Consider the following 114,746-nt stretch of genomic DNA (forward strand, 5'->3'; position numbering starts at 1 on the left):
TAAGCGTTAGTCTACCAACCAAGTGCCGTCTGTTGCATTTTAATCAATTCGGCAATGCCTTTTTCAGCTAATGACAGCATAGCATCTGCTTGAGCACGAGTGAACGGCTTTTCTTCAGCAGTACCTTGCAGCTCAATGTACTCGCCTTTTTGGGTCATCACGACGTTCAAGTCGGTATCACAGCTAGAGTCTTCTTCGTAGTTCAGATCAAGATACGCTTCGCCATCTTTCATACCAACAGAAACCGCAGCAACCAGTCCGATTAGCGGATCTGCTTTGAGTTTTTTGGCCTTTTGGATACTCTCTAGCGCATCGATAAGCGCAATCGCAGCACCAGTGATACTAGCCGTACGAGTACCACCATCCGCTTGCAACACATCGCAATCAAGATAGATGGTGTTTTCACCAAGTTTACTCAGATCAATCATGGCACGTAAGCTACGACCAATCAAACGTTGAATCTCTTGCGTACGACCTGACTGCTTACCGCGAGCCGCTTCACGCTGATTGCGCGTGTTGGTCGCACGTGGCAACATACCATACTCAGCTGTGATCCAACCTTTGCCTTTACCTTTGAGCCAGCGCGGCACACCAGATTCTACACTGGCAGTACATAATACCTTGGTATCGCCAAAACTTACCAGTACTGACCCTTCAGCATGCTTCGTATAATGGCGCTCAAAGCTGATCGAGCGAAGTTGGTCAAGCTCACGATTGTCAATACGCATAAAAATTCCTAGTACAATGTTATAAAAGCAGTGTCATAAAAATACCTATCAGTCGTTAGTAAACACATTGATAGATATGTAGTCGACTAAAATCTTAAGATATCCTAACGTGACAACGGCGCAATAGCAAGATTCGCACCTGCCATTACGCCAGCGTTATCAACAGAATGTCAGATATAAACTATTCTAACCCTTCCATCTTACGCAATTCCTTACGTAGGATTTTGCCAACGTTCGACTTTGGTAATTCGTCAACGAACTGTATATGACGTGGGCGCTTATAGCCAGTCAGTTGTTTTTTGCCATATTCTAGTAGCTCTTTTTCAGTCACATCGCCTTTTTTGACCACAAACAGCTTTGGCTCTTCGCCGCGATCATCATTTGGAACACCAATAGCACCGCATTCTACGACTGCTGGATGCTCACTCATCGCTTCTTCGATTTCGTTTGGATAGACGTTAAAACCAGAGACTAAAATCATGTCTTTTTTGCGATCAACAATTTTGATAAAGCCTTTTTCGTCCATGATGCCGATATCGCCAGTTTTTAAGTAGCCACTAGCTGTAAAGGATTCAGCAGTTTCTTTCAGACGATTCTGATAACCAATCATGACCTGTGGGCCTTTTACGCAGATTTCACCACGATCACCCATGGCTACTATATTTTCGTCATCATCAATGAGTACGATATCGGTGCTAGGCGCAGGAATACCGATTTTTCCGGTAAATTCCGCAATAGTCATCGGATTAAATGCTACGACGGGTGAGGTCTCAGATAGGCCGTAACCTTCAACGATAGGCAGTCCAGTGATTTTATGCCATTCTTTGGCTACGCTAGGCAATACTGACATACCGCCGCCGATAGACGCTTTTAGGTTAGAAAAGTCTAAATCAGCAAAGTTATCTTTGTGTACTAAGCCGTTAAACAAAGTATTCACGGCAGGGATAAACGCTGGCTTGTACTTGGCCATCTCTTTGATAAGTCCATCAAGATCACGCGGATTCGGAATGAGTAGCGAGGCATAACCTTGATACATACTACACATACCGCAGACCATAAATGAAAATACGTGATATAGCGGCAGTGCGGTCAAAATCACATCTCTACCATCTATATCGTCATCAAATGCACTGTTCATCAGCGCACTGACCTGTAGCATGTTGGCGACTAGATTACCATGAGACAGCATTGCCCCTTTCGCTACTCCTGTCGTACCACCGGTATATTGCAGTAGGGCCACATCGCTTAAGTTCAACTCAGGGCGCTGGTACTTACTGGCTGACTCAGCATTTAAGGCATGCTTAAAACTCACGCTATTCGGTATGCTATAAGCAGGAATCATCTTTTTGACATGGCGAGCCACAAGATTAACCACAGCTCCTTTAATCGTACCTAGCATATCACCAATGGTACACACGACTACATGCTCTACCTGACCTTTGTCCTCGGCATCTTGATACGTCTTGGCAAAGTTTTCAACGATAAATAGCGCTTTCGCACCACTGTCATGCAACTGATGTGATAGCTCACGGCTAGTGTATAGAGGATTTACATTGACCAACACCATCCCTGCACGAATGATACCCAAAGCAACCACTGGATACTGCAAGACGTTGGGCATCATTACCCCAACTTTATCGCCTGCGACCAGTCCTATTGACTGCAAATAGCTAGCAATCTGTCGGCTATATAGATCTAATTGCTTAAAAGTAATCGATGAGCCCATGCAGATATAGGCAGGTTTTTGACCATAACGGCTAAAATTACGCTCGAACACATCAAGTAGAGAGGTATTGTCTTCTGGCATCTCGATAGTAGCATCGATGCTATAGCGCTCATAAGCGCTCAGCCACGGACTATCACTGTCGATGGTCGGCATAGTAGGAAACGCATTGCTTTGATAAACGTCGTTAGTAGTATTGGCTTTATCGTCAGTTGCAGCGCTATTATCTGTCGTTTTTTTATTAATATTATCCGTCATAATTTTCCCTAAATGTTACTGTTAAAAACATTGAATATGTTAATGGAAACACCATTTTTTATGATTATTGCTGACAGCAGAAGCTTATGAATAAGAAATAGATAAGTATGATCGGGTTTGTCATTCATAAGCTTTGCAAATTAAAGTGTGTTACTGGGTCTATGATAAATAATACTACCACTCAGCACGACCAAGTCGAAAACGATATTTACTACCATGATTTCACTAGTTGTCTTAAGCAAAACCAGTACGGTTTTTTGGACAAAAACAAAAATACGTCGATGGGCACTATAGCAGTTTTAATAGATATTCTCTATTAATAGTAGCTGTGATCCGCAAATGTCAAAAGCGATAAAGACAAAAAAATGATAAGACAGCATGGTTGCAGCCTTATCATTTTTGGTTACTATTTTAGTTACTACAGCATCTAATCAAGCGACACTTTCACATGTATCTTTGGTTGATACACGCACCTATCAAACAACTATCTAGATGCGTGTATCAGCAAATTAACCGTGGTTCTTTTCTTCAAGGACGCGTAGATCTTTACGCAAAATCTTACCAACATTCGATTTTGGTAGCTCATCAATAAATTCAACACGACGAGGACGTTTATAACCTGTTAGGTTCTCTTTACCGTACTCAAGAACTTCGTCAGTGGTCAGACTTGGGTCGTTACGGACAACATAGATCTTAGGAATCTCACCGCTCTTCTCATCTTCGATACCGATGACGCCACATTCTAAAATCTTAGGATGGCCAGCCATAACTTCTTCGACTTCATTCGGATAAACGTTAAAACCAGACACCAAAATCATGTCTTTTTTGCGGTCAACGATGGTCACATATCCGTTGTCAGCCATGATACCGATATCACCAGTACGGAAGAATCCATCTGCTGTCATGACTTCGGCAGTAGCATCTTCGCGGTTCCAGTAACCTTTCATGACCTGTGGACCACGAACACTAATCTCACCGCGCTCACCAAGTGCCACTTCATTACCAGCATCATCTAAGATCGCCACATCGGTTGCTGGCATAGGGACACCAATAGTGCCAGTGAATGTCTTGCTGTTACTAGGGTTAGCGGTCGCGACTGGTGATGTTTCAGACAAGCCATAACCTTGAATGATAATATTACCAGTGACTTGACGCCATTTTTCTGCCGTTGGACTCAATACTGCCATGCCGCCGCCCATCGATTGACGCAGCTTGCTATGATCCATCGCGATAAATTCTTCGTTATTGGCAAGTGCGTTAAACAACGTGTTGACCGCTGGGAAGAACGCTGGTGGATTGGCTTTATATGCTTTTAACAAGCTATCAAGATCACGTGGGTTTGGTACTAATAGCACCACACAACCGCGATACAGACCGAACATGCCACATACGGTAAATGAGAAAATATGATACATCGGCAATGCCGTCATAATCACAGGTTGCTCACCTCTTTGATCTAAATCATCAAAAGCGGTGCCCAAAAAGGTATTAGACTGAATTAAGTTTGCCACCAAGTTTTTGTGCGTTAGCATCGCACCTTTTGCCACACCCGTTGTACCACCGGTATACTGTAGGACGGCGATGTCATCAAGTGTGATATTGGTTGGGCGCTTATATTTGCTAGCAGTGACTTGCTTTAGTGCTGTTTTGAAGCTGATGCTATTAGAAATACTATAGTCTGGCACCATTTTTTTGACATGGCGGACGACCGTATTAACCATAAAGCCTTTGAGCGTACCCATCAAATCGCCCATACCCGTAATCACGACTTTATCGACCACATTGCGACCGATGTCTTGATAGGTTTTGGCAAAGTTTTCGACCATGATCAGCACTTTGGCTTCTGAATCAGTCAACTGATGCTCAAGCTCTCTGGTAGTGTACAGAGGGTTGACGTTAACTAAGGTAAAGCCTGCACGTAGTACAGCGATGACAGAGATTGGTAACTGCAAAATGTTGGGCATCATGACCGCAACTTTATCGCCTTTGACCAATCCTAATGACTGTAGATAAGCGGCCATTTGACGGCTGTATAAATCTACTTCCTGGAAGCTTAACGATGAACCCATGCAGATATAGGCAGTTTTATCAGCATTTTCAGCGAAGCTTTTTTCGAAAATATCGATAAGTGACGTATTGTCGGCTGGCAACTCAATGTCATATTCCAGACCAAGTTCTTCATACGTTTTTAGCCAAACTTTATCGTCACGACGGGTTAAGTTTCCTTGATTTTCCATAATCTTTTCTCTCCTAGTAATAATACATTACCGTCAACCCACGCCAATCACAGTGTGATAAATATACAAAACGTCAGAGTCTTGCCTATCGTTATGATAAAAAGCAAGGCTGCAACATATTTGTATAGTGCTGAGCGAACAATATAGCGGTAAATAGCCCTTTGTTCATTAACATACACACTTTATACATAGTACTCAATACAAAAGATTGCTATACCAGTTCTCAAATAGGCTTGACGCTAAATATCTCTATAAATATCAATATATTAGACTAAAAATATCAGTCATACCATTAGAAAATATGACCCTTGGCTTCTGCTCCCTAATGACCATCCCGACACGATATCTGTTCACTATCGGCTATTTTTTAGTGCACTCGCCAGCTCAGTCAAGGTTACAAAGTTTCGACGAGTACCATCATTATCGCTACTCGGTCTATCTGCGATACTACTTTTTGCAAGTTTAGTGCTATCACTGTACTGCCAATTATTAATATAATCGCTTTGAGTCAAGTGTTGGCCAAATCCTGCTACTGCCATCGCAAACTGAGTATCGATACTGGCTTTGTTTAAAGCGTGGCTAGCTTTATTAATCGGTTGGCTAACGAGTTTAGAGCTACCACCTGTCGGTACTTTATAACGAATCTTTAGATAGCCAAGCTCATTAGAGTTTTGTTTGTTATTCGAACTAATACTGGCATTGCTGTCAGCATAACGGCGATCGCTATATAACCCTTTTTGTCCTTTTGGTGTCACTTCAAACAAAGCGATAACCGCCTTACCTGCCCCAAGCTCACCTGCATCAACTTTGTCATTATTAAAGTCTTCTTCAGCCAGTACGCGATTTTCATAACCAATCAAGCGCCACTCGCTCACCACATCAGGATTAAACTCAACTTGGACTTTTACGTCTTTAGCGACGGTGTTAAATGTCGCGGCTAACTCATCTCCAAAGACTTTTTTGGCTTCAGTTAGACTGTCAATATAGCTGTAATTACCATTGCCGTTGTCCGCCATCTGTTCCATCATGTGATCATTAAGGTTGCCGCGACCAAAGCCAACGGTAGATAAAGAGATACCGCGATCGCGATTGGCTTTGACCAAATCCAGCATCTCATCGACATCACTAATACCAACGTTAAAATCGCCATCCGTTAACATCATGATTCGATTGATACCGTTCTTTTTCAGTCCTTGCTCAGCTTGTCTGTAGGCCAATTTCAGAGCGTCTTCCCCATTGGTTGAGCCTGAGGCATTCAACCCCTCGATCGCAGCCAATATTTTTGCTTTTTGGTCACCATTGGTCGCAGGCAATGCCACACTAGTACTACCTGAATAGGTCACGATGCTGATACTGTCTTGGGCACGCATTTGCTCTGTCAACAGCTTAAGCGAAGACTGAGCCAATGGCAGCTTATCGCGTGACGACATAGAGCCTGAGACATCTACTAAAAATACGAGATTGGCAGGTGGCATAGATTGCTTGTCTGTTTTTTGCGACCAGCTACTATCAACGGCTTTGATACCGACTTTGACGATTTTATTATCCTGATCTGCTCTATCCCAAGGTGAGTCTACTACCTCAGTTGACACAATAAACGGGGCACTACCTAAGCGTTTGCCATTATCAAATTGATAGTTAAAATAATTAATCAACTCCTCGACCCGTACGGCATTAACGGGTGGCAACTGACCCTCGTTTAAATAGCGGCGCACATTGGCGTAGCTGCCTGTATCGGTATCGATAGACAAAGTGGATACCGCCATGTCCGTAGTTCGATGTACAGGATTGGCTGCGTTTTTTTGATAGTTGTCTTTTGCCTCTGGCGTGACTATGATGCTCGGTGATGGGCGTACGATACCTGTTTGCTCCGCAGAACGTATCATCATCTGTTGGCTGATGACTGATGGCTTAACACTGGGTGACGCCATGATAGACTCTGACACCGTTGCTGCATCTTGATTGACTGTGCTGCTTGTCTCAGCTGGTAGCGTTTTGCTCATTTGTGAAGGGCTACAGGCTGTCAATCCTAGACTGGCTATAGCAGTAATCAACAGCACATTTCTAGTAGCGTTTTTCCCTAGGTGCTTACTTTCGTTTTTTAGCATTGTAGAGGCAGAAATTTTAGATAAAGGGTCAAATGACATAACAGAAATTCCTTATTGTAAAATAATTCAGTAGCGACTTGTCCGTGTCAATACATGGTTAATGCTATCTAAATAGGCAAATCAGCTGCCTTATTTAGTCTATTAGCTGTCATACTTTCAGTTATTAATTTTGCATTAAAACTATCCTGTACCTACTTTTTATAGACTAATGACAGACAAAATATTCTAAATAAAAGCGATTAAATATTAAGACACTTATTAATCATATAAAAAACAAATATTAGATTTACTATACTTAATTTAATCTATAAAAGCTATGAATCACCACAGTAGAAAAAACTCCTATAAGCGCTTGTTTTAAGCACGTCACGAGATGTCGTATATTCTGACATACGTCTTTTTAATTAGTGCAATATCCTTTACGATAGCACTATCCTATTTGTATGCTTGAACCAATTATCTATACCTATTAAAACTGATAAGTGAATCCTATTTTATGTCTGATGTTATTGATCATACGATCGCCCCAACTATTCCCAATGAGCCGATGGATACTCGTTCAGTCGCAGAGTTCACTGAGCAGGCCTATCTCAACTATGCCATGTACGTCATCATGGATCGGGCGCTACCAAATATCGCCGATGGTCTGAAACCTGTCCAGCGTCGCATCGTCTATGCCATGAGCGAGCTTGGGCTAAAGTCCTCTGCCAAGGCGAAGAAATCCGCGCGTACGGTCGGTGATGTATTGGGTAAATACCATCCGCATGGTGACAGCGCTTGTTATGAGGCAATGGTACTGATGGCTCAACCGTTCAGCTATCGCTATCCACTCATCACTGGTCAAGGTAACTGGGGTAGCCCAGATGATCCGAAATCCTTTGCCGCGATGCGTTATACCGAAGCTAAAATGTCGGCTTATGCCAATACGTTGCTCGCAGAATTGGGACAAGGCACGGTCGATTGGCAAGATAACTTTGATGGCACTATGCAAGAACCAACGACCCTACCTGCCCGCCTGCCTAATATTTTATTGAACGGTACGACAGGTATCGCGGTTGGTATGGCAACCGATATTCCACCGCATAATCTTAATGAAGTGGTACGTGCGGCTATTCGATTGCTTAAAAACCCAGAGCTATCGGTTAAGCAGCTTACCCAATCGATACCTGCACCTGACCTACCGACACCAGCGGAAATCATCACTAGCAAAAAAGATTTGCAAGCGATGTATGAGACTGGACGCGGCAGTTATAAGATGCGTGCCACCTTTCATGTTGACCCTAAAGAAAAAAACCTCGTCATCATTGATGCGCTTCCTTACCAAGTGTCAGGCAACAAAATCCAAGAGCAAATAGCTAAGCTTATGACCGATAAAAAGCTGCCTTGGGTGACGGATATTCATGATGAATCAGATCACGAAAATGCCTGCCGTATCGTCCTTGAGTTGCGCTCAACGCGAGTCGATGTCGATCGTGTCATGAGTCACCTGTTTGCCAGTACTGACCTAGAAAGCAATTACCGCGTCAATATGAATATGATTGGCTTAAATGGTAAGCCGCAGGTGAAAAACTTAAAGGAAGTCTTGGAAGAATGGTTAATCTGTCGCCGCTCGGTGGTCACGCGACGCTTGCAATATCGCCTAGATAAAATCGATAAACGCTTACATATCTTGGCGGGCTTACTGATTGCTTATCTGAATATTGATGAAGTGATTCGCACCATTCGTGAAGAGGATGATCCAAAAGCGACCTTGATGCAGGATTATGACCTGACTGACATTCAAGCCAATGCTATCTTGGATATTCGTTTGCGTCAGTTGGCAAAATTAGAAGAGATTGAGCTGCGCCGCGAGCAAGATGAACTTGCTGCCGAACGTGCCATCATTCAAGAATACTTAGACAATCCAGACAGTCTAACCAATCTGATGATCGATGAGCTTACTGCCGATATGAAAGAACATGGCAATGAGCGTGTATCACCATTAGCAGAGCGTGAAGAAGCGCAAGCATTAAAAGAGTCAGACCTCGTACCAAGTGAGCCGGTCACTGCCATCTTATCGAAAGCGGGTTGGATTCGCGCAGCTAAAGGCCATGATGTCGATGCCGCTGGTATGAGTTACCGCTCAGGTGACAGCTATCAAGCGCACGTGCGCGGTAAATCAAACGAAAGGATTTACGTACTCGATAGTACGGGACGCAGCTATAGTATCGATGCGCACAACTTAGCGTCTGCGCGTGGTCAAGGTGATCCATTGACCAGTGTATTAAAGCCGCCAGCAGGCGCTAGCTTTGAGCAGCTACTAACGGGTGATAACGAGCAACGCATTATCCTTGCCAGCTCAGCAGGTTATGGTTTTATCAATACCATTGGTAATCTCGATAGCAACCAAAAAGCTGGTAAAAACGTTATTAACTTAGCAACTGATAGTCGCTTGCTCCCTGTTGCACGTATCGACGTACCAGTAGAGACGGCCGCCAATGCCGAAGGTGAAAATAGCAATATACGCGTGACACCTGATCATGTTGCCGTTGCAACCAATGCAGGGTATCTACTGATATTTGCCCTCGATGATTTGCCTGAACAAGCTCGCGGTAAAGGGAACAAACTTATTAAACTGAAAGATGGCGAAGAGGTACTTGCTATCACACCACTTAGTCAGCAAGACAGTCTTGTCATCACTGCTGGCAAACGCCATGTGACACTCAAGCCAAATGATTTGGCTAACTATACGGGTGTTCGTGGTAATCGTGGTGGGCAGCTGCCAAGAGGCTTTCAGAATGTGACGAGTGTTGAGATTGGGTAGTTTTGGTTTAATTATTTGAATTTTGAGGGCTAGGTCGAAAGCCTAGCATCGCGCTATCCATCACTGTACTGGAGTTTTATAATATGCAGCTACTCTCAATTATATCTATAATCATTTCAGTAATCAGTGTATTCATCACCGGGCTCATTTATATGAATGCGAAAGAGTCTGTTAAAAATACTAAGGCTGCACTTAACTATACTAAAGAGACTCTCAAACAGTCACAAGACAAGTATCTTTACGAATTAAGACTCAACGCTCTGAAAGCTACTAAAGAAGTAGAAATGATTTGGCAGTCTGCCATTAGTGATGTTTATCATGAGAAAGAACGCATCAGGAAATTTGAAGGAGAACTCAATTTAACTATTAAAAAAATGTTTGATGGTTATGAGTTAGGACTGTTAAAACCAAGTCTAGAAAATATCAGTAAAATGAGGAATAAGCTATCAGAAGAATTTGATTCTACAACAGAAGGTGAAGCAAAATTGGCAATAAGAGAGATGGAAATAGTAAAAATCAGCTTAAGACAAACCCAAGAAGAATCTGTAAGAAAATTTGAATTGCTTTACAATAAATTGAAAGAAAATCAGCGGTAGGTTGGTCTTTTAGCCCATCGAATTATTGAAATACAAAAATCTATTTTGTGATATAGGGCAAGCAACATGCGTTCCATGCATCTATAAGAATGGTAATACTCGAAAAAGTACATAGTCCAATCACTCAGCAAATGATACATATCAAAAAGCCGCCCATAAACAGTATAGGCGGCTTTTTTACGCTAATCAGAATCAAGAACTTATTTAAGACATATTGGATTCGGTATCTTCAAAGATCGTTTTTAGGAAGCTTGTAATCTGAGTACTTTTCATTAGATAAGGATTAAAGTCAGCACCTGCTGAGAAACTTTTTAGGGTATATGCTTCGTCTTCTGCACTTGATGTTAAATATTTTATTAAAAACCCATCCCACCTACGTTCTTCTATTTCCTCAATCTCACTGTGGTGGGGTACTAGGTAAGAGTACTCACTGATTAATTTTACTAGTATTTCATTGATAAGAGGTCTTGGACCTTCAATATTTTGAATAAAGTAATTGTCATTCACGACAAGCGCTGAGGTTACACCAATTTTTTCATTATTCCTTCGCCATTGCTCAAGCAGACGAGCCAACCCTATCCCATTATTACTGTCACTATTTTTGCCAATATACGTTAGGCTGAGAATGATATGCTCGCCATGTCTTTTTCTATTTTCTAAAGGTTGGCTGGTAGTGATACGCATAAGAAACCTTATTTATAAAAAATTATCTAAATCAAAAGACACTTTATAGACGGCTTTTTTACGCCAATTAAAATAGATGACTCTTATGATATGTAAATGCTACTCATCTAAAACCTATCGGATTCAGTACCTTCAAATATCGCTGTCAGAAAATTTTCAATCTGAGTACTTTTCATTAGGTAAGGATTGAAGTCAAAACCTGCTGAGAAACTTTTTAAGGCATACTCCTCATCTTCGACACTTTCCGTCAGGTGTTTGGTTACGAATCCATCCCACCGAAGCGCTTCTATCTCTTCCACCTTGACAACATTAGGAACAATCTTGAAATGCTCATCAATTATCTTCGCTAGAGCAGCGTTGACCGCCGGTCTTGAGCCTTGAATGTTTTGAACAAAGTAACCGTCATTGATCACAAGTGCTGCAACTAGCCCACTTTCCTCAAAGTATCTTCGCCACTGTTCAAGAGCACGAGTCAACTCTATACCTGTTTTCATTTCGATGTTTTTACCGATATACGTTAGGCCAATCAGCAGATGCTCGCCATGTCTTTTCCTATTTTCTGACGTTTGATTGGTCGTTATATACATAAGAAAATCCATTTATATAATAGGTATATAAATTAATATACACTTTATCATAAAGTATAATCAATAAAACTCTTGGGAATTGATCAGCTTCTTATCATCCATACCTTAAAATAACATGACAAAAACAGGTATCACTAAGGCATTTCTAGTAGTTAAATCCTGCAAGAGTCAGGTATGAATAGTCACCTATGAACATCCGCCAATATTCTGTCCAATTGCTAAGAAAACATCCTGTACCGATACTGCTAACTTGCCTTCAACAAAAAGCCGCCTATACAAACGTATGAACGGCTTTTCTATTCTAGCTAGGGCAAGTCCTACTAACAACTCTAAGAGGCAAATATTTAAGAAATAAATGCTATTCATTTAAAATTAATTAGATTCAGCATTTTCAAAAACCGCCTTCAAGAAGCTTTCAATCTGAGAGCTTTTCATTAAATAAGGATTGTAGTCAGAGCCTGCTGAAAAGTTCTTTAGGGCATGCTCTTCATCTTCAACGCTTGAGGTTAGATGTTTAACTAAAAACCCTTTCCATTGACGCGTTTCGATTTCCTCTATATTCACAATATTAGGGACAATAGTTGAATGCTCGTCAAGTATCTTTTCCAAGGCAGTATTGATAGCAGGTCTTGTCCCTTGGAAACTTTGAACGAAATAACCTTCGCTAATGACTAAAGCTGAAACGATATCGTTTTCTTCAAAATATCTGCGCCAGTACTCAAGTGCGCGAGTCAGCTCAATCCCCGAATCTAGATCGACATTTTTGGCGATATATGTCATGTGGATAAGAATATGTTCGCCATGCCTTTTTCTATCTTCTGAAGGTTGGCTTGCCGTTATGTTCATAAGAAACCTTATTTATAAAAAATTCATTCAAATCAAGGTATACTTTAAGATAAAGTATAATTAATAACGTTTTTTACCATTTGCTATGATTTTTTTAGATTTATAACATAGAAGTTTCAATGATATAGCATACCGATATCCATAGTAGTAAAATTATACTACAAAGTTGTCACGTTCAGTATCTTGGCATTATTCCAATAGTTAACAAGCCTAATCTATATTTTCCTATAGCCCTACCTTAATGCCCTTATATGACTGAGCCACGTTTACTGATTAACTAAATATTATAAACATCAATCAGATTCTTTAATGTCTATTAAGCTAGCCCGTTTATAGGTATATGAAACATAACCTACCCTCAATAAAAAGCCGTCTATGCTATGTATAAACAGTTTGGTATAGACAGCTTTGTTGTTGCATACTAATTGTTGTATATTGATTGAATAGCTAACGTATCAATACCGACCCATCTCAACGGTTGTTTCAGCAAGTACCGAATCGCCCTGCCATGCTTGTACATCTACCGTATACAGATGGTTTTTGCCGCCAGAGCAAGGTGGCTTATATGCACCGCCGGCCTCGCCTTTGCGATTGCGGTATTCTGCGACCATCTCAATACCTACTGGTACTTCGTAAGTATGACCAAATACTCGTGGCACTTCTGCGCTCGTAGCACCCTCTGGTAGTGCGAACTCCACGATACCATGGCCACCATGCTGCATACGCTTGTTGCTTACATCGTTATAGACGAATACCAAGCTTTCCGCGCCTGTAGGAATGTTTGAGACAGTCATGCTAGGCGTGGCTGGACTTTTGCCATCATAATTTAGACATTGCTGACCTTCAGGTACTTTTTTGCCATCCCAAGCAGCATCATTAAATTCAACATCCATTGCAAAAGCATTGGCAGATAAAGCCAAGGTCGCCAAAACTGTAACCGTTTTTAAGATGAAAAAGTTCATACTTGTTCCTTTAGGTAACTGATGCATTAATAACGATAGTCCATCTTATTTCGTAGATTAGTTTTGATAATTGAATATAACTTTATAATAAATAAACACGGTTAAGTTAATCATATCGTTTAGCATTTTTGTTAATCCTTTGGGCAAGTGATGAGCGGTTCTACAGGCTACATGTAAATACTGTCTCAATAAGCATGCTTGCAGTATCATAGGTTACTCGATAGGTATTTATCTGATTGGGTATGTTGTAGTAGTATCTGAATCATTGTATCTACACGACTTAGAATAATAGGATCATCATGTTTATCGAAGATAAGATTGCCAAAGAAAGTATGACTACTAAAATCTCGACCCCCAAAATCATCTTTTTTGACATCGATGATACCTTAAGCCGTAACGGCATTATCGCTGAACACAATAAAGCGACGCTTGAGCAGCTTGCAGATACCGATATTAAACTAGTGATTTCGACTGGCCGTTCTAAAGCCATATTGCCTGAAGACATTTTAGCGTTGCTTGATGCAGATATATTGGACGCCATTATTTGTATGAATGGACAATATAGTTTTGATAAAAGCGGCCGAATCAGCCACTACCCGCTAACGGCTGAACAGACAGATAAAATCGTACGCCTATGCCAGCAGAGTGATTTGATTCATAAGTTTGACTCTGCTACTCATATCGCTTGGTCAGGTGAAAATGAACGTTTACGCGAGTTCAATGCGGTCACGCCCAATTCGATCCTTGACCCTGAGTACTACAAAACAAATACCGTCTATCAATGCTCGGTATTCTTTAATAATCAGCAAGAAAAGATGCAAGACATCGACTTTGCCCAGTATGATTTAAAGCTGGTGCATTGGCATCAGATTGGTGCTGATATATTGCCAGCAGATGCGTCAAAAGCCCGCGGTATCAAAGATGTATGCAAATACTATGATGTAGATGCAAGCGAATGTATGGCATTTGGTGATGGTATGAATGATTTAGAAATGTTCGACTTGGTTGGATTTGCTGTAGCCATGGGCGATGCACAGCCAGCTTTAATAGAACGCGCTGATTTCGTCACTGGGACGATCGAAGAGTATGGTATTCAAACCGTGCTTAATCAGTTAACAATGAAGTCGTAAGACTGTTCAGGCACATAGAGCCATTAATGTTTATCTAATTAACGTTCAATTAAAAAAGCCCTTACTAACCGACTAGTAAGGGCTTTTTGTTATGGACTAACTTTATATAAACGTTTCAACTGGAAACTGTAGCGGTGATAATTCCAATACCTTGTCGAGTATTCATTTCATTCTTTCTACAAATCTAATAGAACGTTAAGGCGTCAGTTAAGGCCTCAATTAAGGCATGGTTAAGCCACCATCGACAGCGATAGATTGTCCAGTAATAGCCATGCTCAAATCAGATGCCATGAGCAATACTGAATTGGCAAAGTCAGCTACCGAAGTCGCTTGGCGCAGCGGCGTCGTAGTCGCGATATAGTCAAATACCTCTTCAGTGGTTAAGCTGCTTGCGTCGGTGGTTTTTAATAAGCCACCTGCTAGCAAATTCACCCGAATACCATATTTACCAAGTTCGCTCGCGAGATTGCGCGTTAGCCCAATCAATGCTGATTTAGCCGTGGTGTAATCATAATAGGTAACCACTGGGTTGTAAACAAGATTGGTTGAGATGTTAATAATTTTACCTACTTGCTGCGCTTTCATTTGCGGCAACACTGCTTGCACTGTATTGACTGCGCCCTTGACGATACCGTCCATTTGTTGCGAAAAGTGCGACCACCTTACTGTTTCAATACTAGTGTACGCAGCGCTTGGATTGAACTGATAACTTGGCAAGGCATTATTGACCAATATATCGATACGACCATGACGAGTGATGACTTCAGCTGCCATGGCTTGTACTTGCTCAAGATCGGTCACATCCGCCTGATAAGCAAATGCTTGTCCACCTGTCGCGATGATATCAGCCACTACTGCCTCAGCAGCCTCTTTACTATTGAGGTAGTTGACGCAAACGATAGCGCCTGCTGCTGCCATTTGCTGTGCAATCTGTGCACCAAGCCCACGACTGGCACCAGTGACTATGGCAACTTTATCCGTAAGCAATGCCGGTATAACTGAGTGGCTTTTATTCAAGGCATTTTGAGTTGAGGTACTTTCGGTCATTGTGCTGTATCCTTTATTATTATGGTATGGTTGGTGTCTTAGAGCCGAAGGCTTATACTTACTTAGATGATGTTCGTCATACTTCGGCCTGCGCCAATCATAGCATGGTTATATGCTATCTTTTTTCGATTCGACGTTAGCAGCTCGCTAGCAATTCTACCCAAAATTAGCTGTCATTAAGTTAGTTTTGCTACTCATCTCATTAGCCCAACTGGCTATTTTTATTAGTATTATTGAGCATTGCCTTAATGATAACCCTTTAAATTGTATAAACTAATGACCATAATAGTTTTATTGGCCATGTCAGGCTTGTATCTTTTTGGCTTTTTTATTGAATTTTTCTGATTTGCATTATCTTTATTTAGGAGAGATATTTTGACCCATTTATCGTCGTCCCATCCCACTACTCACACCTCGGCTAGTGTCGGTCGTATAGTGCCAAAAGCATTATTAGCAATGGCTGTCGGCTTGGTGCTTGCCAGCTGTAGCAACTCTGATAATGCAGCGGATGGCAGTGCTGCGGCGAGCAATGAGACGCTGAACCTTTACAACTGGTCAGAATATATGCCGCAAGAGATTTTAGATGGTTTTGAAGAAGAAACTGGCATCTCAGTTAATTACACCACATTTGACTCTAACGAAGCCATGTATGCCAAGCTCAAACTATTGGATGATTCTAGTCAGTATGACTTAGCGATTCCATCGACTTATTATGTTGAAAAAATGGCGAAAGAAGGACTACTACAAGAGCTAGACAAATCCAAATTGAGCAACTTCAAAAACCTTGATACCTCATTTACCAATACCAAAGTTGATCCTGATAACAAATACTCTATCCCTTATATGTGGGGCAGCACTGGCCTAGCCATTAATGGTGACAGTGTCGATCCGAAAACTGTTAATAGCTGGAATGACCTATGGGATCCTAAGTATAAGAGTCAGGTGATGCTGACCAATGATGTGCGTGAAGTCTTTGGTATGGCACTGCTGACTCTTGGCTACTCAGGTAATAGTAGCAATCCTGACGAAATCGAAGCCGCTTACGATAAGCTCACCACGTTGATGCCAAACGTCAAAACTTTTAACTCTGATGCGACACGTATGCCATATATCGAAGGTGAGACTGCGCTTGGTATGACATGGAATGGTGAAGCAGTCATGGCCAATGACGAAGGTTTGACTAGCTTGGTTTATAAGTATCCAACCGAAGGCGCTATCTTATGGATGGACAACTTTGTCATTCCAAAAAATGCCAAGCAAGTTGATGCAGCACATAAATTTATTGATTATTTATTACGTCCTGAAAATGCAAAAATCGTCAGCGAAGAGATCGGCTACGCATCACCAAACATAGCAGCGCGTGAGCTGATGGATGAGAGCGTCCAAAACAATCCAACGATTTATCCCTCTAAAGAAGTATTAGCAAAAGCTGAGTTCCAAGAAGATGTAGGCGATGAGGCGTTGCAAGTGTATCAACAGTACTGGGATAAGCTAAAGACTGGTCGTTAATAGTTTTAATTTAGTACTTTAAAATAAAGTAGTCTTTGAAAAATAAAAACGCTGATCCTAAATGGTCAGCGTTTTTTTGCGCTATAAATGTAAATCCGTCTCGCCGCCCTGCTCTTTCATTCGGCGCTGCTCTCGGCGCTGATAGCCTAGACCAGATGCAGCAAACCAATGCGGTTTCGATGTTTGCAGTAAATCACTCAGTTGCTGCAACTGAGTCTGCAAGGTTTGGGTCAACCAAAAATAGCCCTGCCACTCAAATGCTAGGTGCTGTACGCTTGGATACTCTGAGACAGCAATACGAGTAATGGGCCGGAATACTTCGTCACTTGGACTACGTAATACCGCTGCCATATGTTGCATCGCTTGGGTTAGCTCATGCTGATAATGTACCAATAGAACATGGTTTTCTTCATCAATTTCGATATTTGCCAAGCGCGGTGCCGCACTTAACAGCAAATCAATCGTTCCGATAATATTACGGTGGGTACGTTGAATTGTCTCTAGCGTTTCCTTTTCGATTCCTGACTCACTGGCAGTCGCCGCGATATGTGGTCGCACAGCCAGCAGACGTTTATTAATCTGCTGTAACGCTGTGACCAATGCCCTATCAACAGGTACTTCCTTAACAGGAAAGGCCGCTGGGTTTAACTTTTGAACAGAGTCGTCCACCACTCCATCCGTCGCGTCAATATGATGACCTACGCCAGCGTAGAGGCTACTACAAGCGTCAAGGTTACTACTCAATAAGAACCGCCACATCAACGTTGATTTAAGCGGCAAAATCAGCGTCACTGCTACCGAAACGCCTGTCCCCAGTAAGATATTTAGCGCGCGGTAGATACCATCTTGACCAATGCTACTATTGCCTAAATCAGAGACAATCATCAACATAGTGATACCCGTTAGCAGCCCTGTATACCCAAGCTGTCTGACGGCTAAATAGCCAATGATGCCGCTGAGCAGACCAATGAGCGCATAGTCCACCCATAGCCATGCGCCTGCGTTCTGATTAAACCATAACACCCCAAGCGCAGTACCAATACCTAACAAAGTACCAATCACGCGCTCTTTTGCCTTAGTATAAATAGCGCCTTGGTATTGCAATAACCCTAGAATAATAAATACTGTAATGGTCGTCCATTCACCGTGCGGAAGATTGGTGATTTTATTTACCAATAAAGCCAGTATCACAGCCGTACCTAGTCGGGTGGCATGTAGGATATCTGCATGTTGGTAGCGAACATAGGGTTCGACAAATGGAGCAGTAATACGCTGATAAAGGGTGGGTTTCACGCAAGGCTACTCTTTTTGGGTGGAATGTTTAGGTGAGACATTCTAATAAAGTATTATTAAAATATCTCAATAACTAAGGGTAAGTATAAATGGATATTCTATCAGCAAAATGACGGGCAAAAAATAACGCCTTTTACCCATTATTCACAGGTAAAAGGCGTTATAAAAAATATCCTAGCACACTATATTGAAATCTACGCTATTAAAGATTATTCATCAAATGACTTATCAAATTATTCATTGAGAACTGCGTCACTGTTAATGAATGATAGTCTATTGCGCTAGCGTATTACACTTCTAGGTAGTCTAAAATGCCTTCCGCAGCTTCGCGGCCTTCCCAAATCGCTGTCACAACCAAATCAGAACCACGTACCATATCGCCACCAGCGAAGATTTTAGGATTTTGAGTCTGGAATTTAAAGGTTTGCTTTTCGGCTGCTAATACACGACCAGAGCTGTCCATCCCCACTTGCTGAGACTCGAACCAATCAGCAGGACTTGGTCTAAAACCAAAGGCCATGATGACTGCATCACATGGGATGATCTCTTCAGAATTAGGAATTGGCTCAGGGCGTTGACGACCACGGTTGTCTGGTGCGCCTAACTGAGTAGTAACAACTTTTACGCCGTTAACTTTACCGTTTAAGCCAATGATTTCGGTTGGCTGACGATTAAATAAGAACTCGACGCCTTCCTCGCGAGCATTGACCACTTCGCGGCGTGAACCCGGCATGTTTTCTTCGTCACGGCGATAGGCACAAACTACTTTTTCGGCGCCTTGACGGATACTGGTACGGTTACAGTCCATTGCTGTATCGCCGCCACCAAGTACCACCACCTTTTTACCTTTAAAGTCGATGTACTCTTCAGCGTCTTTTTCCCAGTCATTGCAACGGTTCACGTTGGCAATCAGGTAATCTAACGCATCGTAGACGCCTGTCAGCTCTTCACCAGCGAAGCCGCCACGCATATAGGTGTATGTACCCATACCCATAAATACCGCGTCATACTCAGCCAATAGCTCATCAATGGTGACGTCTGTACCAATCTCTGTCTCTAAGCGAAATTCCATACCCATGTCTTCAAAGATGACACGGCGGTTACGCATGACGTCTTTTTCCATTTTGAACTCAGGAATACCAAAAGTTAATAAGCCACCAATTTCAGGACGTTTGTCAAAGACGACAGGCTTGACACCATTTCTGACCAAGATATCTGCGCAACCCAGACCTGCTGGTCCTGCGCCAATGATAGCAACTTTTTTGTCTGTCCAAACGACTTCAGACATATCCGGACGCCAGCCAAGTGCAAACGCGGTATCGTTGATATATTTCTCAACATTACCAATCGTCACTGCCCCAAAGCCATCGTTCAATGTACAAGCGCCTTCACACAAGCGATCTTGCGGGCAAACTCGTCCGCATACTTCAGGCAAGGTATTGGTACGGTGGCACAATTCAGCTGCCTGAAATATTTGTCCTTCTGTAGCCAGTTTTAGCCAGTTAGGGATATAGTTGTGTACTGGACATTTCCACTCGCAGTACGGGTTACCACACTCAAGACAACGATGCGCTTGCTGGGCAACGGCTTCATTTTCGAAAGGTTTATAAATTTCAACAAACTCTGTTGAACGCGTTGCAATGTCTTTTTTGGTTGGATCAAATCTCGGTACATCTAAAAACTGGAAGTTATTTTCTAAGCGTTTTGCCATGGTGCTATCTCTTTTATATAAGGCTCTTTTGCAGTGGGTGGCAACAGTCAGCGATGTTTGGTTTGTCTAAAATTTAAGACATATATCGCTGCTGTCACGTACCTGCTGAAAACCTGTGAGTTAAAACGTCTCTAAAAACGGAACGCTGGCTAACCTGATTAAAGCGACTGCCGATCCATCAATGCACTCCATTGATATGATAGACAGTCATGTATCGGCTATTGTGGGTCGGCCATGGTAGTTTTAAGAAGGCTTGCAATGTTCGCCGCTTTTGGCTTAACCAAATAGAACTTACGAACATAGTGCTCAAAGTCGTTCAGAATTGTCTGACCCCATGCACTGCCTGTTTTATCTACATGAGCTTCAATCACTTGTTGCAAATGAATGCGATGCTCTTCTGTTTGCTCGCTTGAAATACGGTTTAGATCAATTAGCTCATGGTTGCAACGATCAAAGAAGTCGCCTTCCATATCGAGTACATACGCAAAACCACCCGTCATACCAGCACCGAAGTTGAGTCCAGTACGGCCAAGAATCGTGACGATACCGCCGGTCATATACTCACAGCAATGGTCGCCTGTGCCTTCGATGACTGCATGTGCGCCAGAGTTACGGACGCCAAAACGCTCACCTGCTGTACCAGCAGCATATAGCTTACCGCCAGTTGCACCATAGAGACAGGTATTACCAATGATGGCCGTCTCTTGTGCTACAAAGTTTGAGTCTTTTGGCGGATAAATCACAATCTCACCGCCTGCCATACCTTTACCCACATAGTCATTGGCGTCGCCTTCAAGCTCGATATTTAAACCGCCAGCATTCCACACGCCCAAACTTTGCCCTGCAGTACCCGTTAGACGAAGCTTAATTGGCATATCGCTCATGCCAAGGTTGCCCCAGACTTGCGCAATCTCACCAGAAATACGAGCACCGATAGAGCGGTCACAGTTACCAACGAAATAGCTATAGTCGCCGCCTGCCCCTTTGCGAATGTTCACGAGCATATCGCTAATCATCTGCTCAGCAAGCAAGCCTTTATCAAACGGCTCATTACGCTCAACCTGACAAGTTTGTGCTTTGCCTACGCTGGCTGGGTGACTAAATAGCAATGGCGTTAGATCAAGATGACGCTGCTTATCCGTATTGCCTTCTAGAATATCAAGCAAGTCAGTACGACCGACCAGCTCTTCCATACTACGAACACCTAACGCCGCCAACCACTCACGCGTCTCAGTTGCGACAAACTTAAAGAAGTTAATCAACATTTCTGCTTCGCCAATGAAATGCTCATCACGCAGCTTGGCTTTTTGAGTAGCAACACCTGTCGGACAGTTATTTAAATGACAGATACGAAGGTACTTACAACCAACTGCAATCATTGGCGTGGTACCAAAGCCAAAGCTCTCTGCACCCAAGATAGCAGCTTTTACTACATCCAGTCCTGTTTTTAGACCACCGTCGGTCTGGACACGTACCTTATCACGTAACCCATTCACTCGTAGAGACTGATGAGTCTCAGCCAAACCTAGCTCCCATGGTGAGCCTGCATGATGGATAGACGATAGCGGAGACGCTGCCGTACCACCATCATAGCCTGAGATAGTAATCAAATCGGCATAGGCTTTTGCAACGCCTGTCGCGATCGTACCAACACCTGGACGTGAGACCAATTTAACCGATACCAATGCATCTGGATTGACTTGTTTTAAATCAAAAATCAGCTGTGCCAAATCTTCGATAGAATAAATATCATGATGCGGCGGCGGTGAAATCAAGGTCACACCTGGTACTGAATAACGTAAACGTGCAATCAACGCGTTGACTTTACCACCAGGTAGCTGTCCACCTTCACCAGGCTTGGCACCTTGAGCTACTTTAATCTGCATGACTTCAGCGGAGCGAAGATAGGCAGGCGTTACCCCAAAACGACCAGAAGCAACTTGCTTGATTTTTGAGTTGCGCAATGTGCCATAACGCGCAGGATCTTCACCGCCCTCACCAGAGTTTGAACGACCACCGATAGTATTCATAGCCATCGCAATCGACTCATGCGCTTCAGGAGATAGCGCGCCTAATGACATGCCAGCTGAGTCAAAACGCGTCAAGATTTCAGAGATATCTTCCACTTCATTGACATCGATACTGTTGTCAGTTTTCAGTTGCAACAAATCACGTAAAGTAGCAACTGGACGGCTATTAACTAGATCAGCATAATTGCGATAGTTATCGTAATCACCAGTACGTACTGCAGTATGCAGGCTGTTAATCACATCAGGGTTAAAGGCATGGTACTCTTTGTTGAAGACGAACTTAAGCAGACCGCCCTGATCTAGAGGAGCGCGTCGCTTAAACGCATTGGCAGCCAATTGCGCTTGATCAGCAGCAAGGTCTGCAAAGGTAGCGCCTTTGATACGGCTTTGTACGCCTTTAAAGCATAAATTGACGACTTCTTCTGAAAGGCCAACCGCTTCAAACAACTGCGCGCCGCGATAAGAAACAATGGTAGAGATACCCATTTTTGATAAGATTTTTAGCAAACCTTTATCCAAGCCTTTACGGAAATTAACACGGGCTTGAATCGGATCACCAAGTAGCTCACCAGTAGCAACCAAATCATCAATGACATCATATGCTAGATATGGATATACACAAGTTGCACCAAAGCCGATCAATACCGCTATTTGATGCGAGTCACGAGCAAGACCTGTCTCAATGATTAAATTAGCATCGGTACGGATACCTTGCGCGATTAGATAATGATGCACAGCACCAGTAACCATAATGGCGTTAGCAGGTACTTTGTCTGCATCGATATCTTTATCAGACAAGACAATCAACGTATTTCCTGAGCGAATGTTATCTGCCACTTGCTCACAGATAGCGACGATAGCATCAGATAGCTCTAGAGTACGGTCATAGTTCAGATCAATGCGAGCCATCTTGAACGCTGGATCATCCAAGGTTTCAAGCTGCTGCATCTTACTGGCTGACAATACTGGCGATGACAAAATAATACGATGCGCATCTCTCGCAGATGGCGCAAATACGTTAGTCTCAGCGCCTAAACAAGTCTGCAACGACATCACGATAGATTCACGTAATGGATCGATTGGCGGATTGGTCACCTGTGCAAACTGCTGACGGAAAAAGTCACCGACATGGCGAATTTGCTGCGACAGTACAGCCATTGGCGTATCGTCGCCCATTGAGCCGACTGGTTCTTGACCATTTTCAGCATTAGGGCGAATGATTTCTGTGCGCTCTTCATTGGTGATGTGATACATCTTTTGTAGCGCTTTTAGCTTATCACCGCGGCACGCTTGCGTTGCCAATGTCTCTTCTAGACGCTCATCATCACGAACACGCGTCGCTTCTTCACGCAACCATTTGCGATATGGATGCGCCGTTTTTAGTAAAGTTGCAATAGCTGTCGTATCTAAAATTTGACCTGTCAACGTATCAATGACCAGCATTTGACCAGGTCCAACGCGACCTTTTGCCAATACATCTTGTGGCTCGTAATCCCAAACGCCCACTTCTGATGCAACAGTGATATAACCATTCTTAGTGGTTACCCAACGTGACGGGCGCAAACCGTTTCTATCGAGCATACAGACCGCATAGCGTCCATCTTGAATGACTAGCCCTGCTGGGCCGTCCCACGCTTCCATATGCTGTGAGTAAAACTCATAAAACGCACGCAGATCCATATCCATGCTATCAACATTCTGCCACGCTGGTGGAACCAAAATCGACATCGCATGGAACAAATTCATACCACCAGACATTAGCACTTCAAGCATGTTATCTAGGCTTGATGAATCAGAACCTGTACTGTTTACAAGTGGCGTCAATTCATTCAAGTTCGGCAGTTTGTCTGATTTGAGCTTTGGCGTGCGTGCTTTGGACCAGTTGCGGTTGCCTGTAATGGTATTTAACTCACCGTTGTGCGCAAGATAACGGAATGGCTGTGCCAGTGGCCAACGCGGCAAAGTATTGGTGGAGAAACGCTGATGGAAAACCACGATATGTGACGCCAAGCGCTCGTCTTGAAGATCCAAGAAAAATGCTGGCAGGTCTGATGGCATGACCAGACCTTTATAAATAATGGTCTGGCAGCTTAATGAACATACATAAAACAGCTCGTCATCTGTCAGGCGCTGCTCTGCTTTTTTGCGTGCAACAAATAGCTTACGGTTGAAATCTTCAGCAGCCAAGTCATCTGGCGCATTGACAAATACCTGCTTAAAGTCTGGCAATGTCTCACGACCAATCTCACCAACAATACTCAAGTCAAGTGGTACATCACGCCAGCCAGCCACTTCTAATCCTTGGGCGGTAATCTCATCGCTCAATACTTGTTGGCTATGCTTGGCTTTATCGCTATCTAAATTAACGAACACCATACCGACAGCAAAGTTGTCTGTAATGGCAAATTGCTGCTCGTCAGCAATTTGTTTAAAGAAATCGGTAGGCGTTGCTAATAGTAAGCCACAACCATCACCAGTTCTACCGTCAGCAGCAACACCGCCGCGATGTGTCATACAACTTAAACTATGAATGGCAGTTTTTACCAAATCATGGCTCGCTTCACCCTCAATATGGGCAATTAGGCCAAAACCGCAATTATCAGAAAAATCATCTGGCGTGGCCAGGTGTGTTTGTGAGGAAATCATTGACATAGCTTGTCCTTTTAAGTAGACGGGCAACTTACATTTCCAATGCGGAGTATAAGTTGGTACCCGTAAGCAGAACGGGCTGATAGTGGATATTCGTGTGTTCGAATTGGCAAATAGTGCAATGCTCGATAGACATCATACTCTAAGAGAAAGTAAAACCCTTGACCCTCCTGGTCATTAGCTGATGTCTTGACATGTGGTCCGTGTATCAAAAGATAGTAAGTAGCAGCCCTTGGCAACGGGAGAATCTACGCCCTTAAATGCCAGTTACTCAATCAGTGATATCTAATGCCATTCATTTAAGCATCATTTGTTATGTTGTCATGTCTAGCATTTAAAGCTAAGCACACAATAACTTAATAACGGTGCACTTGTTTATCTTGAATATCTGACGCTCTGTATTCAAGCACTTTTTTTACCCTAAAAAGAGTGACAATAAGAGAGGTTGCGTCACTTACGATAACCTTATTATAGATAGTAAGTAACCGCGCTTGAGACAATAATATTTAGTAAAGAACTCTAAAAACTAAGAAAAAACCACTAAATAGTTGTTAAATAGACATTTTTTACGATAACTATACAGAACGTCGCCCACAGTTATATTAGTTAATGATTGTCGAAAAATCTAGTCTTTTCTATCGATTCATCAGCCATAAATTGTAAGAGGACTTATTACTATTGGTTATGAGACAAATAAAACTGCTATTAAAATTTTAATGCAAACCATATAAATGACAGTTAGCAAAAGGCTTTGATAATACTTAGCAGTAGTAGCTTGCCGCTTATTGTGACGATAAAACTATTTTGTATAGTGCTAAAAAAACCCACTGACCAGATAGCTAGTGGGTTAAATTAATCAGACAAAAACTAATTACTCTTATCTTCTATTAGCGCTTTTATACTATCGCTATTATTTTTGGGAGGATTAGCGTTAGTACTTTTGCCATTAGCATTTGAATTGTTGTTTGTGCTACTAGGGGGCTTAGGAGTTGGCACGACTGGTGGCTTCTTACTGGTACTGCTCTCCACCGGTGCCGCAGGCTTTTTGTTTTCTGGCGTGGGCTTACTTGCGTTGTTTTCGTCTTTTGGCGATGTTTCAGATATTGTCTGCGTCTCACCACCAACCGTACGCTCTTCGCTAACAGACAGCGTGGCAGAGGTATCTACCGACTGACGAATACTTTCTTGAGTGGTGCTACTATTGTTGCTTTCTTGGTTACTTCGATTACTGTTAGCACTAGCAGCTTGAGCAGCGGCGTCATCAGCTTCTTCTTGCAAACGAGCAGGCACTTCGCGCTTAGTAGGTTTCAAATCAACAGCACGTGTACGTTTTGTACTTAGATCTTTTACTGGATCAGGACGCTCATAATTATCAATGATACTGACATACCGATTAATCTCTTCTGGCAGTACACGTACGTTTGTAGGTAACTTAAAGTCTATTAACTTTGCTGCTCCTACCGCTTCTTGCGGGCTACTCATAATCCCATAAGTCAGCATATAACGGACTTGCTTTTCATCATCAAGATAACGGAAATAAGCGAATTTATCACGATCTTGACGGCCTTCTAAGTAACTAACAATCACATCATTTTCAGCGACATTCATTACTTGAACAGTCCACTTGCCTTTGTTAGCCAGCAGATAACGCTTATCTTTAAACTCATCAGGATAATCGCGCAAATCTCGAATCGTTGCATCAAAGTTAATCGGTTGTACATCCGTATCTAACTCATGTAGCGATTCAACTTTTAGTGGTTGCTCAAACTCTTCATTCAAAATCTCTGGCGCTGATATCGGTGCATTTTCAATTTTGGCACCCATGGCTGGCGTTTGACTAAACATCCATACTAACGCTGTGACCACCCCTAAAAGTAGGGTCACTATTAGCCAAATCAGTGCTTGACGACTGTATGATTGGCTAGCAGTACGCGTTTTTGTTTTTGATGTTGCCATGAGGCGGTCCTTGGTAAACACATGTTTTACAGCATGATATAAATGCTTATTTAAACAGAGGTACAGCTAACCAGTCGGCTATAAGTACGAGATTTTAGTATAAATATATAAACGATAATTTTTAAAACGTTACGCGCTATGTTTTGACAAAACTTCATGCAATAACTGGCTGTCAAACTCATTAGTCATTACCGCATCGCCAATTGATTTTAACAAAATTAGGCGGATTTGTCCGTGTTTCACTTTTTTATCGTGTCCCATTAAGTCTAGAGCAGTGTCTACATCGATAGCTGGTGGCGTAATAGGTAAGTTTGCCAATTCTAAAACACGCTTAATACGTACAACTTCATCAGCAGTTAACCAGCCAATCTTTTGCGATAGCTCAGCTGCTTGTACCATGCCAGCCGCCACTGCTTCGCCATGCAACCAATTGCCATAGCCTTCATGCGTTTCAATCACATGACCAAAAGTATGACCAAAGTTCAATAGCGCGCGCACACCGGACTCTCTTTCGTCTTGTGCCACTACATCGGCTTTGTATTGACAGCAGCGCTTTACAGCTTCACCAAGTACTGCCAAGTCAAGCGCCATCATTGCAGGCAAGTTTGCCTCAAGCCACGTTAAAAACGCCTCATCCATGATAAGGGCATATTTAATAATCTCAGCCACTCCAGCCGATAACTCACGCGCAGGCAGTGTCTTAAGCGTACTCATATCAGCAAGCACCATTTGCGGCTGCCAAAAAGCACCAATCATATTTTTACCTTGCGGATGATTGATACCCGTTTTACCACCAACACTAGAATCTACTTGTGACAATAGTGTCGTTGGAATTTGAATAAAGTTTACACCGCGCATAAAGCTAGCAGCAGCAAAACCAGTCATATCTCCGACTACACCACCACCAAGAGCAATAAGTGTCACATCGCGATTGAAGTGTTCTGTCATTAGCGCATCATAAATCTGATCAATACTTGCCTGATTTTTGTATTGTTCGCCATCTGGCAGTACGCACACCTTTACCACAAACTGCTCTGCTAGCTCATCTTCTAATGCTTGCAAGTACAGAGGTGCCACAGTGTCATTAGTAACGATCAATACTTGGCAACCCTTAATATAAGGTGCGACTTGCTTCGCCATACTGCTATGTTTAGTCGTAGATTGTTCAGTAATGACAATAGGATAATCATGACTTTGCGTATGAACTATTAGGCCATCATGAAACGGCATTACCATGTGATACTCCTAAAGCATTTTCGATGAGGTAAAAGTAATTGAGTCTGCATATCAATCGTAGTTGCCAGTCTATTACTAATCTTCTTGGTGCGCTGAGGCGTCGGTAGTGCAATCGACGAATGATTCTAGCTGCTGCATCAATTGATTGACCATGTGGCGTGGGTACGTGTGACCAGTAGGCATAATAATATGGGCGACTTGGCGATAGAGTGGATCGCGAGCACTATATAAATCTTGCAGTATTTTTCTAGGATTAGGCTGCTGCAATAACGGTCGAGACTTATCTTTAGAGGTACGGGCTAGTTGCACCTCGACAGGTGCGTTAAGATAAACGACGATGCCACGCTGTTTTAGGAACTCTCGGTTTTCAGCACACATGACTGCACCGCCACCGGTCGCTAAAACGATTTGAGAGTTTTGGGTCAATTCATCAATGGCACGCGTTTCACGCTCACGGAAACCTGCTTCACCTTCTTTGGCAAATATCCAAGCAATGTCGGCACCTGTCTGCGATTCAATATACCAGTCGCTGTCTACAAAAGTGCGACCTAACTGCTTGGCAAGCAGTTTTCCGATTGTCGTCTTCCCTGCTCCCATCGGACCCACTAAAAACACCGACGGTAATTCCTGCCCCATAATACTTACTCAGCTAAATTAGGTATGATACAACGTCATTGTTATTCTGGCTAGTAATGAGCCGTGATTATTGTGAGTAAAATTTAGAGTGCATCATTCATCGGTACATACATAGGTATTACAACGCTAAAACCACTAATTTCGCGCATAAAAAAAGCAAGCACTATGGCTTACTTTTTTTAGTAACTAGCTAAACAATTTATGATTAGTTCAGACGACTCGTACCATCATTAATAAGCTTTGGAGTTACGAAAATAAGTAGCTCTTCTTTGTTGTTGCTTCGTACATCTTTACGGAAAGCACGACCAATATAAGGCAAATCACCTAAGAAAGGAACCTTCGTTACTTCGTTATTGGTACGGTTTTTAAAGACGCCACCTAGCACCACTGTCTGACCATCTTCAATAATAACATTGGTTGATATAGAATCCTCAGAGATAGCAACCTGATTATTAATGATTGTCGGCGTGCCGTTGGTAATGACCAATTGCAAACCAATTTTACCATCAGGTGTGATATTTGGTGTCGCTTCTAGACTTAATGCAGCTTCTCTAAAGCTGGTTGTTGTTGCACCACTGGCTGATGCTTCTTGATACGGAATCTGAGTACCAGAAGAAACCTTTGCTGTTTGCTTGTCTGCGGTCAAAATCTTTGGTGTAGAAATAACTTCACCACGGTTATCCGCCTGCAGTGCTGATAATTCAAGATCAAGCATTACGTCAGACATACTGAGCAAACCAAAGGCAATACTACCAGCTGGGTTAGAGACGCCTAAATCAACGTTTAGGTTATCAGGACTAGTAATGTCATAAGAAGGATAAGAAACGGTCTGACCATTTACGGTCGTCGTCTCTATATCAAAGTCCTTAAGATCAGCTAGTGTTTGGTTGCTACCACCGACCAATAAGCTACGGTTATTAGCTGCACCATTTGACAAGATACCCCAACGAACACCAATCTCTTTACTGAAGCTATCAGTTGCACTGACGATACGTGCTTCAATCATGACCTGACGAACAGGAATATCAATTTTGCTGATTAGTTTATGGATGTTTTCGATACTGTCAGCAACGTCTTTGATAATCAAAGTATTGGTACGTTCGTCAACCGTTACCGTCCCACGATTGGATAACAATGTATTATTATCCTCACGATTTGCGAGGCCACTACTATTACCAGTCGCGCCGCTACCTTGCGAAATAAGGGTTAAAACATCTTGTGCTTTTGCATAGCTTAAACGAATGTACTCAGTACGCAAAGGTGCGTAAGATTGAACAGCTTGCTGTGCTTCTAGTTCACGTGCTTCTTGCTCAGCCAGCTCAGTAGAAGGCGCAACCAAAATCACATTACCATTCTCACGCTTACCCAAGTTTTTGCTTTTCAAAATAATATCGAGGGCTTGATCCCAAGGAACGTTAATCAAACGCAAAGTGATGTTGCCAGCAACGGAATCACTTGCCACGATATTCATCTCAGTAAACTGCGCCAAAATATCTAAGACACTACGAACCTCAACATCTTGGAATTCCATAGATAGCGGTTCGCCACTATAGACTCTTTCTTCCAACGTCGGCTCACGTAACAGCTCAGGCTTTTTAATACCAATATTTAACTGATTACCTGATTGGTAGGCTTGATACTCATAATCGTCATTCATGTTGATGGTAACGACGCCATTCTGACCTTGGTTTTTGGTATCAATACTACCAACAAGACCGCTGTTAATATTCAATCGGCGTAACAAGTTTCTCGGAACCGTACTACCAGTCAAACGTACAACAAGTTTATTACCTTGGCGCTGCACATCTACTGGAATAGCTTCGTTAGCCAGTACCATACTGACATTACCGCCACCATCACTGCCTGCTGAAAAATTGACTGCGCTTAGCCCATCATAGCTATACTGCTTGCTTACTTGCGAAGCAGCCAATTGAGGATTCAAAAGCGGATTGACTCTGACCACCATCGTATCAGCTGGTACTTCGTTCTTCACGACTACCTTGCTTGTGGTACGTACAGGCGCCACTGGTACGGTAGAACTCTCAACGATAGGCGTAACGACCGCGGTTGTTGTCATACTATTATTGTTATTGAGCACATCTTGAATCGGGTCGCTGGTAATAACTGGACGATTAGGGTCAGTGATGGTCAGCAATAAATCATTGCCTTCAATCGCTGTTGTATAATTTCCTGATTCTTTTAAACCAACGATGAGGCGCGTGGTACTGTCACTACTTAGCGTAGTAACGTCATTAATCGCACCGATATTATATTCATTAAAGCGACTAGCAAGCCCATTCTGTACTTGTTCGAAATCTAGGACTAAGCGACTAGGATTATCAAGCTGATAGGCTGCAGGCAATACTGGCAATCCTGTAAAGCCCAAACGCATTTGCGTCACTGCAGGTGCGGTCTGTACTACAGAGACATTATCGATGCGCTGTGCAGCATGAGCACTATTAGTCACAGCCACCATACTGACTGCCAGTGCTGAAATGGCAAAAGCAGAAGACATGCGGTTGCTCATCATCATTACCTTGTTATTGCGTACTGTCATTATTTATTCCTCAAAAAATCTGCCGACTTAGCTTATAGGGGATACCAGCGACTGGGGTTTTTCTACAAACCCTGCACGGCTATCTGGCACAATTTCAATCAAGTTAACCTGGGTCGGCGTGATTTCAACAATACGGCCGTCATTCAATCCAAGATAATCGCCTACTTTAACACTCGCAACCGAACCATCGGGACGTTGTATCAATGCATATCGCTGACCTTCGGGCGAAATCACCACACCTCGGAAGACCAATTGCGACAGTTCATACTGCTCAAGCGGTTCTTTGATTCTGTTGATATCTGGTCGTACACCATCTATAGGAGTGGTCGGGCCTTGCACATTGACTAAACTCGGTGGTAAAAATGGACTACGTTGCGAGCTTGCGCTATATACAAAATCTTCTACCAGTTCGGCTTTAGGCGGCGGCTCAATAGGCTGTGCAGGCTGGTTGCGGATATCGGTCATTGCCTGCTCTGCCATACCTATACGGTCACTACACCCTGTCATAGATAAAACAGTGACACTTAAAACCAATAGCATGGGCATTCTTTGGATATTCATTAGTTGCCTCCTGCATTTGCATCAGTAGCGGCGGCGGCATCACCTTCAGGAGCCGCTTCTTTAGAGCGATAAGTCTTAGTTTGCAAGACTAAGTTAAGCTCTGGCAAAACATCCAATGTAGGCTGCGGGTTACTAACTTCAAAATCATGCATCGTAATAATTCGAGGCAGTGCAGCAAGACCACTGATAAAGCTACCAAACTGATGGTATTCACCCAAAGCCGCGATACGTATTGGCTGCTCAATAAAGAATTCATTTTCAATTTCAGGCTCTACTGAAATATCCTGAAAACGGATATTACTACCAACGCCTGTCATGTTTATGCCTTCTACCAATTCTGACACACGCGTATCTTTCGGCAACTGATCCAATAAAGTATTAAATTCAGTTTCCATTTGGACAACTTGTGCCTGATACGCTTTTAAATGACGTGCGCGAGATTCTTTTTCACGGTAGCTATCAAGCAAGGTCTGCTGCTGGCTTTCAGCCGCATTGATCTCATCGATTTTGCTACTGATGGGTAATGCCCATGACAATGCTGCGATAAAAGTGATGATAAGACCAATCACTGTCACCTTGACAGGCAATGGCCAACTGCCATAGTTTTCTGAATCTAGCGACTCAAAACTACGGCGAAACTCATTTAAATCGAATTGCTTTTTTGGCTTTAAAGCAGATTTTTTGGTTTTAGAGAGGCTCTTTTTGCGGATAAGCTTCATAACGCTCCTCCTAGACCAGTATCGGTGTCAGCAGCAGTCGGAGTTTCCGATTGTACTCTAGTCGTTACTACAAACTGTACGTAACTGTCTTCAGGATAAACAGGTCGCGCCTGCTCACCAGTATTAACCGTATTATTGAGGACTGGAGCAGCCTCATAAGCGCTAATATTCTGTTGAATGTTACTTACTGCTGAGTTGCCCATCCATTTACTGTTATCAAGGTTACGAATCAGGCTGGACACAATGTTTGGATTGTCCGCTAAGCCTGTCAAAGTTAGCGTATCACCTTCACGTTTAAGGTTATTTAGATAAAGTGCTGGTGGAATAGCTTTTGCCAAATCATCCCATAAACGTACAGGCACAGGACGTCGCCCCTGCAAGTCTTGAATGACTTGCATGCGTGAAATAATGTCTTCACGGCGCTGCTCTAAACTGTCAATCTCGGTCAATGCGGTGTCTAAGCGAGTATTTTCTTGTTCGATCAATGCATTGGCATCAAGCTGCTCATCAAGTTCATTGTTGAAATAACTCCATGAAGCAAAGGCTGCTAACAAGGTCAGTAACGTCACCGCCACTATTAAAGTCATAAACTCTTTGTTACGACGTTCACGCTCTTCTTGTCGCCAAGGTAAAAGGTTAATACGAGCCATTAGTCAAAGCTCCTTAACGCAAGACCGCATGCAGCCATTAAGCTTGGCGCATCAACCGCCAGTTGCTCATTATCGATATTTGGCGCAATAGTCATATTGGTAAAAGGGTTGGCAACACTGACAGTTACACCCAGCTTTTGTTGTGCCATACCAGCGAGACCTGCAATAGAACTGCTGCCTCCTGCAAGCACCACATGATCGATACTGCTATATTGACTTGATGAAAAATAAAACTGTAAAGAGCGAGTGATTTGTTGAATGGTATTTTCTATAAAAGGGGTTAGTACTTCAGGATAGTAGTCATCAGGCAAGGTACGTTCGCGTTTACTTAGTGTCGCTTCTTCTGCTGATAGGCCATAGCGATTTTGTATTGCCTCGGTCAGCTGAGCACCGCCAAATAACTGCTCACGACTATAAATAAACTCACCATTCTTAGCGATGTATAATGTGGTTTGATTGTGGCCAATATCTACCAATGCTACTAGTTCTGGTACGTTTGGAAGGCTATCCACCATCAATCCAAACGCACGCTCGATTGCATGAGACTCGATATCCATGACTTTCGTTTGCAAGCCACCAAAGGCTAAAGCATCGACACGCTGGTCGACGTTCTCTGAACGAGAAGCAGCAAGCAACACCTGAACCATATCTTCACTAACCAAAGACGGTCCTAATACTTCAAAGTCTAGATTGACGTCTTCTAATGGATAAGGCACATACTGGTCGGCATCTAAACGTATTTGCGCCTCACGCTCTACATCGCTGAGTGTCATATCCATATCAATGATTTTAGTAATCACTGCAGAGCCAGAAACAGCGGTCGCAGCATTGCTACCCGCGACTTGGCAGCGTCTTGCCAAGCTCGTTATAATATTACCGGCAGCTTCTGTATCTACTAGAATCTTATCGACCACGATACCTTCCGGTAGTCTTTCAATACCATAAGATTTTAGGTGGAACATGCCTTGCTGACGCTGTATGTCAACCAACTTTACTGAAGTGGCACAAATATCCACGCCAATCAAATGTCGACTTTTGGAAGTAAATAGCCTCACTAGCTCTATACCTTATATTAAGTGTACAATCTGGTAGTTATTTGTAATAATTCAATACAATACTTTACTTAATTGATAGATTCAAGCATTTAAAAATATATTAAGGCCAACTTACACATTTATTATGACCTGCCTATTTTGTTCAATGTATAATAATATTGTCTGCTACAAATTCTAACTAATAAGTCTTATTATGGCCAAAACAAATGCTACCGCTCGTCTCATTCGCTTTTTGGTGGGACTCTTTATCGCTTGCCTAGCATTGGCAGTTGTTCTAGCACTTGCTGTACCTATTGGTTTTTATGGGATGGCCATGTATCTATCGCCAACCCTACCTAGTACGCAAGAAATTAAAACAGCCAAATTAGAAATGCCATTACAGATTTATAGTAGTGATGATAAATTAATCGGCCAATACGGCAATCGTTTATCATTACCAGTTAGTTTTGATGAGATTCCTGAAGATTTAACTCATGCTTTTTTAGCGGCCGAAGATGCTTCTTTCTTTCAGCATAGCGGAATCAGTATTAAAGGTCTTGGTCGCGCTGTCACCGAAGCAGTCACTGATGACGATGGTCAAACCGGTGGCTCTACCATTACGATGCAGGTCGCTAAAAACTATTTCTTAAGTCCAGAGCGTACTTTAAACCGCAAACTCACAGAGTTGTTTTTGGCGCGGAAAATCGAAGACGAGCTGAGTAAAAATGATATTTTGACGCTATATGTCAATAAAATCTATCTGGGCGAAGGTGCCTACGGCATTCGTGCTGCGGCCAAAAAATACTATAGTAAGTCATTAGACAATTTAACCATTGCTGAAATGGCCATGTTAGCCGGTCTACCAAAAGCCCCTTCTAAATATAATCCTGTTGCCAATCCTAGCCGTGCACTGACTCGCCGCAACTGGATCGTTGGACGCATGCATGAGCTTGGCTATATTACTAAAGCTCAGTACGATGAAGCGGTCAACTCCCCTATAGGTATCAACCTATATAAAGAAAAGCTCGATGTAAATATGCCTTATTTGGCAGAAATGACGCGCGCTTCTTTGGTCGAACGTTATGGCGATCAAGTCATGCACGGTGGCTGGCGCGTACGTCTCACAGTAGATAGTAAAGCACAAACAGATGCAGAAGCAGCAGTAGTAACAGGCTTAATTGCCTATGAGCATCGCCATGGTTGGCGCGGGGCTGAAGCAAATGATGAGCCTCTTGAAAACTTCCAACGCTACAGCAACATGTCTCCTGCCAAAGTGACTAAAGTCAATTCTCGTAGTTTTGACGCAGTCCTACAATCTGGTGAAGAAGTGACCGTTAATTGGTCTGGTATGAAGTGGGCACGTAAATATATTTCTGCTGACCGTATTGGTTATTACCCTAGCAATGCCAGTCAAGTCGTTAAGAAAAACGATATCGTTCGTGTGATACCTACTTCGAATGGCAACTGGCAATTAGGTCAAATACCTAAAATCCAAGGCAGTTTGGTTTCGTTGAATCCAGAGACTGGCGCTGTAAATGCATTGGTTGGTGGCTTTGATTTTAACCACAGTAAATTCAACCGCGCTCTACAAGGCTGGCGTCAACCTGGCTCAACCATTAAACCGCTTGTTTATACGGCCGCTTTAGAAAAGGGTTATCGCCCAGATACCATCGTGTCTGACCGAGCTATCCAAGTAGGTGATTGGAAACCGAAAAACTCTGATGAACGTTTCTTAGGTGATATCACTTTACGTCGTGGTTTATATTTGTCTCGTAACCTTGTATCTATTCGCTTGTTACAAGCGATCGGTATCTCAAGTACGCGCAACCTATTAGATGAATTCGGTCTTGATAAAGAAAAGCTACCAACAACCTTGTCATTAGCACTTGGAGCAGGACAAGCCACCCCTTTACAAATGGCCACGGCTTACTCAACTTTCGCGAATGGTGGTCATCGTGTCCAACCTTACTTTATTGAACAAATTTACAATTATAAGAACGAGCTGTTGTTTCAGGCAAATCCACGTCAAGCATGTGCACTATGCTTTAACGAAAAACTTGAAAAGGTTAATAGCAGCTTAGTTGAAGAGTATGAGAAGTCAATTGAAGCGCTTGATGATAGCACTAATGAAATAACTGCCGATAATTCATCATTAGAAAACAATGATGTTAGCGAAACAACAGATAAAGAGCTTGATTTAACGGTATATAACGCAGGTCCACAGTCAGACCGCCTAAAAGCGCCTGCCGTACAATATGTAAGAGCCAAACAAGCACCGCGCATACTGCAACCTAGAGTGGCTTTTGAGATGGCAGATATACTACGCGATGTAGTCCAACGCGGTACAGCGGTAAGAGCAAAGGCATTAGGTCGCAATGATATCGGTGGCAAAACTGGTACCACCAATCAGGCCAAAGATGCGTGGTTTGCTGGGTTCCATCCTACCAATGCGACAGTAGTATGGATGGGATTTGACCAACCATCTACTATGGGCCGCCGTGAATACGGTGGTGTAGCAGCGCTGCCAGTCTGGGTGGACTTTATGAAAGCTCAGCTGAAAGACACGCCAAGCCAGTGGGTATCCATCAATAACCGCTCAAAATCCAGAAAACAACAGCAAAGTATCATAGAGATGACTGATGATGGCGTCCTAGTTAACGATACCTCCAATAAATCAGCGAAACCAGTTAAGACTCAAACTCAGCAGCGTAAGCCTTCGGTTCCAGAGCCTACTGAAGAGACGGGCACTCCAGCATCAACGAAACCAAGTAGCAACCGTAGTGATGATAGCGTACCGGAAAATCCATTAACAGTGACGCCCGTTGAAAGTATGCCTCCGATGCCTGAGTAATAAACAAGACCATTCTTAATTAATAAGAAAAAGGCTTATTCAGTAATGACTGAATAAGCCTTTTTTATGCGCTGTAGACTATGGCCTACCCTACTTAATCATACTTTCAAATGGTTCAATAAATAGTGATCAACAAATAAATTTTCTAGTGCACTTACTATTAGAATTCAACCATACCTGCACGCAGTTGTTCAATCAGCTCTAAAAGCTGATTACGCCATTCTCGTATTGTGGTCTCATCAGGCAGCCATTGATTAGATAAAGTGACAACATTGACAATCAAGTCTGGCGACGCTGAATGACTGCTTAGCGCTTCATCGACGATAGTATCTGGTGGTACTGCATACAGACAGCGCTGATAAGCACGTTCTATATTGGCGATAAAACCTTGCTGCTGTAATTGCTGCAGACGCTGAATCTCAGGAGATACTTGGGTACGCTCGCTCAATGCTTGTTCAATATCGAGCAAAGTTGGCGCTGTCATATTTAAGCTATAGAAATGACCGAGCTCCTGAATAAATGCTAATAAAGCACCATGTAAATGAAAAATAGCAGTCTCACAATGGGCTTGGTATAACTGCTTATCATTGGTACTTCCTGCAGATTGGCAAGATAAACGACAGAAATATAACTTTTGATTGGTTCGATCTGCTTGATATTTGGCGACGCGAGTTTTACCTGCCATTTGCTAATTATCCTTTTATGAATAGTGAATTAGAGCGTATTTCCAGTGTACTATTTTTTTAGATGATAGCACCATGCCTTTCTTAGTTTTTTATACGCGCAAAAAAGCCAGCAACTTAGGCTGGCTTTTTTATCAAATTAAGAATGAATCAAAATACTTAATACGATTAATTATCTTGATTTAATTCTTGAGCAAATGCTTCGTCGAAGCTTGCAAAGTCTTTGCTATCAGTGCTTGCAGTCATATCAAACGCTGCATTCAAATCTTTATCTTGTAGCTTCTGATCTGCTTTTTCTTTGCGTGCTTTATGATAAGCAAGACCAGTACCTGCAGGGATCAAGCGACCAACAACCACGTTTTCTTTCAAACCACGTAGCTCATCTACTTTACCAGTCACAGCAGCCGCAGTTAGTACACGGGTTGTTTCCTGGAAAGAAGCCGCTGAGATAAAGCTTTCAGTTGCTAGACTTGCTTTGGTGATACCTAATAATTGACGCTCAAACTGTACTGGGAATTTATCTTCCGCTTCTAGCTTCGCATTCAATGCTTTGATATCTGCATACTCGACCTGATCACCTTTGAAGTGACTTGAGTCGCCGCCGTCAGTGATTTCAACTTTACGCAGCATCTGACGAATGATAACTTCGATGTGCTTGTCGTTGATTTTTACACCCTGCAAGCGATAAACGTCCTGTACTTCGTTGACGATATAATCAGCAAGTGCAGTCTGACCTTTCAAACGTAAGATATCATGTGGGTTCTGTGGACCATCAGCGATCACTTCACCACGTGCTACCGTCTCGTTTTCAAAGACGTTGATTTGCCGCCATTTCGGGATTAGCTCTTCATGTACTTCACCATCTTCATTAGTAATAATGAAGCGGTTCTTACCTTTAGTCTCTTTACCAAAGCTAACCACACCAGTCATTTCTGCCATGATGGCGTGATCTTTTGGACGACGTGCTTCGAACAAGTCAGCAACACGTGGTAGACCACCGGTAATATCTTTCGTACCAGAAGACGCTTGTGGTACACGGCCTAGAATCGAACCTGCTGCTACTTTTTCACCATCGCTTACGCGGATGATAGTTTCAGCTGGTAAGAAGTAAACCACTTCTTTGCCTTCGTCAGTGTTCAAGATAATCGCAGGACGTAAGTCTTTTGCTGAGCTTGAACGGTCACGAGTGGCTAGAATCTCAAATGAGCTCATACCAGTCGCATCATCAACCTTAACTGTCGCAGTCATACCATCAGTGATGTCACTGAAGCGTGCGGTACCAGCAAATTCCGTGATGATTGGATGCGTATGCGGATCCCACTTAGCGATAGTTTGACCGCCTTCAACCTGCTCTTCGTCTTTCACAAGTACGCTTGAACCATATGGTACTTTATAGCGCTCACGCTCACGGCCAAGCTCATCGGTCAATGCGATTTCAGCTGAACGCGATACGATGACTAAGTGACCATCAGTATGCTGTACTGTTTTCATGTTTTCAAAGTGCGCTTGACCAGCATTACGTACAGAGATGCTGTTGTCTACAGAGGCTGAACTCGCTGCCCCGCCCACGTGGAACGTACGCATGGTTAACTGAGTACCCGGCTCACCAATAGACTGAGCGGCCATAACACCGACTGATTCGCCGATATTTACTTTATGACCACGTGCAAGGTCACGACCATAACACTGTGAACATACGCCATGTTCGATATCACAAGTAATTACTGAACGTACCCAGATATCATCGATTGCGTTGTTATCAAGGACGTTGACCCAGTACTCATCGATCAATGTACCAGCTGGAATCAATACTTTATCAGCATCGTCATTATAAGTAACGTCACGGGCAGTGACACGACCCAGTACTAGCTCACCTAACTTCTCAATGATTTCACCACCTTGGATATGTGGTTTCATGAGTAGGCCTTCTTCAGTACCACAATCATCGCTAGTGATAACCAAATCTTGTGCCACATCAACCAGACGACGAGTTAGGTAACCCGAGTTAGCTGTTTTCAGTGCCGTATCCGCTAGACCTTTACGTGCACCGTGAGTTGAGATGAAGTACTGTAGTACCGTCAAACCTTCACGGAAGTTAGCTTTAATCGGCGTCTCAATGATTGAGCCATCTGGCTTAGCCATCAAACCACGCATACCAGCCAACTGACGAATCTGTGCCGCACTACCACGAGCACCAGAATCTGACATGATAAAGATAGAGTTGAATGACTTCTGCTCGTCTTCTTCACCTTGTGCGTTAATAACTTTATCTGTTGCCAAGTTGTCCATCATCGCCTTAGCGACTTTGTCATTGGTACGTGACCAGATATCAACTACTTTGTTATAGCGCTCACCAGCAGTTACGAAACCTTGCTCGAACTGATCTTCGATTTCGCGAACTTCGCCTTCTGCCACTTCGATGATTTGCTTTTTAAGTGGTGGAATGACCATGTCGTCGATACCGATAGACACGCCAGATAGTGTTGCTTGAGCAAAACCAAGATACATCAATTGGTCAGCAAACATAACACTTTCTTTTACGCCAACTTTACGGTAGCAAGAGTTGATCAAACGAGAGATATTTTTCTTCGTCATCTCTTGGTTACACTCATCAAACGTCATACCTTTAGGCATGATGTTCCAGATAAGTAGACGACCAGCAACCGTATCTTTGATACTGATTTCTTTGGTCTCGTTACCTTCTTCGTCAATTTGCGTCTCAGTAACACGCACTTTGATCTTGGCGTTTACATGTAGATCGTTTGAACCAATTGCACGCAATGCTTCATTAACGGTAGCAAAAATCATGCTCTCGCCTTTGGCATTGATAGACGAGCGACTGATGTAATATAGACCTAGTACAACATCCTGAGATGGTACGATGATCGGATCACCGTTCGCAGGTGACAAGATGTTGTTGGTAGACATCATCAAGGCACGTGATTCAAGCTGCGCTTCTAGCGTCAATGGCACGTGAACGGCCATTTGGTCACCATCGAAATCGGCGTTGAATGCAGTACAAACAAGCGGATGCAACTGGATTGCTTTACCTTCGATCAATACTGGCTCAAATGCCTGTAGACCCAAACGGTGAAGTGTTGGCGCACGGTTAAGAAGTACTGGATGCTCACGGATAACCATGGCCAGCATATCCCACACTTGTGGCTCTTCACGCTCTACCATCTTTTTGGCAGCTTTAATTGTAGTCGCTAAACCATGAGACAATAGTTTGTTATAAGTAAATGGCTTGAATAATTCTAGTGCCATTTTCTTAGGTAGACCACACTGATGTAGACGTAGTGTTGGACCTACAACGATAACCGAACGACCAGAGTAATCGACACGCTTACCAAGTAAGTTCTGACGGAAACGACCTTGCTTACCTTTGATCATATCTGCCAAAGATTTCAATGGACGCTTGTTACTACCAGTGATGGCACGACCGCGACGACCGTTATCAAGCAACGCATCTACTGACTCTTGCAACATACGCTTTTCGTTACGTACGATGATGTCAGGTGCGCTTAGCTCAAGCAGACGCTTAAGACGGTTGTTACGGTTGATCACACGGCGATATAGATCGTTTAGATCTGACGTCGCAAAACGGCCGCCTTCTAGCGGTACTAGAGGACGCAAATCTGGTGGTAGTACTGGCAAGATGTTCATTACCATCCACTCAGGCTTGTTATTAGAATCACGGAATGCTTCTAATAATTTGAGACGCTTAGACATTTTCTTAAGCTTAGTCTCAGAACCTGTTTGTGGAATCGCTTCACGTAGCTCATCGATTTCAAGATCGATATCGATGTCTTTTAATAGGTCTTGAACGGCTTCAGCACCCATTTTGGCTGTGAATTCATCACCGAACTCTTCAAGCGCTTTGTAATAATCTTCATCATCAAGCAACTGGTACTTTTCTAAACTAGTTAGACCAGGCTCAGTAACGATATAGCTTTCAAAATATAGAACGCGCTCGATATCACGTAGCGTCATGTCTAGCAATAGACCGATGCGGCTTGGTAATGATTTTAGGAACCAAATATGCGCAACTGGACTGGCTAGGTCGATATGACCCATGCGATCACGACGAACTTTAGCAGTGGTAACTTCAACACCACATTTTTCACAGATAACGCCTTGGAACTTACGGCGCTTATATTTACCACATAAACATTCGAAGTCTTTTACTGGACCAAAGATTTTGGCACAAAAAAGACCATCACGCTCAGGCTTGAACGTGCGATAGTTGATGGTTTCAGGCTTTTTCACTTCGCCGTGCGACCATGACTTGATGACGTCAGGTGAGGCTAAAGTAATTTGAATGCTATCAAACTCTTGGTTACCGTTGCCGGTAGGGCTTTGCATGATATCGAGTAAATCTTTCAAGTTGCTTCTCCGTTATCTTTATAATCATCTGACAGCGTACCATTGACGCAGATAAGATGAATGAAGGCAATGAATAGGGTTGAGACAAATCACTAAAAGCAGCAGCAATAAAGCAGACTGCCTTTAGTGGACAACTAAGTTAAACAACGGGCTAGTTGCTTTGTTTTAACTCAATATTAATACCCAGTGATTTGATTTCTTTGGTCAGTACGTTAAACGACTCAGGCATGCCTGGATCCATATACTGCTCACCATCAACGATGTTTTTGTACATACGAGTACGGCCTTCAACGTCATCCGACTTCACCGTTAGCATTTCTTGCAACGTGTAAGTCGCGCCGTATGCTTCTAGTGCCCATACTTCCATCTCACCGAAGCGCTGACCACCAAACTGAGCTTTACCGCCCAATGGCTGCTGCGTCACTAGAGAATAAGAACCCGTTGAACGCGCATGCATTTTGTCATCAACCAAATGGTTAAGCTTGAGCATGTACATGTAACCAACGGTTACTTTACGGTCAAACTTCTGACCTGTACGACCATCATATAACGTCTGCTGACCATCGCGATCCATACCAGCAAGCTCGAGCAAGTCTTTAACTTGGCTTTCTCTTGCGCCGTCAAATACTGCTGTGCCCATCGGTACACCGCCACGTAAGTTGTCTGCTAGCGCCATGATGTCATCATCACTCAAGCTATCAAGATCAACTTGCTCACCGCCTACTTGGTTATAGATTTTGTCCAAGAAGTCACGTAACTCTTTGATCGCTGCTTGAGATTTGAGCATACCGTCAATCTTCTCGCCCAATCCTTTCGCTGCCATACCCAAATGCGTCTCTAGAACCTGACCGATGTTCATACGAGATGGTACACCAAGTGGGTTCAATACGATGTCAACGGTATTACCATTTTCATCATAAGGCATGTCTTCAACTGGCATGATACGCGATACAACACCTTTGTTACCATGACGACCAGCCATCTTATCACCAGGCTGAATACGACGCTTAACCGCTAGATATACTTTAACGATTTTTTGTACGCCATGCTGTAAGTCATCACCAGCAGTCAATTTGCGTTTTTTCTCAGCAAACTTCACATCGATGTCTTTTTGCTTATCAACCAAGTAATCAGCGATTTGCGTTAGACGCTCAGAGATTTCTTCTTCTACTGGCTGAATATCAAGCAATGTCTCAAGGCTCATATCTTTCATATCAGCCAATGCCATAACCGTACCAGCTTTTAGACCAGCACCGCCGCTGACTTTTTGGCCATCTAATAGATTACCAATACGACCACGTGCTGCTTCTTCAAAGATACGTAGCTCTTCTTTCAAATCTTTGCGATAGCTATCAAGCTGCGATTTTTCAATCGCTCTTGCGCGTGCGTCTTTTTCAACGCCATCACGGGTGAAGACCTGTACATCAATAACCGTACCTTTACTTGAAGTCGGTACGCGTAGTGAAGTGTCTTTCACATCAGCCGCTTTTTCGCCAAAGATAGCCCGTAGTAGTTTCTCTTCTGGCGTTAGTTGCGTTTCACCTTTTGGCGTCACTTTACCAACTAGAATATCACCAGCGTCAACTTCAGCACCGATATAGACGATACCTGCTTCATCAAGACTTGATAATGCTGCTTCACCAACGTTTGGAATATCAGCAGTGATCTCTTCTGTACCTAGCTTGGTATCACGAGCCACACAAGTCAATTCTTGGATATGAATAGTAGTGAAACGATCTTCTTTAACTACTTTTTCAGATAGCAAGATTGAATCTTCGAAGTTGTAACCATTCCACGGCATAAATGCGATGCGGATGTTCTGACCTAGTGCTAGCTCACCAAGATCCGTTGAAGGACCATCAGCCAAGATATCACCCAAAGCAATCTCGTCACCTTGGTTAACGATGATACGTTGGTTGATACAAGTGTTTTGGTTAGAGCGCGTGTATTTGATCAAGTTATAGATATCGATACCCGCTTCACCAGCAGTCATCTCGTCTTCGTTTACACGAACAACGATACGTGATGCATCAACATCTTCAATCACACCGCCACGCTTAGCGATCACACAAACACCAGAGTCACGAGCAACGTGACGTTCCATACCAGTACCTACTAACGGCTTATCAGCACGTAGCGTAGGAACAGCCTGACGCTGCATGTTCGAGCCCATCAAGGCACGGTTAGCATCATCATGCTCTAGGAACGGAATCAGACCTGCTGCAACCGATACTACCTGACTTGGTGATACATCCATATGCGTCACTTTTTCTGGCGGCATACGAACAAATTCACCATAGCTACGTACACTGACCATCTCATCAGATAACGCGCCATCTTCAGTCATTGGAGAATCAGCCTGTGCAATGACAGTACCTACTTCTTCGATTGCTGATAGATACTCAATAACGTCAGTCACTTTACCATCAACCACACGGCGATATGGCGTTTCTAAGAAGCCAAAGCTGTTGGTTTTAGCAAAAGTCGCTAGTGAGTTGATTAGACCAATGTTTGGACCTTCAGGAGTCTCAATAGGACATACACGGCCATAATGCGTATCATGTACGTCACGTACTTCAAAGCCTGCACGTTCACGAGTTAGACCACCAGGTCCTAACGCTGATACACGGCGCTTATGGGTAACTTCAGACAACGGGTTGTTCTGATCCATAAACTGTGACAACTGGCTTGAACCAAAGAATTCTTTAACCGCAGCCGCTACTGGCTTAGAGTTAATCAAATCTTGTGGTGACAAGTTGTCTGATTCTGCTGAGCTTAAACGCTCTTTTACGGCACGCTCAACACGTACTAGACCAACACGGAATTGGTTTTCTGCCATCTCGCCTACTGAACGAATGCGACGGTTACCAAGATGGTCAATATCATCAACATCGCCGCGACCGTTACGAATCTCGATAAGTTCTTTTAGGACGTTAACGATATCATCATTGGTCAATACACTGCGTTCGCGCTGGATATCAGGATCATCAGTATTATCAAATTCTAAACCAAGACGACGGTTGAACTTCATACGACCGACGTTTGATAAGTCATAACGATCTGCGTTGAAGAACATGCTCTCAAACAGTTTCTCAGCAGTTTCAACCGTTGGTGGCTCACCTGGACGCATTACTTTGTAGATTTCGATCAACGCTTCTTCACGGCTTGAGGTGCTATCAGCACGTAGCGTATCGGCAATATAACTACCTTGGTCGATATCGTTAGTGAACAGAATGCTGAACTCTTTGATGGCACCACTGGCTTCAAATGAGTTCAATTTCACCAATAACTCGTGGTCGATTGGCGTGTTCGCTTTAGCGATGATTTCATCATTAACAACGATGTCTTCAGCTAAAATACGCTCATATAGGTATTCATCAGGCACAGCAATTTTCGTCATACCTGCTTCTTCAAGCTGACGGATACGGCGTGCGTTAATACGTTTGCCCTGCTCTACAATAACGTCACCTTCAGGTGATACGATATCAAACTGCGCCATTTCGCCACGTAGACGATCAGCAACTAGATCAATTTCAAACGTCTCTTCAGCTTTATAAACAGCGACTTTATCAAAGAATAAATCTAGGATTTCAGAAGTCGTTAGACCAAGTGCACGTAGAATGATTGATGCAAGTAGTTTACGGCGACGGTCAATACGAGCAAATACTAAATCTTTTGCATCAAATTCAAAGTCTAACCATGAACCACGGTAAGGGATAATACGTGCGTTATAAAGCACTTTACCACTTGAATGCGACTTACCTTTATCATGATCAAAGAACACACCAGGTGAACGATGTAGCTGAGATACGATAACACGCTCAGTACCATTGATAATAAAAGTACCGTTAGCCGTCATCAAAGGCATCTCACCCATATAGACGCTTTGCTCACGGATATCTTTGATAGCAGCTTTGCTATCTTTGTCTTTGCTGTCTTTGTCTTTGATGATCAAACGGATTTTGACACGCATAGGCGCAGCAAACGTTGAACCACGTAAGATACACTCACGCTCATCAAATTCAGGCGTGCCTAAATAGTACTCAACAAATTGTAGCTCTGCGTTACCAGAGTGACTCTCAATTGGGAAAATAGAGGAATACGCAGCTTGCAAACCAGTATTCTCACGAGCTTTCGGCTTTTTGTGCTCTTGCAAAAATTGCTCGTAAGAATCTACTTGAATAGACAGTAAATAGGGAATGTCCATTACAGTGGGCAATTCAGCAAAACTTTTGCGAATACGCTTTTTTTCAGTATAAGAATATGCCATCGAGAGTCCTTACAGTAAACGTGGAAACAAATTAAAAGCGTGGCCAGTATGCATAAATACGATGCAAACATGGCGACGTAAACGATAATATAAAACGGGTCTTCGTGTTCAGTTCATGTCTTTTCTGTCAATTACTACTTTACTCTTCAGTGCTTACCTAGCACACTTCACTTAATCTCGTCGTTGGTTGCTATATTCATGGTAAGTGAATCAGTCTATATGACTGTTGCAACCAAAAAATTCAATATTATATAATCTATAACGCATTGCCTATCAGGCTTACTTTACAAATACATTGCTGGGAAATAATGTCTATTAAGATTGCATCCATACCACTTGCCATCTAGACTACTTATTACCGAACCATGTTCCCTACACATACAAACTGTCTATAAGACTGAATGTCGACAGTCATGCCACACCAAGTAGGCAACTTATGATCAACAGCTTTTTTAAGAATACCGCTTTTTTCAGGATTAATAATCGGGGTAACTATAACTTTTAGAATCAGTATAAACTATAGTGTTGATAGGAAAGCATGCAGACACAAAAAAATGCCAAACATCTACAGACGTTTAGCTCATATTAACTGATTTCAAAAACTGGCATGTGTGCTTGCATGTATATCGTCTGTCCTTTTGATGGGTATCCACCGTGATGTTGCATACGTATGTTGGCAGACACAAAAGGTCAAGCTACGAATTATAGTAAAAAAAAGCTGGCAATGCAAGGCATTACCAGCTTTTTTTCGTACAGTGTTAAACTTATTTTAGTTCAACAGTTGCACCAGCTTCTTCAAGTTTCTTTTTCAACTCTTCAGCTTCAGCTTTAGATGCGCCTTCTTTGATTGGAGCTGGAGCGCTTTCAACCAAATCTTTCGCTTCTTTTAGGCCAAGACCAGTAGCTTCACGTACGGCTTTAATTACGCCAACTTTCTTCTCGCCAAAGCTAGCAAGAACTACGTCAAACTCGTCTTTTTCTTCAGCAGCAGCAGCAGCAGGACCAGCAGCAGCAGGTGCAGCAGCAACAGCAGCTGTTACGCCGAATTTTTCTTCCATGTCGCTGATTAACTCAACGATATCCATTACTGACATTTCAGCGATTGCATTTAACACGTCATCTTTAGATAGTGCCATGAGAACTCTCCGTTATCTGATAAAAATTAATTGATTCTAATATCGCCTTGATTGCTTGCCTAATGTGACAATAAAGTGCAACCAAAATTAGCGATGTTAAAGTTACGTTAAAACAAGCAATTAAGCAGCTTCTTTTGCGTCTTTGATTGCCGCTACAGTGCGAACGAACTTGCCAGGAACAGCGTTCATAGTCTGGACAAGCTTGGTCACTGGTGCATTCATAGTAGCCATCAAGATAGAGATTGCTTCGTCGCGAGTTGGTAGCTTCGATACGCGCTCTAGCTCTTCTGGACCATAAACTTCACCACCGACTGATACTAATTTGGTCTCTAAAGCTTTGTTATCTTTGCTGAAGTCGAAAACGACTCGAGCAGCAGATCCCAAATCTTCCATAGAGAAAGCCAAAAGTAGTGGACCAGTCATACGGTCTGACATGCTCTCAAACTTAGTGCCTTCAAAAGCGCGTTTTGCTAGTGTATTTTTTACCACTTTTAAAACAACACCTTTATCACGAGCTTGTTCGCGCAGCTTAGTAAGCTGTGCAACACCAATACCGTGATATTCGGCAGCTACTGCTGAGTAAGCATTAGCAGCAACTTCAGACACTTCAGCCACAACTTGTTGTTTTTGTTCTAGCGTTAATGCCATAAGTTGACTCCTTTAATCTTATCAATCGACTTATAATAAAAGTGCCAAAAACAAGGTTTTTATGCGCTCAAACTGTAAGCTAAGACTGACTTGATACGACACATTACCAGTGGATTCAATTAATAAAAAAAGCATCTACTGGTAACGACTGATTACGGCACCGTTATCAGAATGACGTTGAGTAATAGTTTGAAGATTATAAATAACCTTATCGCCCTATTCGCTCGTGTCTTAAACTGTGTGGGCCACCGTCTGCGTAGGACAACTAAGATTTTCATCTGTCGTCGATTAACAAAAGTGACTTATTATCATAAGCAACTATCCGAAGATCGCTAACTATGACTCTAAACTACTCTCTACCTACGGTCTTAGACAGCGTAGCAAATACTACGCTGACCTAATTCTTTAAAAACTGTTTGTGTTTATCATTCAAAATATTTGAAGATAAAAACTTTAATTATTTAGCAGTACGATAAGGAACAGCGTCGATCGTTAGACCTGGACCCATCGTGCTAGACAAGGTGATTTTCTTAATGAAAGTACCTTTAGAAGTAGCAGGCTTAGCACGCTTTAGATCAGAAAGAATCGCTTGCGCGTTTTGCTCGATTTGATCAGCAGTGAAACCAACTTGGCCGATAGTTGCATGGATGATACCAGCTTTATCAACACGGTACTGAGCCTGACCAGCTTTCGCATTAGTCACAGCTTCAGCAACGTTTGGCGTTACCGTACCAACTTTAGGGTTAGGCATTAGACCACGTGGGCCTAGGATAGTACCTAACTGACCAACAACACGCATTGCATCTGGAGCTGCAATAACAACATCAAAGTCCATGTTACCGGCTTTGATTTGCTCTGCTAGGTCTTCAAAACCAACGATGTCTGCACCAGCTTCTTTAGCGGCTTCAGCAGCAGCGCCTTGAGCGAATACAGCAACGCGTTTGGTTTTACCAGTACCAGCAGGTAGGTTGGTTGCACCACGAACTACTTGATCAGATTTACGTGGGTCAACGCCCAAGTTTACTGCGATATCGATAGACTCTTTGAATTTTAGCGCTGGCAAATCGTTTAAGATTTGAACCGCTTCTTCAATAGTGTACTGTTTTTCGTTATCAATACGGCTTTGAATTTCTTTTTGACGTTTGGTTAGCTTAGACATTATACACCCTCCACGGTAATACCCATTGAACGTGCAGTACCAGCGATAGTACGGACAGCAGCGTCAAGATCAGCTGCAGTTAAATCTGCATTCTTAGTCTTAACGATGTCTTCTAGTTGTGCACGGTCAACTTTACCAACTTTAGCAGTGTTCGGTGTACCTGAACCTTTAGCAATACCAGCAGCCTTACGTAGTAAGTATGCAGCTGGTGGTGACTTCATGATGAAGGTAAAAGATTTGTCGCTGTATACTGTGATCTCAGTTGGGATCGGTAGACCTGGCTCTTGGCCTGAGGTCGCAGCGTTAAATTCTTTACAGAACGCCATGATGTTCACGCCTTTTTGACCCAAAGCTGGACCAATAGGTGGTGAAGGATTTGCTTTGCCTGCAGGCACTTGCAGTTTGATGTAACCATCAATCTTCTTAGCCATGATACTCTCCTAAATGGGTGATAGCGCCAAATCAATGTGGTATATACCTAATTGACTAACAGCTCCCCGGTTGATGAATTTTTTGCTAATTTAGTCCAGTTTTTCCACTTTACTAAATTCAAGCTCAACCTGCGTAGGTCGATTAAATACGTTTACCGTTAGATGTAGTTTAGACTTCTCGTAATCCACTTTTTCTACCAACCCTTTAAAGTCAGTAAATGGACCATCGATAACCAACAACTCTTCGCCCGGCTCAAATAGAGTCTTAGGACGTGGGTCAGTTTCAGTCTGGTTCAAACGGTTTAAAATGCGATCAGCTTCTACTTGCGTAATCGGTGCAGGCATCTCAGGCGTACCACCGATGAAGCCCATAATACGAGGGCAATCTTTTACGATGTGCCAAGTATTATCGTTCATCTCCATCTGGATCAATACATATCCAGGAAAGAACTTGCGCTCACTCTTACGTTTTTTGCCGTCTTTCATTTCGACGACTTCTTCAGTAGGAACCAACACATCACCGAATGACTCAGCAAAGTCACTACGATTAATACGATCAGTTAATGAACGTTGTACTTGTTTTTCATATCCTGAAAACGCTTGGACAATATACCAACGCATATCACGCTCCTGATCATTATAAATAAGTCGTTAAAAGTAAATGTCTCGCTAATAGTCACTAATACGTGCTATTAACCGATAAAGATACCAACGAACCAATTAAAAAAGTTATCCAATAACCAAATAAAGAAACCGGCAATCGCAATCACGACAATTACTTGCCATGTGTATTGAAAGGTTTCATCTTTACCTGGCCATGTCACTCGGCGAAGCTCAACGGCAGCGTCTTTTAATAATATTTTAAAAGCACGGCCTTGATGCGTTAGCGCCAAACAGACTAATGCAAATACAACAAGTGCGACAATAATACCAATACGTACCCAGACATCGTTGGCAGGTTGCCAATAGCCTGGTAAGTATTGATTTACTAGAGTCGCACCGATTAATACAGCTGCGGCAAGTAGCCACAAAATCAAATCTTTTATTGAGCCAGTCTTAGCTACTTCAACAGCAGTAGTACCGCTAGCTGAAACATGCTTATTTTTAGACAGCATTCCACCAGCAACCGCCTTGGCATCAGATAACTTAGTCTCGAGGTTATCTTGATCATTGCTCATAAAGAACTCGCTTCGGAGATGGTGGGGTACAACAAAGATGTGATAAGAAGATGGCAGGCGATGTAGGACTCGAACCTACAACCCTCGGTTTTGGAGACCGATGCTCTACCAATTGAGCCAATCGCCTATGGGTGTAAAGGACAGCATTATACAATATTTAGCATAGAATGCAAGCCCTTGACGGTAAAATTATTAATTTTACCTGATTTTGCACCACTGCAGTCTAAAATAACTGCTAGCGTTAAGTGCAGCGATAATATAACAAGCTATGCCGTAGATTACAATATGCTATCTAACAAATAATTATCTCTATCTCACATATCGTGAGTTATTGTTTCGCTAAAGCTATTATTCTAATTATAATAATGATTCACATTCTCCCACAAAAAAAGACCACCCTAGATAGGATGGCCTTTTTTATGAATAATTCATAAGCTCATTGCTGAGACTTAAGGATTAGTTCAATACGTTAGCAACAACACCAGCGCCTACAGTACGGCCGCCTTCACGAATAGCGAAGCGAAGACCTTTGTCCATAGCGATTGGGTGGATAAGCTCTACGCCCATCTCAACGTTATCACCAGGCATTACCATTTCAGTACCGTCTTGTAATTGGATTGCGCCAGTTACGTCAGTAGTACGGAAGTAGAACTGTGGACGATAGCCGTTTAGGAATGGTGTGTGACGACCACCCTCTTCTTTGCTCAACACATATACTTCAGCGTCAAACTTGGTGTGAGGAGTGATTGAACCTGGCTTAGCTAGTACTTGGCCACGTTGTACGTCTTCACGCTTAGTACCACGTAGTAGTACGCCACAGTTTTCGCCTGCACGACCTTCGTCAAGCAGTTTACGGAACATCTCTACACCAGTACAGGTGGTTTTTTGAGTGTCACGGATACCAACGATTTCGATCTCGTCGCCAACTTTAACGATACCAGATTCAACACGGCCTGTTACTACGGTACCACGACCTGAGATTGAGAATACGTCTTCGATTGGCATTAGGAATGCTTTGTCGATGTCACGCTCTGGCTCTGGGATGTAGGTGTCTAGTACGTTTAGTAGTTCTACAACAGCTGGTTGGCCGTATTTTTCTTGTGAGCCTTTTAGGGCTTCAGTAGCAGAACCTTTAACGATAGGAGTGTCATCGCCTGGGAAGTCATAGTCGTTCAATAATTCACGAACTTCCATTTCTACTAGTTCTAACAATTCTTCGTCATCAACCATGTCACATTTGTTCATGAATACGATGATGTACGGTACGCCAACCTGACGTGAAAGCAAGATGTGCTCACGAGTCTGTGGCATAGGGCCGTCAGTTGCAGATACGACTAGGATTGCGCCGTCCATCTGAGCAGCACCAGTGATCATGTTTTTAACATAATCGGCGTGACCTGGGCAATCTACGTGAGCATAGTGACGGCTGTCTGTGTCATATTCTACGTGTGAGGTGTTGATTGTGATACCACGTGCTTTTTCTTCTGGTGCTGAGTCAATAGACGCGTAGTCTTTGGCTTCGCCACCAGAGGTGATTGCAGCTACGGTTGCGATTGCAGCGGTAAGGGTTGTTTTACCATGGTCAACGTGTCCGATTGTACCGACGTTGACGTGTGGCTTGTTACGTTCAAACTTGGCCTTTGCCATGGGTATTTCCTCTTTTTTTGGGGTTCAAGACTTAACTCATATAAATATGATTATTAAGACGATTTTGACCACATTAAGATAATTGTTAAAAGGTTGCACATACTAATGTGCAGATATTATAAGAAAATCGCGGCCAATAACAAGTCTTTTAACAAGTTATTGGCGTATTCTTTAGTGACAATACACAGACGTACTCTATATTGTCACTTTCAGTAAGTTTTATTTACTCGTCATCATCTTTAGAGTTGAACTTAGAGATGATTTCAGCAGCAACTGATTTTGGAATCTCAGCGTACTTTTGGAATTCCATTGAGTAAGTTGCACGGCCTTGTGACATAGAGCGCATTTGAGTGGCATAACCAAACATTTCCGCTAATGGTACTTCAGCACGAATCTGTTTAGTACCGCCAGGTAGATCTTCCATACCCTGTACCAAACCACGACGACGGTTAAGATCGCCCATGATGTCGCCCATGTAGTCTTCAGGTGTTTCAACTTCTACTTTCATTACTGGCTCAAGTAGTGCTGGATCAGCTGCTAAGAAACCTTTTCTGAAGGCCATAGAACCAGCCATCTTAAATGACAATTCATCAGAGTCAACGTCATGATAAGAACCATCATACAAGGTCGCTTTTACGCCAACTACTGGGTAGCCTGCAAGTACGCCGTTTTTCATGCGCTCTTGGATACCTTTATCAACAGCACCGTGGAATTCTTTTGGTACAGTACCACCAACAACTTCTTCAGCGAATTCATATTCAGTGTCGCCAGCTGGATCAAGTGGCTCAAGACGTAACCAAACATGACCAAACTTACCACGACCACCTGTTTGACGTACGAATTTGCCTTCTTGTTCAACAGTGTTACGAATCGTCTCACGATAAGCAACCTGAGGTGCACCGATGTTTGCTTCAACGTTGAATTCACGCTTCATACGGTCAACAAGAATCTCTAGATGTAGCTCACCCATACCACTGATGATTGTCTGACCAGATTCTTCGTCAGTGTGTACACGGAACGATGGATCTTCTTTTGCCAAACGGCCAAGAGCGATTGACATTTTTTCTTGGTCAGCTTTGGTCTTTGGCTCAACAGCTAGAGAGATAACTGGATCTGGGAATTCCATACGCTCAAGAGTGATCACGTTGTCTTCATCACATAGCGTATCACCAGTAGTCACATCTTTCATGCCGACTAGAGCTGCGATATCACCAGTACGAATCTCTGCAAGCTCTTCTTGAGAGTTTGCCATCATCTGTACGATACGACCAACACGCTCACGCTTCATTTTAACTGGGTTATAAACACTGCTACCCTGCTTCATTACACCAGAATAAACACGTACGAAGGTTAAGTTACCAACGAATTTGTCATTCATGATTTTGAACGCTAGTGCTGAGAAAGGTGCTTCATCTGATGCTTCACGGCTGCCTTCGCTTTCGTCTTTGTCATCAAGAATACCTTTAATAGCAGGTACGTCGATTGGTGCAGGTAGATACTGAATAACGGCATCTAGCATCTTCTGTACACCTTTGTTCTTAAAGGCAGTACCACAAAGAAGCGGAATGATTTCGTTATCGATAGTTAACTGACGAATAGCACCGTGAATTTGTTCTACAGTCAACTCACCGTTTTCTAGGTATTCGTTCATCAACTCTTCGTTGGCTTCAGCAGCATTTTCTACAAGGTGCTCGCGGTATTCTGCTGCTTTTTCTTGTAGTTCAGTTGGGATTTCGCGCTCATCATATTGCATACCTTGAGACGCTTCGTCCCAATAGATAGCTTTCATGGTCACTAGATCAACAACGCCTTCGAAGTCATCTTCTTTACCAATTGGGATAACCAATGGTACAGGGTTACCGCCTAAGCGAGTTTTGATCTGTTCGATAACACGATAGAAATCAGCACCAACACGATCCATTTTGTTTACAAATGCAAGACGTGGTACTTTATATTTGTTCGCCTGACGCCATACGGTCTCAGACTGTGGCTGAACGCCGCCTACTGCACAGTAAACCATGCAAGCGCCATCAAGTACACGCATAGAACGTTCAACTTCGATCGTGAAGTCAACGTGACCTGGGGTATCGATGATGTTGATACGGTGTTCGTCAAACTGTTTAGCCATACCTGACCAAAAACAAGTTGTTGCCGCTGAGGTAATAGTAATACCACGCTCTTGTTCTTGCTCCATCCAGTCCATAGTGGCTGCGCCATCATGTACTTCGCCAATTTTGTGGCTAACACCGGTATAGAATAAAACACGCTCTGTAGTGGTTGTCTTACCAGCATCGATGTGCGCTGAGATACCAATATTGCGATAGCGTTTTAGGGGAGTTTTACGAGCCATAGTGTTTTCCTAGGAAAAGTCGTGTATATAATAATGTATTGTGTCTCTACCTCATACTCTATGACAAAGCGTTCAGCTTCGTAATATTACTTACTGATTATTGAGCCTAATACGGACAAAAAAAGAGCAAATACTAAGAATAGTGCGGCATCAAATTTGGGATGCTCTCCAGCAAAAACTGTATTTGTTAAGAGAGACATCTGGATAGATGTCCGCCACCTCAGTCATCAATAAATAACATTTATATATGACCGAATGATGATGGCGGCAATCAATAGAATAAACAACAATGTAAGATTAAATGGCATGAGCCTCTAATCTCAAGCTACTATTAAAAAGTAGCTTAGAAACGGTAATGAGAGAATGCTTTGTTAGCATCTGCCATGCGGTGAACTTCGTCACGCTTTTTCATAGCAGCGCCTTTGCCATCAGCAGCATCATTCAATTCGCCAGCTAAACGCAAAGCCATTGATTTTTCAGAACGCTTAGCAGCAGCTTCAGCTAACCAACGCATAGCCAATGCAGTACGACGGGAGGGGCGTACTTCCATTGGTACTTGATAGGTTGCACCACCGACACGGCGAGCTTTTACTTCTACCATTGGGCGTACATTTTCTAGCACTTCTTCGAAGAAAGATACTGGATCTTCAACTTTACGCTTCTCACTTACTGTCTCAAGTGCACCGTAAACGATACGCTCAGCAGTAGATTTTTTACCATCACTCATTACATGGTTGATGAATTTTGCAACAGTTTGGCTACCAAACTTAGGATCCGGTAGGATCTCACGGGCAGCAACGACGCGACGTCTTGGCATAATAAATTTCCTTATCTTCAGGAGTGTCTAACATTCACAACATCGACTACTTATCATTAGGATATAGCAGTGAGTTATCAGTTAGCCTTACTGCATGGTGGTATGTTTTAATAGCAAATCACAGATATATATTTATATAAAAGCGATATTACTACTGACACCAAACCCATGCACAGTTATTGGGTAGTGCAAAAAGCTTATCTAATAACGTTTAGTTATTAAACTTTAGGCTTCTTAGCACCGTACTTAGAGCGACCTTGCTTACGGTCTTTAACGCCTGCGCAATCTAATGCACCGCGAACAGTGTGATAACGTACACCTGGTAGATCTTTTACACGACCACCACGGATTAGAACAACACTGTGCTCTTGTAGGTTATGACCTTCGCCGCCGATGTAGCTTGATACTTCATAGCCTGAAGTCAAACGTACACGACATACTTTACGCATGGCAGAGTTAGGTTTTTTTGGCGTGGTAGTATATACACGAGTACATACACCGCGACGCTGTGGGCACGCTTCCAACGCAGGAACTTTTGACTTTTCCTTGATGGTTTTGCGACCTTTACGAATCAATTGGTTAGTTGTTGCCATAAGGCATCCTTCTCCCGTTTGGTATAAAACAAAAAAATGGGCCAATGCACCATCTATCTGACAATAATTGCAGATTTCGGGGCACCCATTTTTAGGACAGTGTATTATAAAGAGTTGTTGCTGCTATTTCAACCACTTATGAATGGTTTCGCTTTACAACATTTGATAGATATGCATTCAGCCTCTCATTGTATCACTTTATAGATTTTTCGCCGAAAAATAGCGTAATAAATAAAGTACACAAAGCGAGCTCAAGCATCATTAAGAAAAGATGTTTAACATTGAAATGGTACTTGATAGTAACTAAGTGGTAGTATTTATCCTAATTTTCAAGTCGTGTTGCTCAATCAAACTAAGATAAATACCATTGCGCTTATAAAGCTATAACCCAACTAGCAAATAATATCTTTATTACTTGGCTTTTTTATCAGACGTTTGCTTGTCTGCGTCTTTTTTACTGCTAGTTTCTTCCTTATCAGTAACTTTTTCTGGATCACTGCTTTTTTCTTTGGGCTCTGTGTCTTTTTTCGCCTCATCAGTATTAGCCTTTTCTACTTTAGCCTCACTGCTGCTGTCATCAGTAATGGCACGATTGGCTAGTTTTGCCTCTGGCGCAAAGGTCGCTTGAGCAACGCCAATAACTTCGTCAATCAACTGACTGTTGTAGTGCATACCGATCGCTACTGCGGTGACAGGAATAAAACGACGAACCCATGATAAATTAATCTGATCTAAATCAATACCTACTTGACTGGCGACTTTGTCTATTTGCGCAGCATAGAAATTTACATTTTTATTTTTCAGACCGAGATTTTTAAGTTCACTATGTAGTCCATTGCTCTGAGCATTATCAAGCAAACCTTTACCAATACCTAGACCAGCTAGTAGCGCTTGTTTTTCTTGCATCTTGCTCAAATCAGCGTTTGATAGTAGTTCGTACGCCATCTTGACGCCTTGCTTACCTGTCAGCGGCTTATTATATACAGCAGCAATCTGATAAACCGTACGTAATGAAACCAATAATAGCCACAATGTATCAGCTAGCAAACCTGGTAGACCTGCCAAACCTGTCAAACCACCCATCATTGCAAGCGCGCGGTTTTGATTAGCGATATCAGTAGCTAGCGCATAACGCTCTTCGTCATCTAAAGTAGCAATATTGGCAAAACGATGCTCATTAGGTAAGTCGAGTTGGCTCCAGTTGGCAGCGAGGTTGGCTACTTGGGCAAATGCGCCGTCAACTGTCGATTGGAAAAAGCTATTCGGCACGACTTTCTTGGCGTATTTACCATAAGTAGCAAAGCGTGGTCCTAAAAGTTGCTGCGTAGCTTTTAAGGTTTGCTCACGAAACAAGTCTTGTTGGTAGTCTTCATCGCCTAGGTCGACGGCTTTGTATTGACGCGGTTTGCCTGTTTTAGCATTTACGCTGTCAATCATAGCCCCTACACGCTCTAGGTTGTTTCGAGTAAAAGAGCCAATGGTATTTATGCTTTTAGAAAGAGTACTACGCTTTGCCATCGTGATGTCCTTAATATGATGAAGTGGTTTTTAATATAGTTGTATTTTAATATGATAGTTAATTATTAATAATAGTGAATCTATTATTCTAGCCAGTTATCGTAACTGGTGTCAGTGCGAACAATGTTATTAGAATCACAAATTTTGTATCTAAAGTATAATTCCGTCCATAGTCAGTAGCTAGTCTTACTTCTCATCTCTTTACTCAAAACTCAGTCATAAGTGTTATTTTGTCGTTATTTTACACTTGTCCGAAGATTTCCAGTGCTTGATACGTTATCATGTGCCATAACTGAGAGCATAATTGTACACTGAATTTATATTGTCTCTGATAGACCGTTAACAGAATTTCGTTACCTAAATTCATGCTATCGTTATCTACATAGACTATTTTTTCATTATAATGCTTGAATTAACTCATAGTTAAACATCATATATAGATTTACCACGATTATTGCAACCAACTGCTAGCAAGTCGTTACTTATAAGGAATAGCATATGCGCCGCGTCGTTATTACTGGAGCAGGGATTGTCTCTTGTATTGGACATGATTTAGATACTGTCACCACTGCCCTCAAAGAAGGTCAGTCTGGCATTACATTTAACGATTCTTATGCTGAGCACGAGTTTAAATCACACGTGAGCGGTAGTATCAATCAATCAGAACTTGATACCAGTGGTATCGATCGTAAGCTGAAACGGTTCTTTAGTGACGCCAGTCTCTATGCTTATGTTAGTGCACTAAATGCGATTGAGCACTCTGGCCTGTCACTTGATACTATCAATAACAACCCACGAGTGGGTGTAGTGGCAAGTTCGGGCGGCGCATCAACAGAAAATATCGTCAATGCTATCGATGCTATGCGCGAAAAAGGTCTACGCGGTGTAGGCGCAATGGCAGTACCAAAGACAATGGGCAGCTCGGTATCAGCCGCTTTAGCAACCGGTCTCAAAATCCAAGGCGTCTCCTACTCTCTCGCCTCTGCTTGTGCGACTTCGACACACTGTATCGGTCATGCTGCTGAGCTTATCCAATTGGGTAAAGCCGATGTGATATTGGCTGGTGGTAGTGAAGCTGAGCATTGGACGCAGTCTTGTATGTTTGATGCTATGGGCGCAGTTAGTACTCAGTATAACGACACACCAAAACTTGCCTCAAGAGCCTATGACAAAGACCGTGACGGTTTTGTGATTGCTGCTGGTGGCGCGATGGTGGTTGTAGAGAGTCTGGAACATGCTCAAGCACGCGGCGCTAATATTTTGGCTGAAATCGTTGGCTATGGTGCCAGCTCTGATGGTGCAGAAATGGTTGCGCCAAGCGGTGAAGGTGCTGTTCGCTGTATGCAACAAGCCTTAACTGAAGCGGGTCTAGAAAGTGTCGATTACATCAACAGCCATGGTACTAGTACACCGTTAGGCGATATTACTGAGCTTAAAGCGATTGCTAAAGTATTTGATAATGACATCAGTAAAGTACCTGCTATCAGCTCAACCAAATCAATGACAGGTCATAGCTTGGGTGCTGTTGGTGCACAAGAGCTGATTTATTGTCTACTGATGCTACAGGACGGCTTTATCGCTCCAAGTATCAATGTTGATAACTTGGACCCTGCTGCTGAAGGTTTCGATATTGTCACCGAAATGCGTGAAGCTAATCTTGAAACCTTGATGAGTAATAGCTTTGGCTTTGGTGGTACCAACGCTACGCTAATTATCAAAAAGTTTGACGCTTAACCCATGCTTGTATCAAATCACAATACAACTGAGCAGACAGATTCTGTGCCATCGCCAGCTAGCAAACCTAGCTGGCGTTTTGGTGATTTGTCAGCGGCTGAATTAATGCCACAGCTAAGACGCCATTTACTTAACCAAGATGATGCAGAAAATTGGCAATTGGCTTGGTTAAATAATGACGGACGACCAGTAATTGGCTTGCTGCCTAAAGTCAGCTGGTCGGTTTATCCCAATTGTGAGCAAGCCTCTAGTGATTTACCCAATATTTATAAGGTGATTAAGAGTTGTCGCAATACTGACTTGAGTCGCGATACTAATGTAAATAGCGTTGATAACAATTATGCTAGCACCACAGCTTATATGAGCTATCTAGAGTGGCAAGAGGAACTAATCGCTTATAGTAACGATCAAGAAATTAATCACGACACCTCATATATCAATAACGAAGAAAGCCCAAAACCCAGTTATCATCATGGGCTAATCGGTTTTATTGGTTATGATATTGCGGCCTATGAGCTAAGCCCTGCCGATAGAATTGAATTGGCAATACAGCCGTGTGCTTCATTAGGGCATTATGATATTTATCTAACACCTACGGCACATGCTGATACAGGTTGGACGTTAAAGAATCATCTAACTAACGACGATGCTTCTGAGAATACCGATCATGAGACAAACGATATTCTTATAAATACTCTTACCTCTTACCTAGGTGAACTGGATCAAAAACTGTCTGATAAACATCTCAATCAACCACAGTTTAAAGATGTATCAAACATCACTCCCCTAGTTTTAAGTCCGCGATGGAGTAAGCTTAATTATCAACAAGCATTTAATCGCACACAAGACTATCTACAACAAGGTGACTGCTATCAGATAAACCTGACACAGAAATGGTCTGGCAGTTTAGCGCGTGAAAATAACGATGTTCAATCAGCCTTTTCGCTTATTGACTATTTGCCTGCGCTATATCGCAATACAAAAGTGCCTTTTGCAGGATATATGAGCGTTGATAGCAATGATGGTGATTACCTAAATAGAAGCAGCAGCTTTAACACAGATAGCAATCATTTTGAATTGTTAAGCTGCTCACCTGAGTTATTTTTTACATTCACTAGAGAAGTTGATACTGGCAAACACTCTATTCGCACCAAGCCTATCAAGGGAACCATGCCGCGAGGTACGTCTAACGAGCAAGATGAGCGCTATAAACAGCAATTGGTCAATAGCGAAAAAGACCGTGCCGAAAATGTCATGATTGTCGATTTACTGCGTAATGATTTGGGCAAATACGCCAAAATTGGCACTGTGAAAGTACCACAGTTATTTGCAATTGAGAGCTTTAGTAACGTGCATCATATGGTGAGTACCATTACTGCTGAGCTAAAAGCTGATACTCATCCGTTGGCTGTATTGTTTGGTAGTCTGCCTGCTGGCTCTATTACTGGCACACCGAAAAAACGCGCTGTTGAGATCATCGCTGAGTTGGAGTCTACGCCACGCGGTGCCTACTGTGGCACTATGGGTTATATGAACTTTGATGGTAGTGGTCAATGGAATGTGCTCATTCGTACTTTGCAAGCCAACGCTTTGTCGAATGATGACTGTAATAAAGAAAGACACGTTAACCTGTGGGCAGGTGGCGGTATTACGGTCGCATCCGATTGTGATGCTGAATACCAAGAATGCTTAGATAAAGTAGGTAATTTATTATCAGTACTTGCTCAAAAAACCTAAGATAGCGAACTCAAATATTATTGCTAATTTGAAATTAAAAAAGCCTGCCAACGTTACGTTAGCAGGCTTTTTTAAGACTTATCGATAGTAGTGTGCGTTATGAATAAAGAGACGTACCTATCAACATTCTATATTAAGCTATCAATATAATATTATTCAGCAACAACGCTAGCATCGACTTGCAAGGCTTTTAGCGCATCAATCAAACGGTTGTTCTGCTCTGCTGTACCGATAGTAATACGCAAGTACTCTGCAATACGCGGCTTATCAAAATGCCGAACGATAATGCCTTGCTCGCGTAACGCACTCGCGACAACGCTAGCATTGCCATCTTTTGGACGAGCGAATACGAAGTTTGCATGTGACGGTAGGACCTTATAGCCCAATGTCGTCAACTCTGCTGTCAGTGACGTACGTAAATCAATGACTTGCTGACGGGTGTGCTCAAAATACTCAGTATCTAACACACTCGCAGTCGCCCCAGCTTGAGCCAATTTATCCAATGGATAGCTGTTAAAGCTATTTTTCATCCGTGTCAGTGCTTCAATCAACGATGCATTGCCAAAGGCCATACCAACCCGCAATCCAGCAAGTGAGCGTGATTTTGAAAAGGTTTGGGTCACGATGACGTTATCACATTCATTGATTAAGCTCACCGCTGAGACTGGAGCATCTGCATTGCTCTCGTCTATCTGAGCAAAATCGATATATGCCTCATCAATCACAATGACCGCATTAGAATGCTCACTCGCAAGTTTACGAATATCAGCAAGCGACAGCAGTAAGCCCGTTGGTGCATTAGGGTTAGCAATGATAATACCACTACAAGGCTGACGATAAGCATCAGGGTCAATGCTAAAGTCTTCTTCTAGAGGAATCTGTACAAGCTCTACTCCAAACGTCTGCGCATATACAGGATAGAAACTATAACCAATATCAGGTGATAGCAGCGGACGCTCTTTTAAAAAGAAACTCGCAAAGACTAATGCCAAGACTTCATCTGAACCATTACCGACAAATACTTGATTGATATCAAGGTTGTATGACTGTGCCAATGCAGCACGCAAGTCATTAGATTCAGGAGCAGGATACAAACGTAGTTCATCAGCTTGCTGCTCTAAAACCTTAGCAATAGCCTCCCCTACTTTTGGCGAGGGTGGAAATGGGTTTTCATTGGTATTTAGTTTGCATAGATTGTCGTGTTGCGGCTGCTCACCTGGAATATAAGGTGACAAGTTGCGCGCTTTAGACGACCACAGTCTGGTGTCTATCTTTGACTCACTCATAAATTATCCTACTATTAGCCACAAAGACTATTAAAAATAAATATCAAAAGTAAAAGCTAAAAATTCAAAATCAATTACTGATAACGATAACGAGCTGAACGCGCATGGGCTTCTAAGTCCTCACGCTGCGCTAAAATATCAGCTGTCTCAGCCAAAGGCTTACTGCCGGATTCACTACAATAAATGATGGATGATTTCTTTTGAAAATCGTAAACACCTAACGGCGAAGAAAAGCGAGCAGTGCCTGATGTTGGCAGTACATGGTTCGGTCCTGCACAGTAATCCCCAATAGCTTCAGGCGTATGACGACCCATAAAGATAGCGCCCGCATGACGAATATCGTTTAACAGTGCGTCAGGATTATCAACAGATAACTCTAAATGCTCAGGAGCAATACGATTGATAAGTGCCATACCTTCGCTACGATCTTTTACCAAAATCAGTGCGCCGCGGTTCTGCAGTGAGTCACGCGCGATATCTGCTTTTGGCAGCTCAGTCAGTGCTTTTTCTATCTCAAGTGCTACTTCGTTGAGCTGCTCTTCGCTAGTCGTCACAAAGATAGCTTGTGCAATACGGTCATGCTCAGCTTGAGACAATAGATCCATCGCGAGCCAGTCCGCTCTATCTTGTGCTTCGCCTTCTGCATACACCAATACTTCTGAAGGTCCGGCAATCATATCGATACCAACTTGACCAAATACCGCGCGTTTGGCTGCAGCGACATATTTATTGCCTGGTCCTGTGATTTTGTCCACGGCTGGAATCGTTTCAGTGCCGTAAGCTAAAGCTGCTACTGCTTGAGCGCCACCGATAGTAAAGACGCGATCGACTTGGGCCAGATGGGCCGCTGCCAATACTAACGGATTGAGCACGCCTTTAGGCGCTGGTACGACCATGATAACTTCAGTGACGCCAGCTACCTTAGCAGGAATGGCGTTCATCAATACTGACGATGGATAAGAAGCCAGACCGCCCGGCACATAAATCCCAACGCGATCAAGTGGCGTGACTTTTTGACCCAATCGGTTACCTAGCTCATCCTCATACTGCCATGTTTCTTGTACTTGGCGCTCATGGAATGTCTGTACCCGAGTCGCTGCTGTGGTCAACGCTATCTTTACTTTTTCATCAAGATTGGCAAACGCTTCAGCAAGCGCTTCTTTAGACAGCTCTAACTCTCGCATCGACGTTGCTGGATGCTGGTCAAACTGCTGAGTCAATGCCAACACGACGCTATCACCATCAGCACGTACTTGGGCGATGATATCGTCGACGGTATGTAATAATTCAGCATCATTGACTGTCTCAAAGGCAAGCAACTGTGTCAATTGACTATCAAAATCGGCATCTTGGGTACTTAACTGGCGCATGACCTAATCCTATATCTGAGCATAAAGTAGTGCTAAAAATGAACGGTTTGGAACTGAGTAAAGTAGGTTTATCTTTCAAAATATTGCGGCTTACTCGACGTCTTCTTGTCTGATTTTTATGGTGATTTTATGTTTCCGCAAGCTAAGACAACAAAACCAGTTTAGCACGCTACGTCACTCATAGCCTGCTAAACTGGTTTAAAAATTTGTATAACCATGCTTTATATTACCAATGACTTGCACTGGATCATTAGCTGTTGGCGATACTATTTTTAAAGCTATCTAAAATTGGTTCTAGTAGTGCAAATTTGCGCTTATAGCTCACTTGATTGACAATCAAACGTGAGGAAACATCGCAAATATGATCGCGTGCCTCAAGTCCATTGGCACGCAATGTATTGCCTGTATCGACCACATCGACAATCAGATCGCCCAAGCCAACCAACGGCGCAAGCTCCATCGAACCGTAAAGTTTGATGACATCAACCTGCTGACCTTGGCTTGCAAAATAAGCACGAGCGACATTGACATATTTGGTCGCGATACGCAGGCGACGATTTGGCAGCGGTGCATCTTTCACACCCGCAGTCATCAATTTGCACTGAGCAATCTGCAAATCGAGCAATTCATAAACATGATTGGCACCATGCTCAAGCAGCACATCTTTACCCGCCACCCCAAAGTCAGCAGCGCCATGTTCGACATAAGTCGGCACGTCACTGGCACGCAAAATCAATACACGTACATTTGGATTTGAGGTTGGAAAAATCAGTTTACGTGACGCTTCAGGATCTTCTAAAAGATCAACGCCAGCTGCACGTAGCAGCGGCATGGTCTCTTCTAAAATGCGGCCTTTTGATAAAGCCAAGGTTAGACCTGAAAACTCATCGTTTACTTCGTTTAATAAACCGCTGGCTGGTAAAGATTTGCTTGTCTCAGTCATAATGACATCGTGTCCATGTGCAGTCCCCTACTCAAAGGGGAGTTTTTAATTTATAACGTAATATGGGTAACAGTCGATATTGAGTCAATCAATATTAAGCGTTGGTATTAATACGCTCGATGTTCACGCCTAAGCTACGCAGCTTGTCTTCAACATGCTCATAACCACGGTCAATGTGGTAAATACGGTCAATCAGGCTCTCGCCTTCAGCAGTCGCCGCTGCCATTACCAATGACATAGACGCACGTAAATCCGTCGCCATGACTGGTGCTGCAGTAAAGTTTTCGACACCTCGTACTACGGCAGTGTGACCATCAACCTGAATAGACGCGCCCAAACGATTGAGCTCTGGTACATGCATATAACGGTTTTCGAAAATATTTTCAATAAAAGTACTTGTACCGTCAGCTAAGCAAGCAATCGCCATGAGCTGAGCTTGCATATCCGTTGGAAAACCAGGATGTGGCTGTGTACGAATATCAACCGCCTTTGGACGACCTTTCATTTGTGCGCGAATCCAGTCATCACCGCTCGTGATAGTTGCACCCATGTCTTCGAACTTCTCTAGCACTGGCGTCAATAATAGAGCAGATGTTTTTTTGGTCAATACATCGCCACGTGTCATCAAGGCACCAGCAAGGTATGAGCCTGTTTCGATACGGTCAGGGACAACTGAGTATTCACAGCCGTGTAGACGCTCTACCCCTTCGATGGTCATCGTTGATGTACCGATACCGCTTATTTTGGCACCCATTGCAACCAACATATTGGCCAAATCAACCACTTCTGGCTCTAACGCACAGTTACCTAAAACAGTGGTGCCTTTGGCTAGTGCTGCTGCCATGATGACGTTTTCAGTACCGCCGACGGTAATCATATCAAATGAGAAATTACAGCCTAATAGCTTACCACCTTTAGGTGCTTGAGCTTTTACATAGCCATTCTCTACACTGATCTCAGCACCCATCGCTTCAAACGCTTTTAGATGCTGATCAACAGGGCGTGAACCAATAGCACAGCCACCTGGCAATGAGACTTCGGCTTCGCCAAAACGTGCCAGTAGCGGCCCTAGTACCAAGATTGACGCGCGCATGGTTTTTACCAAATCATACGGTGCATAAAAGTTATCGATACTCTTGGTATCGCAAGTGACCGTATCATCTTGCTTCTGGATTTTGATACCCATGCCACCGATCAATTCAATCAACGTTCGCACGTCTTGTAGTGACGGCACGTTATGCAGTGTCGTTGGGGTCTCAGCCAATATCATAGCTGCGAGTAACGGCAAAGCGGCATTTTTGGCGCCTGAGATGGTGACTTCCCCTGCGATACGACTACTACCAGTGATTAAAAATTGATCCATAAAGGTGACAACCTAGCGATGAGTATAAAAAATTATGAAAACCAGAACTACAGCGCTCAACCATGCATATGGCCGATTCAGTAATATCTAGTCATATAGACAGCTATTTGATTAGCCTTTTGATTGAGCGTCCCACTCAGCAGGCGTCAGCGCTTGGATATTGAGTGCGTGAATATCGCCACTCGCAATCTTATCATTGACTAACGCATATACTGCTTGCTGACGTTGAACCGCGCGTTTGCCTTCAAAGCTGGCATCGACCACGCGTACGTCAAACTTATTACCTTGGTTGGCAGCTTGAATAAAAGCGTCTGGGAAGTGAGTCTGTAAAAATGCGATCAAATCGTCAGCGTTCATGCTCATAGAATAGTCTGCCTTAAAGTTTAGAATAGGGTATAGATTTAAAGTGATGACATTATAACAAGAGTTTGCATATCTTACAGTACTGTCTTACTCAAGTATGTTTGAGCATTGAGACAGTGCTATCAATTAAACGGTCAAAAGTGATAGACATGCATAGTGATAAGCTATTTGAGCGTTTTATCCAAGTACGTCAACACTTGCGCACGCACATCATTTACCCAGCGTAGCGGCGGTGCCATAGCGCCTATACTGGTTGCGTGACTGGCCCCTTCGATTTCGCCCGTTTCAACGGTTACGCCTGCTTTTTTAAACGCTTCTGTCATTTTGATTGTATTAGTCACATGTACAATTTTGTCTTTTTCTGCCGTTAACAATAAATAGGGCGGCTGCGCACCTTTAATCTGACGATCTGGCATCACCTCATCAGGTGTGGCATTGGGGCCAAACGCCGTTGCACTACTGAACTTGCGGAAATCATAGCTATAAGGACCCGCAATTCCGATAACGGCTGCAATATCTGTTGGCTTAATACCATAAGGCGACAAAAAGTCTTCGTTAGCAACGGCTGCTACTGCATTAAACGCGCCAGCAGAATGCCCCATCACTGCTAGGCGTGACGGATCTGCATGGAGACTGGTCGCATTTTCAATACTCCAAGCAATTGCCTGAGCTGCATCTTTGACATAATCAGGATAGACGTGCTCAGGCGCTTTACGGTAATTAATCACTGCGGTGACATACCCTGCTTTGGCTAAGCTCTGACCGACAAAGGCGTATTGTTCTTTATTGCCGCTCTCCCATGAACCACCATGGACAAATACCACCATAGGATAGCTGGTATTGATAGCACTTTGAGATTTCATTGCTTGTGCTAGCGGTTTTGGATAATAGATATCTAGGTCTTGTGAAGGCTGATCACCGTATAAGATATCCTTACTTACCCCAACGCCACCACTAGAAGTAATCCCATTGACGATAGCCAACGGTGATAATGCCTGTGCGCTTTGCGTGGCTAGCGCGATACTGCCCAATGCCAATATTGCCGCACCACCAAATCTCAACGTTCGTGTTTTCTTATGAGCAGGTTTATTGTGCACGCCTATATTACCAATGACGCTTGTTTCTTTATTTGGTTGTATATTTGCCTGTGAATCCTTCATGACCAGTATCCTATTATATTTATTTATCAATCAGTAGTAACAGGCTAACAGCGATAATGGTTCATCCACTAGCCAATGAGGTGTTTGATATTAGTATCGTTGGCTAATGCGCTGACTCTGCTACGTTTTACTATTGATATAGTACTCACTGGCTGAAGATTTCTCGTGCCTTTACTGTTATCACTATTTAGGCTTATTGTGATTAACGTCATTTATCGCTTGGCGAACTAGAGTGCCTACTGGTTCTGATAAAGGTCAATATAAGGGCTTGATGACGGCTGCGTGGTATTGTCCTCTTCTTCCGTTATGACAAGAGGCGTTGCCGTGTTGATAGTAGTATTTTGGGCAGCTGGCGCTACTGCAGGATTGGCCAAATTATTCTCGTACATGATGTCATCATTATTTATTTTCACCCCTCTATCGTCAACGACAGTTGTCAGCAATACCAACTCGGTAACCCCAACGGTACTATTAGCAATATCAATCAGATGACTCTGCTGAGTGGGTGTCATACGGCCCATAATATAGACCACACCATTATTGGTAACGGCTTTAATTTGTGACGCACTCACACCATCGCTGGCGGCTATTTTCGCCAGTAGCTTTGAAGTGATATAACCATCATGAACCGTTGAGCTATACCCTTTTGATGCACTTACTTCCATCTCGTTGTAGACACGGCGTACATCTGGCATGGAGCTAACGACCTTTTCTACTTCTGCTTTGAGCGCTTCAGACGGTACTTCCCCTGTGAGCAGCACTTCGCTATTGAAGCTATCGATACCCATACGGCTGGTCTGCTGCAAGTCTTCTTTTAGCCCATAGACATTGATTTTGGCAGTATGCTCGATACTACGATCTAGTAGACGCTGCGGAATGGTGCGCTCAGTCATTGGCACACCGTAAGTTCCTTCTGTACTGTTGGTCAGATAGTTGGTGGCACAGCCTGTACTGACCACACAAGCAGCAAGCATAATGCCCGTCGTAATACAGCGTGATGAACCAAAAATAGCAGTGCGCAAATGCATCCGTGTCATTGTTTACCTCTTAGAGCATGGTGGTGACGGTGTTATAAATTCAATGAATTGAGTCAATTTTTATCTAGCAGTGATAAGACGAATTTCGTTAACAGCTACTTTACTTAATTTTGGCCAGCAGCGGTTAGGTTTTTGGTAACGAGTATTGCGCGCTAGATTCAGTCAGGCGCGCGAGTCATCCCGTATTTGCGTTATATATTTACTACCATGCACTGGCTACAAAGGCACCTTTAAGCCATTCCGGCTCATCACTCAACGGATTCTCTTTTGAGCTGAGCTTACCCGCCGTATTATAAGCAATGACATCAAAGCGGCAGTCATAATGAGCGTACTCAGGATGCTGCTGCAAAAAACATTGCGCCGCTTTAATCACTTTACGCTGCTTGCTTGTCGTCACGCTGAGTGCTGCATCGCCATAGATTGACCGCTTACGTTGACGAACTTCGATAAATACTAGCGTTGACCATGCGGGTCCTGCTTCCATCATAATCAGATCTAGCTCGCCTATTTTTGGCTGTTGCCAGTTTTGCGCCACCAACCGTAACCCTTGTGCTTGTAAATACTCACACGCCTGCTGTTCAAACAGGCTGCCTTGTCGTTGTTTCGGTGAGGTTAAGATCAAGGGTTTGTGATTCGTCATAAGGTTAATTCGTCTGCTTAACATTTGAGAATTATCATAGCACAACATGCTAAACTAGCCACTTCTGCGCGTTATGCTCTCAAAATCTATCGATTTATTCACTCACTATTTGACTGAAAAATCATAGATAACGACTGGATATAATGGCGCACTATTATTGTTAATAACCCGAGGTTTTCATGTCTACCCCTACTGCGATGCCAGCTTGTCTCTATATCGTTGCCACGCCGATTGGCAACTTGACCGACATGACGCCACACGCGATTGATGTTTTAAAGCAGGTCGCGATCATTGCCTGTGAAGATACTCGCACTTCAGGTAAGCTGTTGTCGCACTTTGGTATTGATACTAAAGGAAGCAAAACGGATGAGGCAAAAAACTCAGAGACCCATCATGCCACAAGTAGTGTAGAAGATGATGAGGCCACAACGAAGCAAAAAGGTCATAACAAGCTATGGGCTTATCACGAACACAATAGCGCTATTCAAACGCCTAAAATCATTGAAATGATTGAGCAAGGTCATTCGGTTGCCTTGATTAGTGACGCTGGTACGCCACTGGTCAGTGACCCAGGTTATCAATTGGTACAGGCTGCACATGAAGCTGGCGTGACCGTATCTCCTATCGTTGGGGCTTCTGCTGCAATTGGCGCATTGTCAGTAGCAGGACTACCCTCTGATCGATTTAGCTTTATTGGGTTCTTGCCTGCCAAAACGCACGGTCGTCAAAAACAGCTGAGCGATCTAATCGCACGTACCGAAACTTTAATATTTTATGAAGCACCGCATCGCATCGTAGCTAGTCTAGAAGACATGGCAACGATATTTGGTGCAGACCGTGCGGTGACTTTTTGCCGTGAATTGACCAAAACTTTTGAAACAGTACACAAGAGCACCCTTGGCGAGTTGGTCGAGTTTGTCAAAGCAGATGACAATCAGCAACGCGGCGAGATAGTCGTGGTCGTCGCTGGCGTCGGTGTGGCAAAAGATACTGACGACATCAGTACGCATGATAAATTGCTACAGCGTTTGCTAGAGGACTTATCGGTCAAAAAAGCAGCCGCACTAGCCTCTGATATCACTGGCGTGAAGAAAAATGCGCTTTATCAGCGTCTACTAGAGTTGCAAGCTGACTAGTTTTTAATAATAAAAAGATAACCATTTATAAATGAATTGAGGAGAGACAAGCAATGTACGATGTAATGGCAATAGGTAATGCGTTGGTTGATCACGAGTATGTGCTGTCAGATGCGGCACTAGAAGAGACCGAGCTGACCAAAGGTAATATGACGCTGGCTGGTATTGAAGAGCAGCAGCAACTACTGGCTTATTTTAAACTGGCTGAGATTGAGCCATCAAAACAAGCAGGCGGTGGATCTGCAGCCAATACTATGTTTACCTTTGCCAGCTTAGGCGGTAAGCCTTTTTATGCTTGCCGCGTCGGTGATGATGATCAAGGGGCGTTTTATCTCAGAGACTTGCATGAAGCAGGTGTCGCGACCTCAGACAAATCTATTCATGAAGGCGGTGTGACCGGCTCATGTGTGGTTGCCGTCACCGAAGATGGCGAACGCACCATGCAGACCTATCTTGGTACTTCAAGTGAGATTGTCGCTGACAATGTTGATTTTGACGCATTGACGCAAGCAGATTGGCTATATATCGAAGGCTATTTGGCGATGTCTGAGAGCATCCAACCAGCGATGACTCAATTACGTCAACAAGCCGGCATTCATAATGCAAAAATCGCGGTGAGCTTTGCTGACCCTGCGGTAGTAAAATTTGCCAAAGATGGTTTGCTTAATATGCTCGGCAACAAAGTCGCAGTGATATTCTGTAATAGCGAAGAAGCCAAGCTATTCACTGATAAAAAACAAGTCAAAGCAGCGGCGCGTGCCCTGCTTGAATATTGCCAAATTGCCGTCGTCACTGATGGTGCCAATGGTGCGGTAATCGCCCACCAGCCTAATGACGAGGCAGAAGTTGAAGTCTATGACGTTGCAACGCCAGCAGTGGCCAACGTCATCGATACCAACGGTGCAGGCGATAACTACGCTGGTGCTTTCTTATATGCACTATCGCAGCAGTATAGTCTGCCAGAATGTGGTCGTCTTGCTAGCGAAATATCAGCACAAGTTATTCAGCAGTTTGGACCGCGTCTTGCCTCGCAGGATTATCGAGATATCGCGCAGCGTGTACTGTCTTCTTAATTGTTAAACACATCTGTTGGACGCAAAACAAAAAGCCCATATCAAATCGATATGGGCTTTTTTTATATCATTCAGACTTGTTCAAACAGTTTGCTCAACTTAATAAGCGCTTGTTATTAAGCAGAAGCTAATGCTTGGGCAAGATCGGCTTTGATGTCTTCGATATGTTCGATACCAATCGACAGTCGTATCATGTCCGTACTGACGCCTGCATTTTCTAGCTCTTGCTCATTTAACTGACGATGCGTGGTCGTCGCTGGATGGCATGCTAGTGACTTCGCATCACCAATATTTACCAGACGAGTAATCAGTTGCAGCGCATCAATAAAGCGCGCCCCAGCTTCCAGACCGCCTTTCACCCCAAAGGTCAAAATAGCAGAAGGCGTGCCCTTCATGTATTTTTTGGCAAGCTCGTGCTCAGAATGGTCAGACAGACCTGCATATTTAACCCAAGCAACTTTATCATGATCACGCAGATATTCTGCAACGGCTTGTGCGTTTTGCACGTGACGCTCCATACGCAGACTTAGCGTCTCCATACCTTGCAAGATACCAAAGGCATTTAGCGGGCTAAGTGCTGCGCCAGTGTTACGTAGTGGCGCAACGCGGGCACGGGCAATAAAGGCTGGCGCGCCTACGTCTTTGACGAAGTTCACACCGTGATAACTATGATCTGGCGTATTCAAGAGTGGGAAACGCTCAGGATAATCACCCCAAGCAAACTTGCCACTATCGACAATTGCACCACCGATTGAAGTACCGGTTCCGCTCATATATTTGGTCAATGAGTGAACTACGATATCTGCACCGAACTCAAACGGACGGCATATCGCAGGCGTCGCCACGGTATTATCAATCACGACAGGTACGCCGTATTCATGAGCGACATCACTGAGCGCTTGAATATCGACGATATTACCTAGTGGGTTACCGATACTCTCGGCAAAAATCATTTTAGTTTTATCATCAATCAAGTCACGAATGGCTTCTGGGTCTTTATGATCAAAGAAGCGCACTTCGATACCTTGACGCGGCAAAGCATGGGCAAATAAATTATAAGTACCGCCATATAGCGTTGATACAGCGACGATATTGTCGCCTGCTTCACAAATGGTCTGAATCGCATAAGTAATGGCAGCCATACCAGAAGCTACGGCAAGCGCACCGATACCGCCTTCTAACGCAGCCACACGCTCTTCTAGCACCGCGTTGGTTGGATTCATAATACGAGTATAGATGTTGCCTGCGACCTTTAAATCAAACAGATCTGCACCATGCTGAGTATTATCAAACGCATATGAACTGGTATGATAAATAGGCACGGCGACTGCTTTGGTCGTTGGCTCTACACTATAGCCGGCATGAATCGCTAAGGTCTCAAGACGTTGAGGAGTTTCTGATTGTTGGGCTGTCTGCTGGTCTGCTGATCCATCACTCATAGTACATTCCTTTATTTTGATAAAAGATGATTTGTTGACGACGTATCGCTCAAAAACCACCTTAAAAAACTGTCTGCTAAATCATAGCAATAAAAAAAGCTGAGTTCATCATAACTCAGCTTCTTTATTAAAAGAATAGTAAAATACTCATCTCTTCATGACAAATATTCATAAGCAGCAAACCAAACAGGCATATCTATACTAGAGATGATGGCCACCTTTATAGCAGCCACTTTGCTTTTAACTATTTTTTATTTTATTTGTAGTAAGCATTCTCTGTACGAGTATGGTCAGTCTCGTCAACCACTTGGGTCAATTCTGGAATTTGTTGCTTTAGCTGCACTTCAACACCTTGACGTAGAGTCATATCAACCGCTGAACACCCTTGGCAACCACCACCAAATTTCAATACAGCGGTTAAACCAATGCCTTCTTCATCAATCAGTTCAAGCAACTGTACGTCACCGCCATGCGCTGCTAAGCCAGGGTTAATCTCTGACTGCAATACATAGTTGATGCGCTCTTCGACACTGGCATCAGCGCCTACTTTAGGCACTTTAGAGTTTGGCGCGCGGAAAGTCAGCTGACCACCAAAACGGTCTTTATTATAATCGATGACCGCGTCTTCTAGATAAGGTACTGACGCCGCCTCAATAAAGGCAGAAAAGTTTTCATACGTAAAACGCAAGTCAGCGCTGTCTTCTTCGCCCGGCTGGTTATAAGCCATGCAGCACTCCGCACGCGGCGTACCAGGATGCTCAACGAAGATACGCACACCGATACCATCGGTATCTTGCTTAGATAACAAATCTGCCAAGTAGCCCTGAGCTGACTCAGTGATAGTGATGTTACTTTTCGCTTCGACTTGCTCGGTATCTAGGGCTGATTCATAGCCAGCAGTTTGGTCTAGTTGGTTATCAGCTTGGTTTTGCTCACTCATAATGTTTCCTATGCGTTATGACACAAACGCTATATCTATTATGGCTACTGTGTCGTGAATTTGGATTTTTAAAATGTTTACGATTTATATAAGACATGCAGACTGGCAATGATTGGTATTTATTATTGTATGACATTGGTCGACATGAGTATAAAGTTTAATCCGTCTATAGCAGTCATTATACCTGAATCACGCATCAATTCCGACCACGCTACTGTGAATTGAACTGAGGCTATTGTAAATTGTCGTCATTGGTTTTTTTAATGATGCTAACAGGTGGCAAAGTAACTCAATATGTAAACCATGACAGATAAACACGCTGAATGATTGTGTAGGCTGCCAAGTTATTCTCTATATAAAGACAGCGGTACCATTTATCAAGCGCACTCAGCATTTTCGATATGCCATACCGTTCACATCTAGCCCGAGCAAGTCATCTGGTTTTGACGTAGTATTGATAATTTGAATGATTTTGCGCAGTAGCGTGTAGCGTTATGAGCATGGTAGCTTTTAATCGCCTTGTATAATTATCAGCTTGTATAAAGATTACGTATTTTTTGGATAGGATCATTTTTATGATGACACGGACGTTGCACCTAGTAACTACTAAGGATGATGAGAAAATTGCCGTTTGGAAAGTAGCCGATAATCCAGACAAAGATACGATAGCTAACACGTCAGAAAACAGCCTACCTGACATTACACCGCAAAACATATTTTTGACGCATGGTACGTTTTCTGACAAGCAAACTTGCCTCAAAATCGCCGAATATTTTGCGGGGCTTGGTCACCATTGCTACATCATGGAATGGCGTGGGCATGGTGATAGCTCCCTACCGAAAGAAAAGTTCAACTTTGAGACTGTCGCCACTTACGACTATGAAGCGACTTTTCGCTATTTCTTTGAAGAATTAAAACTCGATAATCTACATTGCGTTACTCATAGTGGCGGCGGTGCTGGTTTGACCATGTTTCTCGTCCAAAACCCAAGCTATATCAATAAGGTCAATAGCATCAGCATGTTTGCCTGCCAAGCTTTTGGGGCAGTAAAAGATTCGACCAGCTACGCAAAAATCCTTACGGCCAAGATAGTTACGCGTTTGATCGGCTTCATACCCGCTAAGCAGTTCAAGGTAGGCCCTTTTAACGAAAGCTACTATACGATGACCCAGTGGTACGATTGGAATTTGCACAAAAACTTTAAAAGTAGCTTTTTGAATAAGGCTAATTTCGATAAAGGCAGGACAAATACAGAAGAAATGAACGAAAGCATTAATCAGCAGAAAAGTACTGGCGATGACTTTATCGACTATCGTCATCATATGCCACAGATTACCATTCCTGTTTATTCTATCAGTGCGAAAGGCGATACCTTCATCTCCCCTACTCGTGGCTGTCGTTTGTTTTTTGATAGCTTTGATAATTCAACTAATATCTTTCGAGAGTACTCGCTCAGTAACGGCGATTTAGATGACTATACGCACAGTCGCATCATGATCAGTCGCAATGCTGCCACAGAGATTTGGCCAACGGTGACGGCATGGATAGAGAAGTATGCCAGTTAAAGTAGAGATTTCGTTTGGATGATTTCGATAATGACACACCCCTAAACATCTTTATACTTGTCAGAAAGTCATAGGCTGTGTCAGTATTAGCGTCATTAATTTTTAATCAATAAAAATAAGTCGTAGGAAGTTGGCGTCTATGAGTGAATTATCAGAGCAACAGTCAGATAAGCAAAACCTAGATCAAAAAAGCAGTAAACACTATCGTTATCTGGTCTTTATCGGACGCTTTCAGCCGTTTCATGCTGGGCACAAAGCCGTCATCGATGAGGCATTAAAACGCTCAGATGAAGTGATTATGCTCATTGGCTCAGCCAACTTGCCACGTAGCTTACGCAATCCATTTAGCGTCGCTGAGCGTGCCGCAATGATTAAAGGCGCTTACTCTGAAGAAGAAGCCGCACGCATTCACTGTGTTGGCTTAGATGATGCACTCTACAATGACACCCGCTGGCTACAGTATGTGCAGGCAGGTGTAAAATCTGTCACTGGCGACTTGCAGACGGATATTGGCTTGATTGGTCATTCGAAAGACAGCTCATCTTACTATCTGTCGTTGTTCCCCAACTGGGACTCTGTGTCAGTGCCTAATTATCATAACTTATCAGCCACACCGATTCGCGACAGCTACCTGATGGGGGCCACGCCTACGCCCGAACGTACGCCTGAGTCGACGCGCAACGTCCTTGATGCATTCAAACAAACTGAAGACTACCATCAGTTGCATGAAGAAGCAGACTTCATAGATAAATATAAAAGACAGTGGGAATCAGCACCTTACCCGCCTACTTTTATGACTGCCGATGCCTTGATTGTACAGTCGGGACATATCCTACTGGTTGAGCGACGTAGTATGCCAGGGCGTGGACTCTGGGCGCTGCCAGGTGGATTTCTAAATCCAAAAGAGACGCTGTTTGATGCTTGTATCCGTGAACTACGCGAAGAGACTCGCCTCAAGGTGCCTGAGCCAGTATTGCGCGGCTCCTGCCATAGCCAGCATACCTTCGACGATCCATATCGCTCAGCGCGTGGTCGCACCATTACTCAAGCGTTTTATTTTCAGCTCAAAAACGATCCAAAAGGTCTGCCAAAAGTAAAAGGTGGCGACGATGCGACCAAAGCATTTTGGTTACCCTTAGCTGAGCTCGATGCGAAGATGATGTTTGAAGATCACTATGCGATTATTACTAAGATGGTTGGCTTGTAGTTCGCTGCTAATCGTTTTTTCTAGTAGCTTTCTTTGGTAGCATTTTCTAATAGCTACTTGAGCAAATTATTATCAATAACAGCTATCACTAAATATCGTATTAACAATTTGATACCAATGCCGATAGACGGCAATCAACCACCGCCACTGTTTTTTTATTAAAGCAGCTGCGGCATTTCAAAGCAGAGGAGTTCTGTGATGTATACCAGTAATCTAAACAATTTAATCTTAAATAGTGACAGCTATAAGACCTCACATTGGGTGCAATACCCGAGCAGTAGTGAGTATCTGTCAAGCTACATTGAAGCGCGCAAAGGCGACTACGATGTGGTGTTCTTTGGCTTGCAAGCCTTTATCAAAGAGTACTTAAGTACGCCTATTACTCATCAAGATATCGACGAAGCCGAAATGGTCGTTCAAGCGCATGGCCTAACCTTCAATCGTACTGGTTGGGAACATTTAATTGAAAAACACGACGGCTATTTGCCATTGCGTATCCAAGCCGTACCCGAAGGCAGTATCGTGCCTGTGTCCAATGTAGTCTGCCAAGTGATCAATACCGATCCTGAGTTTTACTGGCTACCTAGCTATATCGAAACAGCGTTATTGCGTGCGATTTGGTATCCATCCACGGTCGCTAGTGTCTCTCACTATTGCAAAGACATTATCCGTCAAGCATTAGAGAAATCAGCGGACAATACAGAGTCCCTGCCTTTTCGCTTGCATGACTTTGGCGCACGCGGTGCATCAAGCCAAGAAACGGTTGCGCTTGGTAGCTTAGCGCATTTGGTCAACTTTGCTGGTACTGACTCGATGACAGCGCTTATCGGTGCTAGTCGCTGGTATCAGATGGGCGATGATATGCCTGCATTTTCTATCCCAGCCGCCGAGCACAGTACGATGACAGCTTGGGGACGTGATGGCGAGACTGCTGCTTTTCACAATATGATCGAGCAGTTTGGCGGTAAGGATAAAGCATTCTCAGTTGTCTCAGATAGTTATGATTTATGGAATGCCATCGACAATATCTGGGGCGACGCCTTAAAAGATGAAGTCAAAAACATGGGCGGCACCTTGGTCATTCGTCCAGACAGTGGCGAACCTACCAAAGTCGTCCGTGAAGCGTTAGAGCGCTTGGCGGTGAAGTTCGGTACGACCGTAAACAGTAAAGGCTATAAAGTGCTGCCCGACTACGTACGCATCATCCAAGGTGATGGCATCAGCTCGCAAAGTTTAAGCAAAATTATTGATGTGGTCATCAAAGCGGGCTTTAGCATAGAAAATGTGACGTTTGGTATGGGCGGCGGTCTATTGCAGCAAGTCAACCGCGACACTATGAGTTGGGCGATGAAATCTAGCGCTATCTCTATCGATGGTGCATGGAAGGATATTTATAAAGATCCTGTCACCAGCCGCTCAAAACGCTCAAAAAAAGGACGATTGGCACTGGTAAAAGACGATAGTGGCCAGCTAACAACTGTCAAAGAAAATGAGATGAGCGACCCAACTGACAATCTATTACGTGATGTCTATGTCGACGGTAAATTGTTAATTGAAGACAGTCTCACGACTATCAGGGAACGTGCAGGATGGTAGACACTAGTAAACTAACGTCGGTCGCAAGAGACGTTTTACTTGCCCCTGTCTACCTCTATCAAGGTCGCAAAATCAAGCGTGATACAGTCCGCTTGCCTGAACCACATGGTGAAAGGCACGGTATGATTGACCTGCCTCAATCGAATAATGAGATATCAGCGCAAAATGCTAAGACATTTAACCTTATGGTCGTCGGTGATTCGGCAGCAGCAGGTGTGGGTAGCCAGACCCAACAAGAAGCGTTGGTCGGTAAGCTCATACCGATACTGGAACAAAACAAAGCTATCCAATCAAACTTTGCTCGACTCAATTGGTCATTGCAAGCGACAACAGGTCATACTAGCTTTGATATTCTACGCAGGTTATATGTCTTACCCGCTCCTGAGCAGCCTATTGATGTGATGTTGCTGAGCGTAGGGGTCAATGACACGACGTCCAACGTCTCTGTGCATAAATGGCAACAGCAAATCGAAGACATTATCAATATTGCACAGCGTAAATTTGGCGTACGAGAATTGGTTTTTTTAAGTTTGCCACCGATGGCGCAAATGCCTGCAATCCCTTCCCCGCTCAATAACTTTGTGGGTGCAAAAGCATCGGTACTTGATGGGATATTGCAGCAGGTCTGTGCGGCTCATACTGGTGTCACTTATATGGCAACCGACTTTACAAGGATGCTAGAAGAGCATGCGAATGGCTCGGCTATAGATATCAATGTGATGTTTGCCAGTGATGGATTTCATCCTAGCAGTCTGATGTACGGCTATTGGGCACAGCAAATAGTAGAAACCATTATTCAGTTACTAGATTCTATTCAGTTATTGGACTCATCTACTACTGAGTTTGAGCGCTAAATAGCCTGATAGCCTGATAGCCTGATAGCCTGATTTTTAGATAATAGAAAATTAAACCAAAAAAACCGCTGAATAATCAGCGGTTTTTTATTGCTTAACGAAATACATTTACACCATGAGTGTAAATTATTCAGCAGCGTCTGCAGCTTTCTTGCTACGGCCACCAAATGCGCCAAAGCGTTTGTTGAAGCTTGCAACACGACCTTCAGTAGAAGTTTTACGTTGCTCACCAGTATAGAACGGATGCGACGCACTTGAGATATCAAGTGGGTAGTATGGGTATTCTTTACCTTCGTATTCACGAGTCGCTTTAGTCTTAGCAGTTGAGCGAGTCAAAAAGAACACGTCAGCGTTAGTGTCGTGGAATAAAACTTCTTGGTAATTAGGATGGATATCTTTACGCATAATATACTCTCTAGGTCCGATGTATGTACAACGTCTAAATACAGCATCATCGATGATGTATCAAACAAATAATGACATACGTAACTGAGGCACTAAGGACATTACAAGTATGGCAACTGCGTCACTGGCTTATTCCAGCACCCAACACCACCCTTCTGTTCGCTTAGCCTTTCCCCAGCGGGAAAATTAAACTGCGATTTTAACGGTTTTTGTCACCTAACGCAAGCCGCAGTTGTGATAGAGATATGTGATAAGTTGTCAATAATAGAGAAATAGTGTTGAGATGTATAAGTTAACCCAGTACAATATTTTGGTTAGTTAAATTAATCAATTATATAGATATCTGTAGTTAAGCTAACGAGCTTTAGCTTTTCTTTGCCATTTATCTATCGAACATTTATGCGATATGGCTAGTCAGTTTTCTACAAAAAATATCGCACTCTTTGTTCATCGGTAAGCACAACTTCCCTAACACTAAATAAGGACTATTCAATGATAAACACTACCATCAAAACCACTACTAAGGCACTATTAATCAGCTCAGCACTTGCTATCACGACTATGGCAAGCGCTGCTCTACCAACTCAGTGGCAACTAGATAATTCACATACTCGTGTCGGTTTCTCTGTTGAGCATATGGGATTTTCTACGGTTATGGGGCACTTTAGTGATGTCGACGGTACCGTGCAGTTTGACCTAAAAAATCCAAACAAAACAAAGCTTAACTTTGTCATTGATACAGACAGTATCGATACTGCTTGGGAAGCCCGTGACAAGCATCTGAAAACCGACGAGTTTTTCAATGTTGAGAAGTACCCTACCATGAGCTTTAAATCCACTCAGGTTAACTTTATCAATCCACAACAAGCAAAAGTCACTGGCGACTTTACTTTACTTGGTCAAACCAAACCATTAACACTTAACCTAACGCTAAAGAAAATCGATAACAGCCCTCTTACTAAAGAGCCTGTGATTGGTTTCCGCGCCACAGGCAATATCGATCGTACTGCTTATGGCATGGATGCATACTCGCAAGGCGTTACCACCAATGTGCCTATTCAGATAGATGGCGAATTGGTAGAGAAAAAGTCAAAATAGACGTCATTCGCTATTAATCGCTTTTACTAGCAACAACAAAAAAGCAGCCTCCATAATAGTGCTGCTTTTTTTGTCCAACAATAGCGTTATAAGATACTATTTGGTTGGGATAACGTGCCAAACGCCAAGTTTATCATCACCGTCTTTGTCACCAACTTTTGTGTCATTAGCATAGAAGTATAAAGGCTTACCGTTCATTGCCCACTGATATTTGCCATCTTCACGCTTAAATGCAGCGAACTGACCTGAGGCTTTAGCATCGCTAGGCGCTTTGAAAATTGGCCACACAACTTGGCAAGCTGCACCGCAATCTGACTTATTCATAGAGTCTTTATCAAACGTATATAACGTCATATGATTTGTAGCATCTACCAGCACCCCATTCTTGCTAGTGACTGGTGCTGTATTATTGCTCGTTGCCTGTACTTCATGCGTACCTGACATATCGTTACCGGCCACGTTTTTTAAGGTAGTACAGCCAGTTAGTGTCAATACACCTGTTAGTACCGATAGCATCATCATATTTTTCATCATAACTTCCTTGTAATTTTAGTCGTATTTTTTATAGCGATGAGCTTGTTGTCGTTTACTTTATCGACTGTCCCTTTTGTTAATTTTAACATTTGGAATTTTGAACAGTTCTCAAAACAGAACCGACACTTCTTGCTAAGCAAAATGAATACAACATACGATTTTAAGTTATCTTGGCTACCAATATACACACTTACAAAAGTGGTCGAATTTTACAAAACAATAAAACGAGCTTATTTCCGATTCCACAAGTTTGCCACTTCTCTCGTTTACTCTATTTTTAGAAAGGCTCGTTTGTCTGAAAAACTTCACACATATAGCGACTCGTTGACAAAAATCATGCATCTTCTTACGTATTTCCCATCATATTGTCTGTAGTTCTTCGTAAAATAAACCTATAGAGATGAAGAATGGCTAAACAATAGGAAAGATGACTATTGAAGTTCAGATTTGTGAGTTGAACTTAATTACCTTCGCACTCATATCAAGAAATATAGAACATTTGATACATATATCGAGCATGGCCTAATACAGACGCTATTAAGGATACAACGACGACAATGACTCAGTCTTTTGATAAAAACTACGCTCAATCCTTTAATCGTGACGCTCATTCTGAGGTGTTATCTTACGGGGCAAAAAACATTCAACCTAAAAAGCGTGTTGGCATTTTGGGCGGCGGTACTGCGGGATCGACGATTGCAATTCGACTTGCTGCGTTAGGATTAGAGACATACTTATTTGAGAAGAAAAAATCTCTCATTGATGGACCACCTATGTGTCATTTGCATGCAGGTGGTAATTTATATCGTGAAATACCGGACGAGGATTGCGTAGCACTGCTCAAGCAATGTATCGATATTTTGCGTTTGTATCCGCACACTATTGACGTTCGTCCTACGGTGTTTGCCGTACCGACACGTGATGAAGGGTTGCCTGAAGATTTACTACCGCGTTTAGATATTTTGACCGATGCTTATCAAGAACTGATTGAGCAAGATGCTAATAATAAGGTATTGGGCGAGCCTGAAGATTACTATCAGCTCTATAGTCATGAGCAATTGATTGAGCTGTCTGAACGTGAGCAAGTCGCTGTACCAAGTACGGTTGATGAGTGGATGATTCCAGTCGCTAGATACTTAGATTTGAACAAAGTTAAATTTCCGTTAATTGTCGTTCAAGAATATGGCTGGAACATTTTTCGTCTAGCAGCTTCTGCCAAGCTTGCGCTCGAAGAGTACGACAATGCGCACGTATTTACCGAAACCGCTGTGCAAAGAGTCGTGCCGGTAGATTGTGAGAACTGTACCAACGCTGACCATCATGTCACCAAATGGCGTATCGACTATCAACAGATCCATAATCAAGAACACGCCTCTCAGCCTGAGACTATCGAAGTTGATTATCTAGTCAATGCTTGTGGGTTTCGTACGGGTGTCATCGACGATATGGTTGGTGTCGAAGTCACACGTATGGTCGAGTTCAAATCGTCTTATGTGACCCATTGGGGCGATGCTGGTGGACAGATACCAGAGATTATCGTCTACGGTCAACGAGGTACACCAGAAGGCATGGCGCAGCTTACTCCCTACCCTGGCGGATATTTTCAGATTCACGGTATGAGTAAAGCCATTACCTTGTTTGATGATGGTCTTGTCGCATCAAGTGAAGACAGTGCGCAGCCCAAACTGCCACAGCAATACGTGCATTATATTGAAGATGGTTGGGATAAAGCACCCTTACAGGCACGTAGTCAGCAAGCGATTGAGTATGTGGCGGAGTTTGTACCAACATTTAACAGCGCACGTACTGTTGGTAACGCGCTATACGGTGGACAGCAGATTCCTGGGCAGGATGATACGCTGCGAGTCGCTGACGTGAGCTTGTACTCTAATATACGCTATGCCCGTGCAGAAAACGTCAAAGCATCTTCGACCTTGATTGCCGCTGATCAAATCGTTAATGAGCTGACAGATCTAGGTTTGATAGAGAACGATACACCTCTGAATCGTCGTCGCTATGCTCATGAGTGGTCATACCTTGTCCATAACGATAGCCTCGCTGTCGATGAGGTTGCACGTGAGCTCGCTGAACAGCGTGGATTCCCGATAGCGATGGCTCATGTTAATCATAGTATTCGTGAAGTAGCATTGGACGATCTCACGCCTGCTGATGCCTAATAGACATGATTCGCTGATAGGTTGTTAATACATATAATAAAGGAGCAGATAACCGAGGTTTGGTTATCTGCTCCTTTTTTGCAATAACTTTTAATATTTAAGCATTTGCTGTGTATGAATAGCTATACGGCTTAACTATTACTACCAGCCATCTTCTCCGTATCCACAGCATCATCTATGGTCACTACTGTCTGTAGCATATCAATCGCTTCGCTGATGGTATTACACACTACTAGACGATCTAAATCTTCCTGCTTCATAAAGCCTTGCTCAGTGGTATATTTCAAATGCTCAATCATACGGTCATAAAAACCATTGATGTTTAGAATAATCATTGGTTTTTCGTGCTGGTACAATTGACGCCACGTGGCGATTTCCATAATCTCTTCTAATGTTCCTAGCCCGCCCGGTAGCGTGATAAAGGCATCGGCATACTCTGCCATGACGGTCTTACGCGTGTGCATAGTGTCAGTCAAATGCAAGCGAGTCAGCTGCTCATGAGCGATTTCGTGCTTGAGCATAAAGGTTGGAATCACGCCCACTGCTTGCGCGCCGCCATTGATTACTTCATCCGCAACTGCGCCCATCAGACCGATACTAGCGCCACCATACACTAGCCCCATGCCATTATTTGCCAAAGCACTGCCAAGCTCGCGTGCCGCCTGTTCATACACGTCGCCATTGCCCAAGCGTGAACCGCAATACACAGCCACGAGCGGCATTGATAGGGCAGACTTGTCGACTGCTTTTTCAATATTTGTAATGTCTTTGCTTGTGATTACGTCATAAGTATCATCGTTAATTTTCATTTGCATATAGCTTCCTTAATTACCTGTCAGTTTTTATTGAGTGCTTGTTATTAGTGAGGGCTGCATACCGACACCTATCATTTATATTGTCATGCACATGATTCATAAGACAAACTCAACCAAGCTATACGAAACTTGGAAGTCATATTTGAGCAACTGTCTTGCCAGTATTTATCTTAACATAAGCAATGCTACCACATAGTCACAACGATTTATCACTACGCAACGACTACACTTTCAAGATGCGCATTTATTGTTCATCATAGTTCGATATTCATTATCTACTAATAAAAATACTAAGGTATACCCATGGATAATCACAACACCTCTCCTACTGCCGAGCTATCAAGCTCTGTGGTTAATAGCAATCTCACTAGTAAAAGCAATACGAATGACGCGAGCAATATTGATACTTACTCATTAAGCATCATGACCGATCGCAACCAAGCATTGGCAGCCACGGTCTATCGCCCTAAAGATGCAACAAAAAAAGCCGTCATGATGGCACCTGCCACAGGTATTAAGCGTCACTTTTATCATAATTTTGCGACCTACCTAGCAGAAAGCGGCTTTGGAGTGCTGACCTTTGATAATGAAGGAATCGGTGAGTCACTATCGACCGAACTGGCAAAATGTAGCGCTTCCTTGATCAGTTGGGGTCGCCATGACATGCCAGCTGTACTTGATGCTTTACAAGATGAGTTTCCTGATGCCTCTTATCACCTCATCGGTCATAGCGCGGGTGGTCAGCTCATTGGCCTGATGCCCAACTATCAGGCGATTGGCTCAGTGTTCAATGTCGCTTGCTCGTCAGGGCGTATCAAAAATATGGGCATGCCCTATAAACTCAAAGCCATGGGTTTTATGGATGCGTTTATTCCATTCACTAATTTAACACTGGGCTATACGCCGTCAGATAAAATCGGTATGGGTGAGCCGCTGCCACGCGGCGTGGCTCGTCAATGGCGTGAATGGTGCAATGGCGCGGGCTATATCAAAACCGCATTTGGCAAAAGCATACACACGCATTTCTATGATGAGCTCAGCATGCCGGCATTGTGGCTTGGCTTTAGCGATGACGATATCGCCAACAGTGAAAACATGGACGATATGATAAGGGTATTTACAAAGATGCCCGTAGAAAAGCGTTTCTTGGACCCTGAGGATTTTGGTCTAAATCATATCGGTCATATGCGCTATTTTAGCAGTAAGACCAATATCAAAGCGCCGCAGCTATGGCAGATGGCGGTGACATGGTTGCACGACCAACCATAATTTTATCGTCACGTAGCCCCTTATATATTGGCTACGTAATAACTTAGATTACTTTTTTGCGTTTTCTGCCTCTTCCATTTGTAAGCGTTTAGTCAGTGCCGAATACAGCGACGGCTGCATATTATGAATATTGCCTATCATCCATTTAACATAGCTGATAGGCACATCTTTGATAGGTTTGCCTTTATGCTTACCAAACGGCATTTTGCTCACAGGGGTCGCTTTATTAGAGATAGCATGTGCCGCTGCAAAGTCTGTCGGCGCAATCTCTAGACGCTCGCAGCATGCCTGATACAGCAAATAGCACATTCGAGCATCGCCAAGCGCGTCATGAGCGGCAATCGTCATTGCACTCGCTTCACCCTTGCCCAATAACTGCTCGATACACTTAGACTGACCGTAAGCGCGCCATTCTGGAAAAGCTACCCGCGCAAGTCTCACTGTACAAATCAGCTTAGCAGAAGGACTGCCAATCACTCGCCAATCAAAACGTACGTTATGACCAATCAAGTACTCTGGTAATTCAAACTGCTCCAACTCAAAGCGCTCAAGTCCAGCCACATCATCATCGGTAATACCATGCACCTTTATGACAATGGGTGAGATAGATCGACCACTGTTAAAGTATTTCATCCATTCAAAGCCAGTTGCTACATTGATAGTAGCAACTTGGATAGGTCTAGGATCACTGCCCTGATCTGTTTCAGTATCGATAACCAGCGCTGTTTCGCGCGTGGCAGAAATATCAGTAGGCTTAAAAGCATCATTCATAAAGTATTAACCATCAGTAGCAACTGTCTATGCTCAGCAGAAATGTTAAGTAGATAAAACTATATTTGCTGTCTATATTCTTAACCATAAGAATATCTATGGGGGTAAAAACGATAGATAACAATGCGATACATACGTTGTTAGACGAAGCTTTTATAATCAAAACTCAAATGACATCAAATATATATGAGACATCAATGCTAGCAGATGGAAATAACCAGCCTCCCAGACCTTCTTTTTTTAGTCGTTTAATAAGCCTATTGATTAAGGCTATCGTATTGCTAGCACTGTTATTTGTCTTTGATAAGCTACTACCCAGTATCAGTCAACAGACGCAGTCATTTGTGGTTGCCAAATGGCAGCAATTAAGTCTATTGCAACAAGAACTGCCGACCGAAAACAGCTTACCCAGTCCACTACCAGAACGAAACCTGACAGACACTTGGGGTGCAGCACGTAGTCAAGGCCGCTCCCACGAAGGCATCGACATCTTTGCGCCGCGCAATACTCCCGTACAGTCGACCACGCAAGGCGTAGTAAGCAAGGTTGGTGAGAACACATTGGGTGGACGCGTGGTTGTGGTGGTAGGGCCTGGTGGCGCAGGACATTACTACGCTCATCTAGAAGACTATGCTGACATCTCTCCCAATGATTGGGTCAATCAGGGCGACGTGATAGGTTATGTGGGTGATAGCGGTAATGCAAAAGGAACACCGACACATGTACACTATGGTATCTATATTAATGGCAGTGCGGTCAACCCTTATCCGCTTTTGCAAAAGAATTAACGGATACAGAAAAGTATGTCGTTAACCTAATTTGAAATAGCACTGAGCTGATATTAGTTAAAAAACTTAAGCCGAGAAACGCACGCTAATACAGACCAGAAATCATATTAATTGGCTGTGACGGATCTGACGTAGTTTGAGGGGAATACCACACTAAATGTCGACCCTTCCCCTTCTACTGAATCGATTTGCAACTGCGCTTCGTGCTGGTGCAATACGTGTTTTACAATCGCTAGTCCCAACCCTGTACCACCTGTTGCACGGCTGCGACCTTTGTCGATACGATAGAAACGCTCTGTCAAACGGGCGATATGCTCTGACGCAATACCGATCCCATCATCTTCGACCGCAAAACGGCAGCCATCAGACGTCCTTGTCCAGCTGATAGTGATATTACCACCCTTTGGCGTATATTTGATTGCATTGATTACCAAATTGGATAGCGCACTATTCAAGTACATCTCTGATCCGTACAGCCCATCATACGTATCTATATGCAAATGAATGATGTGTTTGTATGCTTGGTTGTAGGCCTGTGCATCGTCGTAGATATTGGTCAGTAGCTTAGTCATATCTATGTAGTGCAGCTCGTGTGACTCTTCGATTTCAATCTTAGACAGTAGCAGTAAGTCGTTTACAATTCTGTTCATACGGGCTGTTTGCTGCGTCATCAGCTCAAAACCGCGACGCCATTGCGGCGGCATATCTGGCTGATCGGAGAAATTCTCCAGATAGCCCATCATTACAGTCAATGGTGTTCTAAGCTCATGCGAGACATTCGCTACAAAATCCTGACGCATTTGCTCTAAGTGCCGCAGGCGGGTCACATCATATACAAACAGCAATTTTTCATCACCGAAAGGGGTCAGTTCGCACTTTAAGTAGCGACTAGGATCTCGCCATGATTCTATATGGACGCCATCGTTAGGTATCGTTGTACCTTCATAATACTGGCGGAACTCAGGTACAGTAATAAAGTCAAAGATGTTCTGACCTTTATCTTCTGGCTGTAGCAGCAATAAGTCTTGTGCCGCCTGATTCCACCATTCTAGACCGTCATTATTGTTGAGCAAAATCACTGCATCGCGCAAGGCTCGTAGTGCACTGCCGATTTTTTTGAGTTGCTCCGCTGTACTTTGAGTAGATATTTGCTCTAATAGAGCTGATTGCTCACTTTGTACTGGCGCTATCTTGTCCATTTTTTATCCTTACCACTATCCGCGGCCTTTATATCGCTGCGGCATTATTTGTACAAGATTAACTTGGCTCAATCAGGCTAGAAAATCGGTAGCCTGTTCCACGTACCGTCTGTATCAATGTATCACAGTCATAAGGTCGCAGTAATTTACGTAGACGTTTGATATGCACATCGATGGTTCGGTCTTCGATATATACATTGCCGCCCCATACCTGATCGAGTAGCTGCGTTCGTGTATAGGCGCGCTCAGGATGACTCATAAAAAATGCCAATAGGCGATACTCTGTGGGCCCAACATCAACAATTTTACCGGCAGCTGTCACACGCTGACTCTTAGTATCTAAACTTAACTGCCCAATTTCGATAGGTTTGTCGCTACTCATCGCGCTACTGCGGCGTAGTACGGCTTTGATTCTAGAAATCAGTTCACGAGTCGAAAAAGGCTTGGTCATATAATCATCTGCGCCTGCATCTAAACCATGAACTTTACTGTCTTCTTCACTTTTTGCCGTTAGCATAATGACTGGTATTTCAGAGAGTAGCTCGTCGTTTTTAAGCATACGACAAAAATCCACACCGCTCTTGTCACCCGGTAACATCCAATCTAATAGTATCAGTGATGGTCTATGATCGACCACCTGCTGATGCGCCTCTGATACGTCAGCCGCTTGCAAGCTATCAAACCCAGCCATCTCTAGCGTCATGACAACCATTTCACGAATCGCAGGCTCATCTTCAACAATCAAAATTTGCTCATTATACATAGGACATTCTCGGTGTTAGAGGACAAAATCTAGCATGTAAAAAGGCGATATATACTCACCAGTCTCTACCTATTAAACGGATTAATTATGACAGCTTGATGACACTCTAAAATCAGATTTCTAGTAAAAAATTGAGCGGCCCATCATTGACGCTCGACACTTGCATATCAGCACCAAACTGACCAGTTGCCACGTTCGGGTGCTTAGTTTTGGCATAATCGACCAGTTTTTCAAATAACGCTTGCGCCGCAGCAGGTGCCATCGCACCACCAAAGTCTGGTCGGCGACCTTTGTCTGTTTTTGCCATCAAGGTAAATTGCGAGACCAATAATAACCCACCAGCAACCTGCTGAACGTTTTTATCCAGTTTACCAAATTTGGCCGGATCATCGTCATTTTCAAAAATGCGATAGGTCAGTATTTTGTCAATCATACGCTGGGCAGCGGCAAAATCGTCTTCATGCCCTAAGCCAATATATGCCAATACTCCATGCCCAATCTCGCCAATACACTGCTGATCGACGACCACACTAGCCTGCTTCACCCGTTGTATGAGTGCTTTCATTTACTAATTCCTTAACAGATTATGGCCATACAATAATATGCTGTCCATGATAAAATACCGTCATTAACTTAACTATTATTAGGGCGTGTTTGATATTCACAAATAGGTACTACGGATCGCTAAAACTGTTCCAGACAAGGCGTAAAACGACGATAATGCTCATGCCTTATCTAGATTTACAACGTAGTATGGCGCAATTTTAGCCACTGTCAGTGCCATGGTCGAATTTCCAACACGTCACTATTACATTACACCTTATTTTGGTAGCCTTATTATGAATGTATTTACCACCTTACAACAGCTTGTGCCGCAGCAAAAGCTCAGTAAAGTCGCTGGACGTTTGGCCGCCAGTCGCCACCCTTATGTCAAACGCACCTTTATCCGTAGCTTTGCCAAAGCTTATAATATCAGCTTAGACGAGTACGAACGCCAAAGCCTTAACGCTTATGAAAGTTTTAATGACTTTTTTACCCGCGAGTTAAAAGAAGATGCTCGTACTATCGACGCCACGGCAAACGGTATCGTGAGCCCTGCGGACGGTATTATCTCTCAGCTAGGACAAATCGAAGACCATAAACTACTACAGGCAAAAGGTCGTCACTATGATGTCGGCCAACTACTTGCTGATAGTGAAGATGGCAGTTATTTCGCTGATGGTAGTTTTGCAACTATCTACTTAGCACCTAGCAATTATCACCGTGTGCATATGCCGTTTACTGGCACATTGACCAAGACTCGCTATGTACCTGGCACTCTGTTTTCGGTCAACAATACTACGGCGGCTAACGTGCCAGACTTGTTTGCGCGTAATGAGCGTCTGGTCTGTATGTTTGATACCAAATATGGCAAAGCAGCTGTTGTGATGGTTGGTGCTATGATCGTCGCTGGTATTGAAACCGTCGCCACTGGCAAGATTGCTCGTACTGACGATATACAGGAAGCGGATCACGATATGCAGTTTGCGGCAGGCGAAGAGCTTGGACGCTTTTATTTGGGCTCAACGGCTATCGTGGTATTGCCAAAAGCAGCAAAGGCTGACTGGCTAGATAGTATGCAAGCCAATAGCATCGTGCAAATGGGCCAATTGCTAGGAATGGCGAACGCTCAATAACACGCCTGTATAAGAGTACTGAAAATATCAGCCCAGTTAAGCGTGAATCATAAAGCTTAATTGGGCTTTTTTTATGCCTGTTATTTATGCAGATTTACGCATCAATCAGCCAGCCTTGCTGAGTTGCGTATGCAATATTATGTGAGAGCCAATCATGAATAGGAGGAAAGCTGTCTTCGATAAATGCATGCGCACCCGCCACCTGCGAGCGCGTAACACCAAGCTCAATCCATGTTTTACCATCGGTATTTAGATTGAGTAAAAACGGCAATAAGCGATCGACCACTCTGAGCAACTGACTCTCTTTGCTACTTCCTGTTTCCTGCGCTTCCCAAACTTCGCTTAAATCACTAATGCCATTGCCTCGCTCACATTGCAATCTGGCAATGCATGCACGCTCTTCGACGTGTGCATCAGTACGCGTATCAGCATATAAAAAAGTATCCCCCGCATCAATCTCACCCAAATCATGAACCAACGCCATCTTCAGCAATTTTTCATGATTGACGTCTAGTGCAAATAATTCAGCAATCGACCAACAGGCCATCGCTAAATGCCAAGAATGTTCGGCAGAGTTTTCTTTACGAGTAGTCTGTGTCACATAGCTGCGGCGACTCACGCGCTTGAGCGCATCTAACTCCAATAAGAAATGAGTGACATCGTCGATGTCGATATGTGAAGTAGATTTGGAATTAGTGAGTGATATAGAGCTGGCTTGCGACATTGATTTTCTCTGGTTTTCTCTAGTTATTGGTTTTAAATATTTATGAGTTCTGGCGATTTTAAGTTTCATTGTTCAAGGTATTATAGTTAGTTTGCTATCTAGCAATGGTTAAAAGACTATTACCGTTGTCAAAAAAATAGCGCTTATTTTACCAAGCGCTATCTATTATAAATTAGAAGATAAATGGTTAAATTGACATTTATCCAAGCCTTTAAGCACCTAGATATTAGCCACCTACTTGATCAAATTAATAATGGTTTTAAACGCAGTATCTTCGCTGCTACGGCACAGCTCAAATAAGATTGATTCTACAGTACTGATCACCCCCCCTGCACGGCGAATACGGCGAATTGCTTGCTTTTTGTCGTAAGGAAAACGAGAACCCACTGCATCCCCAATAATGACAGGCTGCATACCATTGTCCAATAAATCCAGTGCCGTCTGCATAATACAGACATGAGCTTCAGCACCAAAAAGCAGAACAGTACTACGGTTCTGCTGCGCTAGATGGTGCCATGAATCATTATTATCGCAGGCACTAAAGGTAACCTTTTCAAAGCTCTTGGCATTATCTCCTTCAAGTACGTCGCGCAGCTCTGGTAAGGTATCGCCCAAGCCTTTTTTATATTGTTCATTGAGCATGATTGGAATATTGAGCGCTTGCAGCCCTTTAATCAAGGTAACGGTTTTTTTGACGATATTTTCGTGGTCATAGATATGCGGCGTTAAGCGCTCTTGCACATCAACAATCATCGCTTGGGTATTCTCACGAGCGATTCGATAGGTGCGATCATTAATCATAGTAGACATAGTACACTCCTTGTACGGCTGACAGTTGCAACTAAAAACTATTTTAGAATTATCATAAACAGTGCCATGGTTCATCTTTCTCTTATTTAGTCATAGTTTCATGAATGCGTCAATGGAGATAATTTTTAATCGCCGTAATACTGTGTTTTTCGACTCTGTGATCTATTAGCTTACCAACTATTAATTTGACCCATAAAAAAACCTCTAGCCGTTATGACTAGAGGTTTTTCGTTAGCGAGTAGCTACTTATTAAGTGTTCAAATAATCTTGTTTATATAAATAAGATTAAACACGCTCAATAATAGTAGCGATACCTTGGCCAAGACCAATACACATTGTCGCTAGACCGATTTCAGTATCTGACTGCTCCATCGCGTTTAGCAATGTCACTGTGATACGAGCACCTGAACATCCTAGTGGATGACCTAGAGCAATGGCACCACCGTTGATGTTAACGATGTCTTGCTTGTCAGATAGGTTCAGACCTTTTAATACCGATAGACCTTGAGCAGCAAATGCTTCGTTTAGCTCGATGGTCTGCATGTCAGCAATGCTCATGCCAGCACGCTTCAATGCTTTTTGGGTAGCAGGTACAGGACCATAGCCCATGATAGCGGCATCACAACCAGCCACAGCCATACTACGGATACGGGCGCGTGGCTTTAGACCTAGATCTTTAGCTTTTTGTGCGCTCATGACTAGCATCGCTGACGCACCGTCAGATAATGCAGATGAGGTTGCCGCTGTTACTGTACCGTCTTTTGGATCAAACGCTGGACGTAGCTTTTGCATTTGCTCCATCGTTGCATCTGGACGAATCACTTCATCAACCGTACATAGTTGCAGACGACCAGCAGCATCATGACCTTCGATACCGATTATTTCGTTGTCAAAACGACCTTCAGTGGTTGCAGCCCATGCGCGGCGATGTGACTCAAGACCAAACGCGTCTTGCTCTTCGCGCGTGATATTGTTCATACGACCTAACATTTCAGCAGTCAAGCCCATCATGTTTGACGCTTTTGCATAATGCTTGGAAGCAGCAGGGTTCAAATCAACACCGTGCATCATGCCGACGTGACCCATGTGCTCAACACCACCGATGATGAATACATCACCTTGGTTGGTCATGATTTGAGCAGCGGCAGTATGTAGTGCCTGCATAGAAGAACCACATAGACGGTTAACTGTTTGGCCACCAGCAGTCTTTGGGATACCAGCTAGCAAACCGATGTTACGACCGATGTTCAAGCCTTGCTCTAGCGTCTGGTTTACACAACCCCAGATAATGTCTTCGATATCATTGGTATCAAAGTCATTACGTTCTACTAGCGCACGTACTAGTTCCGCTGACATGCTGTCAGCACGTACATGACGGAACATACCGTTTTTGGTTTTGCCCATTGCCGAGCGTACGCCATCTACGATGACCACATCTTTTGGACTTAAAATTGTCATACCATATTCCTTTTCAATTTTTATTGTCAGTGTAGTCAGCCCAATTTACGACTATTACCTTGTCAATCTCGCTCAAAGTACAATAGGTACATTTGTGCTTGATTTACTCGTACTAGCATTAAACCGAACCAACTATAATCGTACGTTCGCTATTGGAAACGATTCATGTCTCAATTGCTTTCATGCAAAATAGCAAACGTACTGCACTTCATCCTAGTAATGACTGACTATTACGCTGTTGCGTAAAAAGTCTCGCCTGCGGCTGCCATGTCGCGAATCTTTTGTGGCGCTTCATAAGCTTTGCCAAGATGTGCGTATTTTTCACATAGTGCCAAGTAGTTATCTAGACCCATTTGGTCAACATAACGGCATGGGCCACCACGGAATGGTGGGAAACCAACGCCCATAATCATCGCCATATCGGCTTCAGATGGCGTGCTGACGATATTGTCTTCTAGGCAACGTACAGTCTCATTACAGAAAGCCAGCATGGTGCGGTCGATAATCGCTTGATCATCAAAGGTCTGCTTTTCGCTATCAGTCGTGGCTTTTAGCAACTCGTAAGTGGCTTCATCAGCAACTTTCTTTGGCTTGCCGCGTTTGTCCATCTCATACTTATAGAAACCAATGCCGTTTTTCTGACCTAAGCGTTTGTTTTCGTATAAATGCTCGATAGCACCTTTATAATCAGGCTTCATGCGGTCAGGGAAACCTTCTGCCATCACTTCTGCGCCATGAACACCAGTATCCAAACCAACGACGTCGATTAGGTAAGCAGGACCCATCGGCCAGCCGAATTTTTCCATAACTTTATCGACATGAGCAAAGTCAGCACCTTGCTTCAGTAGCAAGTCAAAGGCACCAAAGTATGGGAACAATACACGATTTACCAAGAAACCTGGGCAGTCATTCACGACGACAGGCACTTTACCCATTTTAGAAGCAAGGGCAACCGTAGTCGCGATGGCTTCTTCAGATGATTTCTCACCGCGGATAACTTCTACCAATGGCATACGATGTACTGGGTTGAAGAAATGCATACCAACGAAGTTTTCTGGGCGCTCAAGTGCTTCCGCTAAGAAAGTAATAGAGATAGTCGACGTGTTTGATGCTAGGATACAATCGTCTTTTACTAGACCTTCTACTTCTTTAAGTACCGCGCGCTTCACGTTTGGATTTTCTACGACCGCTTCGATTACGATATCAGTCTCAGCAAAATCACCGTAGTTCAAAGTAGGACGGATACGGCTTAATGTTTCACCCATTTTTGCTGGGGTCATCTTGCCGCGTTCTACCATTTTGCCAAGCAATTTGCTCGCTTCACCCATACCAAGGTCTAATTGCTCAGACTTGATATCTTTCATAATGATTGGCAAGCCTTTGCTGGCTGCCTGATAAGCGATACCGCCACCCATGATGCCAGCACCTAGTACGGCGGCTTCACTGATGTCATGTGCTAATTTGCTATGCTGTTTCGCTAACTTTTTAACCAATTGATCGTTTAAGAACAAACCAACCAAGCTTTCTGCTTGTGGGGTTTTAGCCGCTTTAGCAAAACCAGCCGCTTCTACTTCGATTGCCTTGTCACGTGATAAATTAACGTGCTTTTCAATCGTTTCGATAGCGATTGCTGGTGCTGGGTATTGCTTAGGATTGGCTTTAGCGAAAATAGCACCTTTGGCACTGTTGAACGCCATCGCTTGCTCAAGCTGGTTTAGCTTAACTGGAGCCATTTTTTCTTCACGTTTTGCTTTCCAATCAAGCTCACCTGAGATACATTTTTTGACTAGGTCAATTGCTGCATCTTGCAAATCATCAGCAGGTACAGTCGCATCAACCAAGCCTAGCTTCAATGCTGCCAATGCTTTCTTTGGGCTACCAGTCGCGATCAGCTCAAGTGCGTTATCGATACCGATGATACGCGTACTACGAACCGTACCGCCAAAACCTGGGAAGATACCTAGCTGAGTTTCTGGTAAACCGATGATCGCTTTGTCACTCATGACACGGTATTCACAAACCAAAGTCATTTCACAACCGCCGCCCATTGCCGCGCCATTGATAGCCGCAACTTTCGGGAATGGCAGGTCTTCAAAACGATTGAAAGCGTCATTAACATGAACGACCCAATCTTTGATCTCGCTTTCTGATTTTTTGAAAGAACCGACGAATTCTGTGATATCAGCACCAGCGATAAACACGCCTTTGGCTGAAGTAACGATAAGACCTTTTACGTTGTCGGCTTTTTCTAACGCACTAACTGCTTCACCAAACTGTTTGTTGGTTTCGGCATCAAATTTGTTCACGCTCTCATTTTCGGCGTTGTACTGCATGTTGGCGATGCCATCCTCTAGCATTGTCACCGTGATGCGATTTCCTTGGTATACCATTTGAAACTCCTTTCTATATAACGAAAGCTACGTTTTGAATTAAAATAAATAGCCAGTTACTGTTAGTAAAATGGGTAATAGCACTGTGCGCTTGTCATGTTATAAAGACAAACATATAACCAGCTCACAAGTGAAGATGTCTTTATTATCCAGCGTTCATCATGATGCACGTATTTTGCGTCTCTTGCATGACATCATATGACGCTTCATTTATATACTGCTGTTGCAGGTACTGATGTTCAAAATATTGACTGAGACTTGGTCTAACACTCGGTATCGACGATTGAACATCCTGAGAAAAAACCCAGTAGGGTCACCATCAGACCATTTTCACGTCAATTAGTGTAGGGGATTATGCCCCTAACTGTCACAAGCTAATACCATACTCGCAAGTCACTCTTAAATCACTTGCAGGCATTTACCTTACGCTAAAAGTGTTTTAGTGAATAAATGTATACTGAATTGTTAATTTAGATTTATTTCGTGTTGTTGGCTTGATGCCTACCATCTTTGGAATGAAAGTCCGTTAGCGCTACTTAATAAATGCTACTTGGTCAGTGCTAGCTATTCAGTGTCAGCATTCAGTACCATTTGACTACGATAATAAGATTAACGTGTCAGCTTAGCTTGCTCTTTTATCAGAACATATTCAACCAGAGAGTGACATCATCCATCCGTAACAAAATCTTGTCGCTGTATTGCAGCTAAGATTGCACTGTTTTTGAATAAACTTCGGTAGAAAAATGCAAAAAACAATCAATTGACACCGTGTGTCACATAAGCGATATGACCTATCATGCTACACTAATAGCGTTTTTTCCTTATCCCTAATAAGTTTTACTGTATCCCTGATAAATGGTTGGATTATGACTGTTTCCCTTACTTCTAGTACTACCTCTACTGGCTTTATTCTTTCTGACTTTGTCTCTTTTCAAAGCACTGAGCAATTTCATGGTGCTGTGCGTGCGCAACTGGCGCAAGATATCGAGGTCTTGTTTGCTTATGCCAAGCTGCCTAGCCCGCTGGTAGATGCTTGCCGTTATGTAATGACTGGACAAGGTAAACTGGTACGCCCACTGATGGTTGCTAGCGCTTTTGCCAGTATCAATAGCAGTAATAATGAACATACAGACGAGAATAATAATGACATCGATACTCTCGATGCTGATCTGGACGCACTATTAGAAAACGACTCAGACTACGATATGTCGCGCCGTGCCGCATTAGCTGTAGAGCTGCTGCATACTTATTCGTTGGTGCATGATGACTTGCCATGTATGGATGATGATGAGCTGCGCCGTGGGCAGCCGACTGCTCATATTGTCTTCGATGAAGCAACGGCTCTACTGGCAGGAGACGTATTGCAGACGCTAGCCTTTGAAGTATTGACCGCGGAGATGCCAACCTTTGCGCCATTCGATGCAAATATCGCCAGTCAGCTTATGGCAATATTTGCGCCGCGTGCTAGACGCATGGTGTCAGGTCAAATGCTAGACCTCAATGCCGAAGCCAGTGCCAGTATCGCGCAGGATGATTTGGAAGCTATCCACCGTGACAAGACAGGGGCATTGATTGAAGCAGCGATGCTCATGGGCGGCGTCTGTGCTGGTGCAACGGCTCCGCAGCGCATGGCACTACAAGAGTGCGCGCAATATATCGGTCTCGCCTTTCAAGTTCAAGACGATGTGCTAGACGTCACCATGACGACTGATACGCTTGGTAAGCCTGCGGGTAGCGATGAAAAACTAGACAAATCTACCTATGTAAAACTAATGGGTGTCGATGACGCGACCAGCTATGCGCAATCACTGTTTAATGATGGGCGCGCAGCTATTATGCGTGAATTGAGCAGTAATACAGACAACGACGCGCTATTGGCATTGATTGAGTGGCTATGGTCGCGTAAGAAATAGCTTAGCGAATAGCCGCTGAATAAAAATAGCTCAGCAAACTTTATTACCCAAAACGGCAGTGAGTGGTCAACATGGACAGTTCCCCTACCCCGCGTATTTATCTTGGCACTGGTGGCTATAGCGATACCGATTTGCTCGGTACGCTTTATCCCACCAGCACCAAAAAAACCGATTTCTTACGTGAATACGCCAAACAATACGGCGCAGTCGAAATCAACAGCACATTTTATGCGCCCATCGGACAAAAAGCCTTTGCTGGGATGGTTGATAAAGCTTATGTACAGGCGGACAGTCAGTTGAAGTTCGCCGTCAAACTGCATCAAGACTTTACTCATGCACGCAAAGGCACTGCCGAGCACGCACAGGCATTTCTAAACGCCTTATCTCCACTTATCGAAGCAAATGCTTTAGCGCCATTATTACTCCAATTCCCACACGGCTTTGATCGTACTCGCGAGCATCGTCTCTATCTAGCAGAGCTTGTCAGTTGGTTTCAAGACTACCCACTCACCATTGAGTTTCGTCATAACGCTTGGCACACGCCGCAAGTGGTCGATAGTTTTGTACAGCAAAGTCTCATTTGGTGTAGCGTTGATTACCCAAAGGTCAGCGGATTACCACCGTCACGATTGATATTTACCGAACGCACTGGCTATCTGCGCATGCATGGCAATAACCTAAACTGGTGGGATGCGATGAGCGCAGCTGATCGTCATGATTATCGCTATAGCGAAGCTGAGATGCAAGACTGGGCGCAAGCGATTGCCAATCAACGTCAACATTTTGATACGCTCTATATTTTCTTTCAAAACACCGTCAATGCACATGCCTATTACAATATTGCGATGCTGAGAGAAGTGTTGGGTAAGTTTGGGTTTGAGGTTTTGTAGTTTTATATACTTTATTTTAGGAAAAAAAATGAATTCTATATTATTTGCACATCAACTATTAAAAGTATGGAATATTGAGTCTTGCAAATCTAATTTTTCTGAAATTCAACAGTTCAGAGCTTTAATGAGAAGTTTCAGCTCTTTAAAAAATAATTTTAAAGTTGAAGAGTTTCATGGTATGAAGCATCAAGTTATTTTTAACGGCCAAGGTAGTTGGGGACGTGCACCAGCAAGATGTGAAATTTCAGACTTATTAATTGTCTCATATAGCAAACATCCTACTTTCCAAGCACGAGCGACATTATTACAAGCAAAAAAGTCAAATGATAAACACTCAAACCTATGTAGCACTTCTTCTAATTTAATTCCTTCTATCGACTTCAAAGCCAACCTTGAACAATGGGATTTGTTATCTCGAAGACCAAATGTTCTTCCATATAAACCTTTTGATTGCAATCCTGATATTCTAAGTGGAGCAATATTACCTTCGATTGGTTCGCTAGGCGTATTCCATAAGATTTCTAATAAGAACTACGATTTTTTCTATATGTCAGCAGATGCTGCTGAACCATTAAGTTCTCCTAAACGTAAATATGCAAAACTAAAAACCAAGACTTTAAAATCTTCACGGAATATTAGTGGATATGTTGAATGTACATATGCATGCTGCTTGTTTACTTTTGCGAAGGCTTTATACAATTTAGAAATAGGAACCCCCATCGAACCGAAAAACACTGTAAGCATAGAAGACATCAACTACAGAAATATATTCAGAGGGTGGTTACGTACAGTACTGTACAGCCATCTAGAAGTCACAAATAATGAATCATCGTTAGCAAGTGATTTAATCAATCAGTTAGAATCAAGCTATGATGGCGAATTAATGTCAGAACCACCTTCATTATTACTAATAAATTGTGATTAATTCAAACTATTAAAATAACAACGCACATAAACCACATTAAATCTTCAAACCAAAAAAGGACACCTCACCGTGTCCTTTTTCTAATCCAAACCCTCAATAGCTAAAGAATACTTTTCAACGCTAACCTCTTAAACTCTATGCTTTACATCCGCATAGACACAATGGATAAGCTTATCCTAAAATAAATATACGTAACCGCTCTACTCATTGGCTTTGCACACTGGTAACGTCTATACCGTTAATTAAAAATCATTAGACAAAGTGCCATAATAGGCATGCTGATATTTATCCACCATAGTAGAGAGAATAATAATGACAACACTAAAAAATAAAGTCGCGATTGTAACCGGTTCATCAAAAGGTATCGGCGCGCAAATAGCCTTATCGCTCGCAAAATCAGGGGCTAAAACCGTCATTAATTATGCAAATGATGATGCAGCAGCCAATAATATCGTAAGCCAGATTAAATCAGCAGGTGGTGAAGCTATGGCTGTGCAAGCCGATGTCAGCAATGCCAAACAAGTCGAAGCAATGTTTGATGCCACTATCAGCGCGTTTGGTAAGCCAGATATTCTGGTCAATAGCGCAGGCATAATGATTAATAAACCTATTGCCGAGACCACCGACGAAGACTTTGACCGTATATTTGCTATTAATGTAAAAGGCACGTTCAATACATTGCGTGAAGCTGCGACTAAACTCAATGACGGTGGCCGCGTTGTAAATCTCTCAAGTACGACCACTCGCATGCTGTTACCTAGTTACGGCACCTACTGTGCGACCAAAGGTGCAGTCGATCAGCTGACCCGTATATTTGCCAAAGAAGTTGGCGCGCGTAACATCACGGTCAACGCAGTATCTCCCGGCCCTACTGACACTGAACTATTTCATCAAGGTAAAGCGGACGACACGGTAGAAAGCCTCGCTAGCATGTCACCGTTTAACCGTATCGGTGAACCAGTCGATATCGCCCGTGTGGTGGCATTTTTGGTGAGTGAAGAAGCAGCTTGGGTTACTGGACAAAATATCGGCGCAAACGGCGGTATCGCCTAATAGCGTAATGGCGATGCTCTATCAGAAATATGTTTTAATCAGATATCAAAATATAAAGCTACTATAGAAAGTTATCACAAAAAAAAGGACACCTCGCGGTGTCCTTTTTTTCAATCAAATACTTAGTCGTTAAAGATTACTCTTCAACGCCAGCATCTTGACCTTTATATTTTGCGTTTGCGTAGTCCCAGTTCACTAGCTTGTCTAGGAACGTATCAACATAGTCAGGACGACGGTTACGGTAATCTACATAGTACGCGTGTTCCCATACATCACAAGTCAATACCGCTACTTGGTCATGTGCAAGTGGGGTATCAGCATTAGCCGTTTTGGCGATTGACAATTTGCCACCGACTTTATCAGCAACTAGCCATGCCCAACCTGAACCAAACTGAGTCAATGCTGCGTTTTTGAACTCTTCGCGGAACTTGTCGTAGCTACCGAAATCTTCTTCGATTTTTGCTTTTAGATCGCCAGTAGGTTCGCCGCCGCCGTTCGTTGGCGTCATGCAGTTCCAATAGAACGTGTGGTTCCATACTTGAGCTGCTTGGTTGAACATACCTTGCTTGCTGTCATCTTTAGCAGTCGCTACGATGATTTCTGGCAATGTTTTGTCTTCTAGACCAGAACCTGGCAACATGTCTTTTAACTTGTTTACATAAGCAGCATGGTGCTTGTCATGATGATACTCTAACGTTTCGGCACTGATATGTGGCTCTAGTGCGTCTTTTGCATATGGTAGGTCTGGTAAAGTAATGTTTGACATAATTATTTTATCCTTGCTGTTTAGCCGTTAGTTTATAAAAACTTGCTTATAGAAGCTGAATTTTACGCTATTTTTACACCGCAAAAAACACTATAAAATAGCGGACTAAATTGGCTGAGTTTATTGTTTGAAATGAACTTTATCGCTTGATACACAGTACTGCTCAATACAATATCACGTATCATTATGAATCCAAAATCAACTTACTTATTGCTATTGTTCTTCGTCAAAAAGCCAAGTCTCTGACTTTATAGACTTTTATTAACTTAATATTCACAAGCCATAAGATATAATTCACTGTAGCTTGTCTCCTATTATAGCAATAGTAACCAATAATATCAGTTACCAAATGTTATAGCCCGTACAATCTACATAGCGATTGGTTATTTATTAAGCAGTAACCGCACTCCTTCCAAACTCATGCGTTATCATGATTAGTATAACTACTTCAATCGACAAACAATTTACCGATTAGCGCTACAGAAGATAAATAAAGCCTACTCGAATAATAGCTCTTCATTATCTTTATATTACGGAATAACTCTATGAGCACTACTGATACCTCGTTAACTGCTACCCATCCGACATCTAGCAACCAATGGGTACTGGCTAGCAACAATAAAGGCAAATTGGCTGAATTTAAACGGCTATTTGCCGAAGCGAACTTGGACGTGACGATTGTCCCGCAATGTCAGCTCGATATTGAAGACGCCATCGAGGATGGTTTAAGCTTTGTAGAAAACGCCATTATCAAAGCCCGTCATGCGAGCCGTATCAGTGGACTGCCTGCGATTGCTGATGATTCAGGACTGTGCGTGCCTGCACTAGGTAATGCGCCAGGTATCTACTCTGCTCGCTACGCTGGTGAGCACGGTAACGATAGTAAAAATAACGCCAAGCTCATCGCCGACTTGCAGCCTATCCGCGCAGCAGAGCCAGATGCTCCGATCAAAGGTATGTTTGTATGCGTATTGGCAATGGTGCGTCATGCCGATGACCCGTTACCGATTGTCGCCCAAGGATTATGGCATGGCGAGATTTCAGAGACAGCGCATGGTGATGGTGGCTTTGGTTATGATCCACTGTTTTGGTTACCTGATTTGCAAGCCAGTGCAGCGAGTCTGAGCGCTGCTAATAAAAACAGCATCAGTCATCGTGGTCAGGCAATCCAGCAGCTATTGGCGCAGCTACCTTTATAAGTACCTTATAGCTGTTCTATTTATAACTATCTACAAGTGCACTTGATACTCATAATACGTTTACAACCTTATCGCTGTTTTTTATCCGTTATCTTATTTATTGATTATGAACATGGTCAAATCTTTATATAAAATTAAGCCATACAAGAGCAAGCAACATAAGGAAACATGCCATCAAACAGATAATTTTTACTTTAATAAACAGATAGATTATACTGTTCTACTTTTAAAATTTTGTTGAAATCCGTTATTTGGCTGTATAATTCACCAAAAAGCGTTATTATGCGGTGCATTAACGGTTTATTATCGATATTTGATAGCATGGACAACCTCAGCAGGTTCACCTTTTGGTATCAGCGGCGATTGCTACTGGCACTGAATTTGACGTTGTGCGCTATCGCTATCCCCTATTTATTTCAACGGCAGCCCGTCGTACATGCCCGTAATTTGAGGCGCGGTCTGTCTATTACAATTTAACCCTAAGTACTATTTCATTAATCAAACGTACTACTTAATCCTAAAGGTGTAATTAACATGGCTACAGATTTACAAGTCACAACCAACAAGCTATCTAATAAAGAAACCCAGCTAACGGTTAAAGTGCCCGTTGAAAAAATTCAAAACAAAGTTGAAGGCCGTATTCGCCAAGTTGCGAAAACCGCCAAGATTGACGGTTTCCGTAAAGGTAACGTCCCTATGTCACACATCCGCTCTCAGTACGGTGCTGGCATTCAACAAGAAGTTATCAACGATGTAATCCGTGATACTGTATTTGAAGCGATCAAATCTGAAGACATCCGTGCTGTTGGCATGCCTAACATCGACGACGTAAAACTTGAAGACGATTTCTTGGTATATCAAGCCACTGTTGAAATCTTCCCAGAAGTTGACGTACAAGGTATCGATGAGATCGAAGTTGAGCGTCACACTGCACAAGTGAGTGAAGAAGACGTTGACACCATGATCGAAAACCTACAAAAGCAACGTGAAGAGTTCGTTGAGAAAAAGGGCATGGCTGCGAAAGACAACCAAGTGACTTTTGACTTTGAAGGCTCTATCGACGGCGAAAAATTCGAAGGCGGCTCTGCTGAAGACTTTAAACTAGTTATCGGTAGCAACCAAATGATTCCAGGTTTTGAAGCTGGTATCAAAGGCATGAAAGCTGGCGAAGAAAAAACTATCGACGTAACTTTCCCAGAAGATTACCAAGCTGAGAACCTAGCTGGTAAAGAAGCTCAGTTCAAAATCAACGTAAAATTGGTTGAAAAATCTAAGCTACCTGAAATTGATGATGCGTTCCTAGAGCTATTCGGCGTAAAAGAAGGCGGCGTTGAGAAGTTGAAAGAAGACGTACGCAAAAACATGGAACGCGAAATCAAAAACGCTGCGCGTAGCCAAGTTAAGCAAGCGACTTTTGACGCATTGCTAGAAAAGAACGAGTTTGACGTGCCAAATGCTATGCTAGAGCAAGAAATCGAGCGTCAACGCAACATGATGATGCAACGTTTCTCTCAGCAGTTCGGTGCGAATGCTGATAGCTTCGATAAAGACATGCTACCAAATGAGCTATTTGAAGAGCAAGCACTACGTGCTGCCCGTCTTGGCATCATCGTTGCCCGTGTTATCGATACTAAAGGCTTAGAAGTAGATCAAGAGCGTGTAGAAACCTTCATCAAAGAAGCCGCTGAAAACTACGAAGATCCAGCAGAAGTTATCGAGTACTACACCAATGACAAGCAGCAGCGCGCTAACATTGAGTCTGTTGTACTAGAAGACCAAGTAGTAGATTACTTGATCGCACAAGGTAAAGTAACTGACAAAGAAGTTAGCTACCAAGACTTGCTAGCTGCTCAGCAACAACAGCAGCAAGCAATGTAATTTAGACTGAGCGCTGTATGGTGTTAAACCATAATACTTAGATAGCGCTCTTGTTCTACATGTCAAAAAATACGGCCCCGATCATTGATCGGGGCCGTATTTTTTTACGGAAGCTTGATAACCGCTTTATTTAGTAAATCATCATAGAGTTTACTTTATACAAAAGCAGGAACAAACACTGCACCCAGTCCGAGTACGACTAGCCCGCGCTGTAACCATAAATTATCACCGAGGCGTTGCTGTAGCTGTTGACTGACCAATGTACCAACAGCATATAGCGCCAGCATCGTAACCAGCATCCCTGCATAAAATCCTAGCTGACCACTCACGCCAGCGTTTGCTGGTACTTCCAGCGCATGTGCCAACCCATGAAAGACGGCCAAACCACCAAAACCAAACAATGATAACTGCTGAATACTTGGCGTGCGTGCTGTATGGGTCTGAGCAGAGAATGCTTCTTGTCTGCTTTTTTGGCTCATCAAGACCATAGCCAATACGACTACCGACAGTGATATTGCCACTTCAATTAGCCCAGATGATGCAGCAAACGCGATACCGCCAATCAGCACACCAGCCGTGCCCAATATCGCGCCTAATGACAACCCTGCCGTCAACGACATCATGCCTAAGCGCTGCTTTTGTAGACCATAAAACAACATGCCCATGCCTACTGCCAAAAACAGATGATCAAGGCCAGTTACTGGATGCATCAGTCCTGCTTGCAACGTACCCAAAAACGATGGCGCTTGCGTAGTAGTCGAATGAATATGCCCTGAATGCGCCTGCGCCAATGACGGTAGCATTAGTGATGTCATCATCACAGCCGAACCAGAAACGATGTGACGAGCTGAGAGCACTTGTGAAAAACGAGATTTTTCGATGTGAATACCTTTTGTACACTGTGTCATGCGGTTTTTCCTTATTCTTTATATTTTAATGGTAAAAGCTCACCTGCTCTTTAGGCAAGCATGCCATGTTCTTTAATAAAGGCGATAATCTCGTCTAGTCCATCACCTGTTTTCATATTGCTAAAGACAAAAGGTTTGTCGCCACGCATTTTTTTGGCATCGCGTTCCATCACTTCCAGCGAAGCACCAACCATTGGTGCAAGGTCGGTTTTATTGATAATCAACAAATCAGACTTGGTAATACCGGGGCCACCTTTACGAGGTATCTTATCGCCTGCAGAGACATCGATGACGTACAAGGTCAAATCAGACAACTCTGGGCTAAACGTCGCGGCTAGATTGTCGCCACCTGATTCAATGATAATCAACTCCAACCCTTCAAAAGTTGCTTGTAGCTCAGCAATCGCAGTCAGATTAATAGAAGCATCTTCGCGGATAGCCGTATGCGGACAGCCGCCCGTCTCTACACCGCGGATACGCTCAGCAGGCATGGCATCATTGCGAGTTAAAAACTCTGAATCTTCTTTGGTATAGATGTCATTGGTCACCACTGCCATATTGACCGTATCGCGTAGGTTTTGGCATAGCCTTAAAGTCAAAGCAGTTTTACCACTACCAACTGGCCCACCAATACCAAGGCGTAAGCACGATAAGGCAGAAGATGGTTTCTGGCTGTCGCTATCAGTTTGTACGTCTGATACAGCGTGAGTGTTTTTTGTTTTGAGCGGAGTTAGAGACATATTAATTTCCTAAAACAGTTTGTATATTAATAAGTATAAATAGAAATCAAGGTACAGTTATGAGCGGAACAACCGACTGTATTGCTCTTCGTGCATACTTGAGAGAATAGCCAAACTGGGCAAGTTATTCGAGATATTAAGCGATTCATAGAGGTCTTGGCATAGCTGCTGACAGTCCGACTCTTCACTATCACCTAAAGTATTGGCCGTGTTTGTCGACATGACTAAGGCACCAAAGGCCTGTTGCACATCATCGCTTAGAGCATCGACCTGAGCACCTAGATCGCTTTGCAATTGCCAAAGAATACGCTGACCCGCCATCTGTCCTAACGGCACTGTCTTAACAGCAGCGAGCACCATGTTCTCTAATTGAGCAAATCCATAAGTAGTCATTGACTGCGCTAGTGGCAGCTGCCAATGCTGAGCAATATGTGCAAATAGCGGCAAAAATCCATCTTCAGGTATTTCGGCCGGTATGCCAAGACTCAATACTTCGTTGAGCCAAGACACCATCGCCTGTGCCAATTGCTGCGACTCCAGTACAAACTCTTTACTCTCGAGACCAGCGTGATAATCGTGTGCTAGATTTGCCGCTAGCGCTTCATGACCTTGGCTGAGTGCGCACATTATCAGCCCTAATACAGGCAGCTCGTAGCCAATCACCGCAAGCGCTAGATAGTCCTGCATAAATGTAAGCGTACTGGCTTCATCAGAGACAACCCCTGACTCAATCGCTGACTCCACACCTTGCGAATAGGTATAGCTACCAATCGGCAAATTGCTCGATGCCAGCATCAACAGCTGCCCAAGTTGGGTAGACTGAGCAGGCTGAGCACTGGTATCAACCATCATTCGAACGACCTACAAGCGCATCATGATGACTATGGCTATGTCCGTGGCTATGGTGATGTCCGTGGCTGTGGCTTTCGTCATGGCTATGACTTTTCTTATGACTATGAGAGTCACTATGCGAATGTGCATGGGAGTGAGCGTGACCATGCGAATGCCCTTGTCCCGTTTGATAAGCGCCCGTTTCAGGCTCAAATGGCACTGAGGTAGACTCGATATGTAGACCAAGATTTTCTAACATTTGTGCAAGTACATGATCGTTTTCAAAATATAACGCATAGCCTGCATTACCCTGATCAAAACTGTGGTCAAACATCAATGGCACATGACGGTTGCCCAAGTGATAAGCGCCTTTCATTAGTAGAAAGTCATCGTCAGCCGTCACTTTGGTCACCGCTTGCGGCTTGGCGATGACTTGCATCAACTCCCCTGCTGCATTGATAAGGACATCATTTCCTTTTAGTACACCTGTACGAGGCAAGTCAACACCAACTGCCTCACCTGAAACAGTAATGGCTCTAAAGCGGGAATGCTGACGAGTATCAAAATCCAATAGCAGGTAATCATCGGCTTGATACTGTTCTACCAATTGTGCTTTTTGGGTATCGCTAGGCGTACTTAGACGGGTATTAAATATTTTCATTATTCTTCTCTGGCCGTTGTTGCTCAAACTATTGGTCAATAGTATTGATGATAAAAGTGTTGGGAATAAAGATACGATATCACTCAAAAAACCAACTGACTATTGGTATAAATGGTTTATGGCTCACTGTCCTAGAGCTCCTATAAACGTGCATCATAAGCTCTAAAATAAAAAGTAACGCTGTGCCATGGGTAGTACATCAGCCGGCTCACAGGTGAGTGTCTTACCATCCGCACTTACTTCATAGGTCTCAGGATTGATGTCCATATCTGGACAGTAGCTGTTAAAGCGCATATCGCTTTTACGAATTTTACGGATGCCGTGTACTGGCTGAATGACTTTGGTCAGCCCAAGCTGCTTATCCACTTGTTTGTCGATCGCCGCTTGCGACATAAAAGTAATGCTAGTTTGGGCGACTGATTTTGGATAAGTAGCAAACATAGGACGATATTGTACAGGCTGAGGGGTGGGAATAGAGGCATTGATATCGCCCATCGGTACCGCAGCGATGAGTCCGCCCTTTATAATGCACTCAGGTTTTACCCCAAAAAACTTGGGCGACCATAGCACCATATCTGCCCATTTCCCCACTTCGATTGAGCCGACCATATCGCTAATACCATGAGTAATCGCAGGATTTATCGTATATTTTGCAATATAACGTTTGATACGGAAGTTATCGTTGTTCGCACTTTGGTCATAGTCTGTCAAAGTAATGTACTGTTGCTCATCTTCAATGTTCGCCGTTGCATCTGGCGCTAGATGGCCACGTTGAACTTTCATTTTGTGCGCGGTTTGCCATGTACGGATGACCACTTCCCCCACCCGCCCCATCGCTTGTGAATCACTACTCATCATCGAGATAGCACCCAAATCATGCAGGATATCTTCTGCGGCGATAGTTTCTTGACGAATACGGCTCTCAGCAAAGGCGACATCTTCAGCAATAGCAGGACTCAGGTGATGACAAACCATCAGCATATCGAGATGCTCATCAATGGTATTGACGGTGTATGGTCGCGTTGGGTTGGTTGAAGATGGCAGCACATGCGACTCGCCAATAGCCTTTAGAATATCGGGCGCATGGCCACCGCCTGCCCCTTCAGTATGAAAAGTATGGATACAGCGGTTTTTAAAAGCAGCGAGCGTACTTTCAAGATAGCCACTTTCATTTAAAGTATCGGTATGAATGGCCACTTGCACATCATAGTCGTCAGCGACACTCAAGCAGTTGTCGATGGCTTGCGGCGTTGTACCCCAATCTTCATGTAGCTTTAGCCCCACGGCACCTGCTTCGATTTGTTCAGCAATGGGTTCTGGTACACTCACATTGCCTTTACCCAGTAGTCCAATATTCATAGGGATACTATCAGTAGACTTTAGCATTGAGGCAATATGATACGCCCCTGGTGTACAAGTAGTAGCGAGCGTACCTTGAGCTGGCCCTGTGCCGCCGCCCAGCATCGTAGTTACCCCTGACATAAGCGCCGTCTCACACTGCTGGGGCGCGATAAAATGAATATGGCTATCAACGCCACCTGCTGTGAGGATTTTGCCTTCACCAGAGATGATTTCGGTAGCACCGCCAATAGGAATATCAATAGCAGGCTGAATATCAGGGTTGCCCGCTTTGCCAATGGCACTGATACGACCATCTTTGATACCGATATCTGCTTTATAGATGCCTGTATAGTCAACGACTAATGCATTGGTAATAACTGTATCGGCAACTTCCGCACCTAGTAATTGTCCTTGCCCCATACCATCACGAATGACTTTACCACCGCCAAATTTGACTTCTTCACCTTTAATTTCAATAGGCTTGCTGCTACTTTCACCACTTCGTGACGTATTCGCTTGATCAACAGCAGTATCTTTATGACTGGTTAAATCCGCCTCAACCTGTAGCCAAAGCTCGGTATCGGCAAGACGGACTTTGTCACCTGTGGTAGGACCAAAATGCTCAGCATAAATGCGACGACTGACTCGCTTCTGCGAAGTAGCGGTTGCCTTTTTATCAGTAACACTCTCTGATGCTTCGTCGGGATGAGCTGCGCCCATGACACGCCCCGCAAAACCATATACATCTTGCTTACCAGCGTATGCTACCAACTCTACTTCCCGCGATTGCCCCGGCTCAAAACGTACAGCGGTTCCAGAGATGATATTTAGACGAAAACCACGTGTCCGCTCTCTATCAAAATTCAGCGCATCATTGACCTCGTAAAAATGATAATGCGAGCCGATTTGGATCGGTCTATCTCCAGTATTGCTGACACTGATGGTCTGTACCTGTCGACCTTGGTTTAAGATAATGTCGCCATCTTGGATATGGTATTCGCCTGCTTGCATGGGAGCCGCCTTATTTTGGAGTAATCATTTCGGTGATAGACAGAACTATACGATGGGATTATGTACCGTGACCAGTTTGGTGCCATCAGGAAAGGTCGCCTCGATTTGCACTTCATCGACCATCTCTGCCACCCCTTCCATGACATCATCAGCAGACAAATACGTAGCACCTTCACTCATCAGCTCGGCGACTCTTTTACCATCTCGTGCGCCTTCCATCAGCAGCATACTGATATAAGCGATGGCTTCGGGATAATTGAGTTTAACACCGCGATTTTTGCGACGCTCAGCCACCATACCAGCGGTAAATAGCATGAGTTTATCTTTTTCTGTTGGGGTCAGGTGCATGATAATTCCTTGTTGTACTTATCATTATATTTATAGCAGATTAGAGATTTTCACAGCATTAAATATCGATTAAAAACAGTCGCAATATATCTTAGTGTCATTATTTAAAGTGGCCATATTAAGTGTCCCAAATACGTGGACGACAAGGCTCAAGTTGCCACCAATGATCTCGCAAGACTTCTCTTAGCTGATAAAACGCTTCAAAACAACCTCGTACATCTGAGCCAATGTAGCGGATATTGATCGCTTGGCAATTATGAGTGCAGTAGACAGGCAGTTGTGCTTGAGCAATTACTTGTCGTAATGCTGCTACGGTATTGTCTAGATAGCGGGTTAATGACTGCTTGATAGTTGCTTGGGCAGTTTCGGTCGATTGCGTAGTCTGTGACGCGGAGAGTGCAAGATTGTCATGGACATCGCTTAAGCTTGGTACTGCCCAAAACGATCCATAAATATGCTGGTTCGCTAATCCCAAATTTGAGGTAAACCAGCGATTTTGTGCTGCCTGCGCTACTCGCTCAGCAACGATAACCTTGCCATCTCGGTAGATGTTCAATCCAGTATGATAATACCCTTGCAAAAACTGCTCGTCGTAAGCTTGCCGCCCAAATACGCTAATCTCCCATGTCAGTAGACTAGATGAATCCGTCAAATCGAAACGGCTCACTGCATGCATATTGGCTTCGTTATAAATGATACTCTCTTGCGGCAGCCATTCTAATCGGGTATGTGCTGCGAGTTTGGCTTGTACGTGTTGGCTCGCATAGGCAGCTATTTCATTTTGACCCATACTTTGGTGAGTGTCGTTGTCGCTCAACGGAGCTTTATGTTTTTGACTAACACTGTCCTTACCGTACCACTTACCTGCCCCTGGTGTGGTGATAACAGCGTGGCTGCCACTATCTAAGTTTAGGTCTATGGTCAGCGTATCACCGCCTGCGATACCGGCTGGCGGGTACAACATCAGTATGTGACAAATACCCTGCTGTACGCTTGGCTCAGGATACAGAGCACGCTGTACCATCAAGGCACCCGTGTGCTTACGATGATAAAGCCGCGTTTTTGAGTTATCAGCCGTACCCTCTTTGGCCGTACTTGTACTGCTAACAGTGTCAAAGCTTAATGCTAAAGAAGAGGCCCAACTCATTTTATATACTCATTTACTAATTAAATATGTTTCAGTATTTTGTATGACAGCTATCATTTGCTATGTGTTAAGAACTCTATTGCCAATCGTTAACTACAGTTCATTAGCGACAGTAATATCAGAATAGTAACGGAGGAATACAGCGTACATCATTTATCGTGCCCAGCGCACCATGATAAATCAAAGCGTCAATGTTTTTATTGATACAAGCATTGTGCCAACCCTTGATAGCAGATAATCAAATAGACAACCTTACCGACTCAAAACTTTGATTTGTCTGCGCTTTTTCTTTTTTGGATTAGACGATAAAAACAATCGTATATTTCCAGCTATTTTCTAAACGTTTTTTGAGCCTTATCTATTTATAAAATCAGCAGATATTTGCACCAAAATAGTACATTTTGTCCATAACAGTGCATTTTTTAGCGTTATTGTTAGCTCAATACCCTCTAAGGACGTTAGATAAGCAAAAATACTAAACGCATAACTATTTGCAGGCTCAGTCAGTAAGATAGGTGGATTATAGGGCTATTAATCAGGTATTCTATGTTAAAAAGTCAGTTCAAACATGATTTACGCTATTTGTATCGATACAGACGCTGTCGATACAGACGCTGTCGATATAGATACTATCAATATCTGTACGACTTGATAATAGATAAGATAGTATTTATCTACTTCTAGACGTATTTTTAGTATAAGTTTTAATATAAGCAATGAGTCCTAGACATATCGGAGGGTCACTTTTTCACCTATTTTATGCACAAACCCGTTTTATAGGCTTGAATAGTGAGCGCAGCCCCCTTATAAACAACCCATTAGTCAAAAACTACTAGACAATAAAATCATTCAATCCATTTTTATTTTATACATTTATCGATAGGACTTTTCTATGACAGATTATGATCGCATCACTGCCAACCCGCATTTTGATATGCTGATGAGTGCGCACAAAGAAGTACAGACCACACAAGCGGCTTTAGTACCTATGGTGGTTGAACAGTCCTCACGCGGTGAACGCTCGTTTGATATTTTTTCACGCCTATTACGTGAGCGCGTTATCTTTTTGACCGGTCAGGTCGAAGACAACATGGCTAACCTTATCGTTGCCCAGTTACTATTCTTAGAAGCTGAAAACCCTGACAAAGATATCCATTTGTATATCAACTCACCAGGCGGCTCAGTAAGCGCTGGCTTGGCTATTTTTGATACCATGAACTTCATCAAACCTGAAGTATCTACTATCTGTATGGGCGGTGCTTACAGCATGGGTTCATTCCTATTGGCTGCTGGTCAAAAAGGCAAGCGCTATTCACTTGCTAATGCTCGCGTTATGATTCACCAGCCTTCAGGCGGCGCGCAGGGTCAAGCAACAGATATCGAAATCAATGCTCGTGAAATCCTTAAAACTCGTGCACGTCTAAATAGTATCTTAGCTGAGCGCACTGGTCAGCCAGTAGAGAAAATCGAAAAAGACGTTGAGCGTGATTATTGGTTAGATGCTCAAGAAGCCAAAGAATATGGCTTGGTTGACGAAGTATTAGAGCGTCGCCCTGAATCTTTGTAATCTAAGCATTAACGTGATGCCTCTTCATTGAGAGTGCAATCATAAGACCCTTTATAGTTTATTTGCCGTACAGTAAACCGTTATCAATGTCATGCCTGATCTATTGAAAGGTATGACCATTGAATTGATACGATAATCGACATACTACAAATAAACTAACCAGTTTTAAATTTTAGGAGCGCCTTTTATGGCAGAAGATAATACCCCGCAGTGTTCGTTTTGCGGTAAAGCCAAAAGCGATGTACAGCAACTGATTGCTGCTGACGATGCCAATATCTGCAATGAATGTATCGAGCTATGTACCGACTTAATCGCAGACAGCGCAGAGCACGGTGATGACGATAGTGAAGTAGACACTTCTTGGGTCAATAAAAAACTACCAACGCCAAAAGAGCTGCGTGCCAAGCTTGATGAATATGTCATTGGTCAGGACGCCGCCAAAAAAGCATTGGCTGTGGCCGTCTATAACCATTACAAACGTCTAAAAGTTAGCCAGACGCTAGCCAATGATAGTAAAAAAGCCAAGATCGGCGCTGATGATGCAATGGTAGAATTGGCTAAGAGTAATATCTTGCTAATCGGTCCAACTGGTTCTGGTAAGACGCTACTTGCGCAAACCTTAGCTCGTCTATTAGATGTACCTTTTGCGATGGCTGATGCCACGACCTTGACCGAAGCTGGTTATGTTGGTGAAGACGTTGAAAACATCGTACAAAAGCTACTTCAAGCTTCTGACTATGATGTGGCCAAAGCTGAGCAAGGTATCATCTATATTGATGAAATCGATAAAATCAGTAAGAAAGGTGACAATCCATCTATCACCCGTGATGTATCAGGTGAAGGCGTACAGCAAGCATTGCTTAAGCTAATCGAAGGTACTGTGGCTGCTATTCCGCCGCACGGTGGCCGTAAGCACCCGCAGCAAGAGCTGATACAGGTTGATACTAGCAATATCCTAATCATCGTTGGTGGTGCATTTGCTGGACTTGATAAAGTCATTCAGCAACGTACCGAAAAAGGCGGTATCGGCTTTAACGCTGATGTCAGTTCAAAAGATGACAGCCGTCGAAGCTCAGACTTGCTACAAGAAGTCGAGCCAGAAGATTTGATCAAGTTTGGTCTGATTCCTGAGCTGATCGGTCGTCTGCCAGTACTTGCGGCACTGCAAGAGCTAGATGAAGCAGCCTTGGTACAAATCCTGACCTGTAGTGGCATAATTAAATTGGACAACTGCTAAGAGGCTATACTAACCCAAAGAAGGAAAATAGTATGACCAACAAACGCAACCAATATACCCGAGAATTTAAATTAGAAGCGATTAGCTTAGTCAC

The 114,746-nt window shown here is 43.3% G+C and carries 88 protein-coding genes, 1 tRNA gene and 1 pseudogene; 26 read left to right on the forward strand and 64 right to left on the reverse strand.

The window, feature by feature from the left end:
• Nucleotides 1-11: 11 nt before the first annotated feature.
• The 4 genes from rph to JMX07_RS02045 all read right to left on the reverse strand — a co-directional run bounded on the left by rph (nucleotide 12) and on the right by JMX07_RS02045 (nucleotide 7,093).
• Nucleotides 12-728, reverse strand: coding sequence for a ribonuclease PH (gene rph / locus JMX07_RS02030; RefSeq protein ID WP_057761673.1), 717 nt, complete (start codon nucleotides 726-728; stop codon nucleotides 12-14).
• A 181-nt stretch (nucleotides 729-909) separates the two neighbouring features.
• Complete coding sequence (locus JMX07_RS02035) at nucleotides 910-2,709, reverse strand: AMP-binding protein (RefSeq protein WP_201605927.1); 1,800 nt, start codon at nucleotides 2,707-2,709, stop codon at nucleotides 910-912.
• Nucleotides 2,710-3,218: 509 nt separating this feature from the next.
• Nucleotides 3,219-4,946 carry an AMP-binding protein gene (locus JMX07_RS02040; protein ID WP_201605936.1) on the reverse strand — a complete coding sequence of 576 codons (1,728 nt, stop codon included), beginning with the start codon at nucleotides 4,944-4,946 and terminating at the stop codon, nucleotides 3,219-3,221.
• A 353-nt stretch (nucleotides 4,947-5,299) separates the two neighbouring features.
• Nucleotides 5,300-7,093 (reverse strand): vWA domain-containing protein, encoded by a 1,794-nt coding sequence (locus tag JMX07_RS02045; RefSeq protein ID WP_201605938.1) that lies wholly within the window; start codon nucleotides 7,091-7,093, stop codon nucleotides 5,300-5,302.
• Nucleotides 7,094-7,550: 457 nt separating this feature from the next.
• On the opposite strand from JMX07_RS02045, the gene parC reads away from it, so the two are divergent.
• Both parC and JMX07_RS02055 read left to right on the forward strand, forming a co-directional pair.
• Nucleotides 7,551-9,857: a DNA topoisomerase IV subunit A gene (gene parC / locus JMX07_RS02050; protein ID WP_201605940.1), complete on the forward strand. Its 2,307-nt coding sequence runs from the start codon at nucleotides 7,551-7,553 to the stop codon at nucleotides 9,855-9,857.
• 152 nt (nucleotides 9,858-10,009) lie between these two features.
• Nucleotides 10,010-10,453, forward strand: a complete 444-nt coding sequence (locus JMX07_RS02055; protein WP_201605942.1) for a hypothetical protein — start codon at nucleotides 10,010-10,012, stop codon at nucleotides 10,451-10,453.
• A 204-nt stretch (nucleotides 10,454-10,657) separates the two neighbouring features.
• Here the strand turns inward: JMX07_RS02055 and JMX07_RS02060 are convergent, their stop codons facing one another.
• The 4 genes from JMX07_RS02060 to JMX07_RS02075 form a co-directional block, all read right to left on the reverse strand.
• A complete protein-coding gene (locus JMX07_RS02060) occupies nucleotides 10,658-11,137 on the reverse strand; it encodes a BLUF domain-containing protein (RefSeq protein ID WP_201605944.1) in 480 nt (159 codons plus the stop codon).
• A 107-nt stretch (nucleotides 11,138-11,244) separates the two neighbouring features.
• Nucleotides 11,245-11,724, reverse strand: a complete 480-nt coding sequence (locus JMX07_RS02065; protein ID WP_201605946.1) for a BLUF domain-containing protein — start codon at nucleotides 11,722-11,724, stop codon at nucleotides 11,245-11,247.
• Between the two features lie 372 nt (nucleotides 11,725-12,096).
• Nucleotides 12,097-12,570, reverse strand: coding sequence for a BLUF domain-containing protein (locus JMX07_RS02070; protein ID WP_201605949.1), 474 nt, complete (start codon nucleotides 12,568-12,570; stop codon nucleotides 12,097-12,099).
• A gap of 455 nt (nucleotides 12,571-13,025) precedes the next feature.
• The gene (locus tag JMX07_RS02075; RefSeq protein WP_201605951.1) at nucleotides 13,026-13,532 is read right to left on the reverse strand and encodes a hypothetical protein; all 507 of its coding nucleotides are present in this window, start codon (nucleotides 13,530-13,532) and stop codon (nucleotides 13,026-13,028) included.
• 299 nt (nucleotides 13,533-13,831) lie between these two features.
• Between JMX07_RS02075 and JMX07_RS02080 the strand changes: the two genes are divergently transcribed.
• Nucleotides 13,832-14,662: an HAD family hydrolase gene (locus JMX07_RS02080; protein WP_201605953.1), complete on the forward strand. Its 831-nt coding sequence runs from the start codon at nucleotides 13,832-13,834 to the stop codon at nucleotides 14,660-14,662.
• 219 nt (nucleotides 14,663-14,881) lie between these two features.
• Here the strand turns inward: JMX07_RS02080 and JMX07_RS02085 are convergent, their stop codons facing one another.
• Nucleotides 14,882-15,709, reverse strand: a complete 828-nt coding sequence (locus tag JMX07_RS02085; protein WP_201605955.1) for a 3-oxoacyl-ACP reductase — start codon at nucleotides 15,707-15,709, stop codon at nucleotides 14,882-14,884.
• Nucleotides 15,710-16,084: 375 nt separating this feature from the next.
• On the opposite strand from JMX07_RS02085, the gene JMX07_RS02090 reads away from it, so the two are divergent.
• Nucleotides 16,085-17,218 (forward strand): ABC transporter substrate-binding protein, encoded by a 1,134-nt coding sequence (locus JMX07_RS02090; protein WP_201605957.1) that lies wholly within the window; start codon nucleotides 16,085-16,087, stop codon nucleotides 17,216-17,218.
• 81 nt (nucleotides 17,219-17,299) lie between these two features.
• On the opposite strand, the gene JMX07_RS02095 is transcribed toward JMX07_RS02090, so the two are convergent.
• The 11 genes from JMX07_RS02095 to pilM form a co-directional block, all read right to left on the reverse strand.
• Nucleotides 17,300-18,511, reverse strand: a complete 1,212-nt coding sequence (locus JMX07_RS02095; RefSeq protein WP_201605960.1) for an FUSC family protein — start codon at nucleotides 18,509-18,511, stop codon at nucleotides 17,300-17,302.
• Nucleotides 18,512-18,800: 289 nt separating this feature from the next.
• Nucleotides 18,801-20,222: a glutamate synthase subunit beta gene (locus JMX07_RS02100; protein ID WP_201605962.1), complete on the reverse strand. Its 1,422-nt coding sequence runs from the start codon at nucleotides 20,220-20,222 to the stop codon at nucleotides 18,801-18,803.
• Nucleotides 20,223-20,440: 218 nt separating this feature from the next.
• Nucleotides 20,441-24,904: a glutamate synthase large subunit gene (gene gltB, locus JMX07_RS02105; RefSeq protein WP_201605964.1), complete on the reverse strand. Its 4,464-nt coding sequence runs from the start codon at nucleotides 24,902-24,904 to the stop codon at nucleotides 20,441-20,443.
• 864 nt (nucleotides 24,905-25,768) lie between these two features.
• Nucleotides 25,769-26,857, reverse strand: coding sequence for a hypothetical protein (locus JMX07_RS02110; protein ID WP_201605966.1), 1,089 nt, complete (start codon nucleotides 26,855-26,857; stop codon nucleotides 25,769-25,771).
• 129 nt (nucleotides 26,858-26,986) lie between these two features.
• Complete coding sequence (aroB, locus tag JMX07_RS02115) at nucleotides 26,987-28,093, reverse strand: 3-dehydroquinate synthase (RefSeq protein ID WP_201605968.1); 1,107 nt, start codon at nucleotides 28,091-28,093, stop codon at nucleotides 26,987-26,989.
• A gap of 75 nt (nucleotides 28,094-28,168) precedes the next feature.
• The gene (gene aroK, locus JMX07_RS02120) at nucleotides 28,169-28,729 is read right to left on the reverse strand and encodes a shikimate kinase AroK (RefSeq protein ID WP_102093188.1); all 561 of its coding nucleotides are present in this window, start codon (nucleotides 28,727-28,729) and stop codon (nucleotides 28,169-28,171) included.
• A gap of 205 nt (nucleotides 28,730-28,934) precedes the next feature.
• Nucleotides 28,935-31,286: a type IV pilus secretin PilQ gene (pilQ, locus tag JMX07_RS02125; RefSeq protein ID WP_201605977.1), complete on the reverse strand. Its 2,352-nt coding sequence runs from the start codon at nucleotides 31,284-31,286 to the stop codon at nucleotides 28,935-28,937.
• Between the two features lie 27 nt (nucleotides 31,287-31,313).
• Nucleotides 31,314-31,847 (reverse strand): pilus assembly protein PilP, encoded by a 534-nt coding sequence (locus JMX07_RS02130; protein WP_165598124.1) that lies wholly within the window; start codon nucleotides 31,845-31,847, stop codon nucleotides 31,314-31,316.
• Nucleotides 31,847-32,566 (reverse strand): type 4a pilus biogenesis protein PilO, encoded by a 720-nt coding sequence (locus JMX07_RS02135; protein ID WP_179799317.1) that lies wholly within the window; start codon nucleotides 32,564-32,566, stop codon nucleotides 31,847-31,849. Before JMX07_RS02135 ends, JMX07_RS02130 begins: the two co-directional genes overlap by 1 nt.
• A complete protein-coding gene (locus JMX07_RS02140) occupies nucleotides 32,563-33,216 on the reverse strand; it encodes a PilN domain-containing protein (RefSeq protein WP_201572584.1) in 654 nt (217 codons plus the stop codon). Before JMX07_RS02140 ends, JMX07_RS02135 begins: the two co-directional genes overlap by 4 nt.
• The gene (gene pilM, locus JMX07_RS02145; RefSeq protein WP_101204296.1) at nucleotides 33,216-34,271 is read right to left on the reverse strand and encodes a type IV pilus assembly protein PilM; all 1,056 of its coding nucleotides are present in this window, start codon (nucleotides 34,269-34,271) and stop codon (nucleotides 33,216-33,218) included. Before pilM ends, JMX07_RS02140 begins: the two co-directional genes overlap by 1 nt.
• Nucleotides 34,272-34,464: 193 nt before the next feature.
• Between pilM and JMX07_RS02150 the strand changes: the two genes are divergently transcribed.
• Nucleotides 34,465-37,101: a penicillin-binding protein 1A gene (locus tag JMX07_RS02150; protein ID WP_201605978.1), complete on the forward strand. Its 2,637-nt coding sequence runs from the start codon at nucleotides 34,465-34,467 to the stop codon at nucleotides 37,099-37,101.
• A 160-nt stretch (nucleotides 37,102-37,261) separates the two neighbouring features.
• Here JMX07_RS02150 and JMX07_RS02155 read toward each other — a convergent pair whose 3' ends face one another.
• The 15 genes from JMX07_RS02155 to JMX07_RS02225 form a co-directional block, all read right to left on the reverse strand.
• The gene (locus JMX07_RS02155; RefSeq protein ID WP_201549320.1) at nucleotides 37,262-37,786 is read right to left on the reverse strand and encodes a DUF6586 family protein; all 525 of its coding nucleotides are present in this window, start codon (nucleotides 37,784-37,786) and stop codon (nucleotides 37,262-37,264) included.
• Nucleotides 37,787-37,952: 166 nt separating this feature from the next.
• A complete protein-coding gene (gene rpoC, locus JMX07_RS02160) occupies nucleotides 37,953-42,170 on the reverse strand; it encodes a DNA-directed RNA polymerase subunit beta' (RefSeq protein WP_102090387.1) in 4,218 nt (1,405 codons plus the stop codon).
• A gap of 151 nt (nucleotides 42,171-42,321) precedes the next feature.
• Nucleotides 42,322-46,440: a DNA-directed RNA polymerase subunit beta gene (gene rpoB / locus JMX07_RS02165; RefSeq protein WP_201572590.1), complete on the reverse strand. Its 4,119-nt coding sequence runs from the start codon at nucleotides 46,438-46,440 to the stop codon at nucleotides 42,322-42,324.
• A 764-nt stretch (nucleotides 46,441-47,204) separates the two neighbouring features.
• Entirely contained in the window at nucleotides 47,205-47,576 is a 372-nt protein-coding gene (rplL, locus tag JMX07_RS02170; RefSeq protein WP_057761722.1) for a 50S ribosomal protein L7/L12, read from the reverse strand.
• A 120-nt stretch (nucleotides 47,577-47,696) separates the two neighbouring features.
• The gene (rplJ, locus tag JMX07_RS02175; protein WP_057761724.1) at nucleotides 47,697-48,224 is read right to left on the reverse strand and encodes a 50S ribosomal protein L10; all 528 of its coding nucleotides are present in this window, start codon (nucleotides 48,222-48,224) and stop codon (nucleotides 47,697-47,699) included.
• A gap of 457 nt (nucleotides 48,225-48,681) precedes the next feature.
• A complete protein-coding gene (gene rplA / locus JMX07_RS02180) occupies nucleotides 48,682-49,383 on the reverse strand; it encodes a 50S ribosomal protein L1 (protein ID WP_057761725.1) in 702 nt (233 codons plus the stop codon).
• Nucleotides 49,383-49,814: a 50S ribosomal protein L11 gene (rplK, locus tag JMX07_RS02185; RefSeq protein ID WP_057761727.1), complete on the reverse strand. Its 432-nt coding sequence runs from the start codon at nucleotides 49,812-49,814 to the stop codon at nucleotides 49,383-49,385. Before rplK ends, rplA begins: the two co-directional genes overlap by 1 nt.
• 90 nt (nucleotides 49,815-49,904) lie before the next feature.
• On the reverse strand, nucleotides 49,905-50,435 hold the full coding sequence (gene nusG / locus JMX07_RS02190; RefSeq protein ID WP_057761729.1) for a transcription termination/antitermination protein NusG: 531 nt from the start codon (nucleotides 50,433-50,435) through the stop codon (nucleotides 49,905-49,907).
• Between the two features lie 71 nt (nucleotides 50,436-50,506).
• The gene (gene secE / locus JMX07_RS02195; RefSeq protein WP_057761731.1) at nucleotides 50,507-50,992 is read right to left on the reverse strand and encodes a preprotein translocase subunit SecE; all 486 of its coding nucleotides are present in this window, start codon (nucleotides 50,990-50,992) and stop codon (nucleotides 50,507-50,509) included.
• A 51-nt stretch (nucleotides 50,993-51,043) separates the two neighbouring features.
• Nucleotides 51,044-51,119 (reverse strand) — tRNA-Trp (locus tag JMX07_RS02200).
• A 329-nt stretch (nucleotides 51,120-51,448) separates the two neighbouring features.
• Nucleotides 51,449-52,639: an elongation factor Tu gene (gene tuf, locus JMX07_RS02205; RefSeq protein WP_114701991.1), complete on the reverse strand. Its 1,191-nt coding sequence runs from the start codon at nucleotides 52,637-52,639 to the stop codon at nucleotides 51,449-51,451.
• A gap of 223 nt (nucleotides 52,640-52,862) precedes the next feature.
• A complete protein-coding gene (gene fusA, locus JMX07_RS02210) occupies nucleotides 52,863-54,989 on the reverse strand; it encodes an elongation factor G (protein ID WP_101205359.1) in 2,127 nt (708 codons plus the stop codon).
• A gap of 343 nt (nucleotides 54,990-55,332) precedes the next feature.
• Entirely contained in the window at nucleotides 55,333-55,806 is a 474-nt protein-coding gene (gene rpsG / locus JMX07_RS02215) for a 30S ribosomal protein S7 (RefSeq protein WP_057761735.1), read from the reverse strand.
• Between the two features lie 218 nt (nucleotides 55,807-56,024).
• Nucleotides 56,025-56,399: a 30S ribosomal protein S12 gene (gene rpsL / locus JMX07_RS02220; protein WP_011281154.1), complete on the reverse strand. Its 375-nt coding sequence runs from the start codon at nucleotides 56,397-56,399 to the stop codon at nucleotides 56,025-56,027.
• Nucleotides 56,400-56,810: 411 nt separating this feature from the next.
• The gene (locus tag JMX07_RS02225; protein WP_201605980.1) at nucleotides 56,811-57,917 is read right to left on the reverse strand and encodes an EcsC family protein; all 1,107 of its coding nucleotides are present in this window, start codon (nucleotides 57,915-57,917) and stop codon (nucleotides 56,811-56,813) included.
• 498 nt (nucleotides 57,918-58,415) lie between these two features.
• Here JMX07_RS02225 and JMX07_RS02230 point away from each other — a divergent pair, with 498 nt between their 5' ends.
• Both JMX07_RS02230 and JMX07_RS02235 read left to right on the forward strand, forming a co-directional pair.
• On the forward strand, nucleotides 58,416-59,651 hold the full coding sequence (locus JMX07_RS02230; RefSeq protein WP_201605983.1) for a beta-ketoacyl-ACP synthase II: 1,236 nt from the start codon (nucleotides 58,416-58,418) through the stop codon (nucleotides 59,649-59,651).
• Between the two features lie 3 nt (nucleotides 59,652-59,654).
• The gene (locus tag JMX07_RS02235; protein ID WP_201605985.1) at nucleotides 59,655-61,388 is read left to right on the forward strand and encodes an anthranilate synthase component I family protein; all 1,734 of its coding nucleotides are present in this window, start codon (nucleotides 59,655-59,657) and stop codon (nucleotides 61,386-61,388) included.
• Nucleotides 61,389-61,540: 152 nt separating this feature from the next.
• Here JMX07_RS02235 and hisC read toward each other — a convergent pair whose 3' ends face one another.
• The 8 genes from hisC to JMX07_RS02275 all read right to left on the reverse strand — a co-directional run bounded on the left by hisC (nucleotide 61,541) and on the right by JMX07_RS02275 (nucleotide 69,598).
• Nucleotides 61,541-62,674, reverse strand: coding sequence for a histidinol-phosphate transaminase (hisC, locus tag JMX07_RS02240; protein WP_201605987.1), 1,134 nt, complete (start codon nucleotides 62,672-62,674; stop codon nucleotides 61,541-61,543).
• Between the two features lie 74 nt (nucleotides 62,675-62,748).
• The gene (hisD, locus tag JMX07_RS02245; RefSeq protein WP_201605989.1) at nucleotides 62,749-64,044 is read right to left on the reverse strand and encodes a histidinol dehydrogenase; all 1,296 of its coding nucleotides are present in this window, start codon (nucleotides 64,042-64,044) and stop codon (nucleotides 62,749-62,751) included.
• Between the two features lie 250 nt (nucleotides 64,045-64,294).
• A complete protein-coding gene (hisG, locus tag JMX07_RS02250; protein ID WP_101205353.1) occupies nucleotides 64,295-64,987 on the reverse strand; it encodes an ATP phosphoribosyltransferase in 693 nt (230 codons plus the stop codon).
• Nucleotides 64,988-65,081: 94 nt separating this feature from the next.
• The gene (gene murA, locus JMX07_RS02255) at nucleotides 65,082-66,350 is read right to left on the reverse strand and encodes a UDP-N-acetylglucosamine 1-carboxyvinyltransferase (RefSeq protein WP_114701832.1); all 1,269 of its coding nucleotides are present in this window, start codon (nucleotides 66,348-66,350) and stop codon (nucleotides 65,082-65,084) included.
• 111 nt (nucleotides 66,351-66,461) lie between these two features.
• Entirely contained in the window at nucleotides 66,462-66,713 is a 252-nt protein-coding gene (locus tag JMX07_RS02260) for a BolA family protein (RefSeq protein ID WP_057761749.1), read from the reverse strand.
• Between the two features lie 164 nt (nucleotides 66,714-66,877).
• On the reverse strand, nucleotides 66,878-67,873 hold the full coding sequence (locus JMX07_RS02265; RefSeq protein ID WP_201605991.1) for an alpha/beta hydrolase: 996 nt from the start codon (nucleotides 67,871-67,873) through the stop codon (nucleotides 66,878-66,880).
• 236 nt (nucleotides 67,874-68,109) lie between these two features.
• A complete protein-coding gene (locus JMX07_RS02270; RefSeq protein WP_201605993.1) occupies nucleotides 68,110-68,910 on the reverse strand; it encodes a BON domain-containing protein in 801 nt (266 codons plus the stop codon).
• 202 nt (nucleotides 68,911-69,112) lie between these two features.
• Complete coding sequence (locus JMX07_RS02275; protein WP_201605995.1) at nucleotides 69,113-69,598, reverse strand: YraN family protein; 486 nt, start codon at nucleotides 69,596-69,598, stop codon at nucleotides 69,113-69,115.
• Between the two features lie 131 nt (nucleotides 69,599-69,729).
• On the opposite strand from JMX07_RS02275, the gene rsmI reads away from it, so the two are divergent.
• The gene (gene rsmI / locus JMX07_RS02280) at nucleotides 69,730-70,686 is read left to right on the forward strand and encodes a 16S rRNA (cytidine(1402)-2'-O)-methyltransferase (RefSeq protein WP_201605997.1); all 957 of its coding nucleotides are present in this window, start codon (nucleotides 69,730-69,732) and stop codon (nucleotides 70,684-70,686) included.
• Between the two features lie 53 nt (nucleotides 70,687-70,739).
• A complete protein-coding gene (locus tag JMX07_RS02285; protein WP_201579852.1) occupies nucleotides 70,740-71,759 on the forward strand; it encodes an adenosine kinase in 1,020 nt (339 codons plus the stop codon).
• Between the two features lie 116 nt (nucleotides 71,760-71,875).
• On the opposite strand, the gene JMX07_RS02290 is transcribed toward JMX07_RS02285, so the two are convergent.
• Entirely contained in the window at nucleotides 71,876-73,198 is a 1,323-nt protein-coding gene (locus tag JMX07_RS02290; protein WP_201606006.1) for an O-acetylhomoserine aminocarboxypropyltransferase/cysteine synthase family protein, read from the reverse strand.
• 256 nt (nucleotides 73,199-73,454) lie between these two features.
• Entirely contained in the window at nucleotides 73,455-74,138 is a 684-nt protein-coding gene (nfuA, locus tag JMX07_RS02295; RefSeq protein ID WP_057761762.1) for a Fe-S biogenesis protein NfuA, read from the reverse strand.
• A 575-nt stretch (nucleotides 74,139-74,713) separates the two neighbouring features.
• Here nfuA and JMX07_RS02300 point away from each other — a divergent pair.
• The 4 genes from JMX07_RS02300 (at nucleotide 74,714) to JMX07_RS02315 (ending at nucleotide 79,360) form a co-directional block, all read left to right on the forward strand.
• Entirely contained in the window at nucleotides 74,714-75,703 is a 990-nt protein-coding gene (locus tag JMX07_RS02300) for an alpha/beta fold hydrolase (RefSeq protein ID WP_201606014.1), read from the forward strand.
• A gap of 139 nt (nucleotides 75,704-75,842) precedes the next feature.
• On the forward strand, nucleotides 75,843-76,910 hold the full coding sequence (locus tag JMX07_RS02305; RefSeq protein WP_201572692.1) for a bifunctional nicotinamide-nucleotide adenylyltransferase/Nudix hydroxylase: 1,068 nt from the start codon (nucleotides 75,843-75,845) through the stop codon (nucleotides 76,908-76,910).
• Nucleotides 76,911-77,108: 198 nt separating this feature from the next.
• Nucleotides 77,109-78,506 (forward strand): nicotinate phosphoribosyltransferase, encoded by a 1,398-nt coding sequence (locus JMX07_RS02310; protein ID WP_201606023.1) that lies wholly within the window; start codon nucleotides 77,109-77,111, stop codon nucleotides 78,504-78,506.
• Complete coding sequence (locus JMX07_RS02315; protein ID WP_201606025.1) at nucleotides 78,500-79,360, forward strand: SGNH/GDSL hydrolase family protein; 861 nt, start codon at nucleotides 78,500-78,502, stop codon at nucleotides 79,358-79,360. The genes JMX07_RS02310 and JMX07_RS02315 overlap by 7 nt, the downstream gene beginning before the upstream one ends.
• Before the next feature lie 126 nt (nucleotides 79,361-79,486).
• On the opposite strand, the gene JMX07_RS02320 is transcribed toward JMX07_RS02315, so the two are convergent.
• The gene (locus tag JMX07_RS02320; protein WP_057761772.1) at nucleotides 79,487-79,765 is read right to left on the reverse strand and encodes a type B 50S ribosomal protein L31; all 279 of its coding nucleotides are present in this window, start codon (nucleotides 79,763-79,765) and stop codon (nucleotides 79,487-79,489) included.
• Between the two features lie 492 nt (nucleotides 79,766-80,257).
• On the opposite strand from JMX07_RS02320, the gene JMX07_RS02325 reads away from it, so the two are divergent.
• Nucleotides 80,258-80,863 (forward strand): YceI family protein, encoded by a 606-nt coding sequence (locus JMX07_RS02325; RefSeq protein ID WP_201606027.1) that lies wholly within the window; start codon nucleotides 80,258-80,260, stop codon nucleotides 80,861-80,863.
• 96 nt (nucleotides 80,864-80,959) lie between these two features.
• Here JMX07_RS02325 and JMX07_RS02330 read toward each other — a convergent pair whose 3' ends face one another.
• Nucleotides 80,960-81,397, reverse strand: a complete 438-nt coding sequence (locus JMX07_RS02330; RefSeq protein WP_227684588.1) for a hypothetical protein — start codon at nucleotides 81,395-81,397, stop codon at nucleotides 80,960-80,962.
• A gap of 557 nt (nucleotides 81,398-81,954) precedes the next feature.
• On the opposite strand from JMX07_RS02330, the gene JMX07_RS02335 reads away from it, so the two are divergent.
• Entirely contained in the window at nucleotides 81,955-83,574 is a 1,620-nt protein-coding gene (locus JMX07_RS02335) for an FAD-dependent oxidoreductase (RefSeq protein WP_201606038.1), read from the forward strand.
• 131 nt (nucleotides 83,575-83,705) lie between these two features.
• Here JMX07_RS02335 and JMX07_RS02340 read toward each other — a convergent pair whose 3' ends face one another.
• Nucleotides 83,706-84,389, reverse strand: coding sequence for a TIGR00730 family Rossman fold protein (locus JMX07_RS02340; protein WP_057761780.1), 684 nt, complete (start codon nucleotides 84,387-84,389; stop codon nucleotides 83,706-83,708).
• Nucleotides 84,390-84,812: 423 nt separating this feature from the next.
• Here JMX07_RS02340 and JMX07_RS02345 point away from each other — a divergent pair, with 423 nt between their 5' ends.
• Nucleotides 84,813-85,658 (forward strand): alpha/beta fold hydrolase, encoded by an 846-nt coding sequence (locus tag JMX07_RS02345; RefSeq protein WP_227684590.1) that lies wholly within the window; start codon nucleotides 84,813-84,815, stop codon nucleotides 85,656-85,658.
• 48 nt (nucleotides 85,659-85,706) lie between these two features.
• On the opposite strand, the gene JMX07_RS02350 is transcribed toward JMX07_RS02345, so the two are convergent.
• Nucleotides 85,707-86,429, reverse strand: a complete 723-nt coding sequence (locus JMX07_RS02350; protein ID WP_179799479.1) for a putative quorum-sensing-regulated virulence factor — start codon at nucleotides 86,427-86,429, stop codon at nucleotides 85,707-85,709.
• Nucleotides 86,430-86,626: 197 nt separating this feature from the next.
• On the opposite strand from JMX07_RS02350, the gene JMX07_RS02355 reads away from it, so the two are divergent.
• A complete protein-coding gene (locus JMX07_RS02355; RefSeq protein ID WP_201606042.1) occupies nucleotides 86,627-87,217 on the forward strand; it encodes a M23 family metallopeptidase in 591 nt (196 codons plus the stop codon).
• Nucleotides 87,218-87,324: 107 nt separating this feature from the next.
• On the opposite strand, the gene phoR is transcribed toward JMX07_RS02355, so the two are convergent.
• The 3 genes from phoR to dtd form a co-directional block, all read right to left on the reverse strand.
• Complete coding sequence (phoR, locus tag JMX07_RS02360; RefSeq protein WP_165597213.1) at nucleotides 87,325-88,416, reverse strand: phosphate regulon sensor histidine kinase PhoR; 1,092 nt, start codon at nucleotides 88,414-88,416, stop codon at nucleotides 87,325-87,327.
• A 58-nt stretch (nucleotides 88,417-88,474) separates the two neighbouring features.
• On the reverse strand, nucleotides 88,475-89,179 hold the full coding sequence (phoB, locus tag JMX07_RS02365; protein WP_057761786.1) for a phosphate regulon transcriptional regulator PhoB: 705 nt from the start codon (nucleotides 89,177-89,179) through the stop codon (nucleotides 88,475-88,477).
• A gap of 112 nt (nucleotides 89,180-89,291) precedes the next feature.
• Nucleotides 89,292-89,744 carry a D-aminoacyl-tRNA deacylase gene (gene dtd, locus JMX07_RS02370; protein WP_201606045.1) on the reverse strand — a complete coding sequence of 151 codons (453 nt, stop codon included), beginning with the start codon at nucleotides 89,742-89,744 and terminating at the stop codon, nucleotides 89,292-89,294.
• A gap of 274 nt (nucleotides 89,745-90,018) precedes the next feature.
• Between dtd and asd the strand changes: the two genes are divergently transcribed.
• Complete coding sequence (asd, locus tag JMX07_RS02375; protein WP_201606047.1) at nucleotides 90,019-90,855, forward strand: archaetidylserine decarboxylase; 837 nt, start codon at nucleotides 90,019-90,021, stop codon at nucleotides 90,853-90,855.
• Nucleotides 90,856-90,949: 94 nt separating this feature from the next.
• Here the strand turns inward: asd and JMX07_RS02380 are convergent, their stop codons facing one another.
• From JMX07_RS02380 to fadB, 4 genes are all read right to left on the reverse strand, one after another.
• Nucleotides 90,950-91,579: an HD domain-containing protein gene (locus JMX07_RS02380; RefSeq protein WP_201606049.1), complete on the reverse strand. Its 630-nt coding sequence runs from the start codon at nucleotides 91,577-91,579 to the stop codon at nucleotides 90,950-90,952.
• 234 nt (nucleotides 91,580-91,813) lie between these two features.
• Entirely contained in the window at nucleotides 91,814-92,389 is a 576-nt protein-coding gene (locus tag JMX07_RS02385) for an isochorismatase family protein (protein WP_201606057.1), read from the reverse strand.
• Nucleotides 92,390-92,674: 285 nt separating this feature from the next.
• Nucleotides 92,675-93,847 (reverse strand): acetyl-CoA C-acyltransferase FadA, encoded by a 1,173-nt coding sequence (gene fadA, locus JMX07_RS02390; RefSeq protein ID WP_201606067.1) that lies wholly within the window; start codon nucleotides 93,845-93,847, stop codon nucleotides 92,675-92,677.
• A gap of 230 nt (nucleotides 93,848-94,077) precedes the next feature.
• Nucleotides 94,078-96,237: a fatty acid oxidation complex subunit alpha FadB gene (gene fadB, locus JMX07_RS02395; protein ID WP_201606073.1), complete on the reverse strand. Its 2,160-nt coding sequence runs from the start codon at nucleotides 96,235-96,237 to the stop codon at nucleotides 94,078-94,080.
• 866 nt (nucleotides 96,238-97,103) lie between these two features.
• Here fadB and JMX07_RS02400 point away from each other — a divergent pair.
• The 4 genes from JMX07_RS02400 (at nucleotide 97,104) to JMX07_RS02415 (ending at nucleotide 101,018) form a co-directional block, all read left to right on the forward strand.
• Entirely contained in the window at nucleotides 97,104-98,150 is a 1,047-nt protein-coding gene (locus JMX07_RS02400; RefSeq protein ID WP_201606074.1) for a polyprenyl synthetase family protein, read from the forward strand.
• 71 nt (nucleotides 98,151-98,221) lie between these two features.
• Nucleotides 98,222-99,040 (forward strand): DUF72 domain-containing protein, encoded by an 819-nt coding sequence (locus tag JMX07_RS02405; protein ID WP_201606075.1) that lies wholly within the window; start codon nucleotides 98,222-98,224, stop codon nucleotides 99,038-99,040.
• 28 nt (nucleotides 99,041-99,068) lie between these two features.
• Nucleotides 99,069-99,965 (forward strand): hypothetical protein, encoded by an 897-nt coding sequence (locus tag JMX07_RS02410; RefSeq protein ID WP_201606076.1) that lies wholly within the window; start codon nucleotides 99,069-99,071, stop codon nucleotides 99,963-99,965.
• A gap of 312 nt (nucleotides 99,966-100,277) precedes the next feature.
• Nucleotides 100,278-101,018: an SDR family oxidoreductase gene (locus tag JMX07_RS02415; protein WP_201606077.1), complete on the forward strand. Its 741-nt coding sequence runs from the start codon at nucleotides 100,278-100,280 to the stop codon at nucleotides 101,016-101,018.
• A 136-nt stretch (nucleotides 101,019-101,154) separates the two neighbouring features.
• On the opposite strand, the gene JMX07_RS02420 is transcribed toward JMX07_RS02415, so the two are convergent.
• Nucleotides 101,155-101,784, reverse strand: coding sequence for a superoxide dismutase (locus JMX07_RS02420; protein WP_101205324.1), 630 nt, complete (start codon nucleotides 101,782-101,784; stop codon nucleotides 101,155-101,157).
• Nucleotides 101,785-102,329: 545 nt separating this feature from the next.
• On the opposite strand from JMX07_RS02420, the gene rdgB reads away from it, so the two are divergent.
• A complete protein-coding gene (gene rdgB / locus JMX07_RS02425) occupies nucleotides 102,330-102,983 on the forward strand; it encodes an RdgB/HAM1 family non-canonical purine NTP pyrophosphatase (RefSeq protein WP_201606086.1) in 654 nt (217 codons plus the stop codon).
• Nucleotides 102,984-103,517: 534 nt separating this feature from the next.
• The gene (gene tig, locus JMX07_RS02430; RefSeq protein ID WP_160023344.1) at nucleotides 103,518-104,861 is read left to right on the forward strand and encodes a trigger factor; all 1,344 of its coding nucleotides are present in this window, start codon (nucleotides 103,518-103,520) and stop codon (nucleotides 104,859-104,861) included.
• Between the two features lie 155 nt (nucleotides 104,862-105,016).
• Here tig and JMX07_RS02435 read toward each other — a convergent pair whose 3' ends face one another.
• The 7 genes from JMX07_RS02435 to JMX07_RS02465 form a co-directional block, all read right to left on the reverse strand.
• Complete coding sequence (locus JMX07_RS02435; protein WP_201606088.1) at nucleotides 105,017-105,769, reverse strand: HupE/UreJ family protein; 753 nt, start codon at nucleotides 105,767-105,769, stop codon at nucleotides 105,017-105,019.
• Nucleotides 105,770-105,819: 50 nt separating this feature from the next.
• Nucleotides 105,820-106,509 (reverse strand): urease accessory protein UreG, encoded by a 690-nt coding sequence (gene ureG / locus JMX07_RS02440; RefSeq protein ID WP_201606090.1) that lies wholly within the window; start codon nucleotides 106,507-106,509, stop codon nucleotides 105,820-105,822.
• A 57-nt stretch (nucleotides 106,510-106,566) separates the two neighbouring features.
• Nucleotides 106,567-107,361 (reverse strand): urease accessory protein UreF, encoded by a 795-nt coding sequence (locus tag JMX07_RS02445; RefSeq protein ID WP_201606092.1) that lies wholly within the window; start codon nucleotides 107,359-107,361, stop codon nucleotides 106,567-106,569.
• Nucleotides 107,351-108,001, reverse strand: a complete 651-nt coding sequence (ureE, locus tag JMX07_RS02450) for an urease accessory protein UreE (protein WP_201606094.1) — start codon at nucleotides 107,999-108,001, stop codon at nucleotides 107,351-107,353. Before ureE ends, JMX07_RS02445 begins: the two co-directional genes overlap by 11 nt.
• 162 nt (nucleotides 108,002-108,163) lie before the next feature.
• Complete coding sequence (ureC, locus tag JMX07_RS02455) at nucleotides 108,164-110,353, reverse strand: urease subunit alpha (RefSeq protein WP_201606102.1); 2,190 nt, start codon at nucleotides 110,351-110,353, stop codon at nucleotides 108,164-108,166.
• A gap of 45 nt (nucleotides 110,354-110,398) precedes the next feature.
• Complete coding sequence (gene ureA, locus JMX07_RS02460) at nucleotides 110,399-110,701, reverse strand: urease subunit gamma (protein ID WP_057761815.1); 303 nt, start codon at nucleotides 110,699-110,701, stop codon at nucleotides 110,399-110,401.
• A 118-nt stretch (nucleotides 110,702-110,819) separates the two neighbouring features.
• Nucleotides 110,820-111,848 (reverse strand): urease accessory protein UreD, encoded by a 1,029-nt coding sequence (locus JMX07_RS02465; RefSeq protein ID WP_201606112.1) that lies wholly within the window; start codon nucleotides 111,846-111,848, stop codon nucleotides 110,820-110,822.
• 940 nt (nucleotides 111,849-112,788) lie between these two features.
• Between JMX07_RS02465 and clpP the strand changes: the two genes are divergently transcribed.
• Together clpP and clpX are read left to right on the forward strand one after the other, a co-directional pair.
• A complete protein-coding gene (gene clpP, locus JMX07_RS02470; protein ID WP_197411852.1) occupies nucleotides 112,789-113,415 on the forward strand; it encodes an ATP-dependent Clp endopeptidase proteolytic subunit ClpP in 627 nt (208 codons plus the stop codon).
• Between the two features lie 187 nt (nucleotides 113,416-113,602).
• Nucleotides 113,603-114,619: pseudogene (gene clpX, locus JMX07_RS02475) on the forward strand (ATP-dependent protease ATP-binding subunit ClpX); the annotation flags it as partial.
• Between the last annotated feature and the right edge of the window lie 127 nt (nucleotides 114,620-114,746).

This window comes from Psychrobacter immobilis (assembly GCF_904846235.1).
Classification (GTDB): domain Bacteria; phylum Pseudomonadota; class Gammaproteobacteria; order Pseudomonadales; family Moraxellaceae; genus Psychrobacter; species Psychrobacter immobilis_C.

What these genes read in the sequence shown, in the direction of transcription:
- JMX07_RS02140 (WP_201572584.1), bottom strand. Translation starts at nt 33,216, where the DNA reads ATGGCTCGTATTAACCTTTTACCTTGGCGACAAGAAGAGCGTGAACGT.
- JMX07_RS02235 (WP_201605985.1), top strand. Translation starts at nt 59,655, where the DNA reads ATGCTTGTATCAAATCACAATACAACTGAGCAGACAGATTCTGTGCCA.
- phoR (WP_165597213.1), bottom strand. Translation starts at nt 88,416, where the DNA reads ATGGACAAGATAGCGCCAGTACAAAGTGAGCAATCAGCTCTATTAGAG.
- JMX07_RS02320 (WP_057761772.1), bottom strand. Translation starts at nt 79,765, where the DNA reads ATGCGTAAAGATATCCATCCTAATTACCAAGAAGTTTTATTCCACGAC.
- JMX07_RS02150 (WP_201605978.1), top strand. Translation starts at nt 34,465, where the DNA reads ATGGCCAAAACAAATGCTACCGCTCGTCTCATTCGCTTTTTGGTGGGA.
- fadA (WP_201606067.1), bottom strand. Translation starts at nt 93,847, where the DNA reads ATGACAATTTTAAGTCCAAAAGATGTGGTCATCGTAGATGGCGTACGC.
- ureA (WP_057761815.1), bottom strand. Translation starts at nt 110,701, where the DNA reads ATGCACCTGACCCCAACAGAAAAAGATAAACTCATGCTATTTACCGCT.
- JMX07_RS02045 (WP_201605938.1), bottom strand. Translation starts at nt 7,093, where the DNA reads ATGTCATTTGACCCTTTATCTAAAATTTCTGCCTCTACAATGCTAAAA.
- rph (WP_057761673.1), bottom strand. Translation starts at nt 728, where the DNA reads ATGCGTATTGACAATCGTGAGCTTGACCAACTTCGCTCGATCAGCTTT.
- rplJ (WP_057761724.1), bottom strand. Translation starts at nt 48,224, where the DNA reads ATGGCATTAACGCTAGAACAAAAACAACAAGTTGTGGCTGAAGTGTCT.
- nusG (WP_057761729.1), bottom strand. Translation starts at nt 50,435, where the DNA reads ATGCGTTGGTATATTGTCCAAGCGTTTTCAGGATATGAAAAACAAGTA.
- tuf (WP_114701991.1), bottom strand. Translation starts at nt 52,639, where the DNA reads ATGGCAAAGGCCAAGTTTGAACGTAACAAGCCACACGTCAACGTCGGT.
- phoB (WP_057761786.1), bottom strand. Translation starts at nt 89,179, where the DNA reads ATGTATAATGAGCAAATTTTGATTGTTGAAGATGAGCCTGCGATTCGT.
- JMX07_RS02305 (WP_201572692.1), top strand. Translation starts at nt 75,843, where the DNA reads ATGAGTGAATTATCAGAGCAACAGTCAGATAAGCAAAACCTAGATCAA.
- rpsL (WP_011281154.1), bottom strand. Translation starts at nt 56,399, where the DNA reads ATGGCAACAACTAACCAATTGATTCGTAAAGGTCGCAAAACCATCAAG.
- ureE (WP_201606094.1), bottom strand. Translation starts at nt 108,001, where the DNA reads ATGAAAATATTTAATACCCGTCTAAGTACGCCTAGCGATACCCAAAAA.
- JMX07_RS02435 (WP_201606088.1), bottom strand. Translation starts at nt 105,769, where the DNA reads ATGACACAGTGTACAAAAGGTATTCACATCGAAAAATCTCGTTTTTCA.
- parC (WP_201605940.1), top strand. Translation starts at nt 7,551, where the DNA reads ATGTCTGATGTTATTGATCATACGATCGCCCCAACTATTCCCAATGAG.
- JMX07_RS02265 (WP_201605991.1), bottom strand. Translation starts at nt 67,873, where the DNA reads ATGAAGGATTCACAGGCAAATATACAACCAAATAAAGAAACAAGCGTC.
- JMX07_RS02155 (WP_201549320.1), bottom strand. Translation starts at nt 37,786, where the DNA reads ATGGCAGGTAAAACTCGCGTCGCCAAATATCAAGCAGATCGAACCAAT.
- JMX07_RS02230 (WP_201605983.1), top strand. Translation starts at nt 58,416, where the DNA reads ATGCGCCGCGTCGTTATTACTGGAGCAGGGATTGTCTCTTGTATTGGA.
- JMX07_RS02310 (WP_201606023.1), top strand. Translation starts at nt 77,109, where the DNA reads ATGTATACCAGTAATCTAAACAATTTAATCTTAAATAGTGACAGCTAT.
- rsmI (WP_201605997.1), top strand. Translation starts at nt 69,730, where the DNA reads ATGTCTACCCCTACTGCGATGCCAGCTTGTCTCTATATCGTTGCCACG.
- JMX07_RS02325 (WP_201606027.1), top strand. Translation starts at nt 80,258, where the DNA reads ATGATAAACACTACCATCAAAACCACTACTAAGGCACTATTAATCAGC.
- murA (WP_114701832.1), bottom strand. Translation starts at nt 66,350, where the DNA reads ATGGATCAATTTTTAATCACTGGTAGTAGTCGTATCGCAGGGGAAGTC.
- dtd (WP_201606045.1), bottom strand. Translation starts at nt 89,744, where the DNA reads ATGAAAGCACTCATACAACGGGTGAAGCAGGCTAGTGTGGTCGTCGAT.
- JMX07_RS02290 (WP_201606006.1), bottom strand. Translation starts at nt 73,198, where the DNA reads ATGAGTGATGGATCAGCAGACCAGCAGACAGCCCAACAATCAGAAACT.
- hisC (WP_201605987.1), bottom strand. Translation starts at nt 62,674, where the DNA reads ATGAGTGAGTCAAAGATAGACACCAGACTGTGGTCGTCTAAAGCGCGC.
- aroB (WP_201605968.1), bottom strand. Translation starts at nt 28,093, where the DNA reads ATGGTAATGCCGTTTCATGATGGCCTAATAGTTCATACGCAAAGTCAT.
- JMX07_RS02070 (WP_201605949.1), bottom strand. Translation starts at nt 12,570, where the DNA reads ATGAACATAACGGCAAGCCAACCTTCAGAAGATAGAAAAAGGCATGGC.
- rpoB (WP_201572590.1), bottom strand. Translation starts at nt 46,440, where the DNA reads ATGGCATATTCTTATACTGAAAAAAAGCGTATTCGCAAAAGTTTTGCT.
- fusA (WP_101205359.1), bottom strand. Translation starts at nt 54,989, where the DNA reads ATGGCTCGTAAAACTCCCCTAAAACGCTATCGCAATATTGGTATCTCA.
- nfuA (WP_057761762.1), bottom strand. Translation starts at nt 74,138, where the DNA reads ATGAGTGAGCAAAACCAAGCTGATAACCAACTAGACCAAACTGCTGGC.
- clpP (WP_197411852.1), top strand. Translation starts at nt 112,789, where the DNA reads ATGAGTGCGCACAAAGAAGTACAGACCACACAAGCGGCTTTAGTACCT.
- tig (WP_160023344.1), top strand. Translation starts at nt 103,518, where the DNA reads ATGGCTACAGATTTACAAGTCACAACCAACAAGCTATCTAATAAAGAA.
- rplK (WP_057761727.1), bottom strand. Translation starts at nt 49,814, where the DNA reads ATGGCTAAGAAGATTGATGGTTACATCAAACTGCAAGTGCCTGCAGGC.
- JMX07_RS02315 (WP_201606025.1), top strand. Translation starts at nt 78,500, where the DNA reads ATGGTAGACACTAGTAAACTAACGTCGGTCGCAAGAGACGTTTTACTT.
- JMX07_RS02035 (WP_201605927.1), bottom strand. Translation starts at nt 2,709, where the DNA reads ATGACGGATAATATTAATAAAAAAACGACAGATAATAGCGCTGCAACT.
- JMX07_RS02130 (WP_165598124.1), bottom strand. Translation starts at nt 31,847, where the DNA reads ATGAATATCCAAAGAATGCCCATGCTATTGGTTTTAAGTGTCACTGTT.
- JMX07_RS02340 (WP_057761780.1), bottom strand. Translation starts at nt 84,389, where the DNA reads ATGCAAATGAAAATTAACGATGATACTTATGACGTAATCACAAGCAAA.
- hisG (WP_101205353.1), bottom strand. Translation starts at nt 64,987, where the DNA reads ATGACTGAGACAAGCAAATCTTTACCAGCCAGCGGTTTATTAAACGAA.
- aroK (WP_102093188.1), bottom strand. Translation starts at nt 28,729, where the DNA reads ATGGGGCAGGAATTACCGTCGGTGTTTTTAGTGGGTCCGATGGGAGCA.
- JMX07_RS02405 (WP_201606075.1), top strand. Translation starts at nt 98,222, where the DNA reads ATGGACAGTTCCCCTACCCCGCGTATTTATCTTGGCACTGGTGGCTAT.
- rplA (WP_057761725.1), bottom strand. Translation starts at nt 49,383, where the DNA reads ATGTCTAAGCTAACCAAACGTCAAAAAGAAATTCAAAGCCGTATTGAT.
- JMX07_RS02350 (WP_179799479.1), bottom strand. Translation starts at nt 86,429, where the DNA reads ATGAATGATGCTTTTAAGCCTACTGATATTTCTGCCACGCGCGAAACA.
- JMX07_RS02085 (WP_201605955.1), bottom strand. Translation starts at nt 15,709, where the DNA reads ATGACCGAAAGTACCTCAACTCAAAATGCCTTGAATAAAAGCCACTCA.
- gltB (WP_201605964.1), bottom strand. Translation starts at nt 24,904, where the DNA reads ATGTCAATGATTTCCTCACAAACACACCTGGCCACGCCAGATGATTTT.
- JMX07_RS02420 (WP_101205324.1), bottom strand. Translation starts at nt 101,784, where the DNA reads ATGTCAAACATTACTTTACCAGACCTACCATATGCAAAAGACGCACTA.
- JMX07_RS02270 (WP_201605993.1), bottom strand. Translation starts at nt 68,910, where the DNA reads ATGACACGGATGCATTTGCGCACTGCTATTTTTGGTTCATCACGCTGT.
- JMX07_RS02300 (WP_201606014.1), top strand. Translation starts at nt 74,714, where the DNA reads ATGATGACACGGACGTTGCACCTAGTAACTACTAAGGATGATGAGAAA.
- JMX07_RS02445 (WP_201606092.1), bottom strand. Translation starts at nt 107,361, where the DNA reads ATGATGGTTGATACCAGTGCTCAGCCTGCTCAGTCTACCCAACTTGGG.
- ureC (WP_201606102.1), bottom strand. Translation starts at nt 110,353, where the DNA reads ATGCAAGCAGGCGAATACCATATCCAAGATGGCGACATTATCTTAAAC.
- JMX07_RS02100 (WP_201605962.1), bottom strand. Translation starts at nt 20,222, where the DNA reads ATGGCAAAACGCTTAGAAAATAACTTCCAGTTTTTAGATGTACCGAGA.
- JMX07_RS02060 (WP_201605944.1), bottom strand. Translation starts at nt 11,137, where the DNA reads ATGCGTATCACTACCAGCCAACCTTTAGAAAATAGAAAAAGACATGGC.
- JMX07_RS02040 (WP_201605936.1), bottom strand. Translation starts at nt 4,946, where the DNA reads ATGGAAAATCAAGGAAACTTAACCCGTCGTGACGATAAAGTTTGGCTA.
- JMX07_RS02465 (WP_201606112.1), bottom strand. Translation starts at nt 111,848, where the DNA reads ATGAGTTGGGCCTCTTCTTTAGCATTAAGCTTTGACACTGTTAGCAGT.
- fadB (WP_201606073.1), bottom strand. Translation starts at nt 96,237, where the DNA reads ATGGTATACCAAGGAAATCGCATCACGGTGACAATGCTAGAGGATGGC.
- pilQ (WP_201605977.1), bottom strand. Translation starts at nt 31,286, where the DNA reads ATGACAGTACGCAATAACAAGGTAATGATGATGAGCAACCGCATGTCT.
- rplL (WP_057761722.1), bottom strand. Translation starts at nt 47,576, where the DNA reads ATGGCACTATCTAAAGATGACGTGTTAAATGCAATCGCTGAAATGTCA.
- JMX07_RS02355 (WP_201606042.1), top strand. Translation starts at nt 86,627, where the DNA reads ATGCTAGCAGATGGAAATAACCAGCCTCCCAGACCTTCTTTTTTTAGT.
- JMX07_RS02330 (WP_227684588.1), bottom strand. Translation starts at nt 81,397, where the DNA reads ATGATGAAAAATATGATGATGCTATCGGTACTAACAGGTGTATTGACA.
- hisD (WP_201605989.1), bottom strand. Translation starts at nt 64,044, where the DNA reads ATGCGCCAGTTAAGTACCCAAGATGCCGATTTTGATAGTCAATTGACA.
- JMX07_RS02380 (WP_201606049.1), bottom strand. Translation starts at nt 91,579, where the DNA reads ATGTCGCAAGCCAGCTCTATATCACTCACTAATTCCAAATCTACTTCA.
- asd (WP_201606047.1), top strand. Translation starts at nt 90,019, where the DNA reads ATGAATGTATTTACCACCTTACAACAGCTTGTGCCGCAGCAAAAGCTC.
- ureG (WP_201606090.1), bottom strand. Translation starts at nt 106,509, where the DNA reads ATGTCTCTAACTCCGCTCAAAACAAAAAACACTCACGCTGTATCAGAC.
- JMX07_RS02260 (WP_057761749.1), bottom strand. Translation starts at nt 66,713, where the DNA reads ATGAGCATGAACGCTGACGATTTGATCGCATTTTTACAGACTCACTTC.
- JMX07_RS02415 (WP_201606077.1), top strand. Translation starts at nt 100,278, where the DNA reads ATGACAACACTAAAAAATAAAGTCGCGATTGTAACCGGTTCATCAAAA.
- JMX07_RS02400 (WP_201606074.1), top strand. Translation starts at nt 97,104, where the DNA reads ATGACTGTTTCCCTTACTTCTAGTACTACCTCTACTGGCTTTATTCTT.
- secE (WP_057761731.1), bottom strand. Translation starts at nt 50,992, where the DNA reads ATGAGCAATGATCAAGATAACCTCGAGACTAAGTTATCTGATGCCAAG.
- JMX07_RS02285 (WP_201579852.1), top strand. Translation starts at nt 70,740, where the DNA reads ATGTACGATGTAATGGCAATAGGTAATGCGTTGGTTGATCACGAGTAT.
- JMX07_RS02225 (WP_201605980.1), bottom strand. Translation starts at nt 57,917, where the DNA reads ATGGCAAAGCGTAGTACTCTTTCTAAAAGCATAAATACCATTGGCTCT.
- JMX07_RS02065 (WP_201605946.1), bottom strand. Translation starts at nt 11,724, where the DNA reads ATGTATATAACGACCAATCAAACGTCAGAAAATAGGAAAAGACATGGC.
- rdgB (WP_201606086.1), top strand. Translation starts at nt 102,330, where the DNA reads ATGAGCACTACTGATACCTCGTTAACTGCTACCCATCCGACATCTAGC.
- JMX07_RS02075 (WP_201605951.1), bottom strand. Translation starts at nt 13,532, where the DNA reads ATGAACTTTTTCATCTTAAAAACGGTTACAGTTTTGGCGACCTTGGCT.
- JMX07_RS02055 (WP_201605942.1), top strand. Translation starts at nt 10,010, where the DNA reads ATGAATGCGAAAGAGTCTGTTAAAAATACTAAGGCTGCACTTAACTAT.
- JMX07_RS02135 (WP_179799317.1), bottom strand. Translation starts at nt 32,566, where the DNA reads ATGAAGCTTATCCGCAAAAAGAGCCTCTCTAAAACCAAAAAATCTGCT.
- JMX07_RS02410 (WP_201606076.1), top strand. Translation starts at nt 99,069, where the DNA reads ATGAATTCTATATTATTTGCACATCAACTATTAAAAGTATGGAATATT.
- JMX07_RS02385 (WP_201606057.1), bottom strand. Translation starts at nt 92,389, where the DNA reads ATGTCTACTATGATTAATGATCGCACCTATCGAATCGCTCGTGAGAAT.
- JMX07_RS02335 (WP_201606038.1), top strand. Translation starts at nt 81,955, where the DNA reads ATGACTCAGTCTTTTGATAAAAACTACGCTCAATCCTTTAATCGTGAC.
- JMX07_RS02080 (WP_201605953.1), top strand. Translation starts at nt 13,832, where the DNA reads ATGTTTATCGAAGATAAGATTGCCAAAGAAAGTATGACTACTAAAATC.
- JMX07_RS02110 (WP_201605966.1), bottom strand. Translation starts at nt 26,857, where the DNA reads ATGGCAACATCAAAAACAAAAACGCGTACTGCTAGCCAATCATACAGT.
- JMX07_RS02275 (WP_201605995.1), bottom strand. Translation starts at nt 69,598, where the DNA reads ATGTTGTGCTATGATAATTCTCAAATGTTAAGCAGACGAATTAACCTT.
- rpsG (WP_057761735.1), bottom strand. Translation starts at nt 55,806, where the DNA reads ATGCCAAGACGTCGCGTCGTTGCTGCCCGTGAGATCCTACCGGATCCT.
- JMX07_RS02345 (WP_227684590.1), top strand. Translation starts at nt 84,813, where the DNA reads ATGACCGATCGCAACCAAGCATTGGCAGCCACGGTCTATCGCCCTAAA.